Below are 115,343 nucleotides of genomic sequence, written 5' to 3'. Positions count from 1 at the left end.
TGCTGAAATTATTAACAATAAAAGAAAGCGGAAAAATGACATTAGATACCTACACTAGAAGCCCGAAAGGCGATGGCAGGTTTAACCCCTCCATCGCGTAATTGCTATAGGGGATTACTTATACATTACGTTATAAGTGACTGAACTTGTTACCGTACCCGCAGTTGCTGCACCTGTTGTAGCAATATATTGAACCGCGTATGGTAAGGTGGCTGTAGCGGCAGGAGTGCCTGCTACTGTCGCGTAGGAGTTTTCAGCGGTTTGCGATTCTCTACCAATCTCAATTTTTTTGTCATTTGTACCGTCAAGAAGTTGTAAAGCAACGTTAGTCGCTGCACCGGTGCCAATGGTATTGATTAACAAGCCTGTGTTGATGTCAACGGTAGGTCCGGCTTCAAAATAGGTGGACACTTGTGTGTCTGCCGGAGTGCCGCCCAACGTACAATCTTTCATTACGATGTTAAAACCAGTTTTACCCGCGGTAGCATCAATGGCAGACAATACTGTTTTTGACACAGTAGGTAAGAGAATTGTTGCATTTGAGCCTTTTCCATCGACCTCAACGGTACAGGTAGAGTCAGTGACCATGCCAGAGAAGCTGATGGTGCCGGAGTTCGCTTGCGCGTGTAGCGTAACCATAGGTAAAGCAATGATGCTGACGAGAGGAAGTATTTTATTCATAGATATGCCTATATGTTTGTAATGATGAATAGATGGTTGTTTTAATTAAAAAATTAATTAACCAAAATAAACTTTTATGTAATGAAGCGTTCATACAAAACGCTTGACCAGATGAAGTCTATATTTGAATCATCAGCACGGGGATAGCAGGCTAAATATAAATTATGCAAGATATGCTAACAATGTATAACTATATGATTAATAAAGATAATCAATGAATATCGCCAGTTATTTTAATGATGAAAAACGGGTTTGATTTATTTTAAGAGGGTTAGTTGAATGGATAGGATACTTGTATTCAACGGCGGTTAATCATAGCGGATGACATTTTATTTCAATTGTTGTCTTATCATTGAAATGAAAACCAGTGACTTAAGAGCTAAAAGAACAGGCACTGAGGGAGGCTTGGTGGGTTTGTATTACTTCATTAAAGGTGCATATCCTTTTAGTTTTGGAGACGCCGGATATATGTCAAAAGACTGTATTTTTTAATTAGTGCCAAGCCCAATCTTAATGCGGCGTTATGCAATTTATTGGAATGCAAAGAGAAATACTAAGATGTCTGATGAGATTAGACGAGAATTTATAGCAAGAATTGAAGATCTTAAAGATCAAATTTATATTCAAATGATAGCGTTAATATTAGTACTAATATTCTTTTATTCTAAAGTATTAAAAGATAAAAAACATGATACAACTTTCGTAAAAATGCTAAAAGACATACGTGCTGATATTGAAACATCAGCTTTAGAAGGAGATGCGAAAAAAGCTAGGTTGCACGAACTAGAAGAAATAAATAGTAACTTATTGGGTTTAAAGTCAATGTATAAGTCTACTCCAATGTTTCTAATGGGATATGGTTTTTGGGCGATTTCATTGTTTATGTTTGGTTATAGGATGTTCACTGGTGCAGCTGCTGCCTAACAAATAAGGATAGATGCCGCGTAGCCGACATCTTATCTGGGTATTAAACAAGCCAGAAACGATCTTTGTCGTTGGGCAACAAAGACTAGAACTTTTTATTTGTCTAAGCCGCATTCTGTTGTTTGGTTTTTTCTTAGTGCTGCCATTAAAGTCTGAAACACATTTCTGGACAAAAGTTTCTTAGCGGTTTGGAACGAAATCTACCCTTCAGATATCTTTATTGTATTGCAAATAAAAATTTGGAAACCAATTTTACTTATTCACTACAATTGTTCGATCTAGTGTGTAGATATGGTCGTCATACAGTTCGCCACGAATCTCATAAGCGTCTTTGGCAATTTTTGACAAACTGAACCTACACTTCTCTAACACCCTTTCTGACGCGATATTTCCTCGGGTAACTGTAGCTTGATAGCTTGATATTTCACTAAACTCCTTCGACCAATCCAATAAAGCTTCAAGCGATTCTGTTCCAAAGCCATTACCATGAAAAGTGGGTAATATTAAGTAGCCAACCTCAGCCACGCCATCGGATATGTTAAAGCCTGTTACTCCAACCTTCTGTCCTGTTTTATTTTCAATGATAGTCAAGCATAACCAATGCTCAGAATTCGCTTCCCATTTTGGTAATCTTGATTCAAACCTGTCTCTAACCTCGGCTTCACTTGGTTTGTCGAAACACAAAGCTATCACATCAGAGTCCGTTTGAAGGTCAAGAAACAAAGACCAATCATTGCTAGATAACTGTTTCATACTCAACCGCTCTGTACCTATAGCTATGCTCATTCGACTCTCTTATTTTGTAGTTTGACTGAACTCAGTTCTACACTTTCGAACATTATGATTTCTAAGTCAATGTGAGCGTTCGGATAAAACGTTTTGGGGCAGAAACGTGCTAGCGATAACCGCGCTGGCACATTTTTGGACAAAAGTGAGCTAGACACCACGGGCTAGCTCTCCTTTATAAGATTAACAAATGTATGTAAAAAGCATCAGAGTAAAATGCAAGACCTGACTCCGTTGTTTTCATTCGTTCTATTTCGGAAAAACAAACTTATCGACGAGAATGCTGTTGTTTGTACTTGCGGCTTTTAAACGATATGGACGTATAGCCTTATATTCTGAGGATGAATACCAGGCTTCAGCAGCTTTGCGGCTTTCGAACTCAATAATCACGGCTTGGTTTCCTGTCCATTTTCCCTCGACAACTTGTGGGTCAGGGCTGGCTACAAGAAGTTTCCCCTTATGTTCCATTATGGTCGGCATAACGCGGGAAACGTAATCTTTCATATAGGCATCTCTATCATCAATTTGTAGCTGAAAGATATAGTAGGCTGGCTCTGCCATTGCCATAATTGGAAAAGCGATGGCAATTATGGCACTAAGAATCATGGATTTCATATGTTGTCCTCTTATTATTGGTTCGCAAGAATGCGATTGCTTAGATGCTCTATAATTTATATGCTATGAATCTGCATTTAAATGAGGGTTATTGCACTACCATGGGCAAAATTGCACACAAAGGTATTCCGTGGGCCGAGATGCCCATCTTGCTGGCATTAGCTGAAGAAAAAACAATCAGCGGTGCCGCTAAGAAATTGTCGGTAGACAGAACGACGATTTCCCGGCGTATAGAAGCCATGGAACTGAAAGTAGGACGAAAACTTTTTGATCGGATTGATGGGAAGTTTGAGCTGACGTCCTTAGGGCGAAAAGCGGCTGCGGCTGTCGAACGAGCACAGCAAGAACTTGCAGTTTTTGACCAATCTCTGGCCAATGAACGCCACTATCTTGGCAAGGTTCATCTGTCCTTGCCGCCGCACTTCAGCATCACCATGGCGGAACCTCTGGCCCGGTTCCAACGCGATAACCCCGGCATTTTATTGGAGGTTTCCGCCACAGACACACTGAAATCGCTAAAACAATTTGAAACTGATGTGGCTATCCGCGTTGCAGCTCGTGTACCACAGGGAACCACGGCTTATGACTTTGGCCCAATATTCCACTGCCTATTCCACAGCGCCGATAAGCCGGTAGATCTTACCCGCTACATCAGCCTTGCCGGATTTGACGATATGGGGCCGGAGGTACGTGCTCATTTGCCCGACGCTGAAGTCGTCATGTCTGTAGACGGCTATGTTTTAATGCGTGAATATATAACCCAAGGTGTTGGTGTGGGCCTTCTCCCAAATAGTTTAGGTATCGAGGATTCGCGTCTCACCATCATTCCGAATTTCAAAGTTGAGAGCGAACTGCGGACATGGCTTGTTTGCTTGCCGGAACAACGGCGCTTACATAGGGTCAATACGTTAATGCAGTTCTTACAACGTGAGATGTCGTCTGCTATTTCAGTCTAGCAATAACAGCGATAGTTATGGGCGTTAACATGATAATCATTTGGTTTGAGTATTTTATCAGGCCTCTATGAGATGATTCGTTTTCGTCATTCTTTGGCTGAGCCACATGTGCTCACCAGATGGTAGGATTATCTAAAAGGTTACCTTCCGTAACTCACGCCATAGACGAGAGGCTACAGGCCCTAATGATAACGATGAAGAGCGGAATGCAAAGACATCCAATTTAAAAGGGGCTCGGGTAAATTCAAAAGATATCTCTTTCAGCGTTCCTTCTGCCATCTCATGTTCAATTAGGTGTCGTGGTAATCGCCCCCAGCCAAGGCCGGCCAGCAGTAGCTCTTTCTTCAAATGGATATCTTCAACGTACCAGACTCTCTGTCCTTTCTGGACGCCCATATCCCGATCAAATTCCCCTTTCTGGCTTCCTGAATCACTGACTAAAATTTGATGAAAACTACGCAGTTTTCTGATGTCCTTGATATTTAAATCAGGTCTCAGGAACTTCGGGGAAGCCACATTCACTAACTCTATTTTTGTAAGGGGAAGATATTCCAACTCCTTTTCTTCCATAAACGTAATAGGAAGTGGAGCTATTCCAATGTCAGCAGTACCGTTCTCTACGACCTCAGCAGTACCCGATAATATCTCACTACAAAAAGAGATTCTTGTCTCTGGGAACTCGGATTGGATCACTTGTAAGCAGGGCACTAAGGCTGAAATATCAAATAGTTCATCCTTTGAAATCGTAATTTTCTCTTCATTCCCTAGCCCGTAATGCCTTGCAAGCAATTTAAGATCATTGACTTCAGAGATTACCCGAAGTGACTGCGTGTAGATCCTCTTTCCAATCGGAGTCAATACAAGGCGATAGCCAGATCGGTCAAACAGTTCTGCTCCCGTTTGCGTTTCTAAGGCTTTGATGGCCAAGCTTATAGCCGGTTGAGTCTTGTAAAGCTTTTCAGATGCTGCTTTCACCGATCCAGTCTCAACGACCGCCTGCAAAACTCTCAATTGATCCAGTTTCATAACGTAACCATAAGTAATTTTTATATAGAATAGCAGATTTACTAAATATATTTAATTGTATTCGTTGTCTACTATTGCGGCAAGTTCAAAGAAAAATAGGAAGAATCAAATGAATAACACTAAATTAGTATCAGCCTCAATTATCGCCTTAACAATATTACTCTCTTTTACTTTTATCGCTGCGGGTTTCGCAAAACTGTTCTCAGTTGAACAGGTCATTTTACCATTTGAGCGTATGAACATGCCCTTTATGGCGATGGTGGTTGGTTTGTTGGAAGTTTCTGCCAGTATTGCGCTATTTATTCCTCGTCTACGTTTTTTTGCTGCTGTCGGTTTATCGATGACGATGGTCGGAGCCATTTTGTACCACATTACACTCGACCCTCAACAAGCGGCATTACCAGGCGTAGTGTTGTTGATAATGTGTGCATCACTTACATGGATTCGTCGGCCTTTATCAGCGCCTCAATCAGGCTTGAAATAGGGAATGGTCATGAAACAGATTACTTCAGTGGCTACGGCCAATCCGTCAAAGGTCGGACCTTTTGATATTGTCCGAGCGCTACCAAATAAAGGTGTTGATAGCGTTGGTCCGATCGTATTTCTCGATCATATGCCCGAAAAGATTTATGCCCCAGGTGAGCTGCCTGCAACCGATGGCTCTTTTGCTCATCCTCATCGTGGAATCGCGACTTTTACCTACTTAGTGAAAGGGGAGCTCAACCACTTAGATAGCCACAGTGGTCATGGGGTAGTTAAAGCTGGTGGAGTGCAATGGATGAATGCCGGTAATGGCATCATTCATGACGAAGGATTCCCTGCACAACTGCGTCTTGAGGGTGGTTCATTCTATAGTTTTCAGTTCTGGGTCAACTTGCCTTCAAAAAACAAAGCCGAGAACCCAGATTACATGCCAGTGCAATCTGAGCAGTTGCCGCTGATTGAGCTACATGGAGGAGCTGGCACGGTGAAGGTGCTTCTTGGTGAATTTCAAGGGGAGTGCTCGCCAATTCCTGCGTTTACTGAGCAGTTTATTTGGCATCTTTCACTTAATGCGAATCAAACAATAACCATTCCAACCAGAGCTGGGCATGAATATGGCGGCTATCTTCCGATGTCGAGTGCCAAGGTGTCGGGTGATGTTGTGTTGCAGAAAGAGTTCTTTCTATTTGATGAATCTGAGGGCGATATTGTCGTAGAAAACCCTTTGAATCACCCGATAGATGTACTGCTTTTTGGCGGAGAGCCATACCGTGAGGCAGTTGTTTCTCATGGTCCATTTATTATGAATAGCGTGGAAGAAATACAGACAGCCTATACAGATTTTTACGAAGGGAAGTACGGTAATATCAACTACGATGTTCCCGGGCTTTAGTTAGAGTGGTTGGTACGCCAACCATCAATCTAAGTGGATCAGTTTGATCCAATGTTAATTTACTAATGAGGAAGTTGAGAATGAGTAATTTACTCCCGGGACAAGCTGAAGCTATTCAGGAAATTAATGAGCTAAGAACGCGAATATCGGTAGCTGACACTGACACCATGGCGCTGCTATTAGGTCAAGCCCATACATTACATGCGTGGACTGATAAGCCTGTTGACAATGAAAAACTCAAAGAGGCGTATGATTTGGCGAAGGTGGGGCCAACTGGAATGAATATTCAGCCTATGCGTATCGTCTTTCTACGTGAAGAAGAGAAAGAAAAACGATTGGTTCCCTTAATGCTTGATTCTAATCAAGAGAAAACCCGTACGGCACCTGTTACCGCTATTATCGCAGTTGATCAGGCGTTTTATAAGAATATGAATCGAGTATTCCCGATCATGCCTGAGGCAGCAGCTATGTTTGAAGGTAACCCCGATATGGCAAGAGAAAACGCAGAGAGAAATGGAACGCTACAAGCGGCGTATTTTATGATTGCACTTCGCTCAGTGGGGCTTGATGTTGCCCCAATGTCAGGTTTTAACCCTGTGGCTGTGAACAATGAGTTCTTCTCGGGTTCAGATACCACGGTGAACTTTATCGTAAATATTGGTTACGGTGACAGCAGTGGCGTCTATCCGAGACTACCTCGATTAGAGTTTGATGAAGTGGCTAGATTCTACTAATACATAACGATTCTCCGATTTAACTGACACTTCAGATAAGCCTCAGATAGTTAATAGGATATATTGTGGCGTGTGTCCGGTTACCCTACGAGAGTAACGGCCAAGCTGAAACTTGTATGGGAGAAGAGGTTAGTTAACTGACGGTATCAACCAAACTCATATCTCTTTTGTTCCCACGCTCCAGCGTGGGAATACATACGTAACTTAAAGACGCGAAGCATCCCGCAGCTCGTCTTCCGTAATCAACTCATTCAAATAGTTAATCACCGTTTTCATCTCTAATTCGTTTTTATCCGTACAGGTAGCGTAAAGCGTCGAAAGATAGTCGCGGGCGAGTAGGGGGAGTGTCGTATTGTTCAGGTTTGGCGTTGGGTTTTGCGTTGAATTTGCGTTTGGCATAGTAGCCTCCGTAAGCGATTGAGCGAATCACCACCGAAAAGTACCAATCATATGGGTGGTGTAAATTTTGCTCAAAGGCAGCATAAAGGTGAGCTGGGGTTTACCGTCGTACTGCACACTCACAGCCGACAACGAAACCTGAATCCTCACTTGCACGCTATTAATCAACACTCACTGATGTTGTTGCCTAGCCAGACCCCTGACCGATAGGTCGTTGATTGTCGGTATGTCGGGTATGGAGAACCCGCTTTGGAATATTTATCACGTTACCTATATCGTGGTGTGTTACCGGATAAGGACATTATTAGCATTGAAGAGAAAATGGTGACCTTCCGATATAAAGACAGCCAAACCAAAGGATGGAAAACACGAACCTTACCCACACTCAAGTTTTTGATGCTCATCTTGCAACATGTGTTACCTAAAGGACTTCAGCGAGTGAGAGACTACGGATTTTTACGAGGAAATGCCAAAGCTCTGCGACTCCGTATTCAAATGTTGTTGCTGCACCTGTTTTATCAAACCCCACCTAAAACCACTCTGATAAATAGTAAAGCAACAAGATCGTGTCCTTGTTGTCAGCACGAAATGGATTGCGTTGGCGTCAGTCGACTGAGATAGCAGAAAGGCGAACCTTATAAGGATAATGGCGTCCATTAACATGAGGAGAAAGTACAACACGAGACAATGAAAATAGCGCTAACTGGTTGATAAGGTTACATCCGCAACCTTATGCTGGCACAGTGCGCCTTGAGAAAAGAGTCAAGGCTAAGCACCTATCTGATTCAATCGCACAATTTACTATAAAGAGTGGCTTCGGGCTTGTTCAACACCCAGATAAGATGTCGGCTGCGCGACATCTATCCTATTTGTTAGGTGAACTCTTTATTAAACGCAACATATGTTCCCTGGAAAGTAGCCACTATTTCTTCTCCGCAGAGAATATTACTTTTTACTTTAATACGCCCACGGCCCCGCTTAGTAAAAGAACGATAAAACTTCGACCAATCAGTGCTTTCTTCATATAAACTGGTAGCAGTAAATGAACCATTAGCTGGCTTTAAATATGTCATTGAACTTTCTTGAATGACTATTTCATTTCGAATACCATTTAAACGCATATAGACTAATGACCACCCAGCTAAGATGGCTAAAACTGAAAGGCTTCCGCCAAATGCCGTATTCTTATGATTAATATTTGGCTCAAGAGGAGCTAGCAGTTCAATATTTGTTTGACTGCAACTTTTAACCTCTACTCCTAATAATTTTGATGCAGGTATTTGTGCATGCAAATAAGCTTCTAACTCTTTTTCTTTCAATTTATAACCTCCTCTGAGATTCACCTAACGCCTTTTTATACGTTTGTTGACTCGGATGCCCATTCGGACATTTCTTCTTTAATAAAATGATTCACTAAATCTCGATACATTTTCTCAATGGCATCAGGGCTTAGCCCTTCAGATGAAGCCCAAATCCTACGTTGCTCCAACATAGACTTAAAACGTTCAGGAGCTCGTACGGATGTTTCCGAAGTCTTAAACTTCGCAGCCGCTTTAACATACTCAAATCGTTTACCTAAAATAGCGATAATATCTCGATCCATACTATCGATCTCCACGCGAATATCTTCCATACCTGAGCAATTTTTAGGTTCAATCTTATTTTTATAATTCATGGTTACTCCATAACCTAGATAAAATGTATAACGCCTCATTCAGAGGCAATAAAATAGTTGGTTAAAATAAGCGAGGCACGAGCAAAAACCAACTGTTTTTTGTCCTGCTGAAATGACTTGTTAGGTAACGATTTAACCAATCCTGGTTACAACGTCATTCATCGTATAACGTACAAACTGTTTACCAAGCTCAGTTAAGACATATGGCTTACTATTTTCAAATGCCGATTCAGTAGTACGAGAGCCAGTTCTCTTTGGCGCAGGTTTACGTTTTAAGAATTGACCATCATGAGTTGTATCACGAACTTGTCGAATTACACCACCAGTACTTAAATCTCTAATTAGCAATTTATATAAATCAGCTTCTGCGGAGTCTTCGCGTGGAACCACTCCATTTATAGCAGACCATATATCGTAGCGTGTAACGCCGGGAGTTTTATAAATTTCCCGGATTACTGCGAAGTGCGATTCATGATAACCCGCTAGCCAATCAATAAATAAACGTACAACATCATCGGAACAGATTTGTGTACCTGAAGCGTTAATAATTAAATTAGCAATATATTTGCGCTTTTCAGTGGTGTCAGCCGCATCCCAAGTTCGAAATGATTTCCTAACTAAATCTAAGTATTCTTCACTTTGAATACGTTCATCAACAGCTTCACCTAACCTTTCAAAACTTGCGCTAATTTCGGTTAGTGTTTCACCCAAAATTTGCATTTTTGTATCATGCTCTTCTAACCAGCGAGTTTGTAATGAATCAGTTTTTAAAGTGCCTTCCTCGGTTTTCATGCTCGCAGCAGCACTAATAAAACCGCCAACCCAAGGAATACTGCCAAGGGCAGCTAAACCAAACTTTTCTAGGGCGCGTTTTTTAGTAGTAAGAGCTACTTGGGAAAGTTCTTCCTTTATTTTTTCTATTTCTGACGAATTTTCATTCGCCACTAGAGAGTTATTATCTTCCACTGAATTCTCCTAGTTACCTAAGATTCTTAATAACAGGCAGTCTCGTTTTTCTGGCTGCCTGACTTTCCATCAACTTATCATAACTCACTAAAAATTAGCGCAAATACATCGAATTATGTATTCTGTCATCACATAAAAACGCGCCAGCGTGTTATCACTTTTTAACAGTGCGTGTTATCTAAGGTATGATCATCACAAATCTCCTAATGAACAATGACTTACTAAATTCCCTATCGACAAAGCGAGACTAAGCACTCAACAAAACAAGCCATTTTTCATACTCAAACCAGATTCAAACCTAATAAACTGTACGGATATACAGAAAGAAAGAGTGGAGATGGCAAGCAAATTTTTAGAAGAAATTCGACGACATATGCAAATGGTGGTGGAGGAAGATCTTGCGTTTTGCCACACATTTCTTTTTGTATATCAAAACTAGCTGATCATCTGTAACGTATTTAGAAGCGTAACAAACTATGGGACATTTTCTTGTTAAAGCTGCTCATTGTAACTGAAGATACAGCCCCCCTAATGCTTCTACCTATTGTGGTCTGCGGGATGATTTACACCATCGTAGGTTGGGATCACTTCAATTTTTAAAGGGTTGATTCCCTCAAGGCATGCAACATTAAATCCATACTGACTCGGGTTTGAACGTCTTTGGTGGTGAGTATAAATTCCACATTCACTACAAAAGTAGTGCTTGGCTTCTTTAGTATTGAATTGGTATAGCTTTAGCTTATCTTCTCCCCTTAGAACCCTAATACCCGACAATGGTACTGAAGCTACTATTGCTCCTCTTCTTCGGCATAAGGAACAATCACACCGTCGAATATCTTCGATACCATTTGGTAAATAGAGTTCAATCTCTACACTTCCACAATGGCACTTGGCTTTATGTCTCTCTCGAACTGGGACACCATCGACTTCCTTTAATGTGATAGTCACTAGAACTCCTTTCTATTTCGTTTAATTTGAAACACTCTACAGACATGAGAAAAAGTAGGTCAAATTTTTTACCGCATCGTGTGACGGCTAACTAACGCAGCAAACAATGGGGCAGAAGTTAGTTAACTGACGATATCAACCAAACCCATATCTCTTTTGTTCCCACGCTCCCGCGTGGGAATACATACGTAACTCAAAGGCGCGAAGCATCCCGCAGCTCGTCTTCCGTAATCAACTCATTCAAATAGTTAATCACCGTTTTCATCTCTAATTCGTTTTTATCCGTGCAAGTAGCGTAAAGCGTCGAAAGATAGTCGCGGGCGAGTAGGGGGAGTTTCGTATTGTTCAGGTTTGGCGTTGGGTTTTGCGTTGAATTTGGGTTTGGCATAGTAGCCTCCTTTGGATAAATTAAATTACACCAAGTAATGAGACCAATCATTAGGTGGTGAACTGAGCAAGATTGGTCTTACCGTTCCAAAGGTTACGGCGTGCCGAAGCACTCTCACTCAGCTCACCATAATCTAGATGTGCTGGTGCCACGTACAAAAAGCTTTTATACGTGCCTTTGGATATACACGAGAGACCAATCCCGACACTGGATTTTGCCAGTGCCGCAACAGAGTATAAAAACATGGGGTGAGGTGCAATGGTTGTTTTGTTAGGTTGGCCGAAGAATGGAGTATTTGGTGCAAAAAAAACTTAATGGAATGACTCAATTACTTATTTTAAGGTGCATGTCCTTTTAGTTATCGAAGCAATTTTTGTCTGTTATGCTTCTTTCTAAAGACTTCTCTGCCTGAATAATCATGGCCGATAAGATGAAATGTGTTTTTTCCTAAATCGATGCCGATAACGCGAATAGTAGTCATGATGGTCACCTTTATTTAACTGAACCTAACAATGTTAAGTTTAGCGTGTGGGTGGGGCGTACCATCTTATTAACGTTTTACGAGCTTCGACCGGTATCTACCTTCCCCAACTTCCAGATCGTAAAACGGCACTTCATGAAGCGGTGCTGCTGGTGATAAAAAATAAACAGAACCATGCAATCTCAATCTGTAGTATCGGATTCGCTTAATGCAGAATTTTTCGCTGTGCATGCAAAACAGAACTAACCCCTAAAACGCTTTTGTGACAAAGCGCTCAAGAAAAACAAACTAATTATACTAACTTTAACTGGTTGGTTTGGCTGAAATATTAAAAGAGAGTAAGAATGAAAAAGATACTATTTTTATCTTTAGCGTTATTAAGCGCATGTTCCACGACTTCAGGTTTAGATCCGGATGTCTCATATAGCGGATTTGATAATGCTAAAATTGTTAATATCACCCCACACGGAAATGCTTGTGAGGGAATGGTTTGTACTGGACTGGGAGCTCAATGGAGTTCTGATAAACCCAAAACTGCAATTTTACTTGTCAAGATTTTTAACGATTATGCAGGGGTAATTAGGGCTGAGTTAAATATCGATGGTCGGAAGGTTGAGTTGACGCCAACATCAAGTGTTACTGATTTTCAAAACCAGTCTGGAATGAATACATCACTCAAAGGATTTGTTGTGAACATCAGTCTTATTGAGAGTATTATTTCTTCTGATAGAACATGGTTGCGTGTTACTACACCGACTGGTTACATAGAGGACGCAGTGATTGATGGTGAGACAGATAGTAAAGCATACCATGCTTTGACACGGTTTATAGCTCAAGTAAAAGCGAATGGGTAAGGTGGAGTGTTCAGTGACTCCAATGAGCAGCAAGGCAAGTTTAGAAGGCAGGGTCATATGACTCTGCCTTTGCTATTAAGTCGAAGTTATTGTTTAGCATAAAACAAAATGCAGTATTGTAGGGCACAAAAGATAGCTTTTTGTCATTTAACTTGTGTGATATTTATGGAGATTAGACATGTGGGAAGGACCATTAGCCCCTTGGTGTGTTGAAGAGGCGTATAAATATTATGTGGCTTCAACTAGAACAGTTGATCTTGGGTATATTTCAGATGTAAATGCAGCCCTCTCACTAGAAATACTGTTCAAAAGCTTCTTGTGTATTGAAAAAGGTGTTGATGGCAATGATTATAAACTCGCCTTTGATTCCTCTATGCTTGACGACAACTATAAAGTTAAAGGAATTTCCAACGGTCATGACCTATACCTTTTGGCTATCTCCCTTCCAGAAGATATTAAAACAACACTTTTCAATAACTCGGACTTGAAATTTCTTAAAAGAAGGCGAGATACGTTTGTTTCTTCAAGATATTTGTATGAAAGAAAAAACAAAACAGGAAGCTCAAGTATTCTTTCGGATTTAGCTAATGAATACATTGAATAAACAGTGAACCTATACAGAAAGAGAGACTGTGATGATTGGTGGATTCTCAACTATCCACACATATAACAACCAGTGGAGCTCTCAAAGTGGTTTTTCTAATCAAATAAATTAGGTCATTAACCCTAGATTGATTTAGTACAATAGCGATATGCCTTTGAGTTAATTTGCGTAACAATGCAGACGAAAATCACCAGTAAGAAAAGCTGCTTATGCACACTTCTGGGAGTTTTGAGCACCGCACTCTAGCTCCCAGTTACCCCAGCAAGCCCGATTAGTTGCGGACGGAGTTTATCGGCCTAAAATCTTACCAGCTCACAAAGGGGCATTTTCGTGTTTAAGAATGCCAACTGTTGTAGTTCAATAAAAAATTGCTATCAAGCGAAATATAGCTCATTTCTGGACAAAAATAATTTAGGCGTATCAGATAGAATTTGCCATTCGGGTAAATTCAGGGATTTCTAAACTCGGCTATAATCGTTTTATTTTAACTATTTTCTATTTGATAAGGCCTGTTTTTTGTAGGTATTACATCGATTAGAAAATCCTAGGCTAAGTCTTAAACTGTATAGTATGACGCTCAAACACTCTAGCGAAGATTAGGAGTATCAAAAAGGCAATGCAGTCTATAGTGACGCAAAAAAAATAAAACTTGCTAACAGGGCACATCCCACGAGAATCATAATAAAGAATTGTAGATTGTAACTTTTAATGTGTTCATCGGAAGCTAGTTTTACTTCTAGGATATTACTATCTAATACAAGCTCGTTCTCTGCTACTTCATTAAGATGGCTTCGACAATGTTTACAAATTTTAGCATCGAACATGACAAGTTCTTTGCAATTGGGACAGATTTTTTTCTTTTTTAAATCAATGTCTCGTTGATTCAAGCTGTTTTGGTCTTTTCCTAAAACCAAAATAACCAATATTGAAACTGGTCCAAGTAATACACTGACTAAACTCCATGTTAGTATTGAACGTCCAAAATTATTCGCCAAAACACATATCAAAACAATGGATAATAACCAAATATAAGTTAACAAATAACACCCCCTATTCTTCCCCGTATATCTTGCCGAAGCTACATTGGCAATTCAAGTAATATTAGCAAGTTATGTGAGCATACAGAAGAATATGTAAAAACTTTCTAGTCCCTCCATGAGCCTAACACAAGTAACGCAACGGTAATTTTTAACTATGTGGTGGATTAGCAAAATTGAACATTTAGTTAGAGTTTTGGGCATGAGGTAAAGTAAATCAAATTGTGGGAATTGAAATCAGGTTCAATCCTGTTCTAGATCACTTTTGGACATTTGTGAGTTAGGGATTCTAAGGGCGTCTGCCCTTCAGATTACTTTTCATGCCCTAAAACACCAACGATCACCGCCTATAACAGTGATCGATTTTCAAGGAAATCGACAAAACCATGTATTGCGTAAATTTAGGCTGTTTCCTAAAACCACTTATTTATGAAATTTGGTCGGTTCTTTGTTTTATGAGCTGCTGACTCAACACTCCTACTTCATTTGGTTCCACTAGCAATTTAATTATTTAATATTTGACGCTTGAAATCTTCTAACTTTCTTTTTTTACGAATAACATTTTCATCAGATTCCCGCTCAGCAAGATGCTGCTCCATTTTTTCATTAAATGCCGTAAGTCCGGATGTTAATTCGTTACTAAAGGTCGCCATACCTTTGTTAAATTCTTCCAGAGCACTTATGACTTCCTCTTTGGTTTTTGACATTATTTTCTACCTCTAGGTTGAAATTCATCTAGAATTGTATAATTTATTCGCTCAAGGTATATCAACAATCTACATGGAGTTCAAACATTTAAATGTGTATAGATAGAGCTTGGGAGATTTTATAACATACGCTAGTTTCAAGTATCATATACAGTCAGTAGGGTCACGTTCAAACTCCATATTTCAATAAAAAGTGTGAACTAATCAGAATAAACAATTGGTTTCATATGATATTGTTAATCTGAATAAACTGCATTTATTTTAGTGTTAGAGATTAACCTTAGAAATAATCTTGTTTGGTTATTTTATACTGTATAGGATAAAGCATGGCAAGCGTATACATTACAAATTACAATTTAAAAAACATAACTAGTAATTCAAAAGAGCTTATAGAACACGATGAATTGGCGAAATTATTACCTCTAATTCACGATTTATCAAGAATGTTTTCTAGTATCGAGCTAAGCAGATTCCACATAATCCATGAGTTACTGTCAAACAGTGAATCATTTATTAATGACCACGAAAAAATGATAATGAGTTTCAAAAAGTCGAAGAATAATGGTGGTTCTTTTCACGCTGATCACAATTGTACCCAACTAAATAAGAATTACCTAGACGTTACTGGCTTTACTGGTTCAAATTATGTAAGTAACGAGCTTGTGAAAGAACTTAATAAAAATTTCAAGTCAATACTTTATCAAGACATAAACGACCGAGAGTTGCTGTATGAGATTCCACACAATATTCGATTGAAGTTCAACATTTCAGACTCAGCGAAAGTAATAATCAGAAAAAATAGCGGTCATATTATCTTTGAAAACATGACTAAAGAAGATATTGTCAATCAAATACAAACATTAATCAATAATGCCGACTTATACAGAGCATCATCACAAGAAATATCAGATGAGATTGATAAGCTAACATATGGGACTGATGCGTACGGAGTTATTAAGGATAAACCTGTCATGCTGTGGTGGAAAAAAGAATATAAAAACAAGATCGCAGATCTTCTGATTGCTTACCTAAGAGTAATTTCATCAGGTAATTTAAGTTATTCACTTTTAGAGAGTTTGAACATCCACCCATGTAAAAGCTGTATATCTAACAACGATAGTTCCTCTAGTAACAACTATTTTTGATTTGATTATATTTGAAACAGTTACTGGAAACATTTTACTGGACGACCTACGATAGCTACTGATTAAAAAAAGTAGGTCAAATCCCCATCTGTAAAGTGTGATAGATAAGTGCGTAAACTTACAATGGGGCAGAAGTGTGTTGGCTTGACGGTATCAACCAAACTCATATCTCTTTTGTTCCCACGCTCCCGCGTGGGAATGCATACGTAACTTAAAGACGCGAAGCATCCCGCAACTCATCTTCTGTAATCAATTCATTTAAATAGTTAATCACCGTTTTCATCTCTAATTCGTTTTTATCCGTGCAGGTAGCGTAAAGCGTCGAAAGATAGTCGCGGGCGAGTAGGGGGAGTGTCGTATTGTTCAGGTTTAGCGTTGAATTTGCGTTTGGCATAGTAGCCTCTGTAAGCGATTGAGCGAATCACCACCGAAAGGTCTCAAGCTTTTGGGTGGTGAACTGAACAGGGTTGAGACTACCGCCACTTACGAAACGGCCAGCCGAAGCTGCCCCGCTCAGCTCACCATAATTTTAGGTGTGCTGGGCTACACATGATGATTTTAAAAAATCAATGTGTCGTAAGTGTGTAGGGCGGGGTCTCAAACCCGACACTGGATTTTGCCAATGCCGCAACAGGGTATAAAAACATAGTGTTAGGTGCAATGGCTATTTTGTTAGGTTGGCCGAAGAACGGAGTATTTGGTGCAATCAAACTAAAGGGACATAAACCATAAGATTATAGTTAAAGATTAGGTGCGTATAAGCTAGTAAATCAATAACTTGAGAGTTTGTTTGAGTTATGGTTGTATACTAGCCAAATACGCACTTACATTTGTACAATGTTCACCTGATCCGAAGTTGGTAGTTCTATGTCTTCATTTTATAACGAAAACTCGCAAGAACTCTGCGATCAATACAATTCACTTTCCTTTGAACAGGTGCATTTCTCGTGGAAGCCATATTGGCCAGATGGAGGATATCGAGTACTGGATGTTGGGGCGGGTTCGGGTCGTGATGCGTTGTGGATGTCTGAACGTGGTGCCGAGGTCATTGGGTTAGAACCCTCTAAGCTTATGATTGAACACGGTAAACAACTGACTGGCGATAAAGTAACGTGGTTGTGTGATGAGTTACCATCGTTAAAGAAAGTGGGTAACTTAGCGATTCGTTTCGACCTTATTCTAGTCAGTGCGGTATGGATGCATTTAGCACCGACACACCGTGCTCGCGCCTTTCGCAAATTATCAAACCTATTATCGCCTAATGGTAAGTTGGTTATTTCACTTCGGCATGGTGAATTCAGTGATGGGCGTAAAAGTTATCCTGTGTCGGTAGAAGAGTTAGAACGTTTCGCTCAGGATACAGCATTACTGGTGAGGCATGTATCAAACTCTGATGATAGCCTCGAACGTAACAATGTTACTTGGCAAACCGTTGTGATGACACTGCCAGATGATGGTACTGGTGATCTAAATAAAGTACGACACATTATTGTTAACGACAGTAAAAGTTCTACTTATAAGCTTGGCTTGTTGCGGGTTCTGTTACGTATAGCTGATGCACACCCCGGCTGTGTGATAGACAGAACTGACGGAGAAGTATCTATTCCGTTAGGGCTTGTTGCGCTTTATTGGGTTAAGGCCTATAAACGTTTAATTGACCATAGTGAGCTCCAACAAAATAGCAATTCTAAACTGGGTTTAGCCTTTATTACCGCAGATGGTTGGGAACAGATTACTCATCTTTCAGCAGACGATTTGGCCGTCGGTAGTTTGTTTGTTGGTGATGAAGCCAAAGCGATTCAAAAAACCATTCAAGCGTCGATAAAAACGATGAAAAATGGACCAATCAAGTTTATCTACAGCGGCTCGATGTCAGAGCAAAATAAAGAATTTACTACTCAACCGCCAACGAAACACCGAAAACCGCAATCATGCATTTATCTTGATAACCAATTTTTCGAAAGTTTTGGGTCATTGGTCTTAAAACAAAGCCTTTGGGAATGTTTCCGTTTATATAATTCATGGATTGAGCCATTGGTCGTCAATCAATGGATTACTCAAATGCAGCGATTTGAACTAAATAGGAAAAACGAGATATCTCTACAAACATACCATGACTCTTTAATATGGTTAGATATAGAACATGATACAAGTGGCGTCCGCAAGCGCGTGGATGAGTTACAGCAAAATAGCATCAAGCTTACTAGTGTTTGGAGCAGCACTAAACTTGCAAATGGCTATCATGTAGACCACTGCTTACCCTTCGCTTATTGGCCAAACAATGACAAATGGAACCTTTTACCAAGTACAAAAACTGAAAATCTGAAGAAAAAAGATAGGTTACCCAAGAGAATACGTTTAGCTGAATCTAAACACCGTATTCTAGATTGGTGGACGCTTGCTTGGGGTGACGATACTACTGCCACGCAACGGTTTTTTACTGAAGCTTCGTTGTCTCTGCCCAATATCCCACCGCAATGTAATGAATTCGAAGAAGTATTTGAGGCTATGGGTCTACAAATTAGCGGGGTTAAGAGTAGATTATTAGTGGCTGAGTGGTAATGCAGTGCTTTCCAGCTACCTAGAAGCACCTGAAGTGATTGGGCTAAGAGATGATATGACGTTTCGTATTATGCGTGAGCACAAACCCTACCTTGGGTATCATCGGGACGCCTTGTTTAAGGACTAAAGGCAAAGGACTAAAGGGACATACACCATAAGATTGGAATCTAAACATCGTGCCTTAGAACGGTGGAAACTGACTCGGATTGTAAGTCGATTGTTAGTGTGAAAGTGGTTGCGTAACGATAAATATCCTCACACAAAGAATAATGAAGTAGGGGTTTTAATACGCCGCGAAAGCTTATCGCGACGTATTTTCACAGGCAATACTCGTCGGTGCGTAGTTATTGTGGTTCGAACTGCCTAGGTTGAAAGCGCCTTACCGCCTTATGCAATTTTGAATCGGGCCACCAAACTTTCTAGCATTTCTGACTGTTGCCTCAATTGCTCGCAATCGCGGGCTGCATTTTTTGCATAATCCGCATTAGAATGCGCAATCTCGGCTACCCCAGTGACAGTGCCGCTTATTTCAGCAACAACGCTGGATTGCTCTTCAGTAGCCGTCGCAATTTGAACGTTCATATCGCTCATGTTTTGAATTGATTTTGTTATCTCAACTAACATGGAGCCAGATGATATAACCAATTGTTTTGATTTTCCGGCGGTTTCTACACCCGTGCTCATCGCGTCTACACTTTCCGAAGAACGAAGCTGCAATCGTTCAATGATGGTCTTAATTTCAGCCGTAGACTGGTGGCTTTTCTGTGCTAAATTGCGTACCTCATCGGCAACCACGGCAAACCCACGGCCTTGTTCACCAGCACGAGCGGCTTCGATGGCCGCATTTAATGCCAACAAATTGGTTTGTTCTGATATACCTCTAATTACTTCAAGTACCGTGTTAATTTCCGTCGCTTCCTGAGCTAATTGTTGAATGACTTCAGAGGTGGCGTCGATTTGTGTTTCCATTGTGGTCACATAGTCCACGGTGGTTTCGACAGATTGGTAGCCCTCATTCGCATCCTTTACCACTTGATTTGCATTTTGCGCCGCTTGATTCGCATTGGAAGCAATGTCATTCACGGTATGCCCCATTTCTTGAACCGCGGTAGCCATCATTTCAGTTTGGCTCTGCTGTTCAAGAACATCACGATTGATGTGGCCCATTTGTGAATCGATAGAATGCGCGCTAGCGGCCAAAGAAGTACTGGTTTGTTTCACTTGCAATAACATGGCAACAAGAGACTCGACAAAACGGTTGTAACTACCAGATAACTTGCCTATTTCGTCATCTCTTCTGTCATCTAATCGTTGCGTTAAATCGCCGTCACCTGTTGCTATTTCTTCCAGCATTTCACCAACATGGTGAAGTGGCGCAATAACCTTTGTGATGAACAATGATGCAATTAAGATGAAAATTGTGGTAATAACCAGGCCAACAATAATTAAAGTGGAGGTTAAAGCGTTTGTGTCGGCAAAGACTTCGTCTTGTGGCAGTTCAGCAACCGCAAACCAATCTAATTGCGGAATATATTTGGTCGCAATAACCTTAGCGCCGCTTTCTGTGTCAATAAGTTGAATGATATTTTGAGCGCTATTTAGAAGTTGATCTCTTGGAAGGTCAACGGAATCGAATAGCGATTTTTCCCGCATGGACTGATCCGAGTGAAGTTGAATGTCACCATTTGCATTGGTTAGATAAACACTACCTTGTTCACCAATGCTATAACCTTTTATCATTTCGGTCATTTCTGATAGCGCCAAACCAATTCCCGCAACACCAATTCGTTGACCTTTGTCCATCACGACATAGTTGATAAATAACACGGCGGTGGAACTAGCATCATCAAAATCTAACGTTAATTCGTACGCTTTATCTCCGTTGATAAAACCATAAAACCATTGGTCGTCAGCTTTATTCGGTGAGAGCGTCTTGTCTAAGCCACTTGCGGTAAAATACTCACCAGTACGGGCTGATACAGCATAGGAGGCAATCGCGCTAAATTCCGTTTTAAGTGCTGTAAGATAGCCAGTAATCTGATTTTGATTCGCTGACATTGTATTGCTAGCAATCATCGAAACGTAGTCGGGATTAGTTGCGATAGCTTTAGAAACGGCTAAAGGGGTTGCGAGGCTTTTTCCGATACCTTCGGTGACAGATAACAGTACCGCGGGAAGCTCGGTATTAAATAGTCGCCTTTCTATGGCGCTCGTTGCTGCTTGGTTTGAAATAAATATTAATAGGCTTGCAGTAACAATGAGTGAAATGGCCGTCGTTAACACCAGTTTGGTTTTGATTTTCATCAGGACACTCCCATATTCTGTATGAGTTATTTGCAGTGTACTGAGTATGAAGTAATTTGGTTTTACTTTAAACATTAGTTCAATGAATGGGTTGATATTTAAAGAGTTTTGAGCTGTTGAGCTGTTTATTAGTTACTTGGTTTTGTTTTGTTTTTTTGTGTTGTGATCCAGCTAGATTTTCAACAAAAAAGAATATTGTGCTAATAGAAAATAGCCGATGAGTTAAACCATCAGCTACCTTCAAAAACCACGGCACTACACCACGATAATATTGACCCCTTGGCCTCTTAAACTATCAAGGACATCCGAGTCTGCATCGCTGTCGGTGATCAGGGTATCGAGTTGTTGGGCTGCGGCGAGAAGTTTGCCTCCGTGTTTGCCTACCTTAGTGCTGTCTACCATGGCAACCAGTTTGGCACCGTACTCAAGAAGTTTTTTCTCGGCCATATAAACCAGTAGGTCAGAAGTGTGGATACCTGCGGTGGTGATTCCAGAACCCGTAAAGAAGACGAAGCGGCTTTTGTGGTCATCGGCGGCTTTCTCATCTGGTGAAATGGTAATCTGACGCTCTGGCAGGTACTGCCCACCCAATATAATGACGCTTTGATGGTCTTGGCTGATCAACTGGTAGGCCAACGGCATAAAGTTAGTGATAACCTGCACATCTCGGTGCAGTAAGTGCTCGCCCATTAGAAATGTGGTGTTACTGCCACTCACAATAATGCTGTCATGTTCATCACACATGTTCGCGGCTGCTTCTGCGATGCGGTTTTTCGCAGAATACTCTTCTATATCCGGTTCATTAGGGATAAAGCTATTTGGTGCATGGGTGGCTGATTCCGCAGAACTGCTGTTTATGCTTTCTGCCCCATTTCGAATCTTCTTTAGTTTGCCTTCTTCACCGAGTTTGGTGATGTCTCTGCGTGCCGTGGATAATGAGATATCCAACATTCTTACGTATTCACCCGTCGTCATAAAGGTATGACTGTCTAAGTGATCTAATAGCCTTCTATGACGCTGAGCTTCATTCATTGTTTAGGTCCCAATTTAGTTTTGACCTATTTTGACCGAATATGAAGTTTTGAGCAAATTAAATTCTATTTTGACCTTTTTTGACGTTTAAGTGTGATCTGACGCATCATTTTGGTCATAAAGCGTCACAAATGACTTTACATGACCTAACTTGACCCTTTATAGTTGCTTTGCGTCACGAGAGGTCATGGAGGCCAGTATGAAGTATCAAGCCGTTATTATTGATTTGGATGGAACACTATTAAGTGATGATGACCAAATTTGTGCAATGAATAAAGAGGCCATCGCTCTTGCGCTTAATAATGGTTACAAGGTCAGTTTGGCGAGCGGCAGACCACATGAATTGATGATGCCGTATGTTGAACAGCTCGAATTATCCCTTCCGATAATCTGTTGCAATGGCGCTTATCTTTATGACCCGAAAACCCAACAAGTCTCAAACCAACAATCCATTGATACGGGCTTTTTTACAGAGCTACTTGGTTTACTTAACGACAACCATTTTGATTTCACTATTTACTCAAGTAATGGTGTGTTTGCTCAGCAAACGTCAAATCACACGATAAGTTTAGAACACAAGGCCAAATCCATTAACGCCGATTTGACGGTGAGCATTGTGCCTAACGTTGCCGAGCTGATTGCCCAAGCGGGCTCGGTCTATAAAGTGTTGGTTTCTAGCCAAAACAAAGGGGCGTTAAATCATTTTCGTGACGGTCTACAATCTCGTTGTCAGGCGGATCTGTCTGCGCCGAACAAACTCGATATTACGTCACTAACCGCAACCAAAGGTTACGCGGTTGAACAGTGGTTAATCACCGAAAATATCCCAACTCACAACACCATTGCTTTTGGAGATGGAGACAACGATGCCTCTATGTTCCGTTTAGTCGGAGAACCAGTTGCAATGGAAAACGCGAGCCCTGCATTGAAAGGGTTAGCAAATCTTATTGTCACCAACAACAACGGTTGTGGAATTGGCCAGTACCTGCGCTTAACCGTGCAAGAAGGTCAACATACACGCCAACACTCATTTAGTTATTAAGGAAAAATCATGAAAAAAGTTAAAATTGCAGCGGGTCTTGCTCACGTTGATTACGGTCACATCGCTGATGTTGTAAAAGAAGTGTCTGACGCTGGTGCCGATTATATCCACTGTGATGCAGCGGATATGCATGACCTGAAAAACCTGCAACTTATGGGTGGGCATCAGATCGTTGAAGGCATTCGTCCTTACACTGACAAGCCAATCGAAGTGCATGGTTATTTCAAAGATTGCGACCGTCTATTTATCGAGAAAATCGCGGCAGCGGGTGCAGACATGCTTATCCTTCCTGCAGAGCATTTCATCGGTGCACCACTGTGCTACATCATCAAATACTGTAAAGACTTGAACATGAAATTCGGTCTAACGGTTGGTGCTCTAACACCGGTTTCATTTGTTAAAGAATCTATCTATTACTTGGATCGCCTACACATTGTTATCCACGGTATTAACGACAACGATGACGAGTGGCTATGGCGTGAGTCTGCTATCGCGATGATTCGTGAAGCTCGTGAGCTTATTAACGAACGCAACCCTAATTGTGAGTTGTGTGTCGATGGTGGCATCCGTAACCACAATATCGAATTGCTACTAAACGAAGATATTGACGCGATGGTGGCATCAACAAATATCTTCGGTCACAAAGATGGCATCACGGCCGGTGTTCGCGATTTCCGTGCGGCGATTGACCAGTTAGAAGATAAGAAATAAGAAGCGTAAGCCGTTTCGTTGCCAGTGCTGAGCTACCCCCTAAATATGATTAGCTTAGCACCTTTACCAAGGAATTAACCATGACACAGTTTCAACACTATCAGCCGACAAAACTGACGTTTGGTGCGGGAGAAATTCAAAAAATTGGTCAACTTGTTGCTCAATATGGTACTCGTTGCCTTGTGGTGTCAGAGCCAATTTTTGAAGCAGTAAAGCCTGCCTACGAACGTATTTTTACGCTGTTGGAAGAGCAGGGTATCGAGGTCACGCATTTTGATGGTGTCGTGCCAAACCCTCCAACAACCGTCGTTGAACGTGGCCGCAGGTTAGCGATAACAGCAAACTGCAATGTGGTTTTGGCCATCGGTGGTGGTTCTTCGATTGATACAGCAAAAATCATTTCTGCAACCATTAACGCAGAGTCATTGAACTGGGCCGATTGGTTCGCCACTTATGACTCGCCATTTGGCAACGTAGAGGCATTACCTGCCAAAACGCTGCCATTGATTGCGGTACCAACCACGTCTGGAACTGGTTCTCAGGTCACGCATGCCGCTGTGATTACGGATCTAGAACAACACGCGAAACTGACGTTGTTCCACCCAGAGTTCTACCCATGTGAAGCGTTGATAGACCCTGAACTTATGTTGACTCTGCCACCGCGCATGACGGCGATGACGGGTTTTGACGCATTTTCACATGCCTTTGAATCGTTTACTGGTACTCGACCATCCCCATTTGTGGATGGAATGGCGCTAGAGGCGATGAAATTAGTGGTAGAAAACCTACCGAATGTTGTCGATAACGGCGCAGACCTTCATGGTCGTTGCCAGTTAGCGAAAGCCGACACCTTAGGTGGCATTGCCTTAGCGAATGGCGGCGCGGGGGCGCCTCATCCACTGGGTGAAATCCTTGGTAGCAGTAAAACCAATCTGCCGCATGGGCTAACGCTCGCGGTGGTTTATCCAGCTTATGTTCAACTTCAATGGCGTAAACAGCCAGAACGTTACGCGCAAGTGGCTGAATTATTTGGTGCTATGGGAAGCACTGAAGAAAAGGCGCAATCGCTTGCCGCACATTTAGTAACGTTTTTAGATCGCATCGGGCTTGAGTCTAATTTGACTCAAATAGGTGTGACAGAAGATGACGTCAAAGCATTAGAACCTGCGTTTTGTTTCGATTTACCGCTGACCAGTGGTGAAGAAATGAAGCAGATTCTACGTGCAAGTTTGGCATAGACAATACTCGTCGTGCGGCTGACGTTAGTCGAAAGACTTAGTGTTAGTGAACGATGAAACATGAATAGAAACAACAAAGAAGGCAAAATTATGGATGAAAATATTGATAACTCGTGCACCGCAACAATGGAATTGGAACGAGAGGAATTCATTGTAGGTGATGTACAAGCATTGATATTTGATTTCGATGGCCTTCTAGTCGATACCGAAACCTGTATGTTCAGAGCCTGGGAAGCTTTGATGGAACCATACGGTGTTGAGGTGTCGCAAATTAAGATTGCTGGCCTAGTTGGAAACGCTATGCCAGCCACTTATCTCTACCAGCAATATCGCCAAGTCTCTGGTGAAACGCTCACGAATGATGAAATTGATAAGCGGTTATACGACAAAGCGTATCGGCTAGTCGAAAGTATGTCTGAACGTGACAGCGTTCGAGAGTATTTGGATTTCGCCAAATCAAAGGCGTTCAAAGTCGCTTTAGCGACGAGCTCGAGCTCGGAGCATTATTTGCCAATTCTGACTCGTCTCAACCTTGTTCATTATTTTGACTGTTTTGTTGGTGCGGAAGAAATTGCACTGACAAGGCGTAAGCCTCAACCAGATGTGTACCTAGCTGCACTTAAAAAATTGGGTGTTTCTGCCCATCAAGCCATCGCATTTGAAGATTCTCCACCCGGAGTAAAGGCGGCTCGAACCGCAGGAATACCAACCGTTGCCGTAACCAACCTACTCACTCGTCACCTCGATGTCTCGCTAGCTAACGTGGTGCTGAGTTCGATGAATGAGCAAACGTTACCGCAGCTGATTAATAAACTTACCGAGAAATAACGATGAATAAATTAGAGCAATTGAAAAAGTACACAACCGTTGTTGCCGATACCGGTGACATCGATGCCATTGCAGCGTTTCAACCAGAAGACGCCACAACAAATCCTTCGCTTGTGCTTAAAGCCGCCGAGATGCCTCAGTATGACCGCCTAATTGTCGACGCGGTAGCGTGGGCAAAAGAGCAAAGCAGCGATAAAGCAATGCAGATAATTGATGCGGGCGACAAATTGGCCGTCAATATCGGCTTAGAAATTCTAAAAACTGTCCCTGGCCGTATCTCTACAGAAGTAGATGCGCGCATGTCATTTGATAAAGACGCGAGCCTTGCTAAAGCACGAAAGCTGATTGGAATGTACAACGAAGCAGGTATCAGCAACGACCGTATTCTGATCAAACTGGCCTCCACATGGGAAGGCGTTTGCGCGGCGAAAGAGCTGGAAAAAGAAGGCATTAATTGCAACCTAACCTTGTTGTTTAACTTCGCTCAGGCAAAAGCGTGTGCAGAAGCGGGTGTATTCCTTATTTCACCTTTTGTGGGTCGTATCCTTGATTGGTTCAAAACCAATACCGATAAAAAAGACTACCTACCAAATGAAGATCCAGGTGTGGTTTCGGTTTCTGAAATCTACAACTACTACAAAGATCATGGCTACAACACGGTCGTGATGGGTGCAAGCTTCCGCAGTGCTGGTGAAGTATTGGCGCTCGCAGGTTGTGACCGATTAACGATTGGCCCAGCCATTCTAGACCAACTTGCCGCGCAAGAAGGCCACGTGGAATGCCAGTTATTTGCTGAGCGCGATGCTATCGAACCTGCACCGGTTGCCTTGATGACAGAAGCGCAGTTCCGCTGGGAAATGAATCAAGACCCAATGGCTACTGAGAAACTCTCTGAAGGTATCCGTAACTTTGCCGTTGACCAAGGCAAGCTTGAAGCCATGATCGACGCACGTCTGTAGGAGAAGCATGATGATTTCACGTTCTAAATTAGCCGACACTATTCGCGTATTGAGTATGGATGCAGTACAAAAAGCGGCTTCAGGCCATCCGGGCGCCCCAATGGGGATGGCCGATATTGCCGAGGTACTTTGGCGCGACTTTCTAAAGCACAACCCAAGCAATCCAAACTGGACCGATCGCGATCGCTTCATTTTGTCTAACGGTCACGGTTCAATGTTGATCTATAGCTTGCTGCATTTGTCTGGTTATGAATTATCAATGGATGACATCAAATCCTTCCGCCAGTTGCACAGCAAAACGGCAGGTCACCCAGAGTATGGCTATGCGCCCGGTATTGAAACCACCACCGGTCCACTTGGCCAGGGTATTACCAATGGCGTAGGTATGGCGTTAGCCGAGAAAGTCCTTGCGGAGCAGTTCAACCGCGAAGGTCACGATATTGTTGACCACCATACTTACGTATTCATGGGCGATGGCTGCATGATGGAAGGGATCTCTCATGAAGCTTGCTCACTGGCTGGGACGCTTGGCTTAGGTAAGCTCGTGGCATTTTGGGACGACAACGGTATCTCTATTGACGGTGACGTTGAAGGCTGGTTCTCGGATGATACGCCAAAACGTTTTGACGCGTACGGCTGGCACGTTATCGCAGATGTAGACGGGCACAACGCTGACGATATCCACCGAGCGATAACCGAAGCGAAAGCGGTCACCGATAAACCGACACTGATTTGTTGCAAAACCGTGATAGGTTTTGGCTCACCAAACAAGTCAGGCAGTCACGATTGTCATGGATCACCTTTAGGCGCGGACGAAGTGGCCTTGGTACGTTCGAACCTCGGTTGGGAACATCCAGCGTTTGAGATCCCGCAAGACATTTATCAAGCATGGGACGGCAAAGAGAAAGGCGCGGTAGTAGAAGCCGATTGGGATACGCGTTTTGAGGCGTATCAACAAGCCTACCCAGAGCTCGCGGCTGAGTTTCGTCGTCGTAGCCATAACGAATTGCCATCAAACTGGCAGGCACATAGCCAAGATTTTGTTAAAACTTTGCAGGCGAATCCACAAACGATTGCGAGTCGCAAAGCCTCTCAAAATACCATTGAAGCCTTTGGTCCAATGCTGCCAGAGTTTCTTGGAGGCTCCGCTGACTTAACACCATCAAACCTAACCAATTGGACAGGCTCGAAAGCAATCAGTGCGGAAGACGCGTTGGGTAACTACCTCAGCTATGGCGTCCGCGAATTCGCCATGTCAGCCATGATGAATGGTATTGCGCTGCACGGTGGATTTATCCCTTACGGTGGAACCTTCCTGATGTTTGTGGAATACGCCCGTAATGCACTTCGCATGGCAGCGCTAATGAAGCAGCGCAGCATCTTTGTTTACACCCACGATTCTATTGGTTTGGGTGAAGATGGCCCGACGCATCAACCAGTCGAGCAGATCGCGTCACTACGTCTGACACCGAATATGAGTACTTGGCGTCCGTGTGACCAAGTAGAAACGGCCGTTGCGTGGATCTCCGCTATTGAACGTTTTGATGGCCCAACGTCGCTGATTTTTTCTCGCCAAAATCTGGTTCAGTTTGAACGCGATGAAACCACGCTCGCCAACGTGGCGAAAGGCGGCTACATCCTTTCCGATTGTGAAGGTGAGCCTGAGCTTATCCTGATTGCAACCGGCTCTGAAGTGGCCTTGGCAATGGAAGCGAAAACGCAACTAACGGAGATAAGATGCCGCGTTGTGTCTATGCCGGCTACCGATGTGTTTGATGCGCAGAGTGCTGAGTACCAACAACAGGTGTTACCAAGTCACGTTGTCAAGCGTGTTGCGATTGAAGCGGGTATCAAAGACTACTGGTTTAAGTACGTTGGCCTGCAAGGTGACATAGTAGGGATGACGAGCTTTGGTGAATCAGCGCCTGCTGAGCAACTGTTTAAGATGTTTGGTTTCACGGTTGAAAACGTCGTGGCGAAAGCCAAAGCGATTCTGGAGAAATAATATGGGTATGGCACACTGTTTTATTGAAAACACGAGCCAAGATTGCCTGCGTACTAAGGCGGCGAAAGTCGCCTTAGACCACGTGCTAAAAACGCTTACGCCTAGCTGCGTGATCGGTATTGGTACCGGTGCAACGGTGGAAGTGTTTGTTGAGCTATTGAAGCAAAGTGGGGCTGAATTTGCTCATTGTGTATCGAGCTCTGAGCGTTCGAGTAAGGCGATTCAAAAAGCAGGCCTACAAGAGATCGCGATCTCTGATTGTGAGCGTGTGGATTTTTATATCGATGGTATCGATGAAGGGTTGGACTGCGGGGTCACGGTGAAAGGTGGCGGTGCGGCGTTAGCAAGAGAGAAGGTGCTTGCGACACTGGCGATGACGTTTATTACTATTGCAGACAGCGGTCGATTGGTCACACAATTGGGTCAGTTTCCGTTGCCTATCGAGGTGTTACCCGCGGCTCGAAAAGCGGTATTCAATGCCTTGCAGAGCCTTGGTGGAAACCCAGCTCAGCGTGAAGGTTGTGTGACAGATAATGGCAACATTATCTTGGATGTTGCGGGATTGGACCTTTCACAACCCAAAGCATTGGAACAACAGCTTTGCGCGATCGCTGGTGTAGTAGAAAACGGCATTTTTGCACAGCGTTGTGCAGACTTTATGGCGTTCTCTGACAGCAACGGAACGCAGTGGTTTTCGAAAGAGCGAGTTATTGAAGAAATGAGATCTCGATAACAGCTCTATTTATACTTCTCTCAATAAGATAAAATTTGGAACCAAACATGACGGAAAGCAATTTTTCTACCCAAACACTCGATTATCTTGATCAGAATTTTTCAGTACTGCTCAATGATCTGTCGGGCTTGATTGCTATTCCGTCAGTAAGAGATACCGCGACGCGACAATCCAATGCCCCTTTTGGTCAGGCGATCAGGGAGGCGTTTGATTATCTAATCTCTTGGGCTGAACGAGAAGGCTTTGACGTTCGTGATCACGAAGGTTACGCCTTAGACATTAGCTTTGGTGAAGGGAAGCAAGAGATCGCTATATTGCATCATGTTGACGTTGTTGAAGCAGGCGACTTGAATGCTTGGCTTACGCCAGCATTTGAAATGCATCAACAGGGTGATGTGTTATTCGGCCGAGGTGTTACTGATAATAAAGGGCCCTTGGTTGCGAGCCTGTATATTCTCAAGATGTTTAAAGCGCTCAATGTAAAACTCGATAAGAAGATACGAGTCATCATTGGTGGCGCAGAAGAGACAACTTGGGAATGTGTAGAGCATTATTTTCAACACAATCCTCAACCGGATTATGGTTTCTCTCCAGATGGCGACTTCCCAATCGTTAATGGAGAAAAAGGGATCCTATATACGTCATTACAAAGCGCGTTTCCAGCTCTTAATGACTTAGGTTCCTGTCAGATAGTTAGCATAGAAAGTGAGCGGGATAGAACCTCTACCTGTTATCAACTGACTGTCTCTCTATCTGGTGATAAGGCAGGCGAAGTCTCAGCGTTGTTTGCTGACTTTGCCAAGGTAACTCGAACCAATGAGTTATATCGCGTTGAGCTATCAACGCCGTGGGAGAAATCCCGCAACCCGCATAAAGTGGATAACTGTATGGATCAGTTTGTTCACCAAATGCGGCATGTTGAAGGGTTAGATTCTAATTCTCGACACCTTATTGCGTTGCTTGATGCATGGTTTGCAGATTCAGCGGAAGGGTCGAAGTTAGGGTTGGCTCATCAAGACGATGAAATGGGCGCAACGACGTGTTGTGTCTCCTCCATCAACTTGGATCAACATGGATACAATTTGGATTTTGATTTTCGGTTTCCTAAGGGCCTGACGATCGATCAAACTCGTACCCAACTCCACCATTTATCCCAACAGTATGGAGTGACGATGATCGAACAACAGTACTTACCTCTATCTTACCTCTCTCCCGAAAGTGATCTTATCCAAGCGATGGGAAAAGCGTACTCCGAAGTAACAAAAACGGACGCGCAATGTTTTAGCAAAGGTGCTGCTTCATACGCACGGGCGCTAGACAATGGCGTGGCATTCGGACCGACTTTTCCTGGTGATGTGACTTGTGTTCATCAGCCCAACGAAAGGCTCAGCCTCAAGTCACTAAAAAAAGCAATCACAATATACGTGAAGGTTCTCATATCACTTTAGGAGTAAATTATGAGAGATAGGATTCAAGCACTTGCTGGCGGTATGATGGTATCAATCATCGTACTGGTTATCGCAGGTATATTTATTGGTGTTGGTGCCGGTGTTGTTAATCAAATGACAGCGACCGACTCTGTATTTTTTGCATTCTTTAAACTGATGCTCGATCTTGGTTTGATGGTAATGCGTAACCTACCGCCATTCTTTGCGATTGGTCTTGCGTTCGCGCTGGCAAAATCAGAAAAGGGCTGGGCAGCATTTACCGGTTTCACCATGTTCATGTGTTTTAACGTAGCGATTGGTTCTATTGCTTCTTTCCACGGTTGGACACAAGAAACCACAAGCGTTACGTCATTAATGAATGATTTTGGCTATGAAAAGGTGGCGGCGCAAAACTTCAATTCATTATGGGGCGAGTCTCTAGGTGTTTTTGCGTACAACATGGGTATCTTTAGCGGTATCTTTGTTGGTTGTATTACGGCCTGGATCCACAACCGTTTCTACAAATTTGAAATGCCAGCACTACTGAGCTTCTTCTCTGGCCCGCGTGCTGTTGTTATCTTCTGTTACTTTGCTGTTATGCCTATTGCATTGTTTGTGTACTACGCATGGCCGCCAATCGCTGGTGGATTACAATCTGTCACTACCCTCATAACTAGCTCTGGTATTTTTGGTTCATTCCTATTTGGCGTGTTCGATAAAGGCTTGCTGCCATTTGGTTTACACCACCTAATTGCCTTCCCAATTGAGTACACTCGTGTTGGTGGCATTATGGAGATTGATGGTGTGGTTTATGAAGGTGTTCGTAACATTATGAACGGCCAAATGAGTTCACCGGATGCAACGGGTTATATTACTCACAACTTCACCAGTGGTCGTATTCCTATCCAAATGGGTGGTCTAACGGGTGCGGCTTATGCAATGTATGTGACGGCTAAAACAGCCAATCGTAAGAAAGTGGCTGCCATCATGGTGCCTGCTGTGTTCACCGCTGCCGTTATCGGTATCACTGAACCGCTTGAGTATACGTTCTTGTTTGTTCAACCATTCTTGTTCTTTGCTGTACACGTTCCATTGAACGGACTTGCGTATGTCATTACCGAGATGATGGGCGTATCCATTCAGGGTAACCAGTTGTTATTCATGGTTCCAAACCTACTGCAGCCTGAGAAAGTGCATGCGTGGGCATTGCTATGGATTGTTCCGCTCTACTTTGTTGTGTACTTCTATACATTCAAGTTCTTTATCCTGAAGTTTGATGCTAAAACACCAGGCCGAGAAGAAGATGATGCCGAAATTGCATTATTCTCCAAGGAAGACTTGAAGAAGAAGAAAGAACAGACATCGAAGGGGCTACCGGCTGAAATTATTAAAGCGCTTGGTGGTGCAGATAACATCGAAAACATCTCGAACTGTGCAACTCGTTTGCGTGTGTCCTTGTATGACGATTCGTTAGTGGCCGATGACAAAAAGTGGAAACAAGATTTGAATGCCATTGGTGTTGTGCGGATGACGAATAGTATCCAAGTAATATACGGTGCAAATGTCATTACCATCGCCTCTGGAATCAAAGAAGCATTAGGCATTGATTCTTAAGTAGTATTTAGTGAAATAGATACTGAACAAGATAGCGTATTAATAAACGAAAAAAACCTTCCTGCTACAGGTAGGTTTTTTTGTTTTCTAATAGTGGGCCAAATAAACAAAAACTCAGTGATAACATGAACGTAAAGTCATCGCGCAATGTATGTTCAGTATATTGTCGATGAGCGTAATATTCCTCTCTGAATAGTCCAAATGTAGGCTGATGGTATTTGATTAGTTGACCTAAGAGGCACTCAATTGCTTACGAAAACTCTTCATCACCCGAGGTAAATTGTTTAGAGACACGGAACTGTGGATGACTCCAGCAGCCATATGTTTGTGACCCCCTCCAAAACCAATGCCAGCATCATTGAGAAGCGTTTTAATAATGCTCGCAACATTTGTCTTGGGGCATTCGGTGCGTAAAGATATGTAGGCGCGCTGGTGATGGGGAGTAATAAGAACGACATTATCAATTTTGTCTAGGCTTAATAAAAAATCGCCCAATACACCAAGCATCTGTGTAGAACATCGAGGCAATATACAGTACGTTAAATTGCCTTCACGTTGTACATCATTCAATAGTGTTTTGAAGTCCGACAGATCTTGATATTCGAGTTGGTTCCTAAAAATTTTGTTCGTCAGAATTAAGTTAGCGTCTTTTCTTAACGTTAACATGGCATTGATGTCGGCGGAACCTACACCACGAGTAAAGCTGTTCGTGTCGAACATTAATCCTAAAAGCAGAGCAGTTGAGATAGCTTTAGGGATCTTAATGTTAAAGTACTGAAAATATTCCACCATGATAGTAGCGGTTGAGCCGTAATTAGGCCTTATATCTGCATACCAAATGTAATCTGGCGCGTCCACTTGATGGTGATCAATTACGGCAACCTCAACACCTGGCATATCTGTTACGTTCTTCTCCCCAATACAGCCATCTATTACAATGATTTTATCATCAGGTGTTAACGCTGAATCATTAATATGTACAACGTCAATTGACAGCCAATCGATCATGTTTTTAAGAGATATTCTGTCGATATAACCGTTGTAGACGATTACGCAGTTATACCCAAGCTGTGTTAACAAATAATGCATAGCAAAAGAGGAAGACACCGCGTCATGGTCTGGGAAGTCATGAGGCTGGATAATTACGCGTTTGTTATGGTCAAGTTTTGTTAAAAAACGTTCAAAGAACTGGTTTGCCATAGAGATACCCAAATATTATGTTTTAATTGATCGAGCTGATGAATAAATATTTAACTCAATAATATAAGTCATATTGCCGGCGTATTCAAAAACTAAATACTATTCCATATCTCGAAATGACTATATTAATACGTCGAAGTAATAAAGATCGATCAAAAATATAATTTTATAAAAGAGTGGGCATTGGTCAAAATCCATTGTTGATAGTGTAGTCATTAATGGACAACTAAAAATATTGAAAAATAACTCTACAAATCCGTAAATTTAATTCAACCTGAACAGCCTTTTTATCTTAAGTTCCTAATCTAAATTGTACGATTAACAAGCAAAAATTTCTGTTTGCTTGATGGGTTTTTAATAAAATTTCATAATGAGTTCAATTTATTTTTACTACCCTCATCACACTATTGGAACAAAGTTAATTTTATTTAAATAACACATTTTTGGCCTAACTACAGGCTGGTGTAATCGTGATGTTAATTATATTTTAATGAATTGTTTCACAGCAGGATTGATTCTGTACCGAAATCACCCTTTTATAGTTAATACCTGTTGCACACAAACTGAGTGAGTAACACCTTTAGGCTTGTTAAACTCAATAATACTGGGCTTTGACGAATTTAGTTCAGTGAGAATGCATAAGGAAAATTTAATTTACAATTCTATTTATATATAGAACTATCACTATTTCAATTTCTTTAAAGTTAACATCTAATTTCGTATACATTTATTTAACTAATTAGTTTCATGATGAAAATGACTTATTTAAAGAAATATATCTGCCTTTAATGGTAAATGATAATTTGCTATGTTCTCAATATGATGCTGACATTTTGTTGACATCAACCTGACATTCAACTTTGTTTGAAGTGATGAGGTTTTTTATTCTTAGGTGATATTTTGAACGCATTTAAAAAAATAAACTGCACTGTATTTATATCTTGCATCCTGTTTCTTACGGCCTGTCAATCAACCAGTAAACCTGATTGGTATGAAGTACCTAAGTCTGATACTTCAGAATATATTTATGCTGTTGGTGAAGGTCGAAGCTCATCTCAGGCGAAAAAGGCGGCGGCAAATCAAATAAATGAAAGACTTTGGACTCAGGTTGAATCTTCATTTTATATGAGAGAAACCTCATCGGAAGGCAATAAAAATCAAAATTATCAGACATTTGTAGATAATAAAATAAATACAAAAACGGCCAATTTAACCTTAAATGGCATCGAGTACCTTCAACAAAATCAAAACGACATTGGTTTTTATGTAGAGGCCAGAGTTAAAAAAAGCACGATACGTAAACAATTAAAAGAAGAATTAAGACAACTGAATCTAGCCGCAACTCGAGAATTGAAAGCGCTTAATAATAGTGATTCGTTTTTATGGTGGCTAAATAATAAAGATATAAATGAAATCAAAGAACAAGCGTTAGTTCGAGTTGGCATGTTATCAGTTGTAGATGAAGACAATCTCTATAAAACAGACGACATTTCAGATTTGCAAGAGAAAGTTGCCCAAGTAAAAAGTCAACTTTTTGTTTATATCAAAGTTAAGTCTCAAGACAAAAAAATGGCTTTATTGATGTCGGAGAAGTTGTCCTCTCAGCAAATAACTACCACTTTCACAGGCAATAGACGTACGACACATACATTAACGTTAACGACAGAAAGACGAAAGAATAAAGTTGGTGACGCGTATATAACAACCTTAATTACAGATGTAGTCATGCGTAACAAACATAATAAAACAATAGCGAGTAATGAGATTATTTCTAGCGGTAATTCTGTTACTAGTTACAAAATGTCAAGTGAAGGTGCTATTCGACATTTTTCAGAACAAGTTGAAACTCATGGCTTATGGGAATCAATAGGCTTTAATTAACAATTATAATCGGAGATTTTATAATGTTTAAAAAAACGGCAGTGGCGGCTTTAGTTCTTACGGCGTTGAGTGGTTGCGCATTAACAGGTGGACCAGAACATGTTTGTACTCCTGATAACCGCGTTGAAATTCCTGTAGCAGATGTTGAAGTGAAATCAGCTAAAGATCAACGAGTCATCGTGTTACCTGTTGATATGGAATTTAATGACTCAGCAAAGAAAAAACTTCAGAGCGTGGTTAGGAATGATTTAGAAGCGCAGATTGCTGCTTCTGGTGCGAAATTGGTTGACAGAAAACTTGCTAACAAATTGAAAAATGAAATTAAGTTAGCTGAGCAAAGCGGACGCTACAACACTAAAGGTGTACCGATAGCAGACATCGCGGTTTTGACGGAGATAACTGCTTCAGAATTTAGCAAAGAATACGTTGAGGCACGAACTTGGACAGATGATGACGGCAACTCGCATTATATTCCCGCTAAATGCCGCTTTGAGGTTGAAGTGAAAGGCGTGACTAAAGTTGTGTCATTACCGAGTATGGAATTGATTAAGCGTATGGAGTTAGAAGGGGACCAAAGTACTTCAACTGAAACTCGAAACTCTAGTTGTAAATTCTCTAGTGCGCAATACGCTAGCTTAGCAAGTAAAGCTGCTGCCGAATCAGTGTCATATAACCCTGAATTGAAGAAACTTTTAGCACCTACCGCTTCTGTAATGGAACTTCGTACCTGTGAAGAAGGCTCAATGGTAAAAATAGCGATGGGAAGTAACAAAAAGGTCACACCAGGTGCTGAAATTGCGTTCTCAAAGCGCATGAAAGTTGATGATGAAATTGAAACCTTTGGCTATGGAGAAGGAACCGTCGTTAATATCCCTGAGCATGGGATAAAATCGAAGTATTCTTGGGTTGCCATAGATGAAGAAGTCGCCCATAAAGTAAATAAAGGTGATGTTGTTAAAGTGGTACCTAAAGTTTGTGAAAGTATGCTGGACTTTGAGTGTCAAACCCAAGATTTATTGGGAGTAGATTTATTAGGACTTGGACTATAAACATGAAAAAATTAATAATTTCCGTTGCAGTATTAACAAGCTTATTCGGTTGTGCGAGTAATGATATAACCGTTAATGAAGCTCAAAATTTTGCCGAATGTACATTCCCTGACGCTTATGAAATTGAAGCTCCAGCATGGATTTGTGACGTGATGCCGAAAGACTTAGCTGCAGGCGCAACGGGTTATGCTAAGAAGAGCATTTCGGGCATGGCGATAATGCGAAAAATTGCAGTGAATGACGCACGCACAGCATTGGCTGCGCGTTTTGAGACGGATGTGAATAATTTATTCAAACAGGCGATTGAGAGTAGTGTGTCTACCTCTACTGAAGCTGGTGTGAATGAAGACGTTCAAGAAACCGTTGAAAACTTAACAAAAACAGTGGTAAGTAAGACCTTAACAAATAGCAGGCTGATTGTTAGTCAAGTGAGCCCTACTGGGGGGCTATATGTGTTGGTTGGCATGGACCAAGCCGCTTATGACAGTAATGTTGCAAAGGTTGTTGATGAAGTGACAGGTGAAGACTCAGTGCTTTGGAAAAAATTTAATAATGAGAAAGCGTCAGAAGACATAACGAATGCTTTAGATTCTCTTATTTCAAAATAACAGAGTGTTTTAATTATAAGGCTACCTCGGTAGCCTTTTTATCATAACGTCAGTGGATTATGACGCTAGGGAAGATAAAGGCATCACATGAAAAAAACAACTATCACTTTAGCGATCCTTTCAGTAATACTTTGCATTAATGTAGGGGCGAGCACTGATGGGTTTTCTCAACTAGATCAAGAAACAAAAAAACTTCAGCAGCCAAAAAAAGAAATATACCAAGAGTTTCATCAATATCTTAATAAGTACTTAGATGAGTATGAAGCATGGAGAGATGAATACACCCTTCAAATAGACGAACAAAAGGCTGATCTGATCAGTCAATGGGGTGAAGGTGCCATATCTGGTCAATCAACCCGAGTCGATTACTCTAAAAACAATACAGTACGCACGCAAGTAGACTATGAAAGTAATACAGCAGTTGTATCGGTATTGGTTAATGCGGATGACAATAGTGCTGATGCGAAAGACTTACTTGACTCTAAAGACATTGAAATTGATGGGAATATTTTACGTGTTGAAGTAGATAAACCTGTCGTAAAAACAATTACATATTCGACTGAAAATGAGAAAAAAGAGCGCGCGTTTATTGTAAGTCAAACCAAAGCTCAAATGAATGACCTAGACGTGAGAGCGGAACGATTGATTCGTTCGGCGATAGGAATACCGGATAGTTTTATCTATGAACGAGCTCACAAACAGAAATTGGCATTACTGAATCAAGCGAAAGTTCGCGTAGAGAAATTGACTCAACTTTATAACGAGATGAGGTTGCTCCACGGAGTCTCCGCTAGTGAGCTGAACAATTCGGTAGAGGTACCCAAAGTAAATTCTGAACCTGCTAAACAGACCGTCGCCGTTCCAGACGAAATACCAAGTGTTGAACCCATTAAACAGATCGCTGTCGTTCCAGATGCAGTACCAACTACTGAGCTAACTAAGCCGATTGTGCCAATAGAGAAACGTACGACAGCGAAGAAAAAAATAGTGAGCTATAAAGTAAAGCTACCAGAGAATAGTCTGAAGAAAAGGGCGAAAAAGTTCACGTCATTAGCTGAAAAAGAGGGTGAGGCGTGGAAAGTTGACCCCGCATTAGTGATGGCAATTATGCATAGTGAATCGAGTTTTAGACCGGAGGCAAAATCACATATTCCAGCATTTGGTTTAATGCAAATTGTCCCTTCAAGCGCGGGGCATGATGTCAATAAGCAAGTTAGGAATATAGATTCTCCAATGAGGGCGAAAGATCTGTATGTACCAGAGATAAATGTTGAAACAGGAGCCGCTTATCTCAACATTCTTAATTCTAGATATTTACGTAGTATTAAAGATGAGAAAAGCCGTTTGTACTGTGTTATATCGGCATACAACACCGGTGCTGGTAATGTGGCTAAAGCATTTAATACCAATAGATCGACTAGCGTCAATAAAGCGGCGAAGATCATCAATAAGATGAGCTCGGATGAGGTTTACAACCATCTAATCAATAATCTGCCTTACGATGAAACTAAAAATTACCTTAAGAAGGTGAACGGTAGAATTGCCTTATATAAATAATTGACTGACTGACTGACTGACTGACTGAGTGAATAGATAACTATGTTTAAAATTTTAGCATTAATAATTTTGGTTTTTGGAATTGGGATTGGTCTTTTTCTTGGTATGAATTATAGCGACCAAATAGAAGATATTTTGGGTTCGGATGTGGTGGAATCAATCCAGACACAAGCTGAAGATGGATCTGATGTTCTGATAGAAAAATTAAAAGAAATAAGGAGCTAAAGTGACAGATTATAATGCAGTTAAATCGGCTGATGAGCCGCAACTGAACAGCACGCCGCCGATCGCATCGCCTTTGCGCAATATTGTGAAGGATAAATGGACCCGAACCATAGGCTTAGTTTCCCTTGTCTCTCTTGCACTTGGTAGTTTTAATGACACCATGGAGGCTTTAGAGAAAATATATAACATTTCACTCTCTCAACTCACCGATATACCCTCGAGAAATAAGCTGTCAAAAATTTACATTCGAGCCTCAGCCTCTGTTTTGGATGAGAACTATGGTGCGCCAGTGTATATCAAACGCTCCAGTTCTGATGAAATAATCAAATACTACTTGGATGATAATTATTTGCTGTCAGCTATTACTAGTGATGACGCTATCGTTGCCTACTTAGTTTTTCCTTCTCAAGGCTATGAACCTGATACGGTAGAGCACGCTGGTGAAGAGGATTTGTTTAAACAATCATTTAGCACAATAGAAAGTATCAATGAAGTCCGGGCCTCTTTTGCGAGGACCGGCAACTATTACATTGAAGAAAATAATGGTGGTCAATTCGGATTTCTTTATTCTTCAGTGAGTGGGTTCTCTGAATTTTTGTCACCAATGGCTAGCAATGAAAAAAAATTGTTATCTGATGTTGTTGATGCGCAGATGTTCGAGGATAAATTGGTCGAATCGGTTGAATCATTTCGTGAAAATATGACGCCTAATTTTTTTGGATACACGACACTAGGCTTGGCCTCACTGGAAGAGGCCGTTCTATCTATCTCAGAATACAAGCTTATTCATAAAATATAGATAACATAACAAGTGTTCAGTCAAGGCATCTTACGAGAAGGTCTAGTTAAAAAGGGCAAATATCTAAATACGCTGCCTTAAGCCATAATGCTGGCAAGTATCGCTGATAAAAAACTGACGCATGCAATCCACGTTCTAATGGTGTGCATAGATGCCCATTTTTCTAATATAGGTTTTGCAACCTCGACATCGGTTGTCTTCGAGAATGTGTTATTGGCACTGCGAAAAAAGAACAGATAAAAGCCTAATAATAGTAATGCACTCACTGCACTAATGAGCCACGCAGACTCAACGACCCTGTTTGGGGCTGATACAAAAATGCATGCAAGGATAGGGGAAATGGTTCCCATCACCGTTAATGGAGCAAAGTAGCGGTAGAGGCTCGGTGCCATTGTATGGTGAAGTTTCAAAAAATCTTCTGTCGGCATTTGTCGCCAATAAGGTACGAGTATGCGAGCTTCGGTTAATAATCCACCCGCTAAAAGGCCTGTAGCCACAACCGCAATTAATTCTAATATGATAATGATGCTCCTTAAAAGTACAGGTTTGGTAATAAAGTTCGGCTAAAGGTCAACAGACCTTATGCAGTAATACTTTTTTTAATAATCCAGCGAGCTGTTTTTGTTCATCGCTATCAAGAACGTCAATCATCCCACCCATATTCGCGAGATGCGCTTCCAAAGCGATATCAAGTTCGGTCACGCCTTGAGCCGTCAGTTTTACTTTGCAGCTTCGGCGATCTTTCTCACTGGCGATTCTTTCTATCAAGCCACGCTGAACCAGTATTTCAATACGAGTGCTCATGGCTCCGGACGATATCATCAATGTTTGATAAAGCTCGGTCGGGGTAAGTGGTATCTGGTTGCGACGCAGCGTTGCAAGAATATCAAATTCGATGCTTGTCATTTTTTTCTGCTCGAAGACGTCGTCCAACTGTTGCTTCCAGCACCTGTTTACTCGACGTAAACGACCAACAATCCCCATTGAAGAGCAATCTAGATCCGGTTTAGCGTCGCGCCATTGTTGCAAAATGTGGTCAACTTGATCCTGCATAAATAACTCCTGATAAAATAACTTTTCAAAAAGATACTTGAATAAAAGAAAAATATCTATTACTTTATAGAAAGTATCTTTTACTAAAGACACTTTCTATAAAGATTATCTACCGAGGAAAGAGTATGAAAAGGATTCAATTGTTAGGGACGATGGCGCTTACAGCGATTGCACCCATCATTTGGGGAAGCACCTATATTGTAACTACCGAGTTGCTGCCGGAGAATAGCCCGCTTGTCGCTTCAACATTAAGAGCCCTACCTGCGGGTTTGGTGCTAGTGCTGCTAACCCGAATGTTACCTACAGGACAATGGTGGGGGCGACTCATCGTTCTTGGCTTTCTTAATATCGGCTTTTTCTTTTACTGCTTATTTTTTGCCGCTACTTATCTGCCGGGTGGAATGGCAGCTTTAGTGATGTCGGTCCAACCAATCATAGTTATGGCACTGAGTTACGTTTTGCTTAATAACGCATTAAGCCTTAAGCAAGCTCTCGCGAGCCTAGTCGCCATCGTTAGCGTCGTTCTATTGGTTCTTAATAATCAAGCAGAGTTAAGCGCAAGTGGGATAGTGATGGGACTTTTGGGCACAGTTAGCATGGCCTCTGGAGTGGTGATGACGAAACGCTGGGGCAGGCCGGATGGAATGTCGCTATTAAATTTCACTGGATGGCAGTTGCTATTTGGTGGGTTGATGTTGCTACCTATGGCGATCTGGCTGGAAGGGCCACCGAACGAAATCAGCCTGAATAATGTACTCGGTTATGGCTATTTAAGTGTTATAGGGGCAATGCTGGCCTATTCGTTATGGTTTTACGGAATAGACAAGTTGCCCACTATTACGGTCTCTTTTCTCGGCTTTTTAAGCAGCGTTTCAGCGGTCGTTCTTGGCTACGTTGTTCTGGAACAGTCATTAACATCGTTACAGTTGCTAGGTGCTGTCGGCATTTTAATCTCTATTTGGTTAGCGGCTCCAAGGGCCGCTATCAATCATCCTATTACTAACAATCATCTTATTACTAACAATCACCCTATTACTATCAATAGACCAATTACGAATAACCAAACCACGACAATAAATAACGCTCAAAAGGAATCATCATGAAACTGACCATCATTGCGGGAAGCCAACGCGCTCAATCACAAAGTCTTAACGTGGCACACTATTTAAGTTCTGTTGCTCAACCTCATTTCGACCAGATCAAGGTGTTTGATCTGCATGAACAGAACCTGCCATTTTGGAATGAAGGTGTGTGGGGCGGTACTGATGAATGGGCACCGTGGCGTGAAATGGCGAAAGAGCTTGAGTCGTCAGACGCCTTTGTGTTTATCACACCAGAGTGGCATGGAATGGCGACACCGGCATTGAAAAACTTTCTTTTACTAACCACAGACAATGAACTGGCCCATAAGCCGGCACTTGCGGTCAGTGTTTCCGCAAGCGTCAACGGGGTCTACCCGATCAGTGAACTGAGAATGACCGCGAGCAAAAACAATCACGTTTGTCTGCTTCCAGATCACTTAATTTTTCGTGATATAGAAACGTTATTGGATAAGGAATTTATCTGTAAAAATGAGCATATAGCAGAACGAAGCCAATATACCATCGGTTTGCTTGCGGCGTACGCTCAGGCTCTACAGCCGGTTCATAAATCGATGCTTGATGCTGGCAAACCATTTCGCTACGGGATGTGATTAATTAAGCCTTGTAACCCTATCAACTGGCTGTAATTTATTGAAATACTAGCTGGTATAATTTTTGAGATGTGCTATTGATTATAGAGATCAAATAGAACAGGATTGCAACGGTAGTCGTCGCTTCAATAATTATAAATTGGTTAGGAGAATAGAATGAACTGGTATCTGTCGGTCTTAAAAAATTATGCCGTTTTTGAGGGAAGAGCGAGACGCAAAGAATATTGGATGTTCTTTCTAGTCAATATACTCATTAGCATCGCATTTCAGGTGGTAGATGGCGTACTAGGTACGGTATTCCTAGGGCTAATTTATAGCCTAGCCGTATTTGTCCCTTCCTTGGCTGTAGGGGTAAGAAGATTACATGATGTTGATAAATCAGGTTGGTGGTTATTGTTGGTGCTCATTCCGGTTGTTGGTGTGCTGGTACTGATATATTTCGCAGCGACAGAAGGAACTCAAGGTAGTAATCAATACGGGTCTAGCCCGAAGTAATAAAAATGGCCACTATCACCTAATAGTGGCCATTTTTGTCTTTTTACCAGAAATTACTTGAATGGGTTCATGGCGATTGGTGCGAAGAAGACCTTGAAGTTCCAATCTGGTGTATAAGGTGTATAACCGGATTGGCCAAACTGGTCGTCACTGTCCGCATCGGGTTTTATTACATAATATTGAAGCTCAACACCCCAACGAACCGGCATTTGCCCTACCTTGAACATGCCAATGTAACCGAGGCCAACCGGGACAGTGAATCTATCAGAGCCTTCTCTTTCCCAGTCAATCTGGATGTTAGGTGTCATACCAATCAATGACGTGTTATTCATACGGTAGTTAACAAAGTACTGGATATCAGATTGGCTTGTAGACTCTACAACATCATCGCTACCGCTCACGTCCCACCAATGCTGGGCTAAAAACCCAACGTTCCAGCTGTCTATACTCGTCGGGTTACCAATATCTTTACCGAGACGAGCCACCAATGCTGCCGGACCTACCTGCCACTTATCTTGAGTTAAACCATCGGTACCCGTTGGCATGATAACCGTTGGGCCAACACCCCAAATCCAGCCATCATCGCGGTTAGGCGCAGCAAGTGAGAAGAATACGGTGTCGCCCATGCCCGTGGTTCTATCATTAAAGAACAAGTCATCGGCATTCATCGAGCTAGATGTTCGATCACCGGGTGAACTGTAGTGATTGGCAACCAAACGGTTCACTAGGTTCCATTCACCATCCATAATAGGGACAGGCATGACAGGTTGGAAACTGAGTCGATTTTGCATCTCATGGTGACCATCTTCTTTTTCAAGAAAGGTATAGTCGTTTTGCGTAATCATCATCCATACATCAGAAACGGGATTCGCAGATTTTTTAGCGGCATCTTTCATTGAAAGCTGCTCTTCAGCAAAAGTCGGGGCTGAAAGGGTCAATGCCATGGATGTGATAGCGATAGTGGTTTTTATATGATTCATAAGTCTTATTAAGTGATGTAGTGCTCGTGGCAAAGACTATAGCGTAGTGAATAGTTTTGCACAGAGCGAATTTTGCAACATAGTGTCATGCAAAATATGACATCAGAAATATAATATCAGGTATTAGAAAACAAGGGATCACGCATATCAAACCTAAGCTACGTGTTGTTGCTCTAACGCCTTGATAATGTTTTCTTTAATTAATAAAGCCCACTTCTTGGCGACATATGAAGGTTGATAGGCCAAATAAAAGGGCGTTTCGTTCAGATTTTCTTTGAAGACGTATAGGTCTTGGTAGTTGGTTTGGTCAACGAAATATTCTGGCAGAATACCAACACCAGTATCCGCAATGATCGCTTGATAGATGGCAAAACTGTTGTTGATTACCTGCATATTCTTATGCTTATGATAGCTTCTACCATGTTGTAGAAAGAGCTTTTCCCACGTGTTACTTTTTTCCGAATTCCTCACTATCAAACGGTGGTGTTCGTTGATTTGGTCAAACTGTGAAAGCTGATTTTCTAGCGCGTACCGCTTACTACATAACAAGAGGTTTTTCGCTTCCATCAGAGGTAAATACTCCAAACCGCTTTCGTCAGTATTAATTCTGATGGCGAAGTCGAACTTACTCTTCTTAAAGTCTACCACGCTGTCGGTAAGATCTAGGTTGATGATCAATTTATCCATTTCAAGTTGAGACAGCGTGGGCGTAAGCAGCTTCACACCTAAATCCACAGGTGCTGTCATCTCTAACTTGGTTCGATTTTTATTTAGCTTGGTGTCTGAGACCACCTGATTAAAATTCCGCTCTAGAACAACGTATTCTTGAAAGAGTTTATCGCCCTTAGAGGTCAGCTCTACCTTGCTTCCCTGACCTCGAATGAAGAGCTTAAATCCGAGTTTCTCCTCTAAACACTTGATCTGATAACTTATAGACGATTGAGACACGGCTAATTCTATCGCAGCATTGGAAAAACTAAGGTGCTTCGCGACGGAAGAAAAATAGGGTAGATGGTTAGCGAGATGTCTAAGCATTGAAAAATTCGATATATAGATAGAATTAATCTATTTTATTTATATAGCCCAAATAAGGCAATATATAATCTATCGAAAGTCAATCTGGATTGCTGATGTCTCCTGTAAGAACAAATTCATACGCCGTATCCCTGTTGTTTATATTTAACGGGTGTCTGTTTGGAACATGGGCAGCTAAGATCCCTTTTTTTAAACAGGCTTTCGAACTGGATGAAAAAACATTGTCGATGTTATTACTTGTTCTCGCTTTTGGTGCGGTGGTCTCGTTTCCATTAGCGGGTCGTTTGACCGATAAACTCGGTGTACAGTCCCTATCAAAATGTATCTACCTGCTATACCCAATCCCATTTGTCGGTCTGGCACTGAGCTCTAGCCTTCAATCATTAACGATCTCTCTTTTCTTCTTCGGTTTTTTGCATGGTGCAATGGACGTTGCTATGAATAGCTGGGCGGCAAAAACCGAATCAATGTCGAACAAAAAACTCATGCCTTTTTTTCACGCGATGTTCAGCTTGGGTGCAGGGTTAGGGGCGGCGAGTTCCGTCTTCTTTGTTTGGGCGGAAATTGACACTCTGGTTCACTTTGTTGTCGTGAGTTTGTTCTTCATTCCTTTATTTGTATTACTTGGTAAACCATCAGTTATTACGCAGCCTCAACGAGACTCAATGAATCAACAAGGCACGGTAAAACTGCCTTTCATTTTCCTTTCTGCTGTCGGTCTCATTGCTTTTTGTTGCGCACTTGGTGAAGGCGCCATCGCGGATTGGAGCGCAGTAATTATGCGACAAGAGTTCGGTGCTGACATGAGTTTTACCGGCTGGGCGTATGCAACCTTCTCAATGTTGATGGTGCTTTCGAGACTGAGTGGTCATCTTGTCATCGAGAAAGTTGGCGTGGTCAATACCGTGAGGGGCTGTTCACTATTTAGTTTATTAGGTGCAATGCTAATTATCGTGGTCGATTCCCCGCTTTTTGCCCTGATTGGTTTTGCATTTTTGGGTATAGGCTATTCAGTCATCGTGCCATTGGTTTTTTCTAAAGCCGCTTCAGTCAGCCCTGAAAAATCGGGTACAGCAATCGCATTTGTTGCGACCTTCGCTTACGGAGGTATGTTATGCGGGCCCGTAATTATTGGTTTAATCGCTCATCAAACGTCATTAAAAAGTGCCCTTTATCTGTTGGTGTCTCTTCCTATTTATACGCTGCTAACGTCTCATTTATTGAAGAGTAATGATGTACACGAATCAAAACAAGAAATAAGAATAGGGTAAGGATAACAATGAATAATGCACACGTAGGCGAGATGGTTCTCGATACCACTCAGATTAAAAACGGCGTTACTCAGGTAGCACAAAGGCTCAATAAAAAGTTTGAGGGGCAATGCGCGGTTGTTATCACCGTTGTACCGGGTGGTATACTTTTTACGGCGGATCTGGTGAGAGAATTAACCTTTGATATCCGTATGGACTATATCTCTTGCCCCCATACTCCGGGGGATAGAAACAACGATTCTGAGATTGTGTTTCACCAAAACATTGAACTGAATGGAAGAAACGTCATTCTTGTCGACGACGCGATTGAATCTGGTGGAACAATGAAGCGAATAGCGCATTACCTTAATGACCAGTTTGAGTTGAACTCACTGTTAATCGCGACTCTGTTTGTCAAACCTGGTCGCGTGAACATTCCGGTAGAACAATATTATGCCTATGAGATGCAGAATGATGACCTATTGGTTGGGTACGGCTTACCGTGGAAAGATCGACTGAGGAACCTTCCATATGTGTCAAAACTCGTTAAGTAAACAAGCATAACACCTTACAAAATATCGTTAAAAATAGAATTGAACTTGAAGCCCATCTGTTTATGTCGTCGCTTTTGAGGCTTTTTAAATGGGAAGATGAGAAGGATAATGAAAATGAAGATTGATCACGTAGCCATTTGGTGCCTTGATTTGGAAAAAATGCGGTATTTTTACGAGTACTTTTTTGACACCAAGTGCGATAAGAAATATGAGGACAAAAATGTTGGGTTTGCTTCCTATTTTCTGACGCTTCCAGATGGTATTCGCATTGAACTAATGGCAATGGACTCGGTAGAACTTCCAATATCAGACGTGTATACGCAGTTTATCGGGTTGGCCCATTTGGCTTTTTCATTAGGCTCCGAAAAACAGGTCAACGACCTAACAGAGAAACTCGTGTCCGATGGATATGAGTTATTAGATGGCCCCTGTAGAACGGACAATGATTATTATGTGAGTGTTGTGTTGGATCCAGAAGGCAATCGGTTGGAATTAATGGCGTAATTCCAACCGTGGCTATTACTTGATTCCTCTCTTTTTCTATTCGTAGCAAGACGGCCCGATTTTGAGCATGTAAGAGAAAAAGAACGAGTGACGACTGCTACAGTAGATATTGGTTATACGCATAAAATAAACATAGTTTTAATTATTCACAGGGTGGGCCAAAATGAATAGCGGCCAATCCACCAATCGGGTCACTAGTCAGTGCATGATTGGATTCCAATGTTTTTAGCAACGCAGGTGCTCGGCGTGTAACGTTCAATCCGCTGTCTAAAATACCTTCAGTATTGAGTCCTTTTGATACGCACTGAAGCATCACTCGCCAAATGTTGTCCGCTTTATTAAGAAGTTGTTAGGCTGATTGAAAAGGGAACTCAACGGAATCATCTTGGCTAAGGGGTTCATTATTAAGCTCATCTTCTGTTGCAATAAACCCGTTGCCAATTTTATAGATGTCAAAGATAGATAGCATAGAATTACTTATTTAAGATAACGCGGCTAACAGCCAATCAGGGATGTAAAAGCAAGTACTGATAGTGAAAGCTGCGAAGATTAGCAGCATAAACTGACTCTTTGTTGGCTTCTGGTATAGGCTTTTTTGTGTTTCGATAAACGCCATTTGCTCTGGAGTATTGGTTCCCCAGTAACGACTGGTGAGTAATCCAGAAATCAGAAAGACTGTGGTTCCTATTGGAGCATACCAAGGCCACGATATGTCGCCTGTTCGGCAAATCGCAATGGCAATAATACTGAGAACGCTACCGACGATAACGCCTTTTTCGTTTGCTTTAGCAAAACCAAGCCCCAACACAAATGACCCCAAACGAATCCCAACAAACACAGAAGTAAGGCTGGCTATCGTTTTGAGTACCGATTCATTCGATATAGCGAAGAGAGCAGGAATAACGACGACCGCGGCAGTGACGAGGCTTAGTCTTCTTGCTGTTTTTTCATAATGATCAACGTGCGCATTTTTTCGTACAAAACGCTTATATATATCGAAAGTTGCGACAGTTGCGATGGAATTATAGGTTGAATCGAGCGTCGACATGGCGGCAGCGGCAAGCGCTGACATGATTAATCCAATAACAATTGGGTTGGTATGGTTAAACACGAAATCCAAAATGATATTGTTGCTGTTCTCAAACGGTTTCCCTTGATAGTAAAGATAGAGAAGTACACCGATTATGCTAAAAAATAGGTAGATAAAAAACGCGCCATAGCCACAAAGAAGCATAGATTTTTGTGCATTTTTTACGTCTTTGGTTGCCAATGTTCTTTGAATAATCAGTTGGTTGGTGCCATAGACACTAAGATGTAAAAAAGCGACCGCAACGACACCCGACCAAAGGCTAGTATCAACACCTAGATCAAAGTCTAAGTTAATAATATTGGCTTTCTCCGTTATAGCGGAGACTTGTTGTACAGTCGTTCCGTCTTGTAAGTTGAGCAGAAGAATAACAAAAATGGATATGCAGCCAATTAGAAGGACCGCAGATTGCAGCATATCGGTCCAAATGACAGTAGAAATCCCGCCAGAATACGTATAAATGGCAGTAAACAGCGTGATATAAACGATGGCTTCTTGTACGGATATGGGGAGGATTTGAACCAAGATTAATGAAACGGCATATAAGATGACACCCGCAGAAATACATTGCACCAAGATAAACACGAGCGAATTTATCGTCCGCGCAACGATACCGAACCTATGTTCTAGGTATTCGTAGATCGAGGTTAGCCCTAATTTATAGAAAACCGGAATAAAAAACACAACGGCAAAAAAGATAACGATGGGATAATTTAGATGTATAGCGAACGCTTGCATACCGCTGGTATAAACCCAACCTGGTTGGCCAAGAAAAGTCATCGTACTGATATAGGTCGCCAATATGGACACGCCAGCTGTAAACCATCCAAACTGACGGTTCCCTGTGGAAAAATCGCCTTTGGTTGCACTATGTCGGTTAACTAAGTAACTGATCATTAGTGTTGAAATGGCATAAAGAGCCATAATCGCAAAGCTTGAGTACGTAACCATTTTTGTATTTAACCTATCACTATTACGAATATATTAAGTATCATGTTACTTGTTATTCCTATCATTATAGAAATTACGATGAATTACTAGTCATCATCCAGCGTTTTTTATATAAAATCTTACGACTTTTACGGTAATTCGAGAGATTGTTAGAAAAGGTAGATCGTTGTCACATAAATTGATCCGTTGGGTGCGTAGTCATTTTAAAGTCGATGTATGTCACGGTTTATAAGGTTAAGAAGTGTGTAATATTCACCCACTGGATGAGCGGTGACAACTCACCTAACTCAAGAGATACACATTTATTAAACTTCAGACAGAGGATAAGTCGCTCATGACCGCCAAAATACACATGAACGAAGTACCATTGATACAAAGAATACTCGCTTACTTAGCTATTTTAGTGGGCTATTTTTTCTACTGCTACAATTTTGTAATTGTAGATTATGTTCGGCCATATATTGTAGAAGCGTATGATGGCATTACCTTGGCTGACACTGCACAATTCTATACGTGGCAATCGGTTGGTGCGCTAATTGGTGCATTCAGCTGTGCTTGGGTAGCATCAAATATTGGTAAAAAACCCACTCTTATCGCAATCACAGCACTAAACGGTGGCGCTACCATTATTAATATGATGTTCACTGATTACACGACTTGGGCGTTAATGCGTTTCATCATCGGTATCTCACTTGGGGGTTACTTCACAGTAGCCGTATCGACAATGATTGGTTTGTTTGAGCCAAGTGTTCGTGGAAAACTGACTGCTTTTGCATCAAGTATGTTTTCATTGGCATTGATGGTGATGGGTGCGTATGCAGCATTTATTACCAGTATTGATGCTCCTTGGGAAAGCATTATGTGGATTGGTGGTATACCGCCGCTTGTTGCTGCGGGTGTGATGGTATTTGTACTTCCATCAGACAAGAAGGTCATCGCCTATGGTGAAGAAGACCAACAAGGTACTAAAGACGCGCCTGCGAAGAAAGGTTCTTGGGCTGAGATGTTTAACAGTACCCATCGTAAGATAACCTTATCTTGTTTATTACTCGCTGGCCTAAACTTTTATGGCTACCAATTCTTCGGTGGTTTCGTTACGACTTACCTAAAAGAAGTGCGTATGTTTGATGGCGCAACAATAGGTATTATATTCTCAATTTCTGCATTTGGTAGTCTGTTCGGAGCTTGGGTTTGGGGTGTTATTGCTGATAAATATGGGCGAAAGGTCAATGCCTTTGGTTTTGTTATAGCGGGTGCCATGGCAGCCATCTTTTTCGTCGCACCGAGTGATGTATTCATTGGTAGCGTGAATCTTCTCGCATTATTGGGTCTTATCTATAACTTTGGTCTTTCTTCAAGTGCGGTATGGGGCGGGTACTTCTCTGAACTGTTCCCCGCTCATCTTCGTAGCTTCGGTGCTGCACTATTTCATGGTGGTCGTATTATCGGAATGTGGGCGCCAATGGTGTTGGTATTCATCAAAGATCGCACCGATTTAACGACGGCCATGTGGGGGTCACCAATTGTATGGGTTATTGCTGGACTAGTTTGGTTCTCACTTCCAGAAACACTGAAAGGCGGTATCTTTTACAAAAAGAAAGGTTTAAACGAGCCAGCGACTAATCACTAAACCTAATTAATGCTATTCGTTTACTGGGCGAAGAAGACTTCGCTCAGTAAACGGTATAAAGAATAACAATAACAGGATTGTCCAATGAGTAAATATCAAGAAACCAAGCGCATCGTCCGTGACTATTTTAATGCGATGGAAAATGCCACGTCAGAGTCAGTCGCATCAGTGCTAAAAGACCACGTTAGTGACGACTACCTATGGCGCGGAGTATATCCATTTCGTGAGCAAAAAGGAGCCGACGCAGTAGCGGACTCTTTTTGGACGCCAATCTTAAAATCGATGAATCGTATGCAAAGGCGACAAGATATATTTATTGGCGGTACTAATGAAATTAGTGGCGAGCAATGGGTGATGAGCATGGGTCACTTCATGGGGCTTTTCGATGCTGAATGGCTTGGCATTCGACCAACAGGTAAAATGATGAACATCCGCTATGCTGAGTTTACCTGTGTAGAGAACGGAAAAATTACGAAAACAGGCATGTTTATGGACCTTCTTGGTGTGATGGACCAAGCTGGCTGTTATCCACTTCCTCCGTCCACTGGTCGTCATTTTGTTTACCCTGGTCCTCGAGACCATAACGGATTATTGTTTGATGATGCAGATGAAAAAGAGGGTGTAACAACTTTAGCGTTAGTCAACAAAATGGTAGATGACCTCAGTTCCTTAAATGATAGCGGTGCAATGGGTTGCCCTCCTGAAGTACTGGAGAAAAGCTGGTCTAAAGATATGATTTGGTATGGCCCTTGCGGTATCGGCGCGTCTTATACTATCCCTCGTTATCAGCAACAACATCAACTCCCATTTCGGAATAATCTGACTGATAAGAAGTTTAATGGTCATGTATGTCGTTTCGCTGAAGGTAATTTCGCATGTTTCTTTGGTTGGCCTAATTTGTCTAATACTCCAATTGGTGGTTTTCTTGGTCTACCTGGCGGTGAGATCCGTGCAGACATGCAAGTTGTTGATGTTTATTACCGTAAAGGCGATAAATTATCTGAAAATTGGGTATTAATCGATATACCATATTGGTTAAAACAACAGGGTGTGGATGTTTTTGAGCGCACGCAACAAATCATGAATCCCGAACTTTAAATCTAAGCTATTTTGCTCTGATAATGTATAAAAACGCCCTTATAGTTGAGGGCGTTTTTAATTTAAATGGATTATAAGGTTGTGAATTGACTTCAAAAGACAACCTATTGAAACTCTAACTCAGTGAAAAATATAAGATACTTAGAATCGAATCGAATGACTACGTAGTAGATAATTCTGTTACAATCAGCATGTACTGGAATTATGATGGTAATTGTGAAATGGCAGATAAGAACATAAGTGTGACGTCTAAAGATGTGGCAAAGTTGGCAGGGGTTTCTCAGTCTACCGTGTCTCGTGTATTCATTGATGGCAGTTCAACGTCTGAAAAAACACGGATAAAAGTATTGGATGCAGCAAAATCGTTGAACTATCGCCCAAACGCTTTTGCCCGAAGCTTGACGACGAAAGAATCCAAATTAATCGGTTTAGTTTTTCCAGACACAGATTACCCAATCCATATGGAGACATTGCAACTGATCAGTGCCGAACTCCAAAGGAACGGTTATTCAGCGGTGTTAATCCCATGGGAACGTGATGATAGGAAGCACCGCACAATACCCAATATCTTTCAGTACAAAGTAGATGGTGTTATCGCCGCGTCAGCCCAGTTCAATACTGCAATATACGAAGAGTGTCAGAACTTTAATATACCTATTGTTCAATTTGCTCGAGTGGAAGAAGGAACGAAGTGTAGTTATGCCATTAGTGATAACTACGCGGCTGGATATAAAGCAGCAAGTGAGTTTATTGAGCGCGGAGCAAAAAGGTTGGCCTATATCACGGGTGAAATTCCTACAGTCACCAACGCTGAACGTTTAGCGGGTTTTTCTGATGCGACGCGAGAACTGCTTGGGATAGAACCTGTCTACGTTGAGTCGAATTACGATTACAATTTGGCGCAGAATCAAATTAAACACATGTTAGGTCAACAAAATGCGCCAGATGCCGTATTTTGTGCAACCGATATTATTGCAATCTCATTGATGGACTTAGCTAAATATGAGCTAGACATATCGATTCCGAATGAACTTCAAGTCATTGGTTTTGACAACATCTCACAGGCCGATTGGATGAGTTATCAACTCACTTCATTTAAGCAAGATTACAAGCGACTTGCTCGAGAAACGGTAAAAATCGTCGTTAACCAGATACAAGAACAGGACGATACCCTCGTAAAGTTAATGATTCCCGTTGAACTGATAGAAAGGAAGTCTTTAAGACCTAGGCAACAATAAAGGCTGCTTTGGCTTGGCAATAGTGCTGTCCTTGTGTACCCATTAGCTTTGCGATTATAGTGCTATGTTAGTCGCTTCGATGACGGTTAACTTGTCCCTTTAGGGCGTAAATGACAAGGAACCATCAGAGTGACATCGCAACTCTAATGCTTGCTGTACAAAGTCTTTAATACCGGGTAACACACTTCGGTTTTTTAGCCAGGAGACGTGCTCTTCTACCGCATTGTCTACCTCTTTAATCGGCCTGATACAAAATCGCGGATCGGAATGTATATCATTTTCCAAGACAAAACCTATCCCTAGGTTGTAAGCGACTGCTTCACAAATCTCCTGACGATTATCCATTACTATCGATGTATTGGGTTGCAAGTTGAGGTGGTTGAAGTAATCGTCAACCACACTTTGAGTACAGGTAAACGGACGGGAGTAGATGAGTGACTCGCGCGAGAGTTGTTCAAATGAAACTTCTGAACACTGTGCAAGAGGATGGGCGAGGGGAATAATAGCGACGAGAGAATGGGTATGAAAAGGAAGTTTGGATACCCCGTTTAAATCGTCACGCATGGGGCACAATGCGATATCGACCTCTCGTTTGAGCAATAGGTCACAACACTCTGCGGTCGGCGCGGAAATGAGCTTTAATGTAACATCAGGAAAGCGCTGACGAAATTGCGCGATCAGCGGCATAAAGACAAGCGTAGAAGCCGTGGCAACCTTCAAGGTCACGTTTCCAAGGTGTTTATCTGGGTTGGCTAATACATCGATGGCCTTGTCGAGGTCTTCGTATTGACAAGAGAGGTGGTAAAGCCGCTTGCCCAATTCTGTGGGGCTCACCCCTTTGCTAAATCGTTCGAGCAAAGGATACTCAAAACGACTTTCTAGCTTTCGGATTTGGGCGGTAACGGCGGGTTGGCTGACGTTAAGTTTTTCAGCCGCACGGCTAAAGTTACCGCATTTTATGATGGCGTTATACGCCCGGATCTCGGAAAGAGAGTAATCCATCAAAACCTCTTAGATTGCGCACTTCATCGCAATGGATTGGCTCATTACGGGTGTCTTGTTGGAGGATTTACCCAATCTAACCACTTCCAACTGGTTTTTCTCTTTTCTCTGTTCCAAGAGTGGTATCGACGCGATCAGCTTCTGAGTGTAGTCCCGCTGGGGGGCAAGGAATATCTCTCGCACCGTACCTTGCTCTACTAACTCACCCCTTTTCATAACACAGACCCAGTCACACAGATTGGCAATAACACTTAGATCGTGTGAAATAAATAGGATAGTAATCCCTAATTCTTCTCGCAATTCTTTCAGTAAATTGAGGATTTCAGCTTGGATAGAGACATCTAAAGCGGCGACAGACTCATCTGCAACAATGAACTTGGGTTTGCATACCAATGCCCGTGCGATACTGATGCGTTGCCTTTGACCACCAGAAAAAGCGTGTGGAAAGCGGCGTAGATGGGATACATCGATATGACAAAGTTTGGCTATTTCTATTACTCGCTGGTCGGTTTCTTCTCTATTTCGTGTCAATTTCATGGCTTCGAGTGGTTCTGCAATGATGTCTCGTACCGTCATTCTGGGGTTAAGAGAACTGTAGGGGTCCTGAAATACTATCTGTGCCACTTTAGCCAACCGGCTGCGCTTATATTTTTTGGTAGAACCAAATTCTATTGGTTTCTCTGTGTTGTGGTATTTAACCGTTCCACTGCTGATGGGGGATGCACCGAGTAACGCCTTGCCCAAGGATGTTTTTCCTGAGCCACTTTCGCCTACCAATCCAATTATCTGCCCTTGCGGTAGATCGAGAGAGATGTTTTTGACCGCAACAAACTGCTCGGTTTTTCGGGTGCTTCCTGACATTGTATAAGAGATGGATAAGTCTTTAATGCTGACCAAAGGATCTGGTTTGGTTTTTGGAGGCAAAGGCAGGTCATTTAAGTGTGGAAGTGCATCAAGCAGTCGTTTTGTATAAGCATGTTTGGGGGAGAATAAAACATCGTCCGCGCCCCCTTCTTCGACCACTTTACCTTTGCGCATCACAGTGACATTGTCGGCAATTTTAGATACAACACCGAGGTCATGGGTGATAAACAACATCGCCATACCGTATTGCTCACGAAGCTCTAGCATCAAGTCCAGTACCTGTGCCTGAATAGTGACATCTAATGCAGTAGTAGGTTCGTCAGCGATGAGCAGTTTTGGTTTCGTTGAGAGTGCCATCGCGATCATGGCGCGTTGACGCATACCGCCAGATAGTTCAAATACGTATTGGTCGAAACGTGTCTCGGGGTCGGTAATGCCAACGCGTTCAAAAAGCTCTATTCCCTTTTTGCGCGCAAGGGCTTTGTCGTAGCCTAAATGGATCTGCATGGTTTGTATTATTTGATCGCTGATACGAATGGCAGGGGCGAAACTTGCCATGGGCTCTTGGAAAATCATCGAAACAGCGTTGCCTCGCACTAGTCTCAAATCTCGCCCCTGAAGTGCCAATACATTGGTATCTTTGCCCTCATGGTTTAGCTGAATACGGCTTGGCTGTTGGATAATGGCGTTGCTTGGCATTAGGCGCATAATACTTTTTGCACTGACTGATTTACCAGAGCCACTTTCGCCGACCAGTCCCATTATTTCGCCTTGGTCTACTTTCAGGTTGATTCGATCTACGGCTCTTACTAAACCTTCATCGGTTCGAAAATCGACAGTCAGGTCTCGAATCTCAAGTAGGCGTTTTTTGCTACTGATTAAATTAGTCATGTTATTTTCTCCGTTAACTGTACTGTCTATTATTTTTCAGAATATGGGTCGGCAGAGTCTCGAAGCGCGTCGCCAACAAATACAAAAGCCATGATTAATGCAACAAAAAGCACCACAGGATAAAACTGCCACATCATGTTTTGTTGTATGTCTGGATCTTGCGCTTTCTGTAGTAACACCCCTAGGCTGTTCACGGGTTCAGTGAGACCTAAGCCGAGAAAACTTAAACTGGTTTCTGCCAAAATCACATATGGGAAGTTGATCAGGGTATCGACGATAATGTAGCTAGAAAAACTCGGCACCAAATGACGCCATATAATACGCCACGTGCTGGAACCACAAAGCTGTGCGGCGAGCACGTAGTCTTGGTTGCGCTCGGTCAAAATATGGGTGCGAAGGCGACGACCTAAGGTTGCAAAATCCAATGCACCTATCACGACAGCGATAGCAAAATAACGCTGAGTGGCATCGAGTTCTAGTTCGGAAAGGGCAACGGCACAGGCAAGGTAAATAGGGATAGACGGGATGACCCGAACCGCCTCGGTGATGCTCATCATCACCGCATCCACCTTGCCGCCAAAGTATCCACTGACTCCCCCAACAAGCAGCGACACCAACAGTTTTACGATAAGAGCGACAATGGCAATACTGATGGTAACCCAGATAGCGTGAAGGGTTCGGCTCAGTACGTCTTTTCCATCTTCGTCGGTCCCTAATAGGTGTATCTGCCCTTGCTCAACACCGAAAAAGTGCCTATCCCATTTGAGGTTAAACTCATAGCCTAGCAGGGTGAAATCTATCAGTTGGTATTCCCAGCCTTTGAAAAAAAATTGAAGATAGCGACGCTGATCGGGGTCGGTAATGAACTTGTTCTGACTTGAAGAAGTAAGGGCATCGCCAGAGGTGAGTGCGTCTAATGCGGCCAGATCGCCACCCAGAGAAGAGAGATCAAGTGTGGCTTTCTCTTTGTGGTATCGGTAGGTAAACGGCCTCAATGAGAAGCCATTTTCGTCCCAAAAATAGATAACCTGTGGGGCGCCCCGGCGGTACTCTACGTTCGCGCCACGAATCGTCGGGTCATTGGGTGCGAAAAACGGGGCAAAAAAGCCAAGCATTACGAGTGAAAATAAGATCCAAGCCGCAACAACGCCACTGGTTTTACTTTTAAAGCGGGCTTTTATCAGCGCCATTTGTCCTGCGGTGTAATAGGCGTCATCTGCCTGCGTCTTTTTTTTCTTACGACGGAGTATCGCTGTAAATGGTCTTGTTAATATACGAATCATCGGTTATTTCCCCAGTACGCTTTGTCTGACCCGAGGGTCGACAGCGGCTAGAACCACATCGGTAATAAAATTCATTGCGATCACAACCAGCGCCACTAGAAATAGAATTGCGGCGGCGAGTTCCTGATCATTGGTCATTGAAAGTGCTTCAATTAACAGAGCGGCCGCATCGGTAAGGCCGATAACAATGGCGACAATTGGAAGGTCATTAAATACCCGTTGAAAGTCAAATCCGATGCTGTTAAATAGGGGGCTAATTGAATGACGAACCGGGTAACCGGCCCATAACGCCATACCATCAACCCCTCTGGCGCGTGCGGCATCGACATAAAGTTTGTTTGATTCGTCGACCACTAGCGCTCGTACGGTTTGAAGCTGTAAGGCGGTGGCGGACCAACCAATAACGAATATTGGCAGCCATATATGGTTTAGAAAATCGCTCAGCTTTCCATAGGAAAAACCCGTTTCGGTAAACCATGCGACCCCTTGCCATTCATCAGAATAGAGCCCAGTTGGGGCCGGCTCGCCAGCGAAGACATAGATAAGAATAATGGTGAGCGCCAATAGAAAGTTCGGCAGCGCCAGCCCTAGATAACTAATAATACGAAGCTGTAAGTCGACCAGTTTTTTCAATGACAACCCAAGTGTATTGATGACTCGTTGTCGAACTGGGTGTTGCGGGTTTTTGTCTGTCCACGACTTATTGATGGTAAAAGCCGAAAAAATACCAAAAGGAACCGCCACTAAATAGGAAAGAAAAAGTGCCGCAAGACAAAAGCTAAGGCTCATCCAAAATCGGTCGCCCAGAGCAAGGTTAACAGACTGACGTTTAGCACAGCTAAAACCCAAGTCCCCGCGCAATGTTAAGTCCGTCACCCATTTTCCCCAACGTAAAGGCAGTGGCTTGTCCAACCCCATTCGAGATCGTTCCGCGTCAATATCTGCCTGTGTAATGGTTTCACCTTGAGTGTTTTTGTAGGCAATATACTTTTCTGCACAGTCACCAGGCAGGGCTTCCATCAATGAAAACACAATGGCGCTTACTATCAGTAAAGTAATCAAGGCCAAGACGTAGCGGTTGAATACATAGTTGAAATATTGACTACCGCGTCCGCGTATAAAGAGGAAACCACCTATCAAAAGCAGTATCCAGAACAGCCACGTTTGCGAAAGAAAACTCATCACTTTGCTCACCTTTAAATACAATACAAACCAAAAATGACATGGGCTTCCTTGCCCATGTCTACGCGCTTATTTTTCGTTATGTTTTACTGTTAACGACGTGAATTAATTGCTTGCTTCATCCAAGTACCACTGCGTTGGTAGATAGGGATATACGCGGTAGTAATCATAAGAAGAGGTTTTAGGAACCGAGAAATTAACCAGTTTTCGATTGTGGTAGATTGGTGCTACCGCTTTTACCGTGCCGATAATAAATAGGTCGGAAACCACTTTCTCTGCTATTTTTTTGCCAAGCTTATTTGACTCTTCAGAACCAGAAGGCAGAGTGACAAAGCGATCCGCCATGACCTGCATTTCGTCCACTGTTTTCGGTGGCTTCACACCTTCAGCTCCGTTGGTCTCTCTGTACTGAGACCAAAGCATGCCTGTGCGTAGGCCGAAAAAGTTGTCGTAAGGAGGCAATAAGTTCTCGTTGTTGCTCGCAATAGTGGCAAGAGGTCGTCCCATCACCCAGACCAGAACCGATAAGTCGTTCGCGGTTTGCGAGTTACGATATTCATCCGATGTTACCTCTTTGATGGTGGTTTTTACGCCCACATCCGCCCAGTTTGCGGCGACTATCTCTACTACCTCTGTTGCTGCGCCTTGTGTCGCGTATTGAATGGTTAACTCAAATTTCTTGCCGGATGGTAGGTCACGGAATCCGTCACCGTCTTTATCTTTAACGCTGGCTTTGTCTAGCAGTTTTTGAGCCTGTTTCTGGTCAAACTCAGTCCATTTGGTTTTAAGTTCTTCAGTGACGAAGTTAGCGGTATCGGCATCAAATGCGGTGTATTGCGTTGGTTTGCCTAGTTTGAAGTAAGCAATTTCATTGATGTAGTTGCGGTTGATGGCAACGGACATCGCTTGACGGAATCTAACGTCGTTGAAAACGGCTCGTTTCTCTAAGTTTTTGTCGGTCAGATTAAAGGCAAAGGTCGTTTCACCCATTGTTGGACGCAGACTGACGTTGTAATTACCCATATCACGATTCTCAAGCAGTACAGGGGCGGCAGGAAGGTTGACCGACTGAGATTTATAATCAACTTCGCCTGCAATTAGCTTGGTTGTTTGTATATTTTCATCGCCAATATAGACCTCTTTTATCTCATTGATGTACGGCAACTGGTTACCCGCGGTATCAACTTGGAAGAAATAAGGGTTCGCCACCAGACGACGGCCTTCGAGTGTGTCTTCCACGACCAAATGGGATTCAAGTGTCGGCGCAATACCCGTGTATCCCGCGCTCGTGAGTCGCTTGGATGCGGCTTCATCTTTTAGCAATGGAGTCGGAATATCTTTCCAATCTGATTGGCCGTAATAGAAGTGAATGACATCGTAACCGCTATCGAACCCTAGTGATTTTGCTAGCTTATCGGCGTCTTTATTAAAGTCTGGGTGGAATTTACTTAAGAGATGCTGTGGCTGGAAAGGTTGTGCGTAATCAAGCGCAAAGTTCGTTAGCAACCCTGGCTTTGGTGCATTTGTCGTGAAGCGGATAGTGGTATCGTTAAGCGCTTCGACTTTCATCTTTTTGCCTTCAGAGAGAAAACGTTCTTTTGGTTTCTCGATAATTTCACTGTTCATTAGGATATCGTTGTACCAGAACGCAATATCGTTAGCTGTAAATGGTTTGCCATCAGACCATTTATGCCCTTTTCGCAGGGTGATGGTTAACTGAGTGAAATCATCATTCCACAACCAAGACTTTGCGACATTTGGTACTATCGTTTCAAGATCATCATTAAAACGGACCAAGTTTACGTGGCGAATGGAAAGCAAATCTGAGGTGCCAGATTCGGTTGCCTTAGAGATACCATCTAACACACCACCGTAATTGCCGATGCTGAGATAAGGCGCTATAACCAATGGCTCCAACGGTAAACGTTCATTTAATGGTGCAAGTGTCGGGTTACCGGCAATACGTTGATTAAGTGCGTTGATATCGGGATTTTCTCTAAAAGAAAGGCTGCAATTGTACTGCGCTTCAAACTCAGCTTTTTCAAATAGGTGCGGATATTGACCGCCTGCATCCTTGCCTGCAACGTTAGGACATGCTGCCATGGCTTGGCTTGATAATAGTGCCAACGCACCAGCGAACATCAGTCTAGACATTGTGTGTCTCCAGTTGTGTAAATTGAGTATGATTTGAGTGATTTACGTTATGTAACTGTGGTTTTTCCCAGCGGACTATTTTCCAGTTTTGTTGATTTGCTATCTGTCGTAACTTTGTGTCCGGGTTAGTGGCGACCGGATTGTCGATAAGCTGCAACAGGGGAACATCGTTAATGGAATCGGAGTAAAAATACGCCCCATCCATTGTTTCATTATGTTTGGTCACCCACGCTTGTAGGCGGTTGATTTTTCCTTCGCGAAAGGATGGTGTGCCTTTGATTTTTCCGTTGTAGAAGTCGTCCCCGTTGTTATCCACGTCGGTTTCAAGCTGGATAGCCAACACATGTTCGACACCGAGCAAATTGGCTATTGCTGTGACGATGAATTCTGCGGTTGCAGATACGATCACTATCGTATGGCCTTGTTCCTTTAACTGTATAAGTAATTCAACCGCTTCTGGATAGATGACATGGCTTATATGATCGGTTAAAAAAGTCGGCAAAAGCGCCTCAATATCCTCGACCGAATATTGCCTTAAGGCATCAACAAAGAAGGCAATATAGTCATTAATATCCAGTTGCCCAGAGTTATAGAGGCGCATAAAGGCGGCATCTTTTTCTACAAAATTGGCGTCGATTAATTGATGCTCAACGAGATACTGACAAAACAGAGAAGCGCTATCGGCGGCTATCAAGGTTTCATCTAAATCAAAAACGGACAATGTCATCTCTAACCTCTGATTTAATAAATGAAGCGGTCATGCTTTTCTTATGCTCTATACCAAGCAACTGGCATATCGTGCCGCAGATTTCGGTCTGCTTTGGTTCACATTTGTCGTTGTGAGAAAATGCGTCGCCAATAACGTAAAGAGGAACCATACGTTCACAACTAAGGGTGCCACCGTGGCTCTTGTCGTCATTCATACCATGGTCTGAGGTGATAAGGATTTGATAACCTTCGCTTATCCAGCAAGCAATATGGCTGGAGAGTGTGACGTCGGTTTTTCTTGCTGTGTTTCGGTAATGAGTACTGTTAAACCCAGCTTTGTGTCCTGCATCATCTATATTCATTGAGTGGATTAAGAGAAAGTCTGGGTTATAAACCCGGCGAAGAGATTCAGCATCAAGAAATAGATGGCTATCTGGATAATGGTCTTCATGATAAAAACAGCCGTGTTGTATCTGTAGTTTTTCGTCATGGGTATGACGGTCTTGTACAGGGTTATAGGGTGCATGGTTATACAGTTCGCTCATCCAATGATAGGCAGCGGCGGCCGTTGTCCGTCCTTGCGATTGAGCAAGGCCAAAAACGCTTTCTTGATTTGAACGACGAACAACGTTATTGCTAATCACACCGCTTTCAACGGGTGTGGCGCCCGTCAGAATCGTTTCGTATAACGGCCTTGAGCTAGAAGGCAACTCTGCTTGCAAGCGATACAAGGTTGCTTTGTTTGACTCAACCAAAGCTTGAAGATACCCCATACAGCTTTGGCTGGTATCGAACGCTAATCCATCCAAAATTACGAGGATCACCTTAGGTGTGGATTGATCCATTGTTGAATCGTTTGGTCTTTGCATAAAAGACATTATTGCCATCCGAACATGTACTTGGTGTACACATTATTAATTTGATGAATAAATACTAAGCAAGCAATGTGAAGCTTTCGCTACAGCTATAAGATATTTTGTTGACGATAATATTATTTAGGCTATCGCTATAAGTAGGCTTTATAGTTGGTCATAAAACTGACATAACCACCTGCGAACAGGTGGTTTGAAATGGTGATATATTGATCTGGGTTTAGAGAGTGGGGAGGGTAAAAGACGAGATTAAGGGCGCTCTCCTGCGAGTATGCGATTATTGATCGCGTCCACTACTTTAGGAAAATCAGAGATAGTGTCTATAAGGTAATGAGGGGATGATTTTTGCAGTCGAGCGCGCGCTTTTTCACGAACAATGTCTAACGTATGGTCATCGGCTGCTAAGTATTCTTCGTAAGTTAACCCGGCTTCATTGCCGGAGAGCAGTAAACCCACTGTCCACATGCCAGCATTATGGCCTTCTTCAATTCCGGGAATGGCGTCATCAACTTTAATGCACGCTGCCACGCTCGTTGCACCTAACTCTATAACGTTTTGCAGTGCCATGAATGGTGAAGGTCGACCACCATGTGGCAGGTCGTCTGTGGCGACGACACAATCGGGGTTATAGCCGTAATCCGCAGCAGACGGGATCAACACATCCATAATCTGTCTAGGATAACCTGAACACGAACCTATCTTTATACCCGCTGCTTTTAAGCCCTCAACCACGTCAATGGCGTTAAGGATCGGGGTGGCGTGGTCCGCTACTTTGGCTTTTTGTAGTGGCATGAATGCAGCATAAATAATGTCGATATCCTCATCTGTCATCGAACGGCCAAACTTCTCTTTCCAACGAGTATCGACTGAAGGCAGCTTTCCAACGGCGCAGATGTGATCCCATTTGCCTAATCCCATAGGCTCGCGCGCTTCTTTTAGGTGTACTTCAAAATCGAAACCTTTTTTGAAGGCCTCAACAAAAACCGTGGTTGGCGCAAACGAACCGAAATCGACAATCGTGCCTGCCCAGTCAAAAATAACGGCCTGAATTGGAGATGGATTGTTCATGGTGGATCCTTAAAGTGAGTTTATTAATAGCCAATGGACATCGAATACACGCGATCAGCTGATATTCCAGACCATAACCGAACGTATTGCTTGAATAAGGCGTTCAATATCTGCGGGATGAACATCCCCTATATTGCCGATTCGAAAGCAGTCGGCGTTAGAGACTTTTCCGGGATAGATAACAAAGCCTTTGTTCTTGAGGTGATCGTAAAAATTCTGGAACTGGTAGTGGGGGTCGATAGGGGAGTGAAACGAGGTGATAATTGGGGAGTGCAGCTCATCAGCCAGTAAGGTTTTAAAGCCGAGTGAACGCATGCCCTCTACCAACGTTGCCTGATTAGTACAATAGCGTTGATAACGCGCGTCAATCCCCCCTTCGCTTTCTAGTTCAAGCAGGGCTTGATAGAAAGCGCGAACGGTGTGTGTGGGGGAGGTAAAGCGCCATTTGCCATGGTTTTCCTCCATGCATTGCCACTGATCATAGAGGTCTAACGTGAGTGAACGAGCAAGGCCTTTACACCGTTCAAGACAGGATCTCTTTGCAATAACAAAACCAAACCCCGGCACCCCCTGAATGCATTTATTGGCCGAGCTAATCATAAAATCTATGTCGAGTTCCGCGATATCCATTGGTATACCGCCAAAGCTCGACATTGCATCAACAATCACTTGCTTATCGAAGCGCTTTGCAAGATTCGCTATATCGGCAATGGGGTTGAGCATGCCAGTGGTGGTTTCACAGTGAACAACCACAACATGGGTAATGGTGGCATCCGTCACTAACATCGCTTCCATTTCTTGCAAGCTAGGTTGAGCGGTTTCTCCGGGAGAAACAACGTGACAAGGAATGTTGAGAGTTTGTGCGATTTGTGCGATACGAGCACCATATGCGCCATTATCGACAACCAACAGTTTGCCTTGATTATCGACGACGCTGCCAATGGTTGCTTCTACCGATGCGGTACCACTGCCCTGCATTAATACACTGGTGTATCCCTCATGTTTAGTGGCGAGTGCCACTAACTTATGACGAATCACCTCTACAATACCTTTATTATAATCATCGTCCCAAGTACACCAATCCTTGAGCATGGCCTCACGAACGGTTGATGAAGTAGATAAAGGCCCTGGGGTTAGAAGTAGATATTCATTTTTCATACTGTTCTCTTATTGGACTACACCAGATGTGAGCATTACTTTACCAAGTTAGATTTGGCGTCGTAAACAGATGAAAAGGAAATTCACAAAACATTAACCTCAATGAAATATACGTCTATGAAAAATGGTAGCGTATTTAAATAGCTAACTCTGTACAAAAAGGGTTGTTTTATTTTACGCTAAGAATCATTATGCTTTAACTTTTTAGTGATAATGTACATCTGGTTAATACCAGTTTAAATCCATCGCATCAGACTAGAATTGAGCTAATCAAAGGGTACGTAGTGCAATATATAAAAATTAAAAACGTTATCGTCGAGCAAATCGAGTCTGGATTGTTACCGTCACGCCAGAAACTGCCTTCTGAACGGAAGCTTGCTGAGTCTTTTAATACAACGCGGGTTACCCTGAGAGGGGCGCTGTCATTGCTGGAAGCAGAAGGGCGAATCTATCGAGAAGATCGACGTGGTTGGTTTATCTCACCAGAGCCTCTTTATTATGACCCAACTCAGACGTTAAATTTTTATAATATGGCCCTTGCGCAAAATCGTGTACCGAAAACAGAGTTGGTGTCGGCCGAGGCACTTCTTGCGACAAAGCAAGCGACGAGGCTGCTTAAGTTGGATCCATTTTCCGATGTATACCGTATTGAGCGGGTACGCTATCTGGAAGACCGACCCGTTGTATATGTAACAAACTTTGTTCGGCCAGAGCGATTCCCCAACTTACTCAACTTTGATCTATCGCAGTCATTGACCGATATTTATCGCGACCATTTTGGTATTGAATACCATAAAGTGCAGTACCGTATTGTCACCACAACCGTGCAAGATGAAATAGCACAAGCTTTGCGGATCAGGGCTGGCTCTCCGGCTATGCTAGTGGAACGGAAGAACTATGACCAGCAAGGTGAACTTATCGATTGTGATATTGAATATTGGCGCAATGATGCCATCTGTATCGAGTCTATTGCCCATATAGAACGATAGGTTGTTTGCTAGCAAATAATAAATGGAATTTTAATATGGCTTTCTGGCCAAGTATTATCATTATTGTGTCTGCAATTATGCATGCAGGTTGGAACGTATTAGGTAAGTCTAATAGCCATTCCAGAATGGCATTTTTCTTAGCCTCAAGTGTGACGGCTGCGCTTATTTTAACGCCTTATTTAATATGGTTTGTTGTTACCGTTGGCATCGACGCATTGGAGAATGACTTCTGGTTGTTGCTTATTAGCAGTGGTGTTTTTCAAATGATTTATCTGCTCGGACTCGCCTATGCTTACAGACAAGCGGATATCAGTGTTATTTATCCTATTGCGCGGGCCTTGCCTGTTTTAATGGTGGGGTTTGGAACGGTGTTGATGGGTTATTCATTGTCATACAATGAATGGTTCGGTTTCATTCTCATTACCGCTGGCTGTCTGTTTGTACCGCTGTCGCAGTTTGGTGAGCTGAAATTAAAGGCGTATCTCAACTTTGGCGTATTCTGGGCGTTATTTGCTGCGATAGGAACCACTGGTTATTCGATCATCGACAAAGAGGCGCTCGCTGATCTCAATATCTTGGTATCAATTCATTTCCCTTCGTATTACTCAGCGGTGTTTTATTTAGGGATCCAATACTGGGCGATCTGCGCGTCGCTTTGTCTTTGGTTACTTTTGTCCAACAATAAGCAGGAATTTCTGATCGCTTGGTCTATCAGAAAACGCAGCGCTGTTGCTGGCATAATGATGTCATCAACCTATGGGTTGGTGCTTTTTGCGATGACGATGACCGATAACGTTAGCTATGTTGTGGCCCTTCGCCAGATAAGTATTGTTTTTGGTTTAGGGATGGGGATCTATTTTTTGAAGGAGAAATGGTATTTAACCCGAGGCGTTGGCGTCGCCTGTATCACGTCTGGACTCATCATAGCGTTATGCTTTTAGTGTATTAAAGCGGTGCGATGAAGCCAATCATTTGAGAATAAATCGTCATCGTCATTTCCGTGAAAACGTAATGCTGTTCGGTTAGTGCTAAATACTTCGTCATTTCCGTGAAAACGTAATGCTGTTCGGTTAGTGCTAAATACTTCATCATTCCCGTGAAAACGTAATGCAGTTCGGTTAGTGTTAAATACTTCGTCATTCCCGTGAAAACGGGAATCTTGGTGATGTGAGATCCCCACTTTCGTGGGGATGACGCTGGTTTTCATGGCGATGACGGGGTTTGATGTTTTAAATGCAGAAGCGGTCTCCAATTCTGCACTACTTAGTGTTCACTTCTTCTGTATTTACTTGGGCATCGGATTGTCGTGCGACAATCTCAGCGAGATACCAGTTTTGAACCTCGTAGGTTCGTTTTTCTAGTTTGTTAAGCATGAGTTTCGCCATTGCTTCACCGACACCGTGAGTCTCGTATTTTAGAGAAGTAATCGACGGCTTTGCATAGCGGCTGTGTTCGTAATCGCCGTAGCCGGCAATGGCGACATCTTCACCAGGTCGATAGCCTAACTCTTCACAGGCGGCTATTGTGCCGAGAGCCATTGTGTCGTCTGCACATAAAATTGAGGTTGGACGTTTGGCTAACGACATCACCTCTTTGGTCATTTTCATGGCCGCACCTTCGTTGAGATCGCCATTTAATAACCATCGATTATCGGTAGGTAACTTGGCCTCCTGCATGGCTTGCAAGTACCCTTGTTGACGGGCCTTAGATAGCGTCAACTCTATCGGTGCATCAAGGAAAGCAATACGTGAATGGCCTAACGCTATTTGGCGCTTGGTTAACTCATAAAAGGCGTGTCGGTTATCGACGTCCACAAAACTGTCGGTAGGGAAACCAGTATCAAAACCGTGGCAAACGAATGGGAATTGATGTTTTTGCAGCATCGCGATGCGCTCGTCATTGCTGCGTGTACGAACAATGAATAATCCATCAACCAGACCGCTGGTTATAAAATCCAGATAAACCTGTTGCTCGTCTTGCCATTCCGAAATGGTGGTCACGATTAATTGGTACTCATGCTTGGCTAAAAATGCAGCCGCACCTGCTAATACCTTAGAGAAAGCTGGAGAAACAAACATTCTAGAACTCGCCGGTAGTATAATGCCGACATTTCGTGATTTACCTGAGGCTAAGCGCTTAGCGGTAGGGTTTGCTTTATACCCAATCTCTTGAGCCGCTCGTAATACCTTTTCTCGAGTGTCTGCATTTACATCTGAGTATCCATTCAACGCTCTAGAGACGGTTGATTTGGATATGCCTAGATGCTCAGCAAGTTTCTTAATGGACATAAATTACCCTAGATTTAATAAACAGTTAGACAATACATCGTGTGCTTCTATAGGAATCTGTGTTTCCAATAAGCTGTCGTAGTATTCGTTCCAACCCTTGAGGTTAGCCTCAACCTGTGATGATAATGAATTTTCACAATAATCTAAACACTGAGTAAGCCGTAATGCGCCACTATCAAGATAATCTGAACATTTAGCACTACCTTCAAGCATAAATCGTATCAAGGCAAGTGTTACTGGCGTTTGTGAAACAAACGTACCAGTAAACGGATAAAGCTTCTCTTTGATGGTCGTTAAACCAATAGAATGACCGTTAGCGTACGTGCTAAACAGCAAGGTTCGTTCAATATCGCCTAACGCTTTCCCTGCTTCTGCTACCTGCATTGCTCTTCCCGCAAAGGCATCTTTGTCGTGTCGCATGATGAGACCCGGTCGATGGCTATAAACCAAGTATTCGCCGTCAATCGGGTTCGCTAAGACTGACAGAATGAAGGCTTGGTCTTCAGCGCGATGGATAAATGTTGGGGTAAAAGGACGATAATTGTAGAGCGCTTTGATGGTAATGCCGTTTGTCCCCCCTGTGACATGTACACGCTGAATATCATGTCGCTTACTTAGGACCTCTTCTTCTGTTGAGATGGCTTGTGGCCAGCGGGCACAGAATAGCTGTTCAAATATGGCATAGTCACTGCCATTTGGAGCCTTAACATCCGCAGTGAACAAGCTTTTGTGAGCATCGGACTCATTGACTAATCCACCGGCTAGCATACCTAGGTGCACGGGTTTACCTTCAGCATCTACGCCATCTGCTCCCCAGTTTGATTGAATCATAAGTTCAAACGCGGATAGGCCTGTTTCCTTGATGAGCCTTGCTTGGTCAAAGACTTGGTCCAAATCGATCTTAAAGGTGGCGTTAAGTTGTGGGTTGATGGTCTGTTGCCAGAGAGGGGCAATAGCTTTAAGAAATGTATAATGTCGCCCGTATGCTCCGTTTACACCAAAGACATCTTTTAGTTCAGTCGACGCGCTTGGGAAAGCAGCCGTTAATACGTTTTTGCATTCACACTCGCTAAATAATGCCACCTGAATGTGCTTCAATTTAAGGTGCGTTCGAATCTCATATTCTACGTATTCTTTGGCGATGTTTGCTAAGGAAGGGTGAGTTACTGAGCAAGATAACACAACAGTGAGTTTTTGTTCTTTTGCCATATTTCCGCGTTCGATTTCGACCGACAATGCGCTATCCAAGTGTTTCAAGCCGTAAAGGATCTCATTCTCGTTGGCGTGAATGCCGATAGGGATTGGATGGTCGTACCAATATTTTTGCTGTTCTTGTTGGGCTAGCTGAACGCTTTGATGGAATGGTTTACCCAGATCGATATGTTGAATATCATCATTTTCTAGAGGAATCGTCAGCAAGATGTTGCTTGTCACTAATAGTTGTTCGGCGACATTGGATAGAAGGTTGTGCGGTCTTTGGATCTCAGTGAGAGTGCGTGCCGTTTGAATTCTATCTCGTACAGCGACGGGGTTTGTTTCACAATCGATCGCTTCTGGACTGAACATCGCCCAAAAAGGGTGGGGGCTATCGGGTATAGAAATACCGACTAATTCTTGTTCGACTTTCGGTAAACATCGCTGAGCAAACTGAATAACCGGGTGATCGCTGTTTTGCTCTATCAGCGATGTAGCGTGAATGTAGGCGTTATGCTGCGGAGATTGCGCGATAAACCAAGCGTGACATAGCTGACTTGACAGGTCTTTAGCGTGATGTATCGAAAACGTATTCGTGGTGTTCAGCCGTTCACAAATGTCGGTGATTAATGACATGGGTTCATCCTGTAAACCCCCTTATGAGCAAAGGGGGAGGGAGTCTAGGTTATAGGTGAGTATCAAGCTTATAAGTAAGTATAAAGATCAGAGACGTTGCTCGGTATCTTTGTCAAATACTAACACTCGGGAAAGGTCGACAATGAGGTCCATTTTTTCGCCCCGCACCAGTTCTGAACGCAGATCGAGTCGCGCTTTTATAGGCCCGTCACCCAATGTGAATAGAACCTCTTTATCGAAACCCATGGGCTCAATGAGGTCGATGGTTACTTGATTGAACGTGAAGTTCTCTTCGCTTTCGCCAAAGAAGCTTTTGTCATTAAAGAAATCTGGGCGTATACCGACCTTTACATCTAAACCATGCTTTGGAATATCGTCTTTGTAAGCAACGCTCGATAACTTCTCACGTGGAAGGTCATAGCCACCAATATGTAAGACGTCGTTATACAGTTTACCCTGCATAATGTTCATGGAAGGTGAGCCAATAAATTGGGCCACAAATATATTCACAGGGTTGAGGTAGATCTCCATAGGCGTGCCAGCCTGAGCGATATGGCCATCATGAAGGACCACAACTTTGTCTGCCAGCGTCATGGCTTCTACTTGGTCGTGGGTAACATAAACACTCGTACGACCAAATTTGTTATGGATCTTGCCAATCTCCGTACGCATATGACCGCGAAGTTTTGCATCTAGGTTTGAAAGCGGTTCGTCAAACAGAAATACATCGGCTTCACGAATGATGGCTCTGCCCATCGCAACACGTTGACGTTGTCCGCCAGATAAATCGGCGGGTTTGCGATCTAATAGCTCGTCAAGTTGCAGCATTTCAGAGACTTCGATAAGGCGGCGTTGAATCTCTGATTCGTCAACCTTTAGTCGTCGAAGGGCAAAGACAATATTCTCTTTCACTGACTTATGCGGGTATAGAGCATAGTTTTGAAAGACCATCGCGATGTTTCGGTGTTGCGGTTCGACATCGTTGACGACTTTGTCGCCAATAATAATTTCCCCTGAAGTGGCTTGCTCTAAACCGGCAATCATTCGTAATGTTGTTGATTTACCACAGCCAGAAGGGCCGACGAGGACAACAAATTCGCCATCTTCGATCTCTAAGTCTATGCCTTTCACTACTTTCGTTTCGTCGTAGTTCTTAACGATATTTTTAAGTTTTATAGAAGCCATGATTAACCCTTAACGCCGCCTTCAGTATTTCCGCCTTTCATAAAGCGAGATGCAAATAAGAAACAAACTACAATTGGTGCAAGAGTCAGCATTGATGCCGCCATGATCCGATCCCAAATTGCATTTTTTGATACAAATAGTTCTTGCAAAGCAAGTGGTAGAGTGTGGAACTCTGGGTATTGCTTTAGGAATACTGAAGCAAACAAGTACTCGTTCCAACCGATGATGAAACAGTAGATAAAGACCGTAGCCAGCATAGGTAAAGAGAGCGGTAAGACTACTTTGATAATGGCTTCCGTTCTGGAACAACCATCCATCATTGCGGCTTCTTCGAGTGCCACCGGAATACCACGGAAATAGTTACCAAGCATATACATGCCGACGGGCAGTGTCTGGACTATATAAATGAGAAATAGACTGAAGACACTTCCCCACATAGACGACGCTAACCCTATGTTCATGGCCATTTGATAAAGTGGCACCATCAATAACACGCCACCGACCATATACACGAATAGGACAGAGCGCTGTATGACTACCTTGCCTTTGAAACGGAGCCGACTGATGGAATACGCGCCCATGACAGCAAAGATAAGAGAAATCGATGCTGCACCTACTGAGAACATCACGCTGTTCAACATGTACTTTCCAAATGGAAACAGGTTGTCGTTAGCGGTGTATTTCGCTGCAATCGCCTCTTTTTTTGCTTGAGGCAGCTTTGGATTATCGAGTATTTTTTGAATCGCAACAGGTATTTTGACCTCTTGCGTTTCGGTTAGCCCGAGCAACTCTTTATAGGCCTCAAGATTGATAACTTGAGGGATAAGTGATGGATTACCCCAGTCAAACTGGTGCTTGAGAGAAGTAGAGAGGATTTGGGCAAAGGGAAGTAAACTAAAGCTTACTAATAGTCCCACTGCTAAGACGAATCCCAGACGTCCTTTTAATGACCGTTTTCCTAGCATGATTATTTACCACTTCATGATTTTTTTAATATAGAACCAGATGAATACGCACAGGACACCAAGTTGAATGACGGAGGTTGCCGCCGCTAATCCTTGGTCAATAACGCCTGTGAATGCTTGGTAGTACGTAAATATTGGTAATGTCTGCACATTGGGTGCTAATAGGTACACATCTTCGAAACGGTTAAGGTTCCAAATGAGGCGCAGCAATACCACGGTAGCAAGAACAAAATGCAGTTCTGGTAACGTAACGTGGAAGAAGCGGCCAATAGGCCCGTATCCATCAATAGAAGCGGCTTCATATTGATCACGTGAAATTGAAATTAGTTTGGACAAAATTAACATGTACGCGATGGGGGCGTGTTTCCAGATGTCAAAGACCACGACAACCCACAAGGCTGAATCAGGGTCGCCAATTAGGTTAGTACGCTCACTCCAAAGGCTAAACACATCAACCATTAAGTAGTTAATAACCCCAGAAATAGGGTCGAACAAAAACTGCCAACCAAAGACGACAGAGATGACTGGTGCGACGTAAGGAAGCATAATCGCAGCATTCACAAGCCCCCGGCCTTTAAAAGGTTCACGGAGCAATAAAGCCATCGCTAAACCGAGTAACGTAGTACCAACGACCGTACCAAATAGATACAAGCCAGTTGTACCGATTGCCGAATAATAATCCGGATTTGAGAGAAGTTTTGTGTAATTTTCTAACCCGACAAATGCTTTGTCACCATTTAGCTGAACATCAAAAAAGCTCAGATAGATGTTATACACTAGAGGGTAAAGAATGAGTAAGCTAAGAATAACAATAGTTGGCGCAACTAGCTTCCAACCAAACCTTGCTTCAGCTCTTTCTAATGGAGTCATGAGTTTCCCTTGAGACGTTTTTCTTGCAAAAAATGTGGGGCGACAATGTACCCCACACTCTATTTGACGATGATTACTTAGCAACCACTTCTTGCATCTGCTTTTCAGCCCAATTTAAAGACGCTTGTGTGTCTTTATTTTCGATTGTAGCGCTATAGATCATGCGAGGGATGATCTGTTTTGCAAAGATTTCACCAGATTTAGGGAACGTTTTACCGTCAACAACAGAGAAGTTTTTGATGTTGTCAAAACCCGCGACGATCTCTTTAATCGATTCTTTTCCGTATTGAGCAAAAATACCTTTTGGATCATTTAGGAACTCGTCTGTTTCAGCAATGTCACGAAGCATTGGTAGATGACCACCAACCGCCATGTGCGAATAGGCGACAACCTGATCTTTCTCGTTCATGTATTCAATGAACAATTTCGTCGCGTCTACTTCTGCTTTGTTGTCGTTTTTCATCACGGTGAACCCGACTAAAGTACCGAATGATGAAGGCGATGTTTTGGTAATGGTTGTGGCTAAACGCGTGTTTTTTGCGAGTTTAGGGTCAAAAGCAGCGCCTTTAAGATCACTGAAGTTTTCAGAGCTTAGTGAGCCAGCAGCCGCTTCTGCAAGGGCAATATCGTCAAGGATGTAGGACGAATAGAAGAACATCGCTAACTTTCCTTGTAAATAGTAGTCACGTGCACGCCATGTTTGTGGCCCAGGAGGATTATACTGAGAAAGTGTTTTGTAGAAATCGAGCACTTCAGCTTGGGCTTTAGAATTAAAAACGAGTTCGCCATCTTTATTAAACTGTCCAGCGTCATTTGAAAGGGCAAACTGGGTATAACACTGCTCGGCATAGCTATCTGCTTTGGTACCAATAAGAATACCGTATTGGTTTTCTGTTGGTTTGTAAAAATGCTTGGCCGCTTTTTCAATCGCTTCCCAAGTGGTTGGTGGCGCTAGGCCTGCGTCTTTAAACCAGTCGGCACGGTACCAAATACCTTGTACCCAGCCTCGGTAAGGAACGGCGACATACTCATTGATGTCAGGGTTTTCGACAAGAGTAAGAGCGCCATCATAGAAGCGTGATTTACCAATGCTGTTGATAACATCTGTATTTGCAGTGGTATCAACAATGCCTTCTTCAGCAAAAGCTAAAGACAAGTTAGATCCGACTTCAATCATGTCAGGTAGCGTGTTAGAAGCGGCCGCAGCGGCAATCTGCTTCGGCATGTCATTTTCGTCAACCGCAACAATTTTCACATCGATACCTGGATTTAGCGCTTCAAATACATCCGCCATAATTTCGATGGTCTGAATTCGGTCTGATTGAGTTTGCGTTGTCCAGTACTCAACAGTGGTTGCATTCGCTAAACTCGGAAGCGCCAATCCAGCTGCAGCGAGTCCGAGGGTTAGAGTTTTGAGTTTCATCGGTCTATCCTTTTTTGATGTTCTTAAGTTATTAAAGTCGTATTTATAACGTCGACATTCTAGTTGTTGTTGCTTAGCCACATCACTTGGTAGGGGGCAAGCGTTATGGTTGTTTCTACTCGTTGATCGGAAATCAAATCCCTATTTAAATTAGTGAGTAAAATGGAGGTTTCTAGTTCAACGGCTTCATCACTAATATTGATAACAACCGCGAGTTGTTCATTACGTACGAAGGTCACTAAACGGGAGTCAGTTTTGACCACTCGTTGCGACGCATTCGGCATAAATGAGGGTTCACTTTTGCGTAAAGTTAATAAGCTTTCAAAGCGCTTCAATACTTGATGACGCCTAGTTTGGGGGTCACTTAGCTCACTTACGACCGTGTCCGCGTCCAGTTTTTCGCGATTAATTGCTCGGTTGTATCCTAGAGATTCTAGACCGCCGATGTCATTTTGCGACCCCAATAGGCTATGAATATAGAGTCCTGGAACCCCAGCCATGGAGAGCAGAATAGATTGTGCAGCCATAAAACGATTCAGGTTGGTTTGATCGTCTGCATTAATATCACGAACGGCATCGAAGTAATTGATGTTTAATTCATAAGGGCTCTGTGTGCCATCGCCGTTGTCTTTATAAGAGACACGTCCTCCGTTGCTTTCAACGCCTTTAAGCAATTCTTGGACTTGTTCTTTATTGAGAATACCTTCTACTGGACGAACGCCAATACCGTCATGGGATGCAAGGAAGTTAAAGAATGTGGTGGTGTCAGAGCATGGCTCTAGGCTTGCCATCCAATCAACAATTTGGTCACTTTTACCGGTTTGGATAGTATGTAGCGTAAGCGGTGGTAGAGGAAATTGATAGACTAGGTGCGCCTCATTCTCTCCATTGCCAAAATAACTGATATTGTCCTTATGTGGTACGTTTGTTTCGGTAATGAGCTTTAAATGTGGTGCGACGGCACCAAGTATGGCTCGCATTGCCTGAATGAGAGCATGAACCTGTGGTTGATGTAGACAAGGTGTATCAAGTTCTTTCCACATAAAACCAATGGCGTCTAGGCGAATAAAGGAGGCACCTTGCTCGACATAAAACAACATTAACTCAATGATTTTTTGGAACACCTGTGGGCATCGGAAGTTGAGGTCAATTTGATCTTCACTGAAGGTCGTCCAGACATGTTTTGTGCCATGAGCAGTCTCAAAAGCCGTTAACAATGGTAACGCTCTTGGTCGAGTAACTGAACTATAATCTCTGTCAGGGTTAGCCTCGACAAAGAACTCACGATACTGTTCTTCGCCTTTTAGGTAGCCCTGAAACCAATCGCTTGATTGCGAAATATGATTAATAACACCATCAAACATCAACTCATAGTCATTGGATAGCGCTTTAACGTCGGCCCAATCGCCAAGGTCTGGGTTTATTTTCCAGTAGTCAATGACGGAGAACCCATCATCCGAGGTATAAGGAAAACACGGTAAAAGGTGCACGGAAGAAAGTAGGTCTTTAGCATGGTTATTGAGAAAACGATGTAACGTTTTAAGTGGCGCTTCTCCCGCTTTTACCATTGAGTCACCATAGGTAATAAGCATGATGTCGTTTTGGTCTACCCAACATTTCTTATCTTCTGGATTTTTAACGCCAGATGCGACGCTGATTAGCTGTGGAATAAGTTGCGAAAGTTGTGCTGGAGAATAGACACCCGCAAGAATCTGTTGCAAATCTTTGGTCGTATTTTTTAGTGCGATGTTTTCTACTGTCATTTTTGATATACCACAATATTTTTTGGGTTCTAAGTCATGAACGTATAAGATGTTGATCTTTACAAAACCGGTTTTGTTTATTGAGAAAAAATAATGAGAACGAATCTCATTGGTTTTATAAAGGTAGTCGTGCTTGCCTATTTACAGTCTAGTACAAGTTTGTTTGATGGTTTATTGCGCCAAATCACACTTCGGGGATTCACCGGAACCGGTTTTGGTGATTGTGATGTGTATCACTAATTTTGAGGCTGACGATTGGCAGAAGGGTATGGAGACTCTAACCTTGCCTTACTAAAATCTTTATTAACTCACCACTTACTTACCTACGCATAGATTGGATATTCGATGAACATATTGTTAGCACACTTTCGAGTGGGAGAAACCGATGGGGTTTCTTTAGAAATGGATAAATGGAAATGGGCGCTTGAGGCCATGGGGCACAATGTCTCCTATTTGGCCGGCAGTGCGGGTAGTTGTGAAGCGGATTTGATTCCTGAACTCCATTACCTTGACCCATTTAACGATAAAATTATTCATAACGCTTATGTAGAACGAACCGATTTTAAGTCAGAAAACGATTTGCTAGAAGCCATTGAAACCCGCGCGACTGTTATTGCAGCAAATATCATGGAAGTCATTCGAACACGAGATATCGATGTTGTTGTTCCAAACAATATCTGGTCGTTGGGCTATCATCTCCCTGCGGCTATCGGCTTAATGAAGGCGATAGAACAGACGCAAACTCGGGTTATCTGTCATCACCATGATTTTCATTGGGAAAGGGTGAAATACTCCAATCCGACGTCCAATGGGGTTGGTAAATTATTGGCGTCACATTTTCCTCCGAAGCATCCACTGGTTGAGCATTGCGTAATCAATAGGATTGCTCAAGACGAGATTAAACAAAGAAGAGGCATTGACGCAACGGTTGTGCCCAATGTGTTTGATTTCCATAATAGTGATTGGAAAATTGATGAGTATAATCAAGACCTGAGAAGCCGATTTGGTATAGGCCCAAATGACGTGATGTTCTTGCAAGCGACGCGTGTGGTTGCTCGAAAAGGGATTGAACTCGCGATTGACGTGATAAACCAAATATCACATCAACGGACACATTTGGAAGGCCAAACGCTTTATAACGGAGAGACATTTTGCCAGCAGAGCCGTCTGATTTTGGTCTTTGCAGGTATGTGTGAAGAAGAGCGTTATCGCCGCCTTTTGAAAGATAAAGCGCAAAATAAAGGTGTAGAGCTTCTCTTTATTAGCGATTGGGTTGGTCATTCCCGCGATGATAGAGAAGGTCAAAAAGTATATTCGTTGTGGGATGTATACTGCCATGCCGATATTATTACTTATCCAAGCTTGCTCGAGGGGTGGGGTAACCAGTTTCTTGAAGGTCTGGTGGCTAAAGTGCCGATGGTGGTTTATCGCTATCCAGTATATGACCTCGATATTGCCAATTATCAGTTCGATATCATTGATTTAGGCAATACCCACGAAATCGACTCACAAGGTTTAGCCTATATCGAACCTAATAAACTGGCCCTCGCTGCAACGGAAACTGTCGCCTATCTATTTGATAGCGAAATGCGTAACCAGCGGATGAAAAATAACTATTGCATTGGTGAGCAAAACTTTTCATACCCTGCATTAAAGGCACTTTTAGAGAAAGTGTTTGTTTGAAAATTAGGCAATTTTTCCCTCGTTTCACTGTCATTCGAAGTGTATATAGCTATACTTATTGAATAATTGTTTTACCAAGATCGCGAAAAGGTGTAAATTAATTGGTTCAAACATTATTCATGTAGATAAGCATAAAGATGCAAGAGAGAAAAATAGTGAAAAAGATGGACGCTCCACTAGATATGAAAAATGGAGCCAGATTTAAAACAAATAAACATGGATATGTGACAGTAGTGGAATATTATAATTGCCACACTGTCATTGTGACGTTTGAAAATACAGGCAACATTCGAGCAATCAACGCAACAAAATTAAGACGAGGTAATGTACCTGATAGATCAGTACCACCTGAATCAATAATGGTTGGAATCAGGGTCGAATCGGTCAAGCATGGTTCGCTTATCATCACTAAAGTTGAATCTGAAAATATTGTTGTTCTCGCGAATGAAAATAATGAAGAAATTCGCATGTTGTTACCCGCCGTGCAAAGTATGATAGATAAATCGGGTGAGACTGACCTAGATAATGTTGATTCAGACAAGCCTACCTCATTAAAACAGTTAACCAAGCGAAATAAGAAAGCCAAAGAAGTAAACCGCTTATTTAAGAAAATATTGTCTGATTATGGTAAATAATTGTACATATGGATATATCCACGTGTAAATAGGCAAAATACTATCCTAACGTTGTCATGATTAACTCTTTTTCCTAATTATTTCTTATATTCCTCCTCTGCATTTTCGACTAGGAGCTTGTTGATTTAATCAATAAGCTCCGTTATTTTGATCGTATACACTTCATTTATGTGATCCATTTCACAAGGTCATTGTGACTTTGTGATGAAGATCCTGTTTGATTTATAGCCATTCTTGTATGCTTCGCTCAAGGCCTTACAAAAACAAAAATATATATTTTATTTAATCCAATGAGAGACAAAAATAATATGAAAAAAATATTGGTTGTATGTGGAAACGGTTTAGGAACATCTCTGATGATGGAAATGGCTGTAAAAGAGGTGGTAAAAAAACTGGGCGTTGAAGCAGAAGTCGATCATGAAGACTTGTCTTCATCTGCTTCTAGTAAAGCAGATATTTGGGTTGCAGCATCTGATATTGCAAACCAATTAGAAGAAGCAGGAAAGAAAAACATAATTAGTTTAAAAAATATATTTGATAAAGAATCTATCGAACAACAATTAAAAACATTTTTGTAGGAAAATATCATGACAAACTTTTTTGAATTTATGCTTGGCTTATTAAAAGAGCCGGCAATTATGGTTGGTTTAATTGCATTTGTTGGTCTTATTGCTCAAAAGTCCGACGTGTCAACCGTATTGAAGGGAACAATTAAAACCGTAATGGGATTCTTAATCCTCGGTTTTGGTGCCGGTGCATTGGTCGGCGCACTGAATAACTTTTCAGTTGTATTTACAGAAGCTTTTGGTGTAAGTGGCGTTATTCCAAATAATGAAGCGATTGTGGCTTTGGCGCAAGAAGCGTTTGGTTACGAGATGGCTTTAATAATGTTCTTCGCTTTCGTTGTTAATATTATATTGGCCCGTGTTACTCCATTAAAATACATTTTCTTAACCGGCCACCACACTATGTTTATGTCAATGTTGGTGGCGGTAATCTTATCAACATCTGGAATGACAGGCGTGGCGTTAATCGCTGTTGGTTCTATTCTAGTTGGTTCTTTGATGGTTATTATGCCTGCGCTTGGTCAGAAATATACTGAAAAAGTGATGGGTACAGACCAGCTTGCGATCGGGCACTTCTCGACTCTCTCATACATTGTAGCAGGGTATGTTGGCAGCAAATTTGGTGATACTTCTAAAACAACAGAAGATATCCAAATGCCTAAGAGCCTTATGTTTTTGCGTGATACGCCTGTTGCGGTTGCGACTACCATGTCGGTATTCTTCATGTTGGCGTCTATTTTTGCTGGCGGTGATTTTGTGACGACGGTATCTGGCGGACAGAACTGGGTTGTATTCACTGTGATGCAATCGCTTATTTTTGCTGGTGGTGTTTATATTGTTCTTCAAGGTGTGAAAATGCTGATTGCCGAGATCGTTCCAGCGTTCAAAGGTATTTCAGATAACCTAGTACCGGGTGCTAAACCAGCACTAGATTGTCCTATGGTATTCCCTGTTGCACCTAATGCTGTATTAATTGGCTTTTTGTGTTCGTTCTCTGCAGGACTTGTTGCGATGGGTATTCAAGGTCTATTCGGTTGGACAATCATTGTTGCAGGTGTTGTTCCTCACTTTTTCGTTGGTGGTGCTTCGGGTGTTTATGGTAATGCGACCGGCGGTTTACGTGGTGCTATCTTGGGTTCTTTTGCGCAAGGGCTATGTATCTCATTCCTACCAATGCTATTGCTGCCAGTGCTTGGTGGTTTAGGGCTAGAAGCGACAACATTTGCCGATTTTGACTTTGGTGTGGTTGGCTTGATTCTTGGTTGGATTGTTTCATGAGTCTATACGACTTGATTGGACGTGACGGCATTGTCGTCACTTCAGAAAAGAACCTGTCGGTGGATTCTGCGCTAGAGTTGACGTGCTCAGTATTACTCGCAAGAGGGGATATTGAAGCGAGCTACCTAGAGGCTATTAAAGTTAAACACAAAGAGATTGGTGCGTATTATGTTTTAGCACCGAAAATAGCCATGCCTCATGCTCGTCCAGAGGATGGAGTGAAGAAAGCGGCGTTGCAAGTTACTGTGTTTAAAAATGGCGTTGATTTGGAGTCGAGTGATAACGGCGACGTTTATCTTGCGATTACTCTAGCGGCAATGGATTCTGACAGCCATATCCATACGATTATGGCATTGTCTAATCTGTTTCAAAACGATGATGATATTGATCGTATTATCGCGGCGAATGATGAATCCGAAATAATAAAAATACTACAAGCCTATTAAAGGCGAATAGATTGACAATATAAAACCTAGCATCGTGAAGTTATTCTTTATGTGCTAGGTTTTTTGCTATTGATGGTTTCATTCTCGATGTTCATCTAACCACGTTTTCAACTTGTCCACTTTACTTAACATTTGTTGCATCTCTTTTTCATCCCAATCTTGAAAACAGGCGTCTAATTTAGGGATAAAACTCTCGCGAGCATTTTTTACCTTTTCCAAGCCTGCATCATTAATCATCACCCATTTTTTTCGGCCATCATGGTCGTCTTTTGTGATGTCAATTAGGCCAAATTCGGCGAGCCTATTAATTACTTTTGTTATGCCAGGTTGGTTCATCTGCATTACCTGAGCAAGTTGACTGACCGTTTGTGATCTTTCCGGTTGGTGAGAGAAATGATTGAGTAAATTGAATTGAGATTGATTTAATCCTATTGGTGCTAATGCCCTAGCGATCCAGTTATCATTAAGTTGATGAATAATACCTAATGATATAAATAGGTTAGCGTATAGCTCTTGCTTACTTTTGGTCATAATGTAAAAAAACCTTGCTATACATTCCATGGAATGTATATAATTATTCCGTGGAATGTATATTATCAGTGTATTGGACGGAGTGAAAGTAATGAACAGAAGAAATTTTATAAAAGTGATGGGAACAGGGGCTGTTGTTTTAGCCGCAAGTCCTCTTTTGCTCGACCAAGTAAATGGTGTGAAATCTGAATCGTTTAGGCCAGAACATACCTATGATGACATAAGGAAAACACTTCTAAGTTATGCGATGTTGTGTCCGAATGCGCACAATAAACAGCCGTGGAAAGTAGCGCTGCATGGTCAAAACGAAATCATGCTCTTTGTTGATTCAGAGCGCTTACTGCCTGAAACCGACCCTATCCATCGTCAAATTCATATAAGCCAAGGTACGTTTATTGAAAGCCTAGTTATCGCAGCCACGTATTTTGGTATTAAAGCAGATGTAGATTACTTCCCGGAAGGGGAGTATGACAACCAAAGCATAACCGCGCTCCCAGTGGCGTCAATCAAGCTAATAAAACAGCCGGATATTCAGACAGACCCATTGTTTACCCAGCTATTAAGTAGGCAGTCGAATAAGACACCTTACACTGATGAGAAGGTGCTAAAGTCTGATAGGGAGAAGCTTGAAAAACTCGTTGAAGAGACTCCGTTTTTGCTGCAAATAGTTGACGAGCCGTCGGATAAAAAAAACATGGCTGACTTTGTCATTAAGGCGATGGAAATAGAAGAGAAAGAACGAGCGAGAAACATGGAGACTATTGCTATGTTTCGTTTTAACGATGAAGAATTTGCTCAGCATCGAGATGGGTTTGGTTTGCCACAAAATGGGGTTGTTGGCGTGAAGAGAATGGTTGCTGAAGCGTTCTTTTTAAGCCGTGCTCAAACAGAGAAAGATCCCTCTAGTTTTGGTAAAGAGGGAGTGAAGCTAACGCAGAATGTCGCAAATAGCACCCAACATTTTGCGTTGCTTTCGAGCCATGATAATAGCCGAAAGACACAGGTAGAAATGGGACGGCTATATAACCGCCTTAATCTAACAACATCGGCATTAGGCATTGCCCAGCATCCCATGAGCCAAATATTGCAGGAGTATGAAGATATGCTGCCACTGCAGGCGGAGTTTAAAAAACACTATCACGTACAAAATCATGAAACCGTACAGATGTTATTTCGTCTAGGAAAAGCGAAGGCCACGCCGTTATCACCAAGGCGAGAAGTACAAGACTTATTAGGGTAAATATCGTTGTTACATTTACGGTTTCACATCATTTCTTTAGCAGAGACAATTGGCATTTTCTCATATCGCATCGGCACTCATTAATTCGCCTTGGTAATCATTTATAAATTGCCTGTGTAATCCATTTCCATATGAATAATGTATATGTGTAACAGCTGCTTACCTATTTCTAGTATGTTGTACGCTAAATTGAGATATGTCCGAGAGTTACGGGACGCTATTAACGATTAAACTTGGCGAATATTGAAAATATAATCAATAATTAGTTTTATATATCATCTTTTGAGAAACGATAGTCGGTATGGGCGTCTGCATCAACGCCTCCTATGACTTTTACTATGGAAAAAATATACGGAAAAATTTTGCAGGCCTTACGTCCCGGCAACCAAACAACATTTAGCTCACCTGAGATACCCGGTGTAAATTTTTCAATTTTTGTTAGTGAGCGATTCGATGTACTTTCTATCACAACAGAAATTTTGGGGAATCCATCGACTATTCGCGTGGGTGTTAATTCTCAAACTGAACTGACATTAGACGAAGCGATAGAGTCGTTTGAAGCAACGATTGCGGTGAGTATTTATGGCACATTGTACAAAGAAATGATGTTACCGATCCCGCTAGGGCATAGCGAAGTTGAAAGTGGCGGGTCATTACTGACGACTTTTAGATTGTGTTTACAGTATATAGAAGAATTTGTGCCTATATTAGAGCGCTTTATCGAAGAAGTACTGTCATTAAAAGCGGTTGAGTTACACAATAAAGCGGTTGAACAAGGATCCTGGGACTAATTTGACTCCTCGTAATTTTCGCGTCATGCCTTATGATAAACGTAATTTTTGACAAAAAATTAGCCAGCAAAAGGTTGCTGGCTTGGTAATAAAGTCGAAGGCAGTGGACTTTTATATATCGAAGATAAAATCTACGTTTCTATTTCCAAAGTAACTTTTCAAACGCTTTGTCTACTGGTGTATTTGCTAGATGGTTGGTGTAGTTACTCATGATTTTCTGAGACAAACCCAATACAATTTCAAGCAATTGGCGCTGACCATAACCAGCAGCATAAAAGGTTTCAATATCTGCATTTGATATCACGCCACGATCGCGCACCATTAATAGCGTCGTATCATGAAGAACCTGTAGTTTTTCCGTTGTCATTTTATCTCTATTGCGCAGTGCTTCGGTCAACGCTGGGTCGACATTCATCATGTTTGCTATTCCAGTGTGTGCCGGCACGCAATAGTGGCATTCATGTTCAACGTTAATCGTTTGCCAGACAACGGTGAGCTCTTCAGCATTGAATGAAGAGTCAGAGAACAATTTGTGCAGCGTTTGGTACCCCTCCAACAATTCCGGCGACTCAGCCATTACCGCATGCAAACCAGGAAGCATTCCGAATGCTTTTATAGAACCTTCTAGTAACTCTTTGCTTGCTTCAGGTGCGGTTTCTACAGTGTGAAGAGTAAATTCAGTCATGTTTATATTCCTTGTTATTTAGCCAGTCAAAAGTGATGTTACGATTACGAGGTATGTCGTGCTGACCATATTGATTGAAGGACTATAATATAAAATGAACGAACGTTCAATTGTCATTTGAACAATTGTTCAGAATTATTTGGTTTGTATTCGTTGACGAATTTTATTGCCAGTTGATTAGAAATCATTGGTAGGTTGAAGCAGCAGGAAAAGGTCAGACTCCACTGGATAAGAAAAAAGAGAGATGTGTCCTAGGTATCTAATAATAAAAGGCGCAAAGGAAAACCCTTTACGCCTTTTATGAAAAAAAATGGACTAATATCTACCGTTGTCTAAAGGAAACCATTGTTGTTCAATGTCGTCTAGCAGATATAAATGCCCGTCAGAATACTTAAGTTCGAACGTCCTTTGTTCACTATCAATATAAGCAAGCCGAATGTCATTTGGTATCGCACTTGTTACAAGCAAATGATTAGGTTTAACGCTAGTGATATCGATAATTTTATCGAATGCTTCTTTAACTTGATATCGCATATCTCCTCCTGAGAATGAGCCCAAAATCAAATATAGATCACATATTCACATTCATATGCGACATGGATCACCTTTCAGTTCGAGAAGACTGGAATGTAATTATGCAAAAATAATGCGATCCAATTCATTTCTACATCCGATATATCGAGTTAAATGCTGAAAGCACCAATAGCTAATATTATAAATAGTCCAGCTGTGATTTTTCGAATCAGCGCGAGTGGCAGCTTATCAGCAGAGAGTTTACCAATCAGAACCACGGGGACATTAGCAAGCAACATACCGATGGTCGTCCCGAGCACAACGAACGTAAGGGCATCGGAATACTGCGCGCCAAGGATGGACGTTGCAATCTGAGTTTTGTCACCTATTTCTGCAATAAAGAAGGCGATGAAACTGGCTACGAAAGGGCCTTTGTTCGATATGCTTTCGTCTTCATCCAATTTGTCAGGGATAAGTACCCATCCAGCCATAGCTAAGAAACTAACGGCGAGAACCCATGTGAGCATTTCAGGGTTAATATAATCCGCTACCACAACGCCTAAATAGGCAGCCAATGCATGATTTGCAATAGTCGCTAAGAAAATAGCCGCAATAATTGGAATGGGTTTTCGGTATCGACTAGCAAGCAATAAAGATAGAAGTTGGGTTTTGTCACCGATCTCGGCTAGTGCTACGGTGGTGATAGAAATGGCTAGTACACTCAAAATAATCTCTGATGAGGTGGGAATTATAAAACCTAAGACAACGAGCACTTCCCACCTCGGTTAGTGTTCATTGTCTATGGTCTCACTAAATTCGATGTAAACCGAATCTTGAACGCCATGATGATTTTCATCAATTATGTTGACGGACAAACCATTAACGCAGCAAGGCGTTTTGGCAAGTTACTCCCCAAAGACGGTGCGGATATTAATGGTAAATTATTTGGATTGCAACACCAAAATCACGTTGGTCTTACTGGTTTAACCGCACGCTATAGGGTAGAGTTATATTAGACTTACCTTTAATGCATTTTTTATAGATGCGTTGTATTTCAGAGTATGGATTACTGTATGAAAAATACCTTTGCTAGTGCCTTCAATCGTTTTAAATCTGCCCCGAAGTTGATAAGAATTTGTACTTATGTATTAGCGAGTTATGGCATTTACGCTGGATTGCTAGGTCTTGTCGCACCGGCTGTTCTACAATCTCAAGCGCCTAAACAATTGGCAGAAATTCTTGGACGAGAGGTCGGGATTTCAGAAGTAAAAATTAACCCATTTTTGCTGCGGGCGGAAATTAATGATGTGGTTATTGCAAAACGAGATGAATCTGCCCCTTTTGTAAGTATCAAGCAGTTAAAGGTAGAACTTAATTTTTGGCAAAGTATCGTTAGTCTCACGCCAACCTTAGAATACCTGACGGTTCAAAATCCTTATATTTTTCTTGCTCGATTAAATGGAGAAATGGAAAAGACGACCTTCAATTTTAGCGACATAGTCGAAAAGCTAACGGCTAAGCAAGCGGTTGATTCAGGCTCTGATATGGAACCTGCCGTAGACGAGCAAGAAAAGAAACCAACATCCGATAAACGGTTTGCCGTAAAAACACACTCTATAAGTTTGAACAATGGGCAGGTCGATTTTGAAGACGAACAGACAGGAGTAGAGCTTGGATATCAGAATATCAATTTCAACCTCAGTGAGCTGGATACGGCCGCATTTACATTGACCGCACCCGTGGGGACAAAATCCAACACACAAACGCCGTCGATCAACTCAGTTGCTAATATCTATCGTTTGGGGATGACCGGGATAGACCAAAGCCAGTTACAGCTAAACGGCAAGTTTCAACTCCAACCTTTGGAAGTAAGCGGTGATATTCGCTTAACCAAGTTGCAACTTGCACCGCTTTGGCCGTTTACCGAACATGTTATTGAGGCAGAATTGAGTTCCGGTGAAACGAGTTTTGCTTCTAATTATCATCTTAAACAAGACAATGATCAGCTAGGGTTTGTCGCGAGTCAGGGGCAGTTTTCTTTAGCGGATGTGATTTTCGACTATAAACAAAAACCAAAATTGAAACTGCCGATTCTAGAGCTAACTGGTATATCGCTTGATACCACTTCCCAGCGTATTGACCTAGACAAACTCTCGTTAATGAAGCTTTGGATAGACGGCGATCTGAGTAATAAAGGACTTGATTTACAACGTCGTTTTACGGCGAAGGTAAACAATACTCCACCTATTGTGAAGAACGATTCAGCGGGCAAAGAGGCGTCAACGAAAAAAGAAACGTCGGTATCGAGTGAAGATGAGACTCGGCGTCCAGTTGCTGAAGATAAAGAGTGGTTGGTACAACTCAACTCATTTGATATGCAGCAGACGGATATCAACCTCAAAGAAGGAATGGTAAGTGATGGTGTACGTTGGCGAGTACATCCGCTCAACATTAACGTTGGTCCGGTAAGTAGTGATCTTAGCGCTCCAGTCGATTATAAATTTGATTTTGGCATTGCCTCAGAGACTAATAAGCAACCTAGTCGTACGCGAGGAACCTTTAATAGTCAGGGTAAATTAGATATAAAGGCTCAGGAGTTAGACAGTCAGGTGCAATTAATTGGCTTGGAATTGGCTCAGTTTCAACCGTATTTGGATCCACATCTGAATATTATATTGAGCAAAGGTTCCTTCAGTACGGAAGGCGGGTTCTCTGCTAACAGCCGAGGAAAAGCGGTATATAAAGGGCAAATGGCGATAGACCAACTGTTGATTAAAGATGTCTTGCAGAAAGAACCGTTATTAAAATGGAAAAAAATGTCTATCGATTCGTTGATAGCCGATCAAGCGGATAACAGCCTTAAGATAAAAACCATTTTGCTGAATACACCTTATGCCAAGGTGATTGTTGCCAAGGATTTACGCACAAACATCGGTGCGGTTTCTAAGTCTAGCGAAGAAACAACAGAGAAGGCGGCGTCGGTTCCACAACCCACATCAAACGCAACGCAGGAAGATAAACAGAAAACCACCACGTCAAATAAAACAAATGGTTCTGACCTATCGGTGGATATCGGAAAGATACAGATAGTTAACGGATCCGCGTTTTATGCCGACTATTCACTGACGCCTAATTTCGCATCGGGTATTGAATCGTTAGAGGGGTTTATAAAGAATATCTCTACAACACCAGGTACCAAAGCGCTAGTCGACATAAAAGGCAACATAGACAAATACGCGCCAGTTTCGCTTGTTGGAGAAATAAACCCGCTTATTGAATCCCCTTATCTTAATCTGGATTTTAGTTTAAATAGCGTGGAGCTCACCTCGGTTAATCCTTACTCTGGGACATACGCTGGCTATTATATCGATAAGGGGCAGTTGTCACTCGATATCAACTACCGTCTTGAAAATAACCGATTAAAAGGAACTAATCACGTCGTTGTTGACCAGTTGATACTAGGTAAACCGAGCGAGTCATCGTTGGCGACAAGCCTGCCAGTTACTTTGGCCATAGGATTACTTCAGGATGGTAATGGTGTTATTGACCTTGGATTTGACGTCAATGGTGACGTAGAGAGCCCTGAGTTTAGCTTTGGTGGAGTGATTCTAAAGGCGCTAGTGAATATAGTGACCAAAGCGATTACGGCACCATTTTCTCTGCTTGCCAATTTGGTCGGCAGCGATGAAGAACTCAACCTAATTCAATATGAAGCAGGGATTTCAATGTTAGATTCCTCGGGACAAGAGCGATTATTAAAGCTTGTCGAAGCCCTTAATGCGAGACCCAACCTGCGCATCAGTGTTGAAGGGGCAGTATTACTTGCAGAAGATAGCAGAGCCTTGGCAGAAACGAGACTACAGAACAAGCTTTTGAAGACGAGCGGCTTACCTGAATTACCAGCCGATTTCAGTGCAAGCCGAATACCTAGTACGGGTATTTTACCCGATGCTCTGCAAGCGCTATTTGTACAAGAGCTGAAGCTGGACGTAAATGAAGAGCGAATGAAAGTTGAGCAAGTCTTAATCGATTCAAATGAAGGCGTTGAGATTACGCCTGAACAGATCACGACAACACTTCATATTGGTATGTATAACCAATTGCTCAATGCTCAGACGATTAGCGAGACCGATTTGGGTAGCCTTGCGGAAGAGAGAGCAAGGGCGGTTAAAACATTCTTAATTGAAAACGAGATAGATCCCGGTCGTGTTTTTATTCTTGATAGTAAGAGTAAACTTAAAACTGAACAGAGACAGGCCTTGATGACGATTGATGCAGGTTAGCGTATAGAAGGGGTCTTATCGGGTTATTCAAAGCCACCTGTTTGCAGGTGGCTTTTTTATGTGTGACTTTTGATGGTCAACGGAGTGACATTCATGTTGATCACAAACGCACTTAGTTTGGTCTTATTAAACAGCAGAAAGATCCCGCTTCAGTGCGTCTTTGTTTACTTGATTCTTATCGTTTTGCATGAGCGGCATAAATTTCTTATAGACCACTTTGTTAGGAATCATATAAGAGGCAAGATGTTTGTTTAGTTCAAACAGGATCTCTGTTTCACTGATCTGACTTGGCGCAGAGTAGACCAAAACAATCTCTTCTTCGATAAGCTCATTTTCTAATCCAAACACGGCACAACGATCAATGGCAGGGATGTTTTTCTCAACGACAGACTCCACTTCAAAAGGAGAGACGCGGTAGCCTCGAGTTTTTATCATGTCGTCGTTACGAGAAACGAAGTAGAAATAGCCCTCTTCATCTTTATAGACGTAATCACCTGTGGCAACCACGGTTTCATCAACCAGTTGGCCCTCTAGGTTGATCACATCCTTCAGTATTGAGACAGATTTAAAGCGCTCGGCTGTCTCTTCCGGTGCATTCCAGTAACCCTTATAGATATAGCCTCCACGGTGGATAAGTTCACCCACTTCGCGTGGCGCGCACTCTTTACCATCTTCGTTAATTACATATAACTCCACGTCGGCGATCGGCTTACCAATAGAACTAGGGCGAATCTGTACCTGTGAGGGGTCAAGATAGGTGGAACGGAACGCCTCGGTTAGTCCGTGCATCGAATAGAAGTCCGCATTACGGAAGGTGCGCTTACAGTCGTCTATCATTCTAGCGGTGACGTTACCGCCTGAAGAAGTAATCGTTTTCACTCGATCAAATAGTTCTGCACTTGGAATACGAGTTGATTCTTCATCAAACATCTGAGAAATATAGACGGGCATGACAGGGAGTACAGTCACTTTGTCGTCTATCAGATGGTTAAAGAACTCTTCCGGTAGAATAAAGCGGTGCATGGCTAATGTTGCTTTTTTAATGAGCGTACAGAATAGTTGGTTTAAGCCGTAATCTAGATTGAAGAACAGCACCCCAGAGATAACATCATCGGTTTCTAGTTTTAAATACTGAGAAACCACTCTCGCGGAATCGATAAGATTACGATGCGAGATGACAATGCCTTTTGGTGTTCCGGAAAGACCGAAGGAGTAGGTGATGACCGCTGAGTCGTGGCCACTTATATCGCACTCATAAGGCTTGTTGTAGTATTTGTATATCTCTTCAAAAGAGGCGATCTCTTTATTGGCGGTATCATAAGAGATGACATGGCCGTCAAAATCGATCTCTTCAATGCTTTCTAGTTTCATATTATCGGTAATAATACACTTGATATCACAGTCTTTGATGATGTACTTAACCTGTTCAGGCTTAAGCATTTTACTCATCGGCACCAAGATATAGTCGGTTGAAAGCACCGCGAGATTCGCAATCATTTGCTCGATGCGCTTATTGGAATAGATACCAATTCGGGTGTTTTTAGGGAGGCCAAGTTCCTTTAAATACAGCGCAACTTGATTCACCTTTTTGAACAATTCAGCGTAGGTGAGCTGACTGTCGTCCAAGACGATGGCGGTTTTATCTGCATGCGTCTCAACGGCGTTTTCTAGTAGGCTTCGAATACAGTTTATTGACATTCTAATTTTCCTTTTGCACCAAGAGTCCATATATCATAATTGCTGTCTAGAATGGTGACGGGCTTATGGTCGGACGTCATAATTTTTTTATAGAAAAAAGCGATGATATCTTCTATCTCTTCGGATGAGAGCACTTTGGTAATTCCCCCAGTGATCACAATAGAGTTAATCGCCAATAACTTGAGATTAATATACGCTTTTCGGTAGTGTGAAATTTTGCACAGAACCAAAAAAATGGAAAGCTGCATTAGAATCTTTGTTGCTTTTTCACTCTGCTCTTCAAAGATATTCTCAGTGACTTTTAGGTGCATCAACAACTCATAAACGAATTCATTGTTTTGCGCAGCGAAGATCAAAGACTGCTTAGATTTATAGACCCCGAGTTTTTTAAAAACCAGACGGTCATACTCGTTTTCTGTCACGATGTTGCCGTCAATAACGAGGTCTTTGGAGTAATGAATATCTGTCGTTGCGCCACCGATATCAAGCAAGATAAATGGGTCAACAACAGAATAGCTCGCATCGACATAAGGTAACGCTTGGTTAACGATATAGGGTGTCGAGTAGATCTGATTAGAGGTGATCTGATATAGACCTTTGATGTCTTCTTTACCTTCAATATCGAGTTGATAAAGATTGGTGAGATACTCTTTAAGGTTATCTTCAACTATGTGTAATCTATCGTCGACAATGTTCGGTAAGGTGACCATTCCGTCCACTTTTTCCGAGAGCGTTAGACCGTCCGGTTTGTTACCCACAAAGACAATGTTGGAATAGTTTAGCTGCTCTAAATAGTGATAGAGTGGCTCGCCAAATATACCGCCATTGGCGTTAATACCCCCCACAACAATGACAACGTCTACCAAGTCACTAGGAATCGAATAATCAGCGATGTTTTGGTAGAGAATGGTATCAATGATGTTGATGCCGGAGTTAAAAGCAATATTTGTGGCATATTTGAGTGAGAAAGAGTTGGTGACGCCAATAATTAACGTGCTTAAACCTCCATTCGCGGACGAGCAAATATGGACATTTTCTTTCTCATACTGGCTGACTCGTGAGCCGCACTTGTGCATCAAATCATCAAGAATATCTTTGTTGAAGTCTCGGAAATGTTGCTCAATTTGTTTTGAATCGGACACCTTAAAGTAGGTACTACCGATATCGATAAATAGTTTGTCTACGTTCTGGCTCATTGCATAATGCCTATATCATGAATTATGTCGTTAACGATGCTGGTGGTGTCTTTATTGAGGTCGCATTGCGAGCGCTCATATTCAAAACAGCGATCTGGGATTGGCACACCACCTCGGTCGATGATTCGGATATTTTTGTTGGCATCGCGAATAGTTATCATCTTATTGTGGTTAATAATATGCGGAGAAAATGGCACATCGATTATCCCGCACTTGATGCAGTTAAAGGCTTTTCGCCACAGCGTATCGGCTGGATCGTTAAATACCGCATCCATAATTGCCATCACTTCTGCTGTCAGTATCTCTTCTTCTTGCTCATCAACGATATTAGGCAATCCGTTGAGTATACGGAGTGTATATTGAGTATCGGCAACGGTCTTTGCATTCGCTTCTTTCGTTGGAATACCAACGGCTTCTTCACGTGTTTTGGTGATAATTTTGTCCGCACCGACCATGGATGCAATAACCGTCGACATGTTAATCAACTGCTCTGCATAGCTTTTGTTGGTCGGGAAAGCGCCCATCCATTGGTGATAAACCAAATGGATACTGGCATCACCGCAGCCAATTGCTTCTGCGTAATGTTTGGCTAATTTTTTAATTACCGCGCCAGTGACAATATCTTGATTCATGGAACCTTGTTGCGCGAACGACACGGAAAAAGACTTAACCCCTTCTTCCAACGAAAGCAGCATCTCTAACAGTTGGATAACGATAGTAATAGAAGGTGGTACTAAAGTAGCCGTTAATGGGCCAAACGATTCGCGATTAATCGGTTCGTTAAGCTTAGAATAATTTGCGCAAACACGTTCTACATATTTCCAATACATGAACGCTTTGTCTAATGGGAAGTTCTTTGAATAGGGCAACAAATAGGTGATTGGGCCGCCTTCAATTTCAAAAATACCTGAAGCAATAGCTGTTTCTATAAGTAGCCTTGCATCTGGTGTACCGTGTCGTAGACTGACAGGTTTGTTGAAATGCGTGATCATTTTACGCGTGGTGCGATAGCCGTGGTTCACCAACGGATAGCCGTTGAGCATATCTACGTCATTTTCTTCACTAAGGCGAAGCATTTTTTTCGCCGTACCATAATCGTTAAGCCGGGTATTTGAATCTATCGTAAGAGGAAGCACATCGACGTTCGCGTTAACGAAGAACTCATTTAGAGCGAACTGTTTTTTATAGGTTGGGAAGCCACCGCGAGGCTGAACCAACATTTTTTCTTTCTTTTTGAAATGGTGAGAGATAAACAGTTCTTTGCTAGCGTTTGTGACGAATTCATTTACTTCATCAAAATCAAAAGTATCGACGTACTCATTGCTAAGAATTATCTCGCGTTCTTCTTGAAGCAGGCTCATGCTTGACCTCTCTTTTCTATAAACTGTTCTAAAAGGTCAAGGCCAGTATTGAGGTCAATTTGGTGACATACCAAGTCAAAGCCATATTTTTTGTACTTTTTAACGATCTCATCTGCATCACCAGTACCCACCGTTAAGTTGCCACCAATCATCATGATGACGTTATCTAATCCTTTATATTGGGATTTTAGCGCTCTGACTTCTCGGCTCCATCCTTCTGCTTCACCATTAAGTGAAGAGATGAGCAGTACTTCGGCGCCGGTTTCCACAACGGCGTCGAAGAATTCTTCTAGGTGCGTATTTACACCCAAATTAAAAACTTCATACCCTCTCGCTTCGAGGGAAAGTTCAATGAGCCGGTTGGCCACAACGTGGATATCGTTGCCAACTACTCCAGTCACTACTTTCATAAAAAACCTTTCCTGATTTCCGTATTAGGATTGTCTGTCTGTTTGGATGGCTGAATTAAAATTCTGCTCGTATTTATAGCGTGTTCCTTAGGCGTCTGGACATCTTTTTTGATCCAGTTGCTTGCAGCATACCACACTAAAAAAAGATGTAAAAAGAGTGGGAGTCCAAGTGACAATAATATTTTACTGAGCCAGCATATTGAGGTTACTTGGCTATATATGAATGCTAGAATGCGAAACGAGCTTAAAAATCTAAAATTGATAAAAACAAGGATGATTTATGGAATTTTTTACCGCAGATATCTGTGATGAATACCCAGAAAGAACACATGTTTTGGGCGCTGGATACCAAAATTTTGGCGGTGCTGATAAATGTCAGGGTGACATCATCACCATTAAATTAAACAAAAATAATTCAGATCTGATCACGCTTCTAAGAGATGAAGATGGCACAGGTAAGGTTGTTGTTGTTGATGTAGACCAAGAATACTTTGCTGTTGTTGGTGAAAACCTAATGAAGTTTGCACATAACAATCACTACGCTGGCATCATCGTAAATGGCTATATTCGCGATACGTTTCAAATCAAAGACATTCCGGTTTTTCTTTATGCTTTGGGTACCTGTTCAAAGAAATCTATTCCTGTCACTTCTGGCGAGAGAGACGTTCCGTTGTCGTTTGGTGGCATTGAAGTGAAAACGGGCGACTATCTGTATGCAGATACCGACGGTGTTATTGTTAGCGCTGAGAAGATCGTTTAACCCTCCATTGGTACAGCTTTAGGTAAAGAACGTTGAGTCCCTGTTTATGACAAAATGAGCAGGGATTTTTATTCTCCAAGGTTTATCCTCTCTACATAATTCATTACACTTGGCCTTTAACAAGAATTTCGCTAAAGGGATAACAAATGACAAAAGTTAAAATCGGTATTGTTACGGTGAGTGACCGAGCAAGCGCTGGTGTGTATGAAGACATTTCTGGTAAGGCAATTATTGAAACTCTGAATGAATATTTGATTTCTGAGTGGGAGCCTGTCTACGAAGTGATCCCAGACGAACAGGATATTATTGAATCCACATTGATCAACATGGCTGATAATCAGAATTGTAGTCTGATTGTTACAACTGGAGGCACTGGGCCAGCAAAGCGAGATGTCACTCCCGAGGCAACAGAAGCCATTTGTGACCGTATGATGCCTGGTTTTGGCGAACTCATGCGTGCTGAATCGCTGAAATTCGTTCCAACCGCTATTTTGTCACGCCAAACCGCCGGTCTTCGTAATGATACTTTAATTGTAAACCTACCTGGAAAACCGAAATCTATCCGTGAATGTCTGGATGCGGTATTCCCTGCGATACCTTATTGCATCGATCTGATGGAAGGTCCTTACCTGAAATGCAACGAAGAGGTTATAAAGCCTTTTCGCCCTAAACAGAAATAACCCATTTGTCTTCGTTTCTGCGCTCCGGCGTGGGAACGAGAGAACGCTTCATAGTAGATGTTATCCGAAGTATCTTAATCTTTTGAAGCGCGTCATTAGGAAATGTCTAGCAACGTTTTAGAATCGAGACAGTTGGCATTTTAGGCTCAGAAATGTCTTATTAAATTAGTCACAAGTATTGATTGATAATCGTCGCGTGGATAGATTCACACCATATTGTGTTACAATACGCCGCTTGGGATTGAGCAAAAGCCGCTAATCACCCGCAGCGGAGTTTATTATCATGTTTATATGATGCGGCTAGTCAATCAATTAAAATGGATATGGAGTTGCTCCTTGTATTCGTTGATTCGGATATGTGAACATCAAAATTTATGATTTTTAAATCAAAAAAATACAGTATTGATTCTACTGATTATCAAGTCGGTCAAGATAACATCAGTAAATGGGGCATGGACTTCCATAACACAGTTTTCGTAGCCTCAGTCGGCTTGTCTATTCTCTTCATTGTCACCCTTCTCGCATTACCGCCAGCAGATGCAAAGGCCGCTATCGATTCCATTAAGGGTGCGGCGCTGTCAAATTTTGACTTCCTCTTTATGTGGGGAGCCAACATCTTGTTAATCTTTGCCATTATTTTAGCGTTTTCACCTCTAGGTAAAATTCGCTTAGGTGGTGAACATGCTACTCCGGATTATTCAAAAGCATCTTGGATTTCGATGCTATTCGCCGCAGGTATGGGTATTGGACTCATTTTCTGGGGGGTTGCAGAGCCAACGGCGTTTTTCACCAATTGGTTTGGAACGCCACTTAATGCAGAACCTTATACAGAAGCGGGTCGTGAATTGGCATTGGGCGCAACCGTCTTCCACTGGGGCCTACATGCATGGGCTATCTATGGTATGACCGCACTTTGCCTTGCCTACTTTGTTTACAATAAAGGGTTGCCACTCTCAATGCGCTCTGTTTTTTACCCGTTGTTGGGTGATCGTGTTTGGGGCAAAACGGGTGATGTAATTGACATATTAACGGTATTGGTTACCTTGTTTGGCCTAGCGACGTCTCTTGGTTTAGGGGGCACGCAAGCGGCTAGCGGTATCAGTCATGTTTTTGGGATAGAAAATAACATCTATCTTCAGCAGTTCATTATCGTCTTGATTATGGGCTTAGCGATAGTGTCTGTTATGCGTGGCATGGATGGCGGCGTTAAGTTTCTAAGTAATCTGAATATGGTTATTGCGTTTGTATTCCTTGGGCTTATTGCTGTATTGAATTTCACAACAGTATTGGATTCTTTGGTTACCGCTGTGACGGGCTATGTGAAAAACATTCTTCCGTTGAGTCAAACCTCTGGCCGCGACGACACAACTTGGCTGCACGGTTGGACTGTGTTCTATTGGGCATGGTGGGTAGCGTATGCCCCTTTCTTTGGTATGTTCGTAGCACGTATCTCTAAAGGACGCACCGTTCGCGAGTTTCTTCTTTGCGTAATGCTTATCCCGACAATGGTAACAACAGCTTGGATGTCTATCTTCGGTGGCGTTGCTATTGAACAGGTGATCGACAAGGTGGGGCAGTTAGGCCTTGATCAAGGTATTACGGATGTCTCTCTAAGCTTGTTCTATATGTTAGATGCTTACCCGTTCGGAAATGTTCTATCCGTTATTGCGGTAGTACTGATTATCGTTTTCTTTGTGACAACATTAGACTCGGGCTCTATTGTTATTGATGGCATGACGGCGGGTGGTAAATTAGAAGTACCGGTCAAACAGAAAGTGGTTTGGGCTGTTATCTCTGGTTTTATCGCAATGGTTATGCTGTGGATTGGTGGTACTCAATCTATTCAAGCTTTGCAATCCATCACCATTATTGCTGCATTGCCGTTTACGGTTATTCTGTTGTTGGGCAGTGTGAGCTTACTTAAAGGGTTATTGACGGAAGTGGATGAACCTCAGAAATTGACTAATCAAGTTAACTAATCTCTAGTTTCATTGTCCTTATTCCCACGCTGTTGCGTGGGAATACATACCGGTTTGATATGGGTTCACAACATCAATTAATCCTATAGCTTTAATAGGATAAGGGTTACTTAAAGTACATTCATTATGATAGCCTACTGAAATAAATAATTATTTTTAAGAATGTGGATTTATGGATGAATTGACTTTTTTCTTTGGTGCTGCTCTCTTTTTTCTGTTGCCTATTGTCATATCCATTGTGGCGTTTAACAAAGCAAAATCATCCAATACATTGGCAACACAACTACGTGAGCAGTTGGAAAGGCTTAAGACGGATCATACCTTGTTGCGTATGGAGTTCGAAAAGCAACAAACTGTCGATAATAATATCCCAATTCCAACACCTTATAAGGTTGAAGACGAAGCCTTTTGTGACCTAGAAAATAACGCAGAAAATTATATTATATCGGATGCTCAGGCAATTACTGCACCTGAATTGGAGGGAGCGATAGGCTTAGCCTCGGAATCAATCCCACAAAGAAACAGCGATTATACATCCAACTTTTCTCGTTTACTTGATCGGGTAAAACAAGCACTTCCTGACCCAGTTACTCAATTTATTGATAAAATCAGCCCTATTGCTTTGGTTGGTCTATCGATTGTTTTTGTTGGGCTGTCATTTCTAATTAAACTAACCTATGAGGCGTTTAGCGTACCGCTCGAAGTCAAACTGTTAGCGGTAGCGATAGCGGGTACCTGTTGTGTTGGTCTGGGCTGGAGGTTACGAAGCAAACCGAACCATTTTGGTGTTATTTTGCAAGGTGGTGGCATGGCTTTGTTGTACCTTGTCTCGATAGCCGCGGGACGCTATTTCTCTCTCTTATCTATTGAGTTAACGTTTGTATTAGTTACCGTATTGGTCGTCATCACTACATTACTTGCCTTGCTTCAAAATACACAAACTATGGCCGTTGTGGCAGCCGTAGCGGGTTTTGCTGTTCCGGTATTGTTGTCTACGAGTACCGCTGGGAATCATCTTATTTTACTTGGATATTATCTGCTATTGAATGTTGGCCTTGTATTTCTGGCCTACAAGAAAAGATGGTATTTTTTGGAGAAATCTGGCGTTGTATGCACCTTTGTCTTAGTTGAAGCATGGTTGGTTTTTTCATATCAGCCAATATTAATGTTAGAAACGCTGCCGTTTTTAGCAAGTTATTTTGTGTTGTATTTTTTACTGGCGCATTCTCATGCGGGTGAAGAATTTTCAAGTAATAAGCAAATTATCTCTAATAGTTTGGTGTTCACACTTCCTCTTACTTCTTACGCCCTCTTTTATACAGCAACAGAATCCATTGCGATGTACTCGGCTTATTCATCACTGTTTTTATTCTTATGTTATGCGTCAGCGGCGCTAATAACCTTTAAATATCAGAGAAATGATCAGCTTGTTAGCGTATACAAAAGTTTCGCGCTGCTATTCTTGGCAATGGCAATTCCAGTGTTCGTTAGTGCTTCTTCAACGGCTATTATATATGCGTTAAAAGCGGCGACCATTCTCTGGTTAAGCAACCAACAGAATAGGAACAAATTTGCGCTGGTTGGCCTTGGCTTTTTGGTGGCGAGTTTGTATCAATTGTATCAATTGTATCAGTGGCAAGAAAGCATTCTTTTTCAACCTTTGACGATATGGTCGTGGGTCATTCAAGTTGTGTTAGTCGCGTTTGTGCTGGCTTTTTATGCCTCTGAATGGAAGTTTAGTTATAAGACACCTTGGTTAACCGTAGCTAATACGGTGGTTTCCACTATTTCGATGGGGACGGTCGTGATGGTAATTGGTATCTGTTGGTGGTGGGTGATATCGCCAGAACTGAGTTATCTATTGGCTATTCAACTTATATTTGTCGGCATACTTTTATTTTGCAGTCACAGGTTCTCTAGATCAACGCTTTGTTGGAGTACGTTGTTATTGCCATTAATAATGGCCCTCTATTTTTACAGCTCCCAATTAGACCATCTTGTTATTAGCGGAATTGCCATAATGGTGTCAGTAATATTACTGTATAAAACGACCTTTTCAATGTATTCGAAAACGCTTTCACTTTGCACGATGGCTTGCTTTAACGCGCTGTTAGGTGTATTAGTTATAACCGCGTCGAATCGAGCGACTTGGCATGGCAGCGTTGATCTGGTTCTGGCTATCTATCTTCTTGCGACTCTTTCAATCTGTTTCTTTTTGTACCGAGCCACACGTTGGTTACCTATCAGCCAGTTATTTTGGTTTTCACCCCTTTGGGTTACGTTCCTGGTGGTTTTTTCTGCTGCGCCTGAAACTTACGTTGAATGGGCGGAACGAGGTGGGGTCGTCGTGGGTGTTTTTGCTGTACTTTATGCCTTTATCAAATATAACTTATATGCAGCCATCACTGGCCTTGTTAACCATAAAATCACAGTAAAACGCGTTATTTGTAGCAGCCACGCGATTCATTTTTGGGGACTGGCACTATGCTGTTTTATCTACATATGTCAGGTATTCGCTCTTAGCATTGAAGAAGGCATTCTATTATTGCCATGGTTATCTATTGCCTTTATTTCAATTTTTTACGTACCTAAACTTGAAAACAAGTGGCCTTTGAAATCATACTTACCATTATATCAACAAGCTATTGTGCTTCCCATGGTTGCTATAATTGCCTCGTTCATCCTGTACAGTTTGCCTATATTTAATGTAAAGATAGCCAACATTATGTGGCTGCCTATTTTGAATACTATAGAACTCACTGCCATTGGGACAATCATCATCGTTGCCGTTTGGTTACGCAATAAAAACACGCAAATAGTGATAAACAGATATATTCCGATCCGGTACAACGTGAATGTACAGATCGCAGCATGGTGCGTAGTAACGGGTGTTATATTTGCACATTGCGTATTAGCTCGAGCAGTAAGCGACTACACGCCAGCCAGTTATACACTTTCTTCTTTGTGGCAATCTGGTATTTTTCAAGCGGGGATAGCCATACTTTGGAGTATGTTAGCCATGGCGGCAACCTCGGCTGGTTCACGATTTAAGGCAGTGCGCTTGTGGTGGCTGGGTGCGTTAATGTTTGGATTCACCGTTCTCAAAATGCTTATTATAGATTTGAGTAATCGAGACACCATCGTAATGGTTTTCGCTGTTATTTTTGTCGGCGTTGTCATGGTTTTAGTGGGCTATTTTTCACCAATGCCAAAACGAATCAAGTCATGAAGTTAGTTTACAAGTAAGGTTATGTCACTTAGCTAGAGACATTAGACATTAGACATTGGCTAATGTCAGGCTAGTTATCGATTGGTATTTAAGCGTATTGAACTGAGTCAGTAATATGGGCGATGTAAAACGTTTCGAAGCTCCAGTTGAGCAAGAATAAAAAGGATTAGCAATAATGTTACCGGTTAATGCCAATCCTTTTCTCGCCTGTTTAAATCGCTCTAGTACCTAAAATGAAAGCTTAAGATTTCTTTGCCAAGACAACATGAACATTGGGTTCATTCCATGATAGGTTTAGTTTTTTACGGTAGGTGGCATACCCTTTTTTGCTTACTTGAATGAGATAGTTTCCATTCCTGAGTATCATTCCTTCTTTGTATTTTGGCGTGATATTCATTATTTTAATGGTGGCATTGTTGGGGTAGGTAAAGACCTTTAAAGGAAATTGTTTTTTAAGTTTTTGTTGATTCGTGACGGCAGGTAAAGCCGAAATGATAACGGGTTGATTAGTCTTTGGAATGTTCACATAACGATAGGGTGCTTTTTTACCCTTTTTATCTTTGAAAGTGACCGCGACGTACTTAGCTGGCAGTTTGATATTGTCATAATTGCTAAGATAAACATAACCCTTATTTGGGAAATATAAACCTAAATCATATTGCCCCAAGTCGGTAAATTTTATCGGAACGCTGTTATCTGTATCAGCAAAACGGACGTCGTTTTTCTTTACAAATTGGTCTAATGACCCGAAAAATCCGACAGATTCATGAGTGACCGTTCCGAAAAGCTCTTCTTTAAGATACCGATATACGGTGCCAGTGATTCCTGAACTTGCCATTACGTTGCTTGAAATAACTAAGGTTAATAATAACGTAAATAGTCTGATCATCTGTTAGTCCTCTATTAAACCTGTAATTGCCATTGCAGCGACTTCCGCCATAATGGAGCTTGCCATTTCACTGATTAGCTCCTGCTCTATGCCCAGAGATAACAGCTCGCTACTTACGCTGTCTAGTAATGAAACAAACATCACCGGATCGTTCTCTATCATGTTCTGTATAGCGATATCCATCGCTTCACTGGTGAGTTCATCTAATACCGCGGACTGCACGTCGTTGGCCAGTTCTGTATATAATTCATCAATCTTGCGTGCCGCGACCATCGCGGTTTTTACCCCACCACTAGGTAAGGGGATAAATAAGGTTTCGATCACAGAAGAGACTATTTTTACTTTTACTATGTTGGTGCAGAAGCTTGGTATTTTATTTTCTTTTGGCTTTGGCATCTTTATCTTTGGTTCTGACGTTAATGCCTTGTTTGAAATATCAGTAATTTGAGGATTTTGCAATGGTACTGACTTCGAGCTTAACAAAAATCCAGAACCAATCATGTTTGTAGAAAGTTGATAAGACGGCGTTGCGAATAGATAGTATTTCTCCCCTAAGGCAAATTGAACGATATTATCCGCATTATCCGTATAATCGACAGAAGTAATAGACAGTTGTATACGCGTGGTACTGTCTTTAGAGAATGTGACCAAACCTTTTGGTAATATGGCGTTTAATGAGTTCTCAATATTTTCGATGAGCGATTTCTCTATCGTTTTCTTGATACTTTCTTTTGTTCTGTTGTCTTGCCAAACAAGAGTATGGGTCTTTTCGTCGGAGCCTGCTTTTTTTACATTTCGGCCATATGTTGTCAGGTGCTCCAATTTGGGGTAATGCCCTTCAGCGTTCAGTTCGATGTCAATGCCAAATTCATATTCACCCTTGAGTAACATTTTTGCGACCCAAAGCGGAAGGTAGCCTTTTTCACTGGTGTTATCGAACATTCCATCGGAAGAGGTATTCGCTCGAATGTGGATGCTTTTGGCAATGGCATAGAATGCCTGCGAGAGCTCTTTTTGAAGCGATATTTTTCTCGTGTTGCACAGCTTTAATCGACTTTTCTTATAGTAAAACCGAAAAAATGGTTTTTTCTGTATTGTATCAATCCATTCATTTAGTACGACTAAACTAGTGCAATCATTGATGGCCTGTTTAGTCATTTTGCCTTGCGTTTTTGCTGGGGTTAATAGATGGATAGTTACAGGGCGTCGTTTTATTTTTTTTCTATAAACAACGACCCAAGCAGTGAACAAAATGAATATTAAATATTGAGTGAATATCCCTTCACCTTGATAGCTTTGTTTTAATTCTCTTCGTTGCTTTTCCGGTATTCTCTTATACTGGTCAATACCGCCAGTTTTTGTATCATGGTCGACATATTTGGCCACTGCTAACCATTCAAATGGAAGTACACGATTAATTTTCCACGCGACAAGATAGGATTTATTGTTAATAACAACCGGTGATTGCTCAAGATCAATGGTGTAACGTGCTGGGCCTGCAATTGAGGCGACAACATAAATAACAATCAAAGCCGCGACATTAACACCGATATTTTGTAAGCGAGGTTTGTTCTTCTTAAAACCAAGGAGAGCAAAAAATAAGCCAACCAATAAACTAATTGTAAGAAATTTCATCTATGCACTTTTCTGTGTATTTTATTATATTCGCGAATTATAGGGTAGTTTCCTAATCAAAACCACATACGGTCAAAATATATTTTTGCAATTTTTTCATTATGTTATTGTTGGACTTTATACCGTATAGTTGTATAAAGTCGGAACAAGTAAGATGAACGTTAAAGCCATTAAGCCTTATGGTTGGCTGAATTTTAATGAGCTATTGGATAAACTAATTATCTACGTCGTATCGCGCTTGAAATTCAATTCAGACGACATTCTTGCATCGTGTTAAAACCTTAATCATCCAGCGTTAGGACTCATTAATGAATAAATATAATCTCGTGAAGGCTTTCTTTAACCAAAATAATATTTTTTGGAATGGTAATCCACTCGAGACGACCTTTTTAGCAAGCAGTAAATCTCTTTTACCCATCGTATTCGTCGCCATCGACAAATTAATTAACGACCCACATCTTTTGTCGACAATGTTGAGCTATGACCTTGTGGTTAATAAGGAAGGATTGTGTTTCATTGAAGCGATAAATATCGATATTTTGGATGAAGAAAAGCTCATTAATGAGGTTAGACAGGCTGGCGGTACAGCACTGTTATCTGCTCATTTTAATCTTATCGCATCATCTGATGACAAAAATTTAAGCTATGATGTTTCAGCATTTTGTACTCAAGTTAGAGAAAAGTTTGTCAACTATCAGCAAGAACATAGGTTACATATTGAATCGGATTTTGATTTTCTAACCATTGAAAAACAGGCGGTCAATGTGTCTGATATCGATTTGAATGATCACCATAATCAAACTGCGTTAGATGAATCACCATTGGAACAATCTATGTCCAGTCAACCGACTTCTTACGAATCGATCGCCTATGATGCGGATGACAATGGGTCGAATAAATCGAAACCTCTTCTCTCTTTTGCATTAGCAGAAAGATATCCAATGATGGATAACATAGGAAAGAATTTCATTGAAGAAATTGCCGTTATTGCCACGGCCGAATACCTATCTCAGCATTCTGATAAAACAATTGAAGATTTGGAAAAAGAGGCGTCGTTAGAACTTAAGGTGACGGAAGCGACGATACTGGCTGCGCTTATTCATGAAACTGCCCTGTTAGATAAACTTGCTTCGAACTTTCAATGCCAAAGCTATCAATTGATTTTTAGTGAGAAGGTGTACGCACTGCGTTCAAACCTGTTTCGTTTTTCAGAGAGTCGCAGTTTTGGCGATCCTTCTTCTACTTGGTATCAAGTCGCGAAGAAATGTGTTTCGAAACTGAAGCTCTCTTCTTATGTCCAACACTGCTTCGCGAACGCTTATACCGATAACAAAATGGGTGCAGGGGCATTTGTTGACCAATTAATGCTCAGTAACGATGACGATGTCAGCTATATAGCGTTCAATAACAAAAGAGCAAATAATCTGGTTTTTAGATCCTTATCTAGCCAAGGTATAAAACGAAAGCTGAGTAAGAAAGTGATTGGTCAGGAAAGTGCGATAAACAGTTTATGCCAAGGATATTTGACGTCGAGTATTGATTCCCAACAGGGACCGCGCACTATTTATACTTTTGTTGGCCCATCAGGCGTCGGAAAAACATTTCTGGCTTCTCAGTTATTGAGCGAGTTAAACGAATACGAAAAAACCGGCTATGAATTCAATGTATTTAATATGGAGCACTATGCAGACAGTCGTGATGGCTTAAAGCTATTTGGTACTGGGATTCAATATGTAGACGCTAGCTTAGGTATGTTAACCCATGTTGTTAGGGCGCAACCGAGACAAATACTGTTGTTTGATGAAATAGAGAAAGCGCACAGCACGGTCATTCAGTCGCTGTTGTCGATATTAGACAGTGGACTCGCGAAAGACCAAACCAGCCAAGAAGTGGTGGATTTTAGCCAATGTATCGTTATATTTACGACCAACCTTGGGCAAGACATTATAGCGAATAACCCACAGAATCGTTCTATTAGTATCTTTGACATTTTGCGCAGTTCTAAAAACCCGTCGAGTAAAACGCAATTGTCACCAGAATTTGTTAACCGATTAGCGAAGGGTTACCCCATTGTTTTCTCATCACTCAAGATTAACCATCTTTTGCGTTTGGCCGATCGTGAACTAGAAGAAAAAGAAAAGCCTGATCCGCAGCTTACCTTTGACTGGCCTGATAACTTTGCCGGATTCTTGCTAAAAACAATGGCACCGGACATTTCGGTTCGTGGGTTAAAGGGCGTTTCAGCAAAAGTTCAGTCGCAAATTTTGAATAAGGCGACGCCATTTTTTGAACAGTGTTTTCACGACAAGATGGTGTTTGATATTCAGGTCGACAATGAAGAACACGGGCAGCCGCATTCTCATAGCAAACTACTGCTGTTAGATAATGACTCGAGAGTTTTTGAACTGCTTAATCGTACTAGTATGAAGAATGACGTCTCTCTTTGCAGTGATAAAGATAAGATAAAAAGCGCCATAGAAGTACACCTTCCAGACGCGCTGCTTATTGATATTGATACGATAGAAAATAACCATAGTTCGTTGCTGTATTTTCTATCTGATGAGTTAGATAAACACAGTAAGCTTCCTATCTTTACCTATCGTATCGTGAATGAAGACGAACAAGATGATTCGGTAAGTCTGTCTCATGATGTGAGGGAACATTTTAGTATTGAGCTGTCAAAATTTGATCATTCGTTTCCCTCAATGATAGAACGAATACAATACTATTTAGCGATAGAGCACGATTTATCCAACATGACAAGACGCAGGGAGGCATTGAACTATCACTGTTCTGTCACCCCGTCTGAGCAGGGCTTTAATGTTCTATTTCACCGTCAATCCGTGAACCAGGTAGTACAAACGGATGATTTGCGAGCAAACGACTTATTTAAAATGAGTCTACCGACGATTAAACTAGATGACGTCATTGGATTGGAGAGAGCAAAAAAACGGTTGATAGACGTCATTAGTTGGCTTAAAACACCAGAAAAACTGAGCCATTTTGGCGTGCCTATACCAAGTGGTTTTTTGTTTGCAGGGCCACCCGGAACGGGTAAGACGCTTTTAGCGAAAGCCGTGGCAGGGGAGAGTGGATTGCCATTTTTTGCGGTTTCAGCTTCTGAGTTATCGTCTTCTAGTTCTGGTGGTACGACACAAAATATTAAAAAGCTGTTTGCTACGGCAAGAAAATACGCCCCGTCGATGGTGTTTATTGATGAGATCGACGCCATAGCGTCCAGCCGTTCTAACAGTGAACAAGGTGCCGACCGCGACCGCAACCTGACCGTTAATGCCTTACTGTCAGAAATGGATGGGTTTGTGTCGGGTGATGATGCGGTATTTGTGATGGCGGCAACAAACCACCCGCAGCTGTTAGACAGTGCTATTGTCCGTCCGGGCCGATTTGACGAAACTATTTTTTGTGATTTACCTAATCGTCATGCACGAGAGCAATTCTTTACCAAGTTTTCGGCGAGGCATAACGTTGAGTTTGTCACCGCAGATTTAAATGACTTGGTTGCATCATCAAGAGGGATGTCTTCCGCTCAAATCGACCAAGTATTTAGAGAAGCAATTTATCAAGTGGTGGGAGAAAATAATCCACTGACGGTTGAAGTGATCAAAAAAACTATGGTGCGAGTGTCCTACGGATCACCAAGTGAGAATATTGTATTGAGCGAGCGCGAAAAACAACGTACAGCCTATCATGAAGCAGGGCACCTTCTTGTTTCTTCGTTGTTGTTCCCTAAACAAGAGATTGATTTTGTCACGATTGAACCGCGGGATCAGGCGTTGGGTTTTGTCGCGACTCGAGCAGAAGAGGAGTATGAAGGTTATTCGGTCGCTCGTATTTTGAATCGGTTAGAGGTGTTATTGGCGGGAAGAGTCGCTGAAAAGCTTTTTTCCGCAAAAGCAGATGAAATCAGTTCAGGTGCATCTAATGATATAAGCAAGGCAACGAAATTAGCGATGCACGCCATATACGAAGGTGGACTCGAGCCTTCAATTGGCCCGGTAAACGTTGGAATGCTCACCAAATACGAAGAGAGTGAATTGCTGTTGAACGCCCAAACTGCGGTACAGCAATGGATAATAAAAGCAGAGAAGTCTGTGGAACAGAGGCTGACTGAACATCGATCTTCATTAGATTCAATAGCAGATAAACTGTATGAAAAAGAGTCACTACTGGGTGAGGAAATCGAACAATTACTTTTTTCTTTAACACGCTGATCTGTGCCTGAAAATACCCGTAATTTCACAATCACTAGAATGGCCCAATTCTAGTGATTGTGTTCTTTCTGAACTGCTTAACAACTCGCTTGAGAACGTTCCTTTCGTGTTAGATTAAAATCTAGGGAGGACGACAATTGAACGATTAAGATGGCATAATGGTCCAGTCTTATCTGAATTGAATGTAAGACCTTCCGTCGCCACTATTATAAATACGAGGCTAAAGCTTTGGATCTTAATCTACTCACTACCTTTTTTGCGGTATATAGACAGCGTTCAATCACTGCGGCATCTGAACAATTAGACTTAACCCAACCAGCCGTTAGTGCTGCAATCAAACGTTTAGAAACGGTTGTAGGTAAGAAACTTTTTGTTCGTGAAGGTCGAGGAATCGCTCCGACTGGCGCGGCGGTATCACTTGCGAATAAAATCGAGGACCCTCTCAATATTATGGGGAGCATCGAGAATCAAGTGGATGATCTCAATGTGTACTGTACCGAAAGCCTAATTCACTTTGTCAGCGACGTTAAAGGGGTACGATTCAGCGAAGCACCACTTGAAGAGAGTGCGCTGTTTGACGCTCTCATTTCTCAAAAAGTGGACATTGTGATAGACGTAATATCCAGTAAAAAGCATTCACTAATAGAGGAGGCGTTGTTCGAAGATAAGGCGGTTTGTCTCACTCGAATTGGTCATCCACGGATTGGAGAAACCCTTAGCCAAGAAGACTATTTTCAAGAGCAGCATATAGCGCTTAAATTTAGGCGTGGCGACATGAATACGGTGGAGTTTCTGTCCGACAAGGATATTCAACCACGTAATGTTAAGATAGAAACGAGTTCCATATCGAGTATGTTGATGCTTGCAAGCACGACAGATTTGATCGCCGCCTCTACGCGTTCTTTTGCGGAAAAACTCGCACCAGTACTTGGGTTGAGAATTCATACTATTCCACTTGAGCTCAATACCATTAAGTTTCGGATGTTGTACCATCGGCGTTATATTAAGGACAAACAACATCTACAAGTACGAGAAAAACTAAGAGAAGCGCTCTCTAATCATAAATGAAATTTATAATTCAAGCATAGATAACATTATTACTATAAATTAAATCTAACTTCATACTCTCCAGTAGCTAATCAAGCACCTTATTACTGGAGACACACATGAAAAAACGAAATCTAATCACGCTATCACTTTCACTGTTAAGTGCTACCGCATTTGCAAGTTCTACCCAAGTTTATATTGAACAAAATGTCGCTTCTAACGCGGCCGACGATGGCATTTATTCGACGGAAGCTGGCGCTCTGATTGATACATCAGAAAATGGGCAAGTCTACATAGGTTTTGACGATCAAGGATGGCTAGCCGCGGGTTATGGCTACGACTTTCAACTTACCGAGTCGCTAAATTTTAATCTATATGGTGAGCTTGGTAAGTGGGAGACGGGTGAAGAGTTGTTGATTGAAGGTATTTTGGATTATCAAGTTACCGACAGTTTGAATGTATTTAGTGGCCTTGGTTACAATCAATCAGGCCAAACTCCAGAAAAACTCAGTGACACCACAATCAATACAAATAAGGTTATCGCTGGCGCTCAATATAACTCAGCGAATTGGAACTTAGCTTACAAATACACCCATGAACATCGTGATGGCTCAAATGGGTCTATTAATAATGCTGTCGATTTTAGCCAGAATTCTTATCGTACAAATGAACACGAAGTGATTTTATCAACAACCATTGATGACTGGACACCGTACCTAAAATACACCTACTTCAATAGCAACGAAGGGGAAGTGAGCGGCAATCATGGGGTTCCACAATCAGTTATAGATAACGATAATGTAATCACCTTAGGCTTGTCATACGACTTCTAGTCCTTTGATTTAGTGTTATTTATTTGGTAAATAGAATTACTTTTTTAAGGGCTAATTATGACATCCACATCTCGAAGAAATAAAGTTATCAACGCTCTCGCGGTAGCGGGTGTTGTTCTATTTTCAGCAGTACCGACCTACGCCACTGGACATACTTTGGTGTTTGATGAATTACAGTACGATTCTGTTCAATTCAACCTAGATCAGCAGCAATGCTCTGATCTACTCGTTAATGTAGGCCAACATGAATCAGCTGGAGCCGCCGAGCAGGGGGTTAAACGAGGCCTACGAGGCGCAACCGCCGGAGCGTTAGCGGGGAGTATTTCTGGGAACTCGGGAAGCAGTGCAGCAAAAAAGGGTGCCGCCATCGGGACGACTGTTGGGGTGTTATCAGGCAGAGGCTCTAAAAATTCTGCCGAAAATTCAAATCAGAAAGAACGGGACGAACTAATGAGGAATTGTATGCAGGGTAGAGGATATCGCGCTATGAATTAACCGTTAAATCAGTTATAAGTTTCACAACAAACAGACGTTCACATTTATAAATTAAGGTGCTTATTATGTCATTTGAAAGCGTTCTACCTAAAGTTCTTGTTATTGGAATTATCACATTTATGTTTGCTGCGAGTGCGTAATCTTAAGTGTGTTTACTCGAACACGAGCAACTATCTTGTGGGCACACTTTTGGATAAAAGTGAGTTGAACGAGTGGCTGGGTTAACTTACCTCAAGAAATTTCTCATTAAAAAATAAAAATCAGTGTTGATAATCTAATCATTCAATACCTGAATGCATAGCAAATCAGCTGTAAATTGATGAATATCAATTGTTTTTTTCTAAAATTATTTTAGTGTCTCATTTTTAATAATCATATGGTTGGCACAAAAAATGAGAAAAACTTTATTGGCATTAATCACAGGCTTAGTTATTTCTGGATGTGATGATGACAGCAGTTCTAGTTCAAACTCCATTAGTAAAGCATCTGAATCAGATATATCTTCATTAGTCGAAGCGACAAACTATACTCCATCGGCCACAACATTAACCGATAGTGGTACAATGAGCACGTATAGTCAGACAGGAATAGTTCGGTTTGATACAACAGCTCAAATCCCCCTTTACTATGTGTCCTCTAATAGCAGTTCAGCTCCAGATAGTATTGTTACTGCATTTTCTAATCTTGAAGATCGGCTAGGCGATATCTTCACTGATATTACTGTAATTACTGCCGATTTATCTGTTTACAGAGACACAAATTATTCAAATGAAAACCGTGGAAATGGAACTTTTGATGCGAGTACATTTAATTCAACATATGGCGTTGCTACTGGATTAGTTATTTCTGAAGGGACAGCGTATTACTCGAGTGAATATTCAAATGATCCCCAAAATATGTGCGCAAATGCTTCATCGGCACCGTATTATGGTGGTCTATCAATAAGTATTGATCCCAATACTAGTTTATATGCAAGCGATACAGTACTTTGGTTAAACATGGGTAACGGTCAATGTGACTGGGATTACAAAATGGTTATGCATGAGACAGCGCACAATATGGGTATGTTTGATCATCTTGATGATTACTTCGGTTTATGGAGTGATACTGCAATGAATGTTTTGGGCACACTTTATTCAAATGCTGGTGGTACTGAATATACTAATCTTACCATCAACTATCAGTAGCACTCAGAAAACCTCGCGTCTTTGAGCCCTTTAATTTAGTGGCACGATCTGCCACTAAATTAAATGCACAAAAACGGAATGGGGCAAAAATGTGTTAGTAGATTTCGTTCTAGCGCATTTTTGGATAACTCCTTCATCCCGACAGTTAGAATCTACGACTAATTGTGTAGGGGTTTTATCACTCGTTACCATGCTCTGGCGTGGTAATCATTTCAAAGCTAACGAAACTCTCATAATGAACGGTAAACAAGAACATCAAACTGCATGACGTTATGCCTAACTGTTCATTTTAAATTCGGTATTCATTACCACGGAGGACCGTGGTAATGAGGGTTTTAAGTATAAATATCCACTTCACCACAAGTCTCGATTCCACATAATTGGGCATTTCTGAGTGACAGAAAAATGATACTTTGAGTAACTACAGTGACATGAACAATCTACGAATTTCCTTCTAATTATTGGTCAATTTGCTCCACTCACTTTAATAGAGGGGTTCGCTTTTATGAAAATGATGATAAGTTGGATACTCGTGTGATCAGGTGATAGCTACCTTTAAACTATTCGCTACTAATGAGTACTGCATTATATATTCCTGGAGTTATTCAGAATGAAAAATGACATCATAAAGAAACATTTAAGACCGGTATTTATCTTTGCGGTTGGCCTCATAGTTATACAAACTCTCAATAGCTTATCGCTTGGCTTCGTATCAAATTGGGGAATCATACCGAGACAACCTATTGGACTTTTGGGTATACCACTGGCACCTTTTATTCATCATAGCTGGTCCCATCTCGCCTCTAATCTAATACCCATTTGCATACTAATGCTGTTGGTTCGTCAATTAGGGTTAGCTATTTTCTGGCGGGTAAGCATCGGTATTACTTTATTAGGAGGAGGATGTGTATGGATTCTGGGGAGCTCCGGAGTACATGCAGGGGCGAGTGGACTTATCTTTGGCTACTGCGCTTTCTTGATAAGCTATGGTTTATTGAATAGAACGTTAAAAAACCTATTTATAGGCTTGTTGGTACTCATGTTATACAGCGGTTTGTTATGGAGTTTATTTTCGTTTCAACCCCATGTTAGTTGGGCATCGCATGTCTATGGAGCCGCAGCAGGTGTAGTGATGTCTTGGATAAATAGGAACTCTACAAAAAGGCGCACACCGTTAATCTGAATAATATTAAAAGGATAGCTATTTTAACCATATCTACCTGTAACTCGTATGTGGACAGTTCCGAGTTGCATTTTTTCTAATTTAGTAAAATATGAATTAACTGAAGTATGGGCAACACTCGCTTAGTCGAGTGTTCAGTATCACTGGAGCAGATCAGTTTCTTCATGCCTGAATTATGCACTAAAACACCTATGGTTAGGGGATATTCAGACTACCTCTTTTAGGGCTGTATCACACTTATTGTAATCAATTTGTAACACGCTTAAATATCGAATTGTTGATAATACAACAATATGATGTTTCCATAGTGCGCAATTATGTCGAAGTTGTGACAAAGCACAGGATGCAATGTTTGATTTTTTGTTCAAGTGCTCAACAAAAAAGACTATCAGCCCATAAAATAGACTAACTCTCGTTAAATGATGGAGCTTTCATGTCTGTTAAAGCAAAAATAACCACCCTCATAGGGCTTTTATTAGTCACCATAATCACTGTGCTGACTGGTGTGGGATACAAAAATTTTAAAGATTCCTCAGTAAACAACTACACAAAGTCACTAAATAAAGAAGCATTTTTGATAGCAAATAGCATTGAGCAGCGATTAAGCCGTAATTTTGATGTATTGCATGCGATGTCAGAACAATTGGCCGTTGATGCGAGTGGTAATATTAATGAACAGGAAGTACTGAGTACACTGAAAAACATTACTAAATCAGTCGATGTACTTAATGCTTATACTGCAGTATCGAGTGGTGAAACCTACTCAAGTTCAACTAACGGTCTGGTTGAGGGATTTAATGCTAAGGAGAAGCGGCGTGAGTGGTTCTTACGTGCCTTTAATGGCGATGACAATATCGTTACCACACCATATACTAGTGCCGAGGGCACAGCTGTTATGGCGATTGCTGTGCCAGTAAAACGTAACGGAAAAACAGTTGCGGTACTTTGTACCAATATACGCGTGGATGCAATTACAAATTTTGCCAATAGTCTTTCTGATAATAATCAGATATTTGTAAGTCGTGAAGACGGTTATGTTCTCGCCGCCATAGACCCCGACCTTTTAGGCAAAGACTTGTATGAACTCAGACCAAGCTATCAAGAGTATGCTAATCATGAAACCAGCCAACACTCTTATGAACTTAATGGTGATGAGTACTTTGTTTTATCTTCCAAATTACCAAACCTCGGATGGACTGTTTGGGCTTGGGACTCTTGGGAAAACATAAATGCGGCGTCCAGTTCAAATCTTCAAATCAACCTGATAATTGCCCTAGTCTTCATTATCCTTTCGTTGTTTATAACCTATACGATCGTAATCAAATTGATGTACCGTCCGATTGGTGGAGAGCCAGAGGCAATTGAATCTTTTGTTCAACGGATCGCAAGTGGTGATTTAACTTTATCAGCAAACAACAGTGGCAACCAGACTGGGATTTATGCTGCGATTACCTCAATGGCTGGTAACCTCAAAGATACCATTGAAGAAATCAATAACACCGCGGTAGTCCTTAATACATCTTCATCTAGGATCGCAGAGTCTGCAGCGTCAGTAAATCATAGTTCTGAGTCTCAAATGAGGCAGCTAGAGCAAACCTCCACCGCAATGAATGAAATGACGGTAACAGTTGATGAAGTTGCGCGCAATGCAATGGAGGCTTCAACCGCTGCAACCGAAGCTCACAGTTACTCTGAAAACGGAATTCAAACTGTCAACGACATGAATAACAGTATTGAAAACCTCTCAAACGAAATCGTATACGTACAAGAAGTGGTCAATCGACTGGAATCAGAAACAAAAAGTGTCGGACAGATCCTCGATGTTATTCGCGAAATTGCCGATCAAACCAATCTGCTCGCATTAAATGCAGCAATAGAAGCGGCCCGAGCAGGGGAGCAAGGAAGAGGATTTGCTGTCGTCGCTGATGAGGTACGCAATCTAGCTAACCGCACCCAAAACAGTACTGATGAAATTCAACAACTGATCACGAAGCTTCAGGCGGAAGCAAAAACTTCCGTTACCTTGATGGACAAAAGCGCCAACAATGCGAAGAATACGATGGATATTTCGCAAAAGGCTAACGACGCACTGCAATCAATTCAAAGCTCGGTCTCCCATATTCAAGATATGAATAACCAAATCGCCACTGCTGCGGAAGAACAGACGCTGGTTGCAGCTGAAATCAATGCAAGTATTGTTGGTATAAATGATCTGGCAAAAGAGACCTTTGAAAATTCAGAAAATAACTCTCAACAGGCGACTAAACTAACCAAAGCCGCTAGTCAGCTAGACAAAGCGGTTGCTGAGTTTAAGTTATAAATATTTCTGAATGCATAAACTTTCGAGTGTTGGATGGATGGTGAAACAACCCAAGATAAGCGGCCTGAAGCTTATCTTGGGTTTGTTGTTACTGTTATTTATTGATAACAATGCTTTAGGCGAAAATAGGCTTAAGTTTGTAAGCATATCAGTTCTTACTGAACAAGAGGTAGCGGCTAAGATGGTCGTCCCGATTTTTGAAAGCGCTGGCTATGATAGGACACAGAATTTAATAGGACACACACTTTAATTTAATAGGGTACACATTTAAACCATGAAATAACAGATAGTTAATAGGATATATTGTGGCGTGTGTCCGGTTACCCTACGAGAAAAACGTCAAGCTGAAACTTGTATGGGGGCAAAACCTTTCTAGCCGATTGTCAACCCAATGGGAAGCAAAACACCACCTTTTCGTTCTGTAGTATTACATCGCAATATCCACACGAACATAACTGGTCAGGTATACAACACGCACGTCATCTCCTGCGGTAAAAGGCATACGTGGGTCAGAATCTTGAAGCACCATCACTTTGCTTCCATCATCTAAGTTGATCATTATTTCAATGAGTTGGTATTGTTGAATGTGTGTTGAGTCGCCGTGTTTATTGGCTGCGACACCACCAAGTAAAGTTCCAAGGACGGTTGCTATATCTTGACCCGAACCACCGCCAAATTGATGTCCAATAACGCCACCCACAACGGCACCACCAAAAGTTTTCCAGCCAACATTTCGGTCTTCTATCAATTGTTTCTGGGTTACATGTCGAATGGATTCTACTCGGCCATAGACGACCTTTTCTACAGGAATGGCTTTGTTTCGTTCATAGGCCGCAACTGTTGAAAAACTGGTCATCAAAAAGAATAATGACAGCAGTCCACTAACAGATTTAGTTAAATATGAGGTAAACAGAAACATAGGTTACTTCCTTTGGTTTTGCTTGGATTTGTCCAGTATACACTGATTTATTTTTACGAATCGTCCAACGGTCAATAGACATTACACAGATCAGAAAACGTGGTAAATAATGGCTGACGAAATAAGACATCAGGTTTCGGAAACACACAATGAGTCATTTCTGTGTTACGGAATGCCAACTGTCTCGGAGCTAGAGATAGAGTCATCCTCAATACCCACTCCGAAAGGACAGTCCCTCATGGCATTCCCTCAAAAAACAGGTACAATCCGTGCTTAGAATTACCTATCACGCGGCCTTTAAAATGCACTCGCCTCAACACTGCTTTACTCGATTTAATACAACTATCGAAGGCTATGATTTACCGGAACAATTTACGTTTCCGTTCTACTATATACCGCATCCTTTATGCGTATTAGCCGCCGAGCAACTACAAAAACACCTAGAAACTCAGGCAGATTTCGAACACGACTTTGGTTTAGAGAATGAAGGCAGTGGCCGTG

At 42.0% G+C, this 115,343-nt stretch carries 106 protein-coding genes and 3 pseudogenes (2 of these 109 cut by a window edge); 57 read left to right on the top strand and 52 right to left on the bottom strand.

Annotation, left to right across the window (positions count from 1 at the left end):
• A protein-coding gene (locus IUZ65_RS09720; protein WP_195703542.1) for a fimbrial biogenesis chaperone crosses the window boundary here: on the bottom strand, positions 1-42 show its start. It extends 678 nt beyond the left edge of the window; the window shows 42 of its 720 coding nt (coding positions 1-42); its start codon is at positions 40-42; the stop codon falls past the left edge of the window.
• A gap of 72 nt (positions 43-114) precedes the next feature.
• Positions 115-681, bottom strand: a complete 567-nt coding sequence (locus IUZ65_RS09715; RefSeq protein WP_195703541.1) for a fimbrial protein — start codon at positions 679-681, stop codon at positions 115-117.
• Positions 682-1,239: 558 nt separating this feature from the next.
• Between IUZ65_RS09715 and IUZ65_RS09710 the strand changes: the two genes are divergently transcribed.
• Positions 1,240-1,605, top strand: coding sequence for a hypothetical protein (locus IUZ65_RS09710; RefSeq protein ID WP_195703540.1), 366 nt, complete (start codon positions 1,240-1,242; stop codon positions 1,603-1,605).
• Between the two features lie 252 nt (positions 1,606-1,857).
• On the opposite strand, the gene IUZ65_RS09705 is transcribed toward IUZ65_RS09710, so the two are convergent.
• Both IUZ65_RS09705 and IUZ65_RS09700 read right to left on the bottom strand, forming a co-directional pair.
• Positions 1,858-2,391, bottom strand: coding sequence for a GNAT family N-acetyltransferase (locus tag IUZ65_RS09705; protein WP_229638029.1), 534 nt, complete (start codon positions 2,389-2,391; stop codon positions 1,858-1,860).
• 249 nt (positions 2,392-2,640) lie between these two features.
• A complete protein-coding gene (locus tag IUZ65_RS09700) occupies positions 2,641-3,006 on the bottom strand; it encodes a DUF1330 domain-containing protein (protein ID WP_195703539.1) in 366 nt (121 codons plus the stop codon).
• Positions 3,007-3,107: 101 nt separating this feature from the next.
• Here IUZ65_RS09700 and IUZ65_RS09695 point away from each other — a divergent pair, with 101 nt between their 5' ends.
• Entirely contained in the window at positions 3,108-3,962 is an 855-nt protein-coding gene (locus IUZ65_RS09695; RefSeq protein WP_195703538.1) for a LysR family transcriptional regulator, read from the top strand.
• A gap of 132 nt (positions 3,963-4,094) precedes the next feature.
• Here IUZ65_RS09695 and IUZ65_RS09690 read toward each other — a convergent pair whose 3' ends face one another.
• A complete protein-coding gene (locus IUZ65_RS09690) occupies positions 4,095-4,973 on the bottom strand; it encodes a LysR family transcriptional regulator (protein ID WP_195703537.1) in 879 nt (292 codons plus the stop codon).
• A 124-nt stretch (positions 4,974-5,097) separates the two neighbouring features.
• Between IUZ65_RS09690 and IUZ65_RS09685 the strand changes: the two genes are divergently transcribed.
• From IUZ65_RS09685 to IUZ65_RS09675, 3 genes are all read left to right on the top strand, one after another.
• Positions 5,098-5,472, top strand: a complete 375-nt coding sequence (locus tag IUZ65_RS09685) for a DoxX family protein (RefSeq protein ID WP_195703536.1) — start codon at positions 5,098-5,100, stop codon at positions 5,470-5,472.
• Positions 5,473-5,481: 9 nt separating this feature from the next.
• Entirely contained in the window at positions 5,482-6,363 is an 882-nt protein-coding gene (locus IUZ65_RS09680; protein ID WP_195703535.1) for a pirin family protein, read from the top strand.
• A gap of 80 nt (positions 6,364-6,443) precedes the next feature.
• Positions 6,444-7,097 (top strand): malonic semialdehyde reductase, encoded by a 654-nt coding sequence (locus IUZ65_RS09675; RefSeq protein WP_195703534.1) that lies wholly within the window; start codon positions 6,444-6,446, stop codon positions 7,095-7,097.
• Positions 7,098-7,301: 204 nt separating this feature from the next.
• Here the strand turns inward: IUZ65_RS09675 and IUZ65_RS09670 are convergent, their stop codons facing one another.
• Positions 7,302-7,496 (bottom strand): hypothetical protein, encoded by a 195-nt coding sequence (locus IUZ65_RS09670; RefSeq protein ID WP_195703533.1) that lies wholly within the window; start codon positions 7,494-7,496, stop codon positions 7,302-7,304.
• 63 nt (positions 7,497-7,559) lie between these two features.
• Between IUZ65_RS09670 and IUZ65_RS09665 the strand changes: the two are divergent.
• Positions 7,560-8,117: pseudogene (locus tag IUZ65_RS09665) on the top strand (transposase); the annotation flags it as partial.
• A 251-nt stretch (positions 8,118-8,368) separates the two neighbouring features.
• Here IUZ65_RS09665 and IUZ65_RS09660 read toward each other — a convergent pair.
• The 7 genes and pseudogenes from IUZ65_RS09660 to IUZ65_RS09630 all read right to left on the bottom strand — a co-directional run.
• Entirely contained in the window at positions 8,369-8,815 is a 447-nt protein-coding gene (locus tag IUZ65_RS09660) for a YiiD C-terminal domain-containing protein (protein WP_195703532.1), read from the bottom strand.
• Between the two features lie 35 nt (positions 8,816-8,850).
• Positions 8,851-9,171, bottom strand: a complete 321-nt coding sequence (locus IUZ65_RS09655; protein ID WP_195703531.1) for an isochorismate lyase — start codon at positions 9,169-9,171, stop codon at positions 8,851-8,853.
• Positions 9,172-9,303: 132 nt separating this feature from the next.
• The gene (locus IUZ65_RS09650) at positions 9,304-10,137 is read right to left on the bottom strand and encodes a hypothetical protein (protein ID WP_195703530.1); all 834 of its coding nucleotides are present in this window, start codon (positions 10,135-10,137) and stop codon (positions 9,304-9,306) included.
• 537 nt (positions 10,138-10,674) lie between these two features.
• A complete protein-coding gene (locus IUZ65_RS09645) occupies positions 10,675-11,079 on the bottom strand; it encodes a GFA family protein (RefSeq protein ID WP_231363613.1) in 405 nt (134 codons plus the stop codon).
• Positions 11,080-11,278: 199 nt separating this feature from the next.
• Complete coding sequence (locus IUZ65_RS09640; RefSeq protein ID WP_195703528.1) at positions 11,279-11,473, bottom strand: hypothetical protein; 195 nt, start codon at positions 11,471-11,473, stop codon at positions 11,279-11,281.
• Between the two features lie 50 nt (positions 11,474-11,523).
• Positions 11,524-11,718: a hypothetical protein gene (locus tag IUZ65_RS09635; RefSeq protein ID WP_195703527.1), complete on the bottom strand. Its 195-nt coding sequence runs from the start codon at positions 11,716-11,718 to the stop codon at positions 11,524-11,526.
• A 116-nt stretch (positions 11,719-11,834) separates the two neighbouring features.
• Positions 11,835-11,954, bottom strand: a pseudogene (locus IUZ65_RS09630) (IS110 family transposase); the annotation flags it as partial.
• Positions 11,955-12,298: 344 nt separating this feature from the next.
• Here IUZ65_RS09630 and IUZ65_RS09625 point away from each other — a divergent pair.
• Positions 12,299-12,808 (top strand): hypothetical protein, encoded by a 510-nt coding sequence (locus IUZ65_RS09625; RefSeq protein WP_195703526.1) that lies wholly within the window; start codon positions 12,299-12,301, stop codon positions 12,806-12,808.
• Between the two features lie 178 nt (positions 12,809-12,986).
• On the top strand, positions 12,987-13,412 hold the full coding sequence (locus IUZ65_RS09620; RefSeq protein ID WP_195703525.1) for a hypothetical protein: 426 nt from the start codon (positions 12,987-12,989) through the stop codon (positions 13,410-13,412).
• A gap of 1,540 nt (positions 13,413-14,952) precedes the next feature.
• Here the strand turns inward: IUZ65_RS09620 and IUZ65_RS09615 are convergent.
• On the bottom strand, positions 14,953-15,156 hold the full coding sequence (locus IUZ65_RS09615) for a hypothetical protein (RefSeq protein ID WP_195703524.1): 204 nt from the start codon (positions 15,154-15,156) through the stop codon (positions 14,953-14,955).
• Between the two features lie 326 nt (positions 15,157-15,482).
• On the opposite strand from IUZ65_RS09615, the gene IUZ65_RS09610 reads away from it, so the two are divergent.
• On the top strand, positions 15,483-16,301 hold the full coding sequence (locus tag IUZ65_RS09610; protein WP_195703523.1) for a hypothetical protein: 819 nt from the start codon (positions 15,483-15,485) through the stop codon (positions 16,299-16,301).
• Positions 16,302-16,512: 211 nt separating this feature from the next.
• On the opposite strand, the gene IUZ65_RS09605 is transcribed toward IUZ65_RS09610, so the two are convergent.
• Positions 16,513-16,695 carry a hypothetical protein gene (locus IUZ65_RS09605; RefSeq protein WP_195703522.1) on the bottom strand — a complete coding sequence of 61 codons (183 nt, stop codon included), beginning with the start codon at positions 16,693-16,695 and terminating at the stop codon, positions 16,513-16,515.
• A gap of 473 nt (positions 16,696-17,168) precedes the next feature.
• Here IUZ65_RS09605 and IUZ65_RS09600 point away from each other — a divergent pair, with 473 nt between their 5' ends.
• A complete protein-coding gene (locus IUZ65_RS09600) occupies positions 17,169-18,863 on the top strand; it encodes a class I SAM-dependent methyltransferase (RefSeq protein ID WP_195703521.1) in 1,695 nt (564 codons plus the stop codon).
• Between the two features lie 387 nt (positions 18,864-19,250).
• On the opposite strand, the gene IUZ65_RS09590 is transcribed toward IUZ65_RS09600, so the two are convergent.
• Together IUZ65_RS09590 and ulaR are read right to left on the bottom strand one after the other, a co-directional pair.
• Positions 19,251-21,167, bottom strand: coding sequence for a methyl-accepting chemotaxis protein (locus IUZ65_RS09590; RefSeq protein ID WP_195703520.1), 1,917 nt, complete (start codon positions 21,165-21,167; stop codon positions 19,251-19,253).
• A gap of 255 nt (positions 21,168-21,422) precedes the next feature.
• Positions 21,423-22,199 carry an HTH-type transcriptional regulator UlaR gene (gene ulaR, locus IUZ65_RS09585; protein ID WP_195703519.1) on the bottom strand — a complete coding sequence of 259 codons (777 nt, stop codon included), beginning with the start codon at positions 22,197-22,199 and terminating at the stop codon, positions 21,423-21,425.
• Positions 22,200-22,398: 199 nt separating this feature from the next.
• Here ulaR and IUZ65_RS09580 point away from each other — a divergent pair, with 199 nt between their 5' ends.
• From IUZ65_RS09580 to IUZ65_RS09540, 9 genes are all read left to right on the top strand, one after another.
• Complete coding sequence (locus IUZ65_RS09580) at positions 22,399-23,241, top strand: HAD family hydrolase (protein ID WP_195703518.1); 843 nt, start codon at positions 22,399-22,401, stop codon at positions 23,239-23,241.
• 9 nt (positions 23,242-23,250) lie between these two features.
• A complete protein-coding gene (locus IUZ65_RS09575) occupies positions 23,251-23,952 on the top strand; it encodes a ribulose-phosphate 3-epimerase (protein WP_195703517.1) in 702 nt (233 codons plus the stop codon).
• Between the two features lie 80 nt (positions 23,953-24,032).
• Positions 24,033-25,190: an iron-containing alcohol dehydrogenase gene (locus tag IUZ65_RS09570; protein ID WP_195703516.1), complete on the top strand. Its 1,158-nt coding sequence runs from the start codon at positions 24,033-24,035 to the stop codon at positions 25,188-25,190.
• Positions 25,191-25,280: 90 nt separating this feature from the next.
• Positions 25,281-26,018, top strand: a complete 738-nt coding sequence (locus IUZ65_RS09565; RefSeq protein WP_195705067.1) for an HAD family hydrolase — start codon at positions 25,281-25,283, stop codon at positions 26,016-26,018.
• A gap of 2 nt (positions 26,019-26,020) precedes the next feature.
• A complete protein-coding gene (gene tal, locus IUZ65_RS09560) occupies positions 26,021-26,977 on the top strand; it encodes a transaldolase (protein WP_195703515.1) in 957 nt (318 codons plus the stop codon).
• A gap of 10 nt (positions 26,978-26,987) precedes the next feature.
• Positions 26,988-28,982 (top strand): transketolase, encoded by a 1,995-nt coding sequence (tkt, locus tag IUZ65_RS09555; protein WP_195705066.1) that lies wholly within the window; start codon positions 26,988-26,990, stop codon positions 28,980-28,982.
• A gap of 1 nt (position 28,983) precedes the next feature.
• Positions 28,984-29,715, top strand: coding sequence for a ribose-5-phosphate isomerase RpiA (gene rpiA, locus IUZ65_RS09550; protein ID WP_195703514.1), 732 nt, complete (start codon positions 28,984-28,986; stop codon positions 29,713-29,715).
• 47 nt (positions 29,716-29,762) lie between these two features.
• Positions 29,763-31,163 (top strand): Sapep family Mn(2+)-dependent dipeptidase, encoded by a 1,401-nt coding sequence (locus tag IUZ65_RS09545; RefSeq protein WP_195703513.1) that lies wholly within the window; start codon positions 29,763-29,765, stop codon positions 31,161-31,163.
• Positions 31,164-31,172: 9 nt separating this feature from the next.
• Positions 31,173-32,756: a PTS transporter subunit EIIC gene (locus IUZ65_RS09540; protein ID WP_195703512.1), complete on the top strand. Its 1,584-nt coding sequence runs from the start codon at positions 31,173-31,175 to the stop codon at positions 32,754-32,756.
• Between the two features lie 231 nt (positions 32,757-32,987).
• Here the strand turns inward: IUZ65_RS09540 and IUZ65_RS09535 are convergent, their stop codons facing one another.
• Positions 32,988-33,956: a DHH family phosphoesterase gene (locus IUZ65_RS09535; protein WP_195703511.1), complete on the bottom strand. Its 969-nt coding sequence runs from the start codon at positions 33,954-33,956 to the stop codon at positions 32,988-32,990.
• A 900-nt stretch (positions 33,957-34,856) separates the two neighbouring features.
• On the opposite strand from IUZ65_RS09535, the gene IUZ65_RS09530 reads away from it, so the two are divergent.
• The 6 genes from IUZ65_RS09530 to IUZ65_RS09505 all read left to right on the top strand — a co-directional run bounded on the left by IUZ65_RS09530 (position 34,857) and on the right by IUZ65_RS09505 (position 40,075).
• A complete protein-coding gene (locus IUZ65_RS09530) occupies positions 34,857-35,837 on the top strand; it encodes an LPP20 family lipoprotein (RefSeq protein ID WP_195703510.1) in 981 nt (326 codons plus the stop codon).
• 23 nt (positions 35,838-35,860) lie between these two features.
• On the top strand, positions 35,861-36,886 hold the full coding sequence (locus IUZ65_RS09525; RefSeq protein WP_195703509.1) for a hypothetical protein: 1,026 nt from the start codon (positions 35,861-35,863) through the stop codon (positions 36,884-36,886).
• A 2-nt stretch (positions 36,887-36,888) separates the two neighbouring features.
• Positions 36,889-37,494, top strand: a complete 606-nt coding sequence (locus tag IUZ65_RS09520; RefSeq protein ID WP_195703508.1) for an LPP20 family lipoprotein — start codon at positions 36,889-36,891, stop codon at positions 37,492-37,494.
• An 87-nt stretch (positions 37,495-37,581) separates the two neighbouring features.
• Positions 37,582-39,051 carry a transglycosylase SLT domain-containing protein gene (locus IUZ65_RS09515; RefSeq protein WP_195703507.1) on the top strand — a complete coding sequence of 490 codons (1,470 nt, stop codon included), beginning with the start codon at positions 37,582-37,584 and terminating at the stop codon, positions 39,049-39,051.
• 42 nt (positions 39,052-39,093) lie between these two features.
• On the top strand, positions 39,094-39,276 hold the full coding sequence (locus tag IUZ65_RS09510) for a hypothetical protein (protein WP_195703506.1): 183 nt from the start codon (positions 39,094-39,096) through the stop codon (positions 39,274-39,276).
• A 43-nt stretch (positions 39,277-39,319) separates the two neighbouring features.
• Positions 39,320-40,075 carry an ETEC_3214 domain-containing protein gene (locus IUZ65_RS09505; protein WP_229638143.1) on the top strand — a complete coding sequence of 252 codons (756 nt, stop codon included), beginning with the start codon at positions 39,320-39,322 and terminating at the stop codon, positions 40,073-40,075.
• Between the two features lie 77 nt (positions 40,076-40,152).
• Here IUZ65_RS09505 and IUZ65_RS09500 read toward each other — a convergent pair whose 3' ends face one another.
• Both IUZ65_RS09500 and IUZ65_RS09495 read right to left on the bottom strand, forming a co-directional pair.
• A complete protein-coding gene (locus IUZ65_RS09500; protein ID WP_195703505.1) occupies positions 40,153-40,572 on the bottom strand; it encodes a DUF1772 domain-containing protein in 420 nt (139 codons plus the stop codon).
• A 73-nt stretch (positions 40,573-40,645) separates the two neighbouring features.
• Positions 40,646-41,128, bottom strand: coding sequence for a MarR family winged helix-turn-helix transcriptional regulator (locus IUZ65_RS09495; RefSeq protein WP_195703504.1), 483 nt, complete (start codon positions 41,126-41,128; stop codon positions 40,646-40,648).
• 125 nt (positions 41,129-41,253) lie between these two features.
• On the opposite strand from IUZ65_RS09495, the gene IUZ65_RS09490 reads away from it, so the two are divergent.
• From IUZ65_RS09490 to IUZ65_RS09480, 3 genes are all read left to right on the top strand, one after another.
• A complete protein-coding gene (locus IUZ65_RS09490) occupies positions 41,254-42,231 on the top strand; it encodes an EamA family transporter (RefSeq protein WP_195703503.1) in 978 nt (325 codons plus the stop codon).
• Entirely contained in the window at positions 42,228-42,821 is a 594-nt protein-coding gene (locus IUZ65_RS09485; RefSeq protein WP_195703502.1) for an NADPH-dependent FMN reductase, read from the top strand. Before IUZ65_RS09490 ends, IUZ65_RS09485 begins: the two co-directional genes overlap by 4 nt.
• 156 nt (positions 42,822-42,977) lie before the next feature.
• Positions 42,978-43,316, top strand: coding sequence for a DUF805 domain-containing protein (locus IUZ65_RS09480; protein ID WP_195703501.1), 339 nt, complete (start codon positions 42,978-42,980; stop codon positions 43,314-43,316).
• A 53-nt stretch (positions 43,317-43,369) separates the two neighbouring features.
• Here the strand turns inward: IUZ65_RS09480 and IUZ65_RS09475 are convergent, their stop codons facing one another.
• Together IUZ65_RS09475 and IUZ65_RS09470 are read right to left on the bottom strand one after the other, a co-directional pair.
• Positions 43,370-44,296 carry a hypothetical protein gene (locus IUZ65_RS09475; protein ID WP_195703500.1) on the bottom strand — a complete coding sequence of 309 codons (927 nt, stop codon included), beginning with the start codon at positions 44,294-44,296 and terminating at the stop codon, positions 43,370-43,372.
• Between the two features lie 153 nt (positions 44,297-44,449).
• Positions 44,450-45,331, bottom strand: a complete 882-nt coding sequence (locus IUZ65_RS09470; RefSeq protein ID WP_195703499.1) for a LysR family transcriptional regulator — start codon at positions 45,329-45,331, stop codon at positions 44,450-44,452.
• A gap of 95 nt (positions 45,332-45,426) precedes the next feature.
• On the opposite strand from IUZ65_RS09470, the gene IUZ65_RS09465 reads away from it, so the two are divergent.
• The 3 genes from IUZ65_RS09465 (at position 45,427) to IUZ65_RS09455 (ending at position 47,639) form a co-directional block, all read left to right on the top strand.
• Entirely contained in the window at positions 45,427-46,602 is a 1,176-nt protein-coding gene (locus IUZ65_RS09465) for an MFS transporter (protein ID WP_195703498.1), read from the top strand.
• 8 nt (positions 46,603-46,610) lie between these two features.
• Entirely contained in the window at positions 46,611-47,135 is a 525-nt protein-coding gene (locus tag IUZ65_RS09460) for a phosphoribosyltransferase (protein ID WP_195703497.1), read from the top strand.
• Between the two features lie 114 nt (positions 47,136-47,249).
• Complete coding sequence (locus IUZ65_RS09455) at positions 47,250-47,639, top strand: VOC family protein (protein ID WP_195703496.1); 390 nt, start codon at positions 47,250-47,252, stop codon at positions 47,637-47,639.
• Between the two features lie 184 nt (positions 47,640-47,823).
• On the opposite strand, the pseudogene IUZ65_RS09450 reads toward IUZ65_RS09455, so the two are convergent.
• Together IUZ65_RS09450 and IUZ65_RS09445 are read right to left on the bottom strand one after the other, a co-directional pair.
• Positions 47,824-47,985: pseudogene (locus IUZ65_RS09450) on the bottom strand (L-serine ammonia-lyase); the annotation flags it as partial.
• Between the two features lie 135 nt (positions 47,986-48,120).
• The gene (locus IUZ65_RS09445; protein WP_195703494.1) at positions 48,121-49,677 is read right to left on the bottom strand and encodes a sodium:solute symporter family transporter; all 1,557 of its coding nucleotides are present in this window, start codon (positions 49,675-49,677) and stop codon (positions 48,121-48,123) included.
• A gap of 334 nt (positions 49,678-50,011) precedes the next feature.
• On the opposite strand from IUZ65_RS09445, the gene IUZ65_RS09440 reads away from it, so the two are divergent.
• The 3 genes from IUZ65_RS09440 to IUZ65_RS09430 all read left to right on the top strand — a co-directional run bounded on the left by IUZ65_RS09440 (position 50,012) and on the right by IUZ65_RS09430 (position 53,643).
• Positions 50,012-51,307 carry an MFS transporter gene (locus IUZ65_RS09440; protein ID WP_195703493.1) on the top strand — a complete coding sequence of 432 codons (1,296 nt, stop codon included), beginning with the start codon at positions 50,012-50,014 and terminating at the stop codon, positions 51,305-51,307.
• Between the two features lie 84 nt (positions 51,308-51,391).
• Positions 51,392-52,405 (top strand): nuclear transport factor 2 family protein, encoded by a 1,014-nt coding sequence (locus tag IUZ65_RS09435; RefSeq protein ID WP_195703492.1) that lies wholly within the window; start codon positions 51,392-51,394, stop codon positions 52,403-52,405.
• A gap of 221 nt (positions 52,406-52,626) precedes the next feature.
• Positions 52,627-53,643, top strand: a complete 1,017-nt coding sequence (locus IUZ65_RS09430; protein WP_195703491.1) for a LacI family DNA-binding transcriptional regulator — start codon at positions 52,627-52,629, stop codon at positions 53,641-53,643.
• Positions 53,644-53,742: 99 nt separating this feature from the next.
• Here IUZ65_RS09430 and IUZ65_RS09425 read toward each other — a convergent pair whose 3' ends face one another.
• The 9 genes from IUZ65_RS09425 to phnW form a co-directional block, all read right to left on the bottom strand.
• The gene (locus IUZ65_RS09425; RefSeq protein ID WP_195703490.1) at positions 53,743-54,645 is read right to left on the bottom strand and encodes a LysR family transcriptional regulator; all 903 of its coding nucleotides are present in this window, start codon (positions 54,643-54,645) and stop codon (positions 53,743-53,745) included.
• A 9-nt stretch (positions 54,646-54,654) separates the two neighbouring features.
• On the bottom strand, positions 54,655-56,400 hold the full coding sequence (locus IUZ65_RS09420; RefSeq protein ID WP_195703489.1) for a dipeptide ABC transporter ATP-binding protein: 1,746 nt from the start codon (positions 56,398-56,400) through the stop codon (positions 54,655-54,657).
• Between the two features lie 29 nt (positions 56,401-56,429).
• A complete protein-coding gene (locus IUZ65_RS09415; RefSeq protein ID WP_195703488.1) occupies positions 56,430-57,683 on the bottom strand; it encodes an ABC transporter permease in 1,254 nt (417 codons plus the stop codon).
• Between the two features lie 3 nt (positions 57,684-57,686).
• Entirely contained in the window at positions 57,687-58,865 is a 1,179-nt protein-coding gene (locus IUZ65_RS09410; RefSeq protein ID WP_195705064.1) for an ABC transporter permease, read from the bottom strand.
• A 105-nt stretch (positions 58,866-58,970) separates the two neighbouring features.
• Positions 58,971-61,019, bottom strand: a complete 2,049-nt coding sequence (locus IUZ65_RS09405) for an ABC transporter substrate-binding protein (protein ID WP_195703487.1) — start codon at positions 61,017-61,019, stop codon at positions 58,971-58,973.
• Positions 61,012-61,746: an HAD family hydrolase gene (locus IUZ65_RS09400; protein ID WP_195703486.1), complete on the bottom strand. Its 735-nt coding sequence runs from the start codon at positions 61,744-61,746 to the stop codon at positions 61,012-61,014. The genes IUZ65_RS09405 and IUZ65_RS09400 overlap by 8 nt, the downstream gene beginning before the upstream one ends.
• Positions 61,727-62,605: an alkaline phosphatase family protein gene (locus IUZ65_RS09395; RefSeq protein WP_229638028.1), complete on the bottom strand. Its 879-nt coding sequence runs from the start codon at positions 62,603-62,605 to the stop codon at positions 61,727-61,729. The genes IUZ65_RS09400 and IUZ65_RS09395 overlap by 20 nt, the downstream gene beginning before the upstream one ends.
• Positions 62,606-62,848: 243 nt before the next feature.
• The gene (phnX, locus tag IUZ65_RS09390; RefSeq protein WP_195703485.1) at positions 62,849-63,667 is read right to left on the bottom strand and encodes a phosphonoacetaldehyde hydrolase; all 819 of its coding nucleotides are present in this window, start codon (positions 63,665-63,667) and stop codon (positions 62,849-62,851) included.
• A 54-nt stretch (positions 63,668-63,721) separates the two neighbouring features.
• Positions 63,722-64,825, bottom strand: a complete 1,104-nt coding sequence (phnW, locus tag IUZ65_RS09385; RefSeq protein ID WP_195703484.1) for a 2-aminoethylphosphonate--pyruvate transaminase — start codon at positions 64,823-64,825, stop codon at positions 63,722-63,724.
• Positions 64,826-65,109: 284 nt separating this feature from the next.
• Here phnW and phnR point away from each other — a divergent pair, with 284 nt between their 5' ends.
• Positions 65,110-65,814 (top strand): phosphonate utilization transcriptional regulator PhnR, encoded by a 705-nt coding sequence (gene phnR / locus IUZ65_RS09380; RefSeq protein WP_195703483.1) that lies wholly within the window; start codon positions 65,110-65,112, stop codon positions 65,812-65,814.
• A gap of 35 nt (positions 65,815-65,849) precedes the next feature.
• Positions 65,850-66,755, top strand: coding sequence for an EamA family transporter (locus IUZ65_RS09375; protein ID WP_195703482.1), 906 nt, complete (start codon positions 65,850-65,852; stop codon positions 66,753-66,755).
• On the opposite strand, the gene IUZ65_RS09370 is transcribed toward IUZ65_RS09375, so the two are convergent.
• The 8 genes from IUZ65_RS09370 to IUZ65_RS09335 form a co-directional block, all read right to left on the bottom strand.
• Positions 66,752-67,066: a hypothetical protein gene (locus IUZ65_RS09370; RefSeq protein ID WP_195703481.1), complete on the bottom strand. Its 315-nt coding sequence runs from the start codon at positions 67,064-67,066 to the stop codon at positions 66,752-66,754. The two genes, IUZ65_RS09375 and IUZ65_RS09370, sit on opposite strands and share 4 nt — an antisense overlap.
• A gap of 7 nt (positions 67,067-67,073) precedes the next feature.
• A complete protein-coding gene (locus tag IUZ65_RS09365; protein WP_195703480.1) occupies positions 67,074-68,102 on the bottom strand; it encodes a LacI family DNA-binding transcriptional regulator in 1,029 nt (342 codons plus the stop codon).
• A gap of 3 nt (positions 68,103-68,105) precedes the next feature.
• Entirely contained in the window at positions 68,106-69,932 is a 1,827-nt protein-coding gene (locus tag IUZ65_RS09360) for a hypothetical protein (protein ID WP_195703479.1), read from the bottom strand.
• Between the two features lie 87 nt (positions 69,933-70,019).
• Positions 70,020-71,117, bottom strand: a complete 1,098-nt coding sequence (locus IUZ65_RS09355) for an ABC transporter ATP-binding protein (RefSeq protein WP_195703478.1) — start codon at positions 71,115-71,117, stop codon at positions 70,020-70,022.
• A 2-nt stretch (positions 71,118-71,119) separates the two neighbouring features.
• Entirely contained in the window at positions 71,120-72,082 is a 963-nt protein-coding gene (locus IUZ65_RS09350) for a carbohydrate ABC transporter permease (RefSeq protein ID WP_195703477.1), read from the bottom strand.
• Between the two features lie 6 nt (positions 72,083-72,088).
• Entirely contained in the window at positions 72,089-72,952 is an 864-nt protein-coding gene (locus IUZ65_RS09345; protein ID WP_195703476.1) for a carbohydrate ABC transporter permease, read from the bottom strand.
• 73 nt (positions 72,953-73,025) lie between these two features.
• On the bottom strand, positions 73,026-74,375 hold the full coding sequence (locus IUZ65_RS09340; protein WP_195703475.1) for an ABC transporter substrate-binding protein: 1,350 nt from the start codon (positions 74,373-74,375) through the stop codon (positions 73,026-73,028).
• A gap of 59 nt (positions 74,376-74,434) precedes the next feature.
• A complete protein-coding gene (locus IUZ65_RS09335; RefSeq protein ID WP_195703474.1) occupies positions 74,435-76,138 on the bottom strand; it encodes an alpha-amylase family glycosyl hydrolase in 1,704 nt (567 codons plus the stop codon).
• 345 nt (positions 76,139-76,483) lie between these two features.
• Here IUZ65_RS09335 and IUZ65_RS09330 point away from each other — a divergent pair, with 345 nt between their 5' ends.
• From IUZ65_RS09330 to IUZ65_RS09310, 5 genes are all read left to right on the top strand, one after another.
• Positions 76,484-77,821, top strand: a complete 1,338-nt coding sequence (locus IUZ65_RS09330; protein WP_195703473.1) for a glycosyltransferase family 4 protein — start codon at positions 76,484-76,486, stop codon at positions 77,819-77,821.
• Positions 77,822-77,985: 164 nt separating this feature from the next.
• Positions 77,986-78,456, top strand: coding sequence for a hypothetical protein (locus tag IUZ65_RS09325; RefSeq protein WP_195705062.1), 471 nt, complete (start codon positions 77,986-77,988; stop codon positions 78,454-78,456).
• 308 nt (positions 78,457-78,764) lie between these two features.
• Positions 78,765-79,034 carry a PTS sugar transporter subunit IIB gene (locus IUZ65_RS09320; RefSeq protein ID WP_195703472.1) on the top strand — a complete coding sequence of 90 codons (270 nt, stop codon included), beginning with the start codon at positions 78,765-78,767 and terminating at the stop codon, positions 79,032-79,034.
• A 9-nt stretch (positions 79,035-79,043) separates the two neighbouring features.
• Positions 79,044-80,300, top strand: coding sequence for a PTS ascorbate transporter subunit IIC (locus tag IUZ65_RS09315; RefSeq protein ID WP_195703471.1), 1,257 nt, complete (start codon positions 79,044-79,046; stop codon positions 80,298-80,300).
• Positions 80,297-80,746 carry a PTS sugar transporter subunit IIA gene (locus IUZ65_RS09310; protein WP_195703470.1) on the top strand — a complete coding sequence of 150 codons (450 nt, stop codon included), beginning with the start codon at positions 80,297-80,299 and terminating at the stop codon, positions 80,744-80,746. The genes IUZ65_RS09315 and IUZ65_RS09310 overlap by 4 nt, the downstream gene beginning before the upstream one ends.
• Positions 80,747-80,824: 78 nt before the next feature.
• Here the strand turns inward: IUZ65_RS09310 and IUZ65_RS09305 are convergent, their stop codons facing one another.
• Positions 80,825-81,277: a MarR family winged helix-turn-helix transcriptional regulator gene (locus tag IUZ65_RS09305; protein WP_195703469.1), complete on the bottom strand. Its 453-nt coding sequence runs from the start codon at positions 81,275-81,277 to the stop codon at positions 80,825-80,827.
• Positions 81,278-81,368: 91 nt separating this feature from the next.
• On the opposite strand from IUZ65_RS09305, the gene IUZ65_RS09300 reads away from it, so the two are divergent.
• On the top strand, positions 81,369-82,517 hold the full coding sequence (locus tag IUZ65_RS09300; protein ID WP_229638027.1) for an Acg family FMN-binding oxidoreductase: 1,149 nt from the start codon (positions 81,369-81,371) through the stop codon (positions 82,515-82,517).
• Positions 82,518-82,855: 338 nt separating this feature from the next.
• Positions 82,856-83,308, top strand: a complete 453-nt coding sequence (locus IUZ65_RS09295) for a hypothetical protein (RefSeq protein WP_195703468.1) — start codon at positions 82,856-82,858, stop codon at positions 83,306-83,308.
• 139 nt (positions 83,309-83,447) lie between these two features.
• On the opposite strand, the gene IUZ65_RS09290 is transcribed toward IUZ65_RS09295, so the two are convergent.
• From IUZ65_RS09290 to IUZ65_RS09280, 3 genes are all read right to left on the bottom strand, one after another.
• A complete protein-coding gene (locus tag IUZ65_RS09290) occupies positions 83,448-83,993 on the bottom strand; it encodes a carboxymuconolactone decarboxylase family protein (protein WP_195703467.1) in 546 nt (181 codons plus the stop codon).
• Positions 83,994-84,308: 315 nt separating this feature from the next.
• Entirely contained in the window at positions 84,309-84,527 is a 219-nt protein-coding gene (locus IUZ65_RS09285; protein WP_195703466.1) for a hypothetical protein, read from the bottom strand.
• Between the two features lie 149 nt (positions 84,528-84,676).
• Positions 84,677-85,231, bottom strand: coding sequence for a TMEM165/GDT1 family protein (locus IUZ65_RS09280; protein ID WP_195703465.1), 555 nt, complete (start codon positions 85,229-85,231; stop codon positions 84,677-84,679).
• 117 nt (positions 85,232-85,348) lie between these two features.
• Here IUZ65_RS09280 and IUZ65_RS09275 point away from each other — a divergent pair, with 117 nt between their 5' ends.
• Together IUZ65_RS09275 and IUZ65_RS09270 are read left to right on the top strand one after the other, a co-directional pair.
• Positions 85,349-85,522, top strand: a complete 174-nt coding sequence (locus tag IUZ65_RS09275) for a hypothetical protein (protein ID WP_195703464.1) — start codon at positions 85,349-85,351, stop codon at positions 85,520-85,522.
• A gap of 57 nt (positions 85,523-85,579) precedes the next feature.
• Positions 85,580-88,789, top strand: coding sequence for a DUF748 domain-containing protein (locus tag IUZ65_RS09270; protein ID WP_195703463.1), 3,210 nt, complete (start codon positions 85,580-85,582; stop codon positions 88,787-88,789).
• Between the two features lie 126 nt (positions 88,790-88,915).
• On the opposite strand, the gene IUZ65_RS09265 is transcribed toward IUZ65_RS09270, so the two are convergent.
• Genes IUZ65_RS09265 through glmS form a run of 4 tightly spaced genes read right to left on the bottom strand, consistent with a single transcriptional unit; the run spans position 88,916 to position 93,454 of the window.
• Positions 88,916-90,487, bottom strand: a complete 1,572-nt coding sequence (locus IUZ65_RS09265) for an AMP-binding protein (protein WP_195703462.1) — start codon at positions 90,485-90,487, stop codon at positions 88,916-88,918.
• Positions 90,478-91,683 carry a glutamate mutase L gene (locus IUZ65_RS09260; RefSeq protein ID WP_195703461.1) on the bottom strand — a complete coding sequence of 402 codons (1,206 nt, stop codon included), beginning with the start codon at positions 91,681-91,683 and terminating at the stop codon, positions 90,478-90,480. The genes IUZ65_RS09265 and IUZ65_RS09260 overlap by 10 nt, the downstream gene beginning before the upstream one ends.
• A complete protein-coding gene (locus IUZ65_RS09255; protein ID WP_195703460.1) occupies positions 91,680-93,044 on the bottom strand; it encodes a methylaspartate mutase in 1,365 nt (454 codons plus the stop codon). Before IUZ65_RS09255 ends, IUZ65_RS09260 begins: the two co-directional genes overlap by 4 nt.
• Positions 93,041-93,454: a methylaspartate mutase subunit S gene (gene glmS / locus IUZ65_RS09250; RefSeq protein WP_195703459.1), complete on the bottom strand. Its 414-nt coding sequence runs from the start codon at positions 93,452-93,454 to the stop codon at positions 93,041-93,043. Before glmS ends, IUZ65_RS09255 begins: the two co-directional genes overlap by 4 nt.
• A 280-nt stretch (positions 93,455-93,734) precedes the next feature.
• On the opposite strand from glmS, the gene rraA reads away from it, so the two are divergent.
• The 4 genes from rraA (at position 93,735) to IUZ65_RS09230 (ending at position 100,102) form a co-directional block, all read left to right on the top strand.
• A complete protein-coding gene (rraA, locus tag IUZ65_RS09245) occupies positions 93,735-94,214 on the top strand; it encodes a ribonuclease E activity regulator RraA (protein ID WP_195703458.1) in 480 nt (159 codons plus the stop codon).
• Between the two features lie 146 nt (positions 94,215-94,360).
• On the top strand, positions 94,361-94,894 hold the full coding sequence (gene mog / locus IUZ65_RS09240) for a molybdopterin adenylyltransferase (protein ID WP_195703457.1): 534 nt from the start codon (positions 94,361-94,363) through the stop codon (positions 94,892-94,894).
• Positions 94,895-95,268: 374 nt separating this feature from the next.
• A complete protein-coding gene (locus IUZ65_RS09235) occupies positions 95,269-96,873 on the top strand; it encodes a BCCT family transporter (protein ID WP_195703456.1) in 1,605 nt (534 codons plus the stop codon).
• A gap of 172 nt (positions 96,874-97,045) precedes the next feature.
• Positions 97,046-100,102 (top strand): DUF2339 domain-containing protein, encoded by a 3,057-nt coding sequence (locus IUZ65_RS09230; protein WP_195703455.1) that lies wholly within the window; start codon positions 97,046-97,048, stop codon positions 100,100-100,102.
• Positions 100,103-100,343: 241 nt separating this feature from the next.
• Here IUZ65_RS09230 and IUZ65_RS09225 read toward each other — a convergent pair whose 3' ends face one another.
• Both IUZ65_RS09225 and IUZ65_RS09220 read right to left on the bottom strand, forming a co-directional pair.
• Positions 100,344-100,991, bottom strand: coding sequence for a PEGA domain-containing protein (locus tag IUZ65_RS09225; protein ID WP_195703454.1), 648 nt, complete (start codon positions 100,989-100,991; stop codon positions 100,344-100,346).
• 3 nt (positions 100,992-100,994) lie between these two features.
• A complete protein-coding gene (locus IUZ65_RS09220) occupies positions 100,995-102,626 on the bottom strand; it encodes a hypothetical protein (protein WP_195703453.1) in 1,632 nt (543 codons plus the stop codon).
• A 308-nt stretch (positions 102,627-102,934) separates the two neighbouring features.
• Between IUZ65_RS09220 and IUZ65_RS09215 the strand changes: the two genes are divergently transcribed.
• The 7 genes from IUZ65_RS09215 to IUZ65_RS09185 all read left to right on the top strand — a co-directional run bounded on the left by IUZ65_RS09215 (position 102,935) and on the right by IUZ65_RS09185 (position 113,923).
• On the top strand, positions 102,935-106,858 hold the full coding sequence (locus IUZ65_RS09215; RefSeq protein ID WP_195703452.1) for an AAA family ATPase: 3,924 nt from the start codon (positions 102,935-102,937) through the stop codon (positions 106,856-106,858).
• 228 nt (positions 106,859-107,086) lie between these two features.
• The gene (locus IUZ65_RS09210) at positions 107,087-107,926 is read left to right on the top strand and encodes a LysR family transcriptional regulator (protein ID WP_195703451.1); all 840 of its coding nucleotides are present in this window, start codon (positions 107,087-107,089) and stop codon (positions 107,924-107,926) included.
• Positions 107,927-108,024: 98 nt separating this feature from the next.
• Positions 108,025-108,738 carry a hypothetical protein gene (locus IUZ65_RS09205; RefSeq protein WP_195703450.1) on the top strand — a complete coding sequence of 238 codons (714 nt, stop codon included), beginning with the start codon at positions 108,025-108,027 and terminating at the stop codon, positions 108,736-108,738.
• A 57-nt stretch (positions 108,739-108,795) separates the two neighbouring features.
• The gene (locus IUZ65_RS09200; protein WP_195703449.1) at positions 108,796-109,233 is read left to right on the top strand and encodes a glycine zipper family protein; all 438 of its coding nucleotides are present in this window, start codon (positions 108,796-108,798) and stop codon (positions 109,231-109,233) included.
• Between the two features lie 392 nt (positions 109,234-109,625).
• Positions 109,626-110,420, top strand: coding sequence for a hypothetical protein (locus IUZ65_RS09195; RefSeq protein ID WP_195703448.1), 795 nt, complete (start codon positions 109,626-109,628; stop codon positions 110,418-110,420).
• 610 nt (positions 110,421-111,030) lie between these two features.
• Positions 111,031-111,603 carry a rhomboid family intramembrane serine protease gene (locus tag IUZ65_RS09190; protein ID WP_195703447.1) on the top strand — a complete coding sequence of 191 codons (573 nt, stop codon included), beginning with the start codon at positions 111,031-111,033 and terminating at the stop codon, positions 111,601-111,603.
• A 433-nt stretch (positions 111,604-112,036) separates the two neighbouring features.
• Complete coding sequence (locus IUZ65_RS09185) at positions 112,037-113,923, top strand: methyl-accepting chemotaxis protein (RefSeq protein ID WP_195703446.1); 1,887 nt, start codon at positions 112,037-112,039, stop codon at positions 113,921-113,923.
• 427 nt (positions 113,924-114,350) lie between these two features.
• On the opposite strand, the gene IUZ65_RS09180 is transcribed toward IUZ65_RS09185, so the two are convergent.
• On the bottom strand, positions 114,351-114,842 hold the full coding sequence (locus IUZ65_RS09180; protein ID WP_229638026.1) for a glycine zipper 2TM domain-containing protein: 492 nt from the start codon (positions 114,840-114,842) through the stop codon (positions 114,351-114,353).
• 302 nt (positions 114,843-115,144) lie between these two features.
• Here IUZ65_RS09180 and IUZ65_RS09175 point away from each other — a divergent pair, with 302 nt between their 5' ends.
• Positions 115,145-115,343, top strand: partial view of an RluA family pseudouridine synthase gene (locus IUZ65_RS09175; RefSeq protein ID WP_195705059.1) — the 5' portion only. Its footprint extends 1,481 nt past the window's final position; only the first 199 of its 1,680 coding nucleotides appear in the window; it begins with the start codon at positions 115,145-115,147; its stop codon lies beyond the right edge, outside the window.

The sequence above is a fragment of the Vibrio sp. VB16 genome (assembly GCF_015594925.2).
Lineage (GTDB): Bacteria > Pseudomonadota > Gammaproteobacteria > Enterobacterales > Vibrionaceae > Vibrio.
The sequence above is the reverse complement of the archived record's forward strand: the minus strand, read 5'-3'. Positions and strand labels throughout refer to the sequence as shown.

Bases quoted from the DNA above. Each gene is read 5' to 3' on its own strand.
- IUZ65_RS09395 (WP_229638028.1), bottom strand. From the start codon at position 62,605: ATGTCTTTTATGCAAAGACCAAACGATTCAACAATGGATCAATCCACA.
- IUZ65_RS09475 (WP_195703500.1), bottom strand. From the start codon at position 44,296: ATGAATCATATAAAAACCACTATCGCTATCACATCCATGGCATTGACC.
- IUZ65_RS09600 (WP_195703521.1), top strand. From the start codon at position 17,169: ATGTCTTCATTTTATAACGAAAACTCGCAAGAACTCTGCGATCAATAC.
- IUZ65_RS09325 (WP_195705062.1), top strand. From the start codon at position 77,986: ATGGACGCTCCACTAGATATGAAAAATGGAGCCAGATTTAAAACAAAT.
- IUZ65_RS09360 (WP_195703479.1), bottom strand. From the start codon at position 69,932: ATGTCATTAATCACCGACATTTGTGAACGGCTGAACACCACGAATACG.
- IUZ65_RS09440 (WP_195703493.1), top strand. From the start codon at position 50,012: ATGACCGCCAAAATACACATGAACGAAGTACCATTGATACAAAGAATA.
- IUZ65_RS09455 (WP_195703496.1), top strand. From the start codon at position 47,250: ATGAAGATTGATCACGTAGCCATTTGGTGCCTTGATTTGGAAAAAATG.
- IUZ65_RS09675 (WP_195703534.1), top strand. From the start codon at position 6,444: ATGAGTAATTTACTCCCGGGACAAGCTGAAGCTATTCAGGAAATTAAT.
- phnW (WP_195703484.1), bottom strand. From the start codon at position 64,825: ATGAAAAATGAATATCTACTTCTAACCCCAGGGCCTTTATCTACTTCA.
- IUZ65_RS09225 (WP_195703454.1), bottom strand. From the start codon at position 100,991: ATGATCAGACTATTTACGTTATTATTAACCTTAGTTATTTCAAGCAAC.
- IUZ65_RS09335 (WP_195703474.1), bottom strand. From the start codon at position 76,138: ATGACAGTAGAAAACATCGCACTAAAAAATACGACCAAAGATTTGCAA.
- mog (WP_195703457.1), top strand. From the start codon at position 94,361: ATGACAAAAGTTAAAATCGGTATTGTTACGGTGAGTGACCGAGCAAGC.
- IUZ65_RS09490 (WP_195703503.1), top strand. From the start codon at position 41,254: ATGAAAAGGATTCAATTGTTAGGGACGATGGCGCTTACAGCGATTGCA.
- IUZ65_RS09625 (WP_195703526.1), top strand. From the start codon at position 12,299: ATGAAAAAGATACTATTTTTATCTTTAGCGTTATTAAGCGCATGTTCC.
- IUZ65_RS09680 (WP_195703535.1), top strand. From the start codon at position 5,482: ATGAAACAGATTACTTCAGTGGCTACGGCCAATCCGTCAAAGGTCGGA.
- IUZ65_RS09425 (WP_195703490.1), bottom strand. From the start codon at position 54,645: ATGGATTACTCTCTTTCCGAGATCCGGGCGTATAACGCCATCATAAAA.
- IUZ65_RS09215 (WP_195703452.1), top strand. From the start codon at position 102,935: ATGAATAAATATAATCTCGTGAAGGCTTTCTTTAACCAAAATAATATT.
- IUZ65_RS09260 (WP_195703461.1), bottom strand. From the start codon at position 91,683: ATGAGCCAGAACGTAGACAAACTATTTATCGATATCGGTAGTACCTAC.
- IUZ65_RS09345 (WP_195703476.1), bottom strand. From the start codon at position 72,952: ATGACTCCATTAGAAAGAGCTGAAGCAAGGTTTGGTTGGAAGCTAGTT.
- glmS (WP_195703459.1), bottom strand. From the start codon at position 93,454: ATGAAAGTAGTGACTGGAGTAGTTGGCAACGATATCCACGTTGTGGCC.
- IUZ65_RS09655 (WP_195703531.1), bottom strand. From the start codon at position 9,171: ATGAATTATAAAAATAAGATTGAACCTAAAAATTGCTCAGGTATGGAA.
- rpiA (WP_195703514.1), top strand. From the start codon at position 28,984: ATGGGTATGGCACACTGTTTTATTGAAAACACGAGCCAAGATTGCCTG.
- IUZ65_RS09355 (WP_195703478.1), bottom strand. From the start codon at position 71,117: ATGGCTTCTATAAAACTTAAAAATATCGTTAAGAACTACGACGAAACG.
- IUZ65_RS09305 (WP_195703469.1), bottom strand. From the start codon at position 81,277: ATGACCAAAAGTAAGCAAGAGCTATACGCTAACCTATTTATATCATTA.
- IUZ65_RS09460 (WP_195703497.1), top strand. From the start codon at position 46,611: ATGAATAATGCACACGTAGGCGAGATGGTTCTCGATACCACTCAGATT.
- IUZ65_RS09185 (WP_195703446.1), top strand. From the start codon at position 112,037: ATGTCTGTTAAAGCAAAAATAACCACCCTCATAGGGCTTTTATTAGTC.
- IUZ65_RS09400 (WP_195703486.1), bottom strand. From the start codon at position 61,746: ATGACATTGTCCGTTTTTGATTTAGATGAAACCTTGATAGCCGCCGAT.
- IUZ65_RS09565 (WP_195705067.1), top strand. From the start codon at position 25,281: ATGGATGAAAATATTGATAACTCGTGCACCGCAACAATGGAATTGGAA.
- IUZ65_RS09470 (WP_195703499.1), bottom strand. From the start codon at position 45,331: ATGCTTAGACATCTCGCTAACCATCTACCCTATTTTTCTTCCGTCGCG.
- IUZ65_RS09545 (WP_195703513.1), top strand. From the start codon at position 29,763: ATGACGGAAAGCAATTTTTCTACCCAAACACTCGATTATCTTGATCAG.
- IUZ65_RS09420 (WP_195703489.1), bottom strand. From the start codon at position 56,400: ATGACTAATTTAATCAGTAGCAAAAAACGCCTACTTGAGATTCGAGAC.
- IUZ65_RS09445 (WP_195703494.1), bottom strand. From the start codon at position 49,677: ATGGTTACGTACTCAAGCTTTGCGATTATGGCTCTTTATGCCATTTCA.
- IUZ65_RS09535 (WP_195703511.1), bottom strand. From the start codon at position 33,956: ATGGCAAACCAGTTCTTTGAACGTTTTTTAACAAAACTTGACCATAAC.
- IUZ65_RS09670 (WP_195703533.1), bottom strand. From the start codon at position 7,496: ATGCCAAACGCAAATTCAACGCAAAACCCAACGCCAAACCTGAACAAT.
- IUZ65_RS09270 (WP_195703463.1), top strand. From the start codon at position 85,580: ATGAAAAATACCTTTGCTAGTGCCTTCAATCGTTTTAAATCTGCCCCG.
- IUZ65_RS09695 (WP_195703538.1), top strand. From the start codon at position 3,108: ATGGGCAAAATTGCACACAAAGGTATTCCGTGGGCCGAGATGCCCATC.
- IUZ65_RS09340 (WP_195703475.1), bottom strand. From the start codon at position 74,375: ATGAAACTCAAAACTCTAACCCTCGGACTCGCTGCAGCTGGATTGGCG.
- IUZ65_RS09195 (WP_195703448.1), top strand. From the start codon at position 109,626: ATGAGAAAAACTTTATTGGCATTAATCACAGGCTTAGTTATTTCTGGA.
- IUZ65_RS09495 (WP_195703504.1), bottom strand. From the start codon at position 41,128: ATGCAGGATCAAGTTGACCACATTTTGCAACAATGGCGCGACGCTAAA.
- IUZ65_RS09710 (WP_195703540.1), top strand. From the start codon at position 1,240: ATGTCTGATGAGATTAGACGAGAATTTATAGCAAGAATTGAAGATCTT.
- IUZ65_RS09415 (WP_195703488.1), bottom strand. From the start codon at position 57,683: ATGATTCGTATATTAACAAGACCATTTACAGCGATACTCCGTCGTAAG.
- IUZ65_RS09605 (WP_195703522.1), bottom strand. From the start codon at position 16,695: ATGCCAAACGCAAATTCAACGCTAAACCTGAACAATACGACACTCCCC.
- IUZ65_RS09570 (WP_195703516.1), top strand. From the start codon at position 24,033: ATGACACAGTTTCAACACTATCAGCCGACAAAACTGACGTTTGGTGCG.
- IUZ65_RS09315 (WP_195703471.1), top strand. From the start codon at position 79,044: ATGACAAACTTTTTTGAATTTATGCTTGGCTTATTAAAAGAGCCGGCA.
- ulaR (WP_195703519.1), bottom strand. From the start codon at position 22,199: ATGAATGAAGCTCAGCGTCATAGAAGGCTATTAGATCACTTAGACAGT.
- IUZ65_RS09610 (WP_195703523.1), top strand. From the start codon at position 15,483: ATGGCAAGCGTATACATTACAAATTACAATTTAAAAAACATAACTAGT.
- IUZ65_RS09635 (WP_195703527.1), bottom strand. From the start codon at position 11,718: ATGTTTTTATACTCTGTTGCGGCACTGGCAAAATCCAGTGTCGGGATT.
- IUZ65_RS09705 (WP_229638029.1), bottom strand. From the start codon at position 2,391: ATGAGCATAGCTATAGGTACAGAGCGGTTGAGTATGAAACAGTTATCT.
- IUZ65_RS09410 (WP_195705064.1), bottom strand. From the start codon at position 58,865: ATGAGTTTTCTTTCGCAAACGTGGCTGTTCTGGATACTGCTTTTGATA.
- IUZ65_RS09715 (WP_195703541.1), bottom strand. From the start codon at position 681: ATGAATAAAATACTTCCTCTCGTCAGCATCATTGCTTTACCTATGGTT.
- IUZ65_RS09230 (WP_195703455.1), top strand. From the start codon at position 97,046: ATGGATGAATTGACTTTTTTCTTTGGTGCTGCTCTCTTTTTTCTGTTG.
- IUZ65_RS09615 (WP_195703524.1), bottom strand. From the start codon at position 15,156: ATGTCAAAAACCAAAGAGGAAGTCATAAGTGCTCTGGAAGAATTTAAC.
- IUZ65_RS09205 (WP_195703450.1), top strand. From the start codon at position 108,025: ATGAAAAAACGAAATCTAATCACGCTATCACTTTCACTGTTAAGTGCT.
- IUZ65_RS09375 (WP_195703482.1), top strand. From the start codon at position 65,850: ATGGCTTTCTGGCCAAGTATTATCATTATTGTGTCTGCAATTATGCAT.
- rraA (WP_195703458.1), top strand. From the start codon at position 93,735: ATGGAATTTTTTACCGCAGATATCTGTGATGAATACCCAGAAAGAACA.
- IUZ65_RS09220 (WP_195703453.1), bottom strand. From the start codon at position 102,626: ATGAAATTTCTTACAATTAGTTTATTGGTTGGCTTATTTTTTGCTCTC.
- IUZ65_RS09350 (WP_195703477.1), bottom strand. From the start codon at position 72,082: ATGCTAGGAAAACGGTCATTAAAAGGACGTCTGGGATTCGTCTTAGCA.
- IUZ65_RS09310 (WP_195703470.1), top strand. From the start codon at position 80,297: ATGAGTCTATACGACTTGATTGGACGTGACGGCATTGTCGTCACTTCA.
- IUZ65_RS09700 (WP_195703539.1), bottom strand. From the start codon at position 3,006: ATGAAATCCATGATTCTTAGTGCCATAATTGCCATCGCTTTTCCAATT.
- IUZ65_RS09320 (WP_195703472.1), top strand. From the start codon at position 78,765: ATGAAAAAAATATTGGTTGTATGTGGAAACGGTTTAGGAACATCTCTG.
- IUZ65_RS09510 (WP_195703506.1), top strand. From the start codon at position 39,094: ATGTTTAAAATTTTAGCATTAATAATTTTGGTTTTTGGAATTGGGATT.
- IUZ65_RS09580 (WP_195703518.1), top strand. From the start codon at position 22,399: ATGAAGTATCAAGCCGTTATTATTGATTTGGATGGAACACTATTAAGT.
- IUZ65_RS09430 (WP_195703491.1), top strand. From the start codon at position 52,627: ATGGCAGATAAGAACATAAGTGTGACGTCTAAAGATGTGGCAAAGTTG.
- tkt (WP_195705066.1), top strand. From the start codon at position 26,988: ATGATTTCACGTTCTAAATTAGCCGACACTATTCGCGTATTGAGTATG.
- IUZ65_RS09200 (WP_195703449.1), top strand. From the start codon at position 108,796: ATGACATCCACATCTCGAAGAAATAAAGTTATCAACGCTCTCGCGGTA.
- IUZ65_RS09290 (WP_195703467.1), bottom strand. From the start codon at position 83,993: ATGACTGAATTTACTCTTCACACTGTAGAAACCGCACCTGAAGCAAGC.
- IUZ65_RS09685 (WP_195703536.1), top strand. From the start codon at position 5,098: ATGAATAACACTAAATTAGTATCAGCCTCAATTATCGCCTTAACAATA.
- IUZ65_RS09640 (WP_195703528.1), bottom strand. From the start codon at position 11,473: ATGCCAAACCCAAATTCAACGCAAAACCCAACGCCAAACCTGAACAAT.
- IUZ65_RS09480 (WP_195703501.1), top strand. From the start codon at position 42,978: ATGAACTGGTATCTGTCGGTCTTAAAAAATTATGCCGTTTTTGAGGGA.
- IUZ65_RS09540 (WP_195703512.1), top strand. From the start codon at position 31,173: ATGAGAGATAGGATTCAAGCACTTGCTGGCGGTATGATGGTATCAATC.
- IUZ65_RS09525 (WP_195703509.1), top strand. From the start codon at position 35,861: ATGTTTAAAAAAACGGCAGTGGCGGCTTTAGTTCTTACGGCGTTGAGT.
- IUZ65_RS09465 (WP_195703498.1), top strand. From the start codon at position 45,427: ATGTCTCCTGTAAGAACAAATTCATACGCCGTATCCCTGTTGTTTATA.
- IUZ65_RS09235 (WP_195703456.1), top strand. From the start codon at position 95,269: ATGATTTTTAAATCAAAAAAATACAGTATTGATTCTACTGATTATCAA.
- IUZ65_RS09300 (WP_229638027.1), top strand. From the start codon at position 81,369: ATGAACAGAAGAAATTTTATAAAAGTGATGGGAACAGGGGCTGTTGTT.
- IUZ65_RS09435 (WP_195703492.1), top strand. From the start codon at position 51,392: ATGAGTAAATATCAAGAAACCAAGCGCATCGTCCGTGACTATTTTAAT.
- IUZ65_RS09255 (WP_195703460.1), bottom strand. From the start codon at position 93,044: ATGAGCCTGCTTCAAGAAGAACGCGAGATAATTCTTAGCAATGAGTAC.
- IUZ65_RS09405 (WP_195703487.1), bottom strand. From the start codon at position 61,019: ATGTCTAGACTGATGTTCGCTGGTGCGTTGGCACTATTATCAAGCCAA.
- IUZ65_RS09265 (WP_195703462.1), bottom strand. From the start codon at position 90,487: ATGTCAATAAACTGTATTCGAAGCCTACTAGAAAACGCCGTTGAGACG.
- IUZ65_RS09365 (WP_195703480.1), bottom strand. From the start codon at position 68,102: ATGTCCATTAAGAAACTTGCTGAGCATCTAGGCATATCCAAATCAACC.
- IUZ65_RS09520 (WP_195703508.1), top strand. From the start codon at position 36,889: ATGAAAAAATTAATAATTTCCGTTGCAGTATTAACAAGCTTATTCGGT.
- IUZ65_RS09515 (WP_195703507.1), top strand. From the start codon at position 37,582: ATGAAAAAAACAACTATCACTTTAGCGATCCTTTCAGTAATACTTTGC.
- tal (WP_195703515.1), top strand. From the start codon at position 26,021: ATGAATAAATTAGAGCAATTGAAAAAGTACACAACCGTTGTTGCCGAT.
- IUZ65_RS09485 (WP_195703502.1), top strand. From the start codon at position 42,228: ATGAAACTGACCATCATTGCGGGAAGCCAACGCGCTCAATCACAAAGT.
- IUZ65_RS09330 (WP_195703473.1), top strand. From the start codon at position 76,484: ATGAACATATTGTTAGCACACTTTCGAGTGGGAGAAACCGATGGGGTT.
- IUZ65_RS09180 (WP_229638026.1), bottom strand. From the start codon at position 114,842: ATGTTTCTGTTTACCTCATATTTAACTAAATCTGTTAGTGGACTGCTG.
- IUZ65_RS09190 (WP_195703447.1), top strand. From the start codon at position 111,031: ATGAAAAATGACATCATAAAGAAACATTTAAGACCGGTATTTATCTTT.
- IUZ65_RS09285 (WP_195703466.1), bottom strand. From the start codon at position 84,527: ATGCGATATCAAGTTAAAGAAGCATTCGATAAAATTATCGATATCACT.
- IUZ65_RS09590 (WP_195703520.1), bottom strand. From the start codon at position 21,167: ATGAAAATCAAAACCAAACTGGTGTTAACGACGGCCATTTCACTCATT.
- IUZ65_RS09575 (WP_195703517.1), top strand. From the start codon at position 23,251: ATGAAAAAAGTTAAAATTGCAGCGGGTCTTGCTCACGTTGATTACGGT.
- IUZ65_RS09620 (WP_195703525.1), top strand. From the start codon at position 12,987: ATGTGGGAAGGACCATTAGCCCCTTGGTGTGTTGAAGAGGCGTATAAA.
- IUZ65_RS09295 (WP_195703468.1), top strand. From the start codon at position 82,856: ATGGAAAAAATATACGGAAAAATTTTGCAGGCCTTACGTCCCGGCAAC.
- phnX (WP_195703485.1), bottom strand. From the start codon at position 63,667: ATGAACAATCCATCTCCAATTCAGGCCGTTATTTTTGACTGGGCAGGC.
- IUZ65_RS09275 (WP_195703464.1), top strand. From the start codon at position 85,349: ATGATGATTTTCATCAATTATGTTGACGGACAAACCATTAACGCAGCA.